We start from the raw sequence: 115,343 nt of genomic DNA on the forward strand, positions 1-115,343 counted from the left end.
GCACGCGATCGAGGACGCGATCTGGTCCTTCCTGCGCCACGACCTGCCGCCTCTCGCCGCGCTCGCCCCCGAACGCACCATCCTCGTCGACAGCCTGTCCAAGCGGCTGGCTCCCGGCCTGACGCTCGGGTTCGCCGTCGTGCCCGAGGCCCTCGGGGCGAACGTCTCGACCGCCCTGCGCTCCGGTGGTTGGACGCCGATGCGTTTCGCGCTGGACGCCGCCACCCGATGGCTGAGCGACGGCGTGGTCGGCAAGGTGACCCGCGCCAAGCAGGCGGAGGCCGCCGCCCGGCAGGAGCTCGCCGCCCGGCACCTGGGGGAGTTCGCGGTGCACAGCGATCCGCATTCCTTCTACTGCTGGTGGGAGCTCCCGCCGCTGTGGCGGGCCGACACCTTCGTCGCCGCCGCCGCGCGCCAGGGCATCGCGGTCACCCCCGCGGCGGCCTTCGCCGTGGGCCACTACCGCGCCCCGAACGCCATCCGGCTGGGCCTGGCCTCCCCGCCCGCCGACATCCTCGCCCGCGCCCTGGCCACGCTCGCCGGCCTCGCCCGCTCGACTCCGGACGATCTGCTCTCCGAGTGACGGCCGGGAGGAAGACGGCGCATCCGGACAAGAAATGACGTGTAATATGCACGTGCATACATCTCGATCGGAGACAGCGAATGGCCGAGCGTAGGTTCCTCTTCCTGATGGGCAGTGCGCGGCCGGGTGGCAACACCGAAGCCCTGGCGAGGACGGCCGCCGAGCACCTGCCCGAGGGGGCGGAGCAGCGCTGGCTGCACCTCGACGACCTGCCGCTCCCGCCGTTCAGGGATGTACGGCACGTCGACGACGGCGTCTACCGGGCGCCCGTGGGGAACGAGCGGGTGCTTCTGGAGGCCACGCTCGACGCGACCGACCTGGTGATCGCCTCGCCGCTCTACTGGTACAGCGTGTCGGCCTCCACCAAGCTCTACCTCGACTACTGGTCGGCCTGGATGCGCGTGCCCGGCGTCGACTTCCGCAGGCGCATGGCCGGCAAGACGACCTGGGCGATCAGCGCCGTGAGTGACGACGACATGGCGGTGGCCGACCCGCTGGTGGGCACCTTGCGGCTGTGCGCGCAGTACTTCGGCGGACGGTGGGGCGGCGCGCTGCTCGGCTTCGCCAACCGTCCGGGCGAGATGGCGACCGACCACGACGCGCTGACGAGGGCCAAGACCTTCTTCACCGCGCGAGCGACGGGCTGACCGCCGTCACCTTCACATCCAGCGGCCGTGCGGTCCCACCTGGCTGAGGGTGTGGAGAGCCGCCAGCAGCGTGACGCCGAGGCAGACCACCGCGAAGGAGCGCGGTCCTGGCCGCTGGATGCCCGCCCGTCGCCAGGCGGCCACCACCACGACCGCTGTGCCGGACGCCAGCAGCAGGTGCGCGCCGTGCTGCCACGGCAGACCCTCCCCGCCGCTCCACGCGAGGCCGTCGACCACCCTGTGACCGACGGCCACGTTGACTGGCCGGTCGTGTGAGGATCATCAGGGCCGGTCACATCGAGGGGCCGTGCAGCCAGATCTGGTTGAGGGGGAAGAGGACCGCCAGCAGCGTCAGACTGAGGCAGATCACCACGAAGTAGAGCGCTCTGGGCCGCTGGGCCCCCGCCCGCCGCCACGCGACCACCAGGGCGGCCGCGACGACGAAGGCGAGCAGCAGGTGCGCGCCGTACCACCAGGCGATCGGCGCCTCGCCCCGGATCCTCCCCGCGAACAGGTCGTCGGTCAGCGCGTAGCCGGCGACCGCGTTGAGCGCGCCCAGCACGAGGAGTGCGATCACCGGCACCGCCTGGAGGAACGCGCGGCAGGCCGTCAGGCGCAGGGCGACGCCCACCAGGAAGATCACCGACGACCACTGGTGGAGGTGCCGGATGAACAGGCCGCCGCGCACGTCGAAGCTGAGGTCCAGCACCGAGGCGTAGGCCGTGCTCATGGCGATGCCCTTGAGCAGGTCGTAGGAGCCGTCGTAGACCACCTCCTCGGCGCTCGGCGTGTAGAAGAAGGTGAGGAAGGCGCCGGTGAGCAGGACGACGACGAAGCAGTAGACGAGCATCTCGCCCACCAGCCTCTGCTGGGGCCACATCTGGCATATTTCACCATGAACAAGGATCACCCAGGAGAATAGGCCGGGTGACTGACCCGAGAATCGATCCCCCGGCCGCCGGTGACGAGCGTGAGCTCCTCACCGCCTTCCTCGACTGGCATCGCGAGACCTTGGCCGTCAAGTGCGCGGCGCTGACCGACGAGCAGTTGCGCGAGCGGGCGGTCCCGCCCTCCGCCATGTCGCTGCTCGGCCTGGTCCGCCATCTCACCGACGTCGAGCGCTACTGGTTCCGCCGCGTCCTCGAAGGCGCCGACCTGCCCGCCCTGTACTGGAATGACGTCGACGACGTCGAGTTCGACGTCGCGGACGTCCCGGCCGACGAGGCGCTGGCCGTGTGGCGCGCCGAGGTGGACGAGTGCCGCAAGGTCTCGGCGAACACGCCCATCGACGCTCTCGCCAAGGTCGCCAGGCGTGGAGCCCACTACTCGCACCGCTACATCCTCATCCACATGATTGAGGAGTACGCCCGGCACAACGGCCACGCCGACCTGATGCGCGAGCGCATCGACGGGGTCACCGGCGAGTAGGACGCCTAGCGGATGACGATCTCGCCCGGCAGCAGGAGCGGGCCGTAGGAGGGAAGGCCGAGCTCGCCCGCGATCCTCGCGAACGGACCCCAGGCCTCCAGCCGCACCCTGGCCAGCGCCGCCGCCTTGTCCTCGCTCGACTCGGGCCCCTTCAACCGCTCCAGCGGGTTGAGCCGCGGATAGGTGCGCACGGGAGCGTCGTCGGCGAGGCCCTGCCCGCTTGCGGGCCAGGCCGAGGGCGTCCTCCAGCCCGCCGAGCTCGTCGACGAGCCCGCGCTCGCGCGCGTCGGCGCCGGTCCAGACGCGGCCGCGAGCCAGCTCGTGCGCGCGCTCCCTGGTCAGGTGGCGTCCCTCGGCGACCTTGCCCACGAAGTCGTCGTAGATGCGGTCGAGCCAGGCGTTGACCCTGTCCCACTCCTCCGTGGAGAAGGACCGGGCCGAGGAGAACATCGCCGCGTTGGCCCCCTCGGTGATCATGTCGGTGGTGACGCCCGCCCTCTGCATCAGCCCGCCGAGCACGGCCTTGCCGCCGAGCACGCCGATGGAGCCGGTCAGGGTGCCGGGCTGGGCGATGATGACGTCGGCCGCCATGGCGACGAAGTAGCCGCCGGAGGCCGCGACGTCGCCCATGGAGACGATGACCGGCTTGACCTTGCGGGTGAGCACGACCTCGCGCCACACCGTGTCGGAGGCGACATAGGAGCCTCCGGGGCTGTCCACTCTGAACACCACGGCCTTGACGTGCGGGTCGCGCCTGGCCGCGCGGATGGCGGCGCTGATCGTGTCGGAGCCCATCGAACCGCCGCCGCCCAGCGGGCTGCGCCCGCTGCGGCCCAGCTTGATCATTCCGTGGCCGTGGATGAGGGCGACGCTGTCCGCCGTCGGGTTCGGCAGCTTCCTCACGGCCGCGCCGCGCGCGTAGCGGGAGACGAACTGCAGGTGCGCCTGGTCGCCCGCGGCCTTCTTGACCTCGTCGTACACCTCGTCCCTGTAGGCGAGCCTGTCCACGAGACCCGCGTCGACGGCCTCGGCGCCGATGAAGGGACCCCTGTCGACCAGCTCGCGAACCTTGCCGGGGTCGAGCCGCCTGCCTTCGGCGATGCCCGCGACCACGTGCTCGAGGATCGACTCGGCGAGCCTGCCGTACGACTCCCTGTGCGCGTCGGTCATGTGATCCTGGGTGAAGGTGTTGGCGGCGGTCTTGTACTCGTGCCGCTGCCCCACCTCGTAGGCGATGTCGAGCTTCTCGAGCGCGCCCTTGAGGAAGCGCTGCTCGAGGGCGATGCCGGTGAGGCCGACGTCGCCGCTGGGCTGGAGGTAGACGCGTTCGAAGGCGCTGGCCAGGTAGTAGGGGATCGTGCCCTGGCCGAACTCGCCGAACGTCTCACCGTAGGCGACCGTCAGCCTGCCCGAGGCGCGGAAGTGGGTGACGGCCTGGCGCAGCTCCTGCACCATCGCCAGGCCGAGCGGGTTCCCGCCGATCTTGACGATGAGAGCCTTGACGCGGGAGTCGTGCCTGGCGCGCTTGAGGCCCGACAGGACGTCGGCCAGGCGCGGCTTGCGCATGGTGAGAATCGCGTTGAGCGGATCGGCGGGAGGACCCGCGGTCAGCCCCTCGGTGAGGTCAAGCTCCAGCACCAGCGGGGCGGTACGCCGCTGGCGGAATCGGTCAACGGTGTCAACGATCGCCTTGGTCGCGTCCATAAATGTCACCTTAAGCGACGCCCCCGCGCCCGCGAGCGCCCCCAACCCAACCATCTCGTACGGCAAGCCCGCCATGCTCCTCCGCAGGCGCGTGGTCCCCTCCGCCGAAGGCGCGCCGCCCAGCGGGACTCCGGCCGGGCGCCGCAACGGCGCCCGCAAGCGAAACGGCCACGCCCGAAGGAGGGCGTGGCCGTGATGCGCACTGACAGGTCAGGCGGCCGTGCAGGTCAGCGTCGCAGGCGGGTTGTTCGCCCCGCCGCGCAGCTGCCCGTTGAACCCGAACTGCGCCGAGGCCTCGGGAGCCAGGGAGCCGTTCCAGCGGGCGTTCGTCACCGTGACGTCCGCGCCGCTCTGGGAGACCTTGCCGTTCCAGAGGGTCTGCACCCTCTGGCGGTCGGGGAAGGTCCAGGTCACCTTCCAGCTCTTGATCGGCAGCGTGCCGGTGTTCTTCACCGTGACCGAGGCCTGGAACCCGCCGGGCCACGACGCCTTGGTGGCGTAGGTGGCGGCGCACTCGATGCGCGGCAGCGCCTTCCAGACGTCCAGGCGCGGCGTGGTCAGCTGCTTGCCCGCGCTGGTGTAGGTGATCGGCTTGCCCGCGGCCTTGAACCTGGCGAGGATCTCCTCAACCGAGGCGTCGGGCAGCTTCTCCCTCATCAGCGCGAAGGCGCCCGCGACGTGCGGGGCGGCCATCGAGGTGCCGCCGAAGCCCGCGTACCTGTCGTCGGGCACGGAGGAGAAGATCGGCCAGCCGGGGGCGAACAGGTCGAGCATCTCGCCGCGGTTGCTGAAGGACGACACGTCGTCGGTACGGGTGCCGACCTGCGGGTACTCCACGTCGGTCGAGCCGACGGTCACCACGTTGGAGACGCAGGCAGGCCAGGAGACCGAGGCGTCGAAGGCCTCGTTGCCCGCCGCGACGACGGTGGCGACGTTCTGCGCGATCAGCTGGTCGACCTGGGCCTTGAAGTCGGCGCCGTCGCCGGTGTCGCAGGCGGTGTCGTACTTGCCGCCGCCGAGGCTGAGGTTGACCGAGACGATGCCGAACTGCTTGGCGATCAGGTTGACGTACGACATCCCGGTGAGGATGGAGGAGTCGTAGGCCAGGGCGCAGGGGGTGTTGGCGGGCCCGCCGCAGTACTCGGGGTTGGTGAACCTGCTGAACACCTGCACCGGCACGATGGTCGCGCCGGGGGCGACGCCGTTGGAGGGCTCGCGCTGCGAGGAGTGCGCCTTGCCCGCGACGATGCCGGCGACGTGGGAGCCGTGCGCGCAGATCCCGAAGGTGGCGTCGCCGGGCGCGACGTTCTTCATGCAGGCGTCGGTGGTGGCGCTGGCCGCGCCCGCGCCGATCTGGAACGGCGCGCCGCTCGGGCACAGGGAGGTGGCGGTGTCGGCGGCGTTCTCGGCGGAGAAGCACGCTTCGGCGGCGATGCGGCCGCCGAAGAACGGGTGGTCGCCGTCGATGCCCGTGTCGAGGACGGCCACGGCCTTGCCCGCCCCGGTGACGCCCGCGGCCTGCGCCTTGTCGGCGCCGATGATCGGCAGGCTCCTGACCAGGTTGGGGGAGTTGAGGCGGTCCTCGCGGATGGAGACGACGTTCGCCTGGCCCGCGATCTTCTTGAACTCCTCGACGGTGCCCTCGTAGACGAAGAAGTCGAGCTTGCCCGCGAGCGCTTCGGGGGTGGGCGCGACGTTCTCGACGCTGGGGGTGACCGCCTCGGCGGTGGCGGCGAGGGACTTGGCCTGCGCGGGGCTCTGCACCTGGACGATGGCCCTGTGCGTGCCGCTGATCCGCACGGCGGGGTCGAGTTTCTTGAGCGGGTCGTCCGCGGCGGCTTGCGCGGGGGCTGTGACGAGCCCGGCCGAGAGGGCGGCGAGGGTGGCCGCACCGGCCAGGAGAGACCGCAGTCTCACTGTGCCTCCGAGGGGGGTGATCCAATTTGTGAGGCTGAGTGTACAGATGTGAAATTTGATGTCAGAAGCGAAGCAAAGTGTCTTTTGGGTAACGCGAAGGAGGCCGGTCCCGTGGAGGGACCGGCCTCTCGGCTGCGTGCCGCGCGCTACTTGCCGAGTGCGGCGGTGGCCTTCTTCAGGCTCGCGCTGCTCGCCTTGGCGGTCAGCCGGACCTTCTCCGCGGCCTGGACCGGCGCCAGTGTGGAGGTGGCCCCGTGCGCCCAGTTGAGCCACGCGGCCAGCAGGGCGCGGTCCAGCTTCGCCCGCGCGCCCTTGGGGGCCTTCAGCACCCTGTAGGCCTTGCCGAGAGAGGAGGCCTTGGTCAGCTCGGGGAAGACCTTGCTCGTCTTGTGGGCGAGCTTCAGGTAGCAGGTGAGCGTCTCGTCCGACAGCTGCCCCGTGCCGCGGTAGACCTCCACTGCCCACTCCTTGGCCGTCATGCGGGTGCCGGCCGTACCGCGGGTGCACACGGACGAGGGAGCGGCGGGAGGTGTCGCGGTGACGGTCACCGTCACCGTCACGGTCGGCAGGGGGATGGGGGTCGGATCGGGCTCGTCGCTCTCGCCTGGATCGTCGGAGCGGGGGTCCTCGGACCGGGGGTCCTCGTCCGTGGGCTCGGGGGAGGGGCCGCTCTCCGAGGGCGCGGGCGCGGGCCCGCTCTGGCTGACCGTCGGCTGCGGCGCGGCGCCGCTCGCGGCGGCCGCCAGGTCGAGGCGCGGCGTGGTCACCTGGACGCCTCCCGCCTGGTAGGAGAACGGCCTGCCCGAGGTCTTCAGCTTCTCGACCAGCGCGCCGATCGCCTGGTCGGGGAAGGCCGCCTTGAGCACGGCCAGCGCCCCCGCGACGTGCGGGGCCGCCATCGAGGTGCCGCTGTGGGTGGCCATGGCGTCGTCGGGCACAGAGGACTCGATGTCCACCCCCGGCGCGAACAGGTCCAGCAGCGGGCCCGAGTTGGAGAAGTCGGCGATGTGGTCGCCGTTGTCACTCGCGCCCACCGCGACGGCCGAGGAGACGCAGGCGGGGAACGTGGTGCCCTCGAAATACTCGTTGCCCGCGGCGACCACGGTCGCCACGCCCTTGGCCAGCAGGTCGTCGATCTTCGGCTTGAAGACCTGCCCCTCCTCCGAGGTGTCGCAGGAGGTGTCGGACAGCTGCCCGCCGAGGCTGAGGTTCATGGCCGCGATGGGCGTGGCGGGCGCCAGCGAGGCGACGTGGTCGACGGCCAGGCGCAGCGACGACTCGAAGGCCATCAGGCAGGCGGCGGCGCCGCAGGTGTCCTCGTCGTTGACCCTGCTGAACACCTGCACGGCCACGATGCTCGCGCCCGGCGCGACGCCGCCCTGGCCCGCCGCGATGCCGGCCACGTGGGTGCCGTGCTCGCAGAGGTTCTCGCCGCCGACCAGGCACTTGGCGTACTCGGAGTCGGCCGCGCCCGTGCCCGTCATCTGGCTTTGGCCGTTGGGGCACAGGGACTCGACGCCGTCGTACTCGGTGGAGGAGAAGCACGCCTCGGCGACGATCCTGCCGCCGAAGAAGGGGTGGTCGCGGTCGATGCCGGTGTCAAGGATGGCGACGGCCTGTCCCGCGCCCGTCCTGCCCTCGGCGTGCACCTTGTCGGCGCCGATCACGGGGAGGCTGGAGATCGCGGTCGGCGGGTAGGCGCGGTCGCGGTGGATGGAGGCCACCCTCGGGTCCTCGGCCAGCTTGGCCAGCTCCTCCGCGGTGCCCTCGACGACGATGAAGGGCTGCGCGGCCGGCTGTGTCTCGGGCTGGAGCACGACCTGCGCGTCCTGGGCGGCGGCCTGGGCGGCGACGGGCGCGGTCTGCGCGGCGTCGGTGAGCTCGACGATGACGCGGCTGGTCCCCTCGGCGACCGCCAGCCCCTCCTCGAGCTTCTCCTCAGGCCGGCCTTGGGAAGGCTGCGCTGGAGGGGGCTGCTCTGAGGAGGGCTGTTCTGATGGCGGCTGCTCGGGGGAGGGCTGTTCTGCCGGAGGTGTGCTCTCGGGGGGTGCGGAGGCGGTGGGGGCCGGTGTCGACGGAGGCTCTCCGGCGAGGGCCGGAGCGGCGGGCAATAAGGCCAGCAGGATCGAGCACACGATCAGGCGTCGAAATCGCACACGTCCTCCGAGGGGTGATGATCTCGGAGTGTAGAGAGATTTGTCCCGACAGCACAGGGGCTGTCGGGGTTTCTCAGTAAACGCTCACGTTGTCGTGGGCGGCGTCCCCTTGAGCCAGACCGCGCCCAGCGGCGGCACCACCAGGGTGGTCGAGTACGGCAGGCCGTGCCACGACTCCTCCACCGCCTCCACCGCTCCGAGGTTGCCGACCCCGCTGCCCCAGTAGTCGTAGGCGTCGGTGTTGAGCATCTCCTCCCACCGCCCGCCGTACGGCAGGCCCAGCCTGAAGTTCTCGTGCGGACCGCCGCTGAAGTTGACCACGCACGCCACCGCGGACCCGTCCTCGCTCACCCGGAGGAAGGAGAAGACGTTGCCCTGGGCGTCGTCGGCGTCGATCCACCTGAAGCCGTCGGGCGTGCTGTCGAGCTCCCACAGGGCCGGTGTCTCGCGGTACATCCTGTTGAGGTCGCGCACCAGCTTCTGCACGCCGCGGTGCCCGTCGAAGTCGAGCACCCACCAGTCGAGCCCGCGCTCCTCCGACCACTCCGAGCCCTGGCCGAACTCCCCTCCCATGAACAGCAGCTGCTTGCCCGGATGCGCCCACATGAACGCGAACAGCGCCCTGAGCTGCGCGAAGCGCTGCCACTCGTCGCCCGGCATCTTGCCCAGCAGCGAGCCCTTGCCGTGGACGACCTCGTCGTGGGAGAGCGGCAGCACGAAGTTCTCGCTGTAGGCGTACATCAGCGAGAAGGTCATCTGGTGGTGGTGGTACTGCCGGAAGATCGGCTCGTGGCGCAGGTAGGCCAGGGTGTCGTGCATCCAGCCCATGTTCCACTTGAAACCGAACCCCAGCCCGCCCAGGTGCACGGGGCGCGAGACGCCCGGCCACGCGGTGGACTCCTCGGCGATCGTGATGATGCCCGGCTCCTCCCTGTAGCAGACGGAGTTCATCTCCTTCAGGAACTCCACCGCGTCGAGGTTCTCGCGCCCGCCGTAGACGTTGGGCGTCCACTCGCCCTCTCGCCTGGAGTAGTCGAGGTAGAGCATCGAGGCGACCGCGTCGACCCGCAGCCCGTCGATGTGGAACTCCTTCATCCAGTAGAGGGCGTTGGCGACCAGGAAGTTGCGCACCTCGTTGCGGCCGAAGTCGAAGACGTAGGTGCCCCAGTCGGGGTGCTCGCCCCGCGCGGGGTCGGCGTGCTCGTAGAGCGGGGTGCCGTCGAAGCGGGCAAGCGCCCAGTCGTCCATCGGGAAGTGCGCAGGCACCCAGTCGAGGATCACCCCGATGCCCCGCTGGTGGAGGGCGTCGACGAGGTGGCGGAACTCGTCGGGCTTGCCGAAACGCGAGGTCGGCGCGTAGTAGGAGGTCACCTGGTAACCCCACGAGCCGCCGAAGGGGTGCTCGGCCACGGGCAGCAGCTCCACGTGGGTGAAGCCCATCTCGCTGACGTAGTCGGTCAGCTGCTCGGCCAGCTCCAGATAGCCGAGCCCCGGCCGCCACGACCCGAGGTGCACCTCGTAGGTGCTCATCGGCGCCTGCTGCGGCACGGTCGCGTGGCGGGAGTCCATCCAGTCGGCGTCGTTCCACGCGTAGTCGGAGCGCTCGACCACCGAGGCGGTCTGCGGCGGCACCTCGGTGCGCCTGGCCATCGGGTCGGCCTTGTCGCGCCACATCCCGTCGGCGCCGAGGACCTGGTACTTGTAGCGCTCGCCCTCTCCCATGCCGGGCACGAACAGCTCCCAGACCCCCGACCTGCCGAGCGAGCGCATGGGGTGGGCCACGCCGTCCCAGTGGTTGAAGTCGCCGACGACCCTGACGCCCCGCGCGTTCGGCGCCCACACCGCGAACGCCGTGCCGTCGACGTCCTCGTGGCGCATCACCCTGGCGCCCAGCGCCTCCCACAGCCGCTCGTGCCTGCCCTCGCCGATCAGGTGCAGGTCCACCTCCCCGAGCGTGGGCCAGTGCCGGTAGGGATCCTGCATCTCGTACGGCTCGCCGCCCGCGTAGCGCACGCGCAGCCGGTAGTCGGGCACCTTGTCCAGACCCGCGACCGTCGTCTCGAACACCCCGTGCGCGACGTGTTTCAACGGGCGGGGCCTCGTCGTCGAAGACCACCTCGACCTGTTCGGCCAGTGGACGCAACGCCCTGAACGTGACTCCGCGCGGCTCCAGGTGCGCTCCGAGAATCGAGTGCGGGTCGTGGTGTGCGCCACCCGCGAGTCGGTCGAGCTCTGTCCTCATCGGCATGCCCCTAACCCTGCCCTATAGCGACCTTCCAACCCATGCCCTTGCCCGCTGTCGCCATGCGAATTCACACGAGCGGTATGTGGAAATACGGGCTTAACTATCACGATCGCTTTACATCACGCCCACACCGCGTGAATCGGCCCCCCTGACGCGTGCCAGGGGGGCCGGGACCGGGCCGCGGGTGCGGCGGGCCGTTTCGAGGGGTCAGTGCGGGTTGGTGGCGGTGACGTCGCGGGGGGTGATGCGGAAGCCCTGCCAGTGGATCGGCATCGGGTCGGCGTCCTCGTCCCTGGCGACGTGGTGGAAGCCGACGTTGACCCACAGCACGGGGTCGGTCACCCGCTCGCCGTTCGCGTAGCGGTCGACGGACCTCCTGCACCTGGGGGAGACGTTCTCGCTGGCCAGCCGCTCGCAGGCGCGGTACTGCGTCACGTAGACGTCGGCGTGCGTGAACGCCTCGTCGGAGGGGCCCCGGTACTCCGCGCTGTCGGAGTTGTTGATCTCCCAGGAGACCGGGTGCCTGTCGCCGTTCCTCACGCGCGGGTCCACCACCCGCCACCAGCGCATCCGCCCGTTGACCGCCTTCGTCTCCCGCTTCAGCGTGCGCTTGGTCATCGACCGCTTCTTGGTGCCGCTGCCCGAGAAGTCGTACTGCTCGACCACGTCGTGCGTCTTGCCCTGGATGTCGAAGTCCATCCGCCAGAAGACGTTGTGGCTGTGCGACTCCTCGAAGTGCTTGCGGCCCACCCCGATCGGCCAGCCGTGCTTCGGCGCCGTCGTGGTGCCCGCCAGCGAGCCGGTCGCCCCGACCCTCGGGGTGATCGAGCCGTCGTCGCCGAAGACCCATTCGGAGATGTAGGTGTACCAGCCGACCTGATAGGCGGCCAGCACGACGAGCTCCTGCCCCTGGGCGGACTCGCGGGCGTCGGGGTCGCCCCAGCCGTCCTTGAGGTAGGCGTGGCCCCGCGGGCGCGTCGTCAAGCACACCTTGCCCTTGGCGCGCTCACCGCCGGGACAGTCGGCCTCCGTCAGCGCCACGACGGCCGAGCCCAGTGAGCCGATGTCGTGGTAGCGCGGCTCGCCGCTGTCGTAGGGCACGTGGATCTGCGCCAGCGCGGCGCTGCGCAGCACGCTGATCGGCCTGTTGCCCTTCGGCGTGTAGACGACCTTGGTGACGGTCAGGCCCTCGATCGTGCGCATCTCCCAGCACAGCCGCCAGCGCGCGCCGTTGGGGAGCGTCTTGTCGATGAGGTAGGGCGAGCTGCACGCCTGGGCGGCCCGCGCCGGCGCGGGGGGAGCGGCGGGCGCGATGAGCAGCCCCGCGAGCATCAGACGGAGGAACAAACTCACCACTCCAGCGTGTGAACCCTCTTGGCGGACAGGTCGATGACGATGCGGCTCGTGTCGAGGAAGGTGCCGTCGGGCAGCCGCACGAACAGCCGCAGGCAGCGGTGCTGGGCGCACCTGCCCCGCTCGGGGGAGAAGATCAGCCCGCGCAACGCCAGGTCGGAGGGGGAGGCCAGCTCGCGCCCCGCCGCCTTCCTGAACGACTGGCGCACGCCTGCGCCCAGCTTCGGATCGGCCAGCAGCAGCTCGGCGGCGCGCAGCTCCTCCCGCTTGGACGGCGGCGGCTGGACCCCTCTGCCCTTGGTCTCCTCGATCACCTTGCTGCTGCCGAGGTCGACCGTCCTGACGATCAGCGTGTCGGTCGAGTAGTCGTAGATGTAGGCCTCGGCCCTGCGTGCCTGCTCGGCGTCCTTGTCGTCGTCGCGCTCGACGTACAGGAGCTCGGTCTGCCCCGACTTGAGATGGTTCTTGGCGGTGGCGATCTCACCCGCGCGGGCGATCTCCTCGGGCGTCAGCGGGTCTCCCTGAGAGGGAGTCTCCCGCACGCCCTGCGCGGCCTGGGGCGCCTCTCCACTGGTCACCAGCAGGAGAGTGCCGCAGACGAGCACGGCGCCCAACCCCGCGGCCGCGATCACAAGACGTCGCCGCATGCCGCCCCCTTTACTCTTCGCTCATGTTTGCATGCGAAGAGTAATGCGTTTGCTACGCTGCTCGTGGAGAAACGGCAGACTCAGGGCGGCTCGGGTGCACCTGCGCGGAGGGTCAGCGGAAGGCCGCCAGCGGGATGGGCAGCCAGGTCGGCCTGTTGCGGGCCTCGTAGACCACCTCGTAGACCGCTTTGTCGTACTCCAGCGCCCTCAGCAGCGCCGCGTCGTCGCCGCACACGTCGGCGTAGCCGTCCAGGAACGCCGCGCGGTTGCGGATGGCCCACTCGGCCGCCCTGGGGCGCAGGGCGGCGCCGTCGGGGTGGTCGGCCAGCAGGTGACCGGCCGCGTAGTCGAAGGAGCGCAGCATCCCCGCCACGTCCCTCAGGGGCGAGGCGAGCGCCCTGCGCTCCTCGATCGGCTGTCCTGGCTCGCCCTCGAAGTCGAGGACGATCCAGTCGACGGGCGTGCGCATGACCTGGCCGAGGTGATAGTCGCCGTGCACGCGCTGCACGCGCACCTTGCCGGTCAGCTCCTCCACCTGGTGGAAGGCTCGCTCGACCAGCTCGGCGTGCTCGGCGAGCGCGGGCACCTCCTCCAGGGCCCTGGCGAGGCGGCGGCGGAAGCCCTCCACCATGCGCTTGACCTCCGACGGGCTCACGACGTCCGTCGGGAAGGCGGCGGCCAGCTCCCTGTGGATCTCGGCGGTGGCGATGCCGAGGCGGTGGGCCTCGGCGGCGAAGTCGCCGCCCGCCTCGGCCGCGCTGACCTCGGGCAGCGAGCCGTAGAGGTCGCGGACGCTGGCGAGGGCGAGGTCCCACCCGTCGTTGGAGGTGGTCAGATACTCCTGCGTGAAGGCCAGCGTCGTCGAAATGCCGTCGACGTCGGTCTCGATCCACCCGTACGGCTGGGCGATGTGCGCGGCCCCGCGGGCGGCCAGCGCGGTGACCACCTCGAGCTCGGGGTTCACCCCCGGGATGAGCCTGCGGAACAGCTTGCAGATGTACGCGTCGCCGAACACCAGGGAGGTGTTGGACTGCTCGGCCCCGAGCACCAGGCTGCGCTGCGAGGTGTCGATCTCCACCCCTGGCGCGGTGCGGAACCTGATCGGCCCGTGGTCGCGGCCGGTGGCCATGCCCTCCAGCAGGAGGCTGGTGAGCGAGGAGTCGTGGGCGGCGTCGAAGAGGTGGCCTTCGTCCGACACGCCGATGAGAGCGTGTTTGAGCCTGTCGGGCAGCTCGGGGCTGACGCCGAGCAGGAGCTGGTAGCGGTCGCGGGCGCCCGCCTGCCGTACCGACAGGATCAGGTGGCGCAGTCCGTCGCCGAGAGGGGTGTCGGAGTCGATGGAAAGGCCGTCGAGAGGACGCCCCTTGCCCGCGAACCAGCGTTGGTGGGTGATCCAGCGGGCAAGGAGGTCCTCAAGCACGGCCTACTCCTCCTGTGGCGCGGCGGGTGGAAGGGTGAACCAGTAGAACCCATGCCCCGGGAGCGTCAAAAGATACGGAAGTTCGCCAATCGGTGGAAATGGAACTCCACCCATCGTCTCCACGGGCGATACGCCGACGAACCGCCTCAGGTCCAGCTCCACGGGCTGCGGGAACCGCGAGAGATTGTTGACGCATAGCATGCGATCATCGCCCAGCTCGCGGACGAATGCCAGCACGCTGGGGTTGGACGAGTTGAGCTCGATGAAGTCGCCCAGCCCGAAGACCGGGTGACGCTTACGAATCTCGATCATCCGCTTGGTCCAGTGAAGCAGAGATCCGGCGTTTTTCTGCTGCGCCTCGACGTTGATCGCCTGATATCCGTAAATCGGATCCATGATGATCGGCAGGTAGAGGCGACCGGGGTCGCAGTCGGAGAACCCGGCGTTGCGGTCGGGGGTCCACTGCATGGGCGTGCGGACGCCGTCGCGGTCGCCCAGCCAGATGTTGTCGCCCATGCCGATCTCGTCGCCGTAGTAGAGCACCGGCGATCCTGGCAGCGACAGCAGCAGAGCGGTGAACAGCTCGATCTGGTTGCGGTCGTTCTCCAGCAGGGGCGCCAGGCGGCGGCGGATGCCGACGTTGGCGCGCATGCGCGGGTCCTTGGCGTACTCGGAGTACATGTAGTCGCGCTCTTCGTCGGTGACCATCTCGAGCGTCAGCTCGTCGTGGTTCCTCAGGAAGATGCCCCACTGGCAGTTCTCGGGGATCTTGGGCGTCTGGGCCAGGATCTCGGAGATCGGGTAGCGCGACTCCCTGCGCACGGCCATGAAGATGCGCGGCATGAGCGGGAAGTGGAAGGCCATGTGGCACTCGTCGCCGCCGCCCACGCTGTCGCCGAAGTACTCGACCACGTCGCTCGGCCACTGGTTGGCCTCGGCCAGCAGCACCCTGTCGGGGAAGAGGCGGTCGACCTCGGCCCTGACCCGCTTGAGGTAGGCGTGGGTCCTGGGGAGGTTCTCGCAGTTGGTGCCGTCCTCCTCGAACAGGTAGGGGATGGCGTCCATGCGGAACCCGTCGATGCCCAGGTCGAGCCAGAACCTCAGCACCTCGAGCATGGCCTCCTGCACCGCCGGGTTCTCGTAGTTGAGATCGGGCTGGTGGTGGAAGAAGCGGTGCCAGTAGTACTGGCCCCTGACCGGGTCGTAGGTCCAGTTGGAGGTCTCGGTGTCGATGAAGATGATCCTGGCGTCCTTGTACTTCTCGTCGGTGTCCGACCAGACGTAGAAGTCGCCGAAGGGTCCCTCGGGATCGTGGCGCGAGGCCTGGAACCACGGGTGGGCGTCGCTGGTGTGGTTCATCACCAGGTCGGCGATCACCCGCATGCCGCGCTTGTGCGCCTCGTCGACGAGCTTGACGAAGTCACCGAGGTCGCCGAAGTCCGGAAGGATCTTCATGAAGTCGGCGATGTCGTAGCCGCCGTCACGCAGCGGCGACTCATAGAGCGGCAACAGCCACAGGCAGTCGACGCCGAGCCATTGCAGGTAGTCGAGCCTGCTGATGAGCCCCTTGATGTCGCCGGTGCCGTCGCCGTTTGAGTCGGCGAAGCCCCTGATGAGCACCTCGTAGAAGACCGCCCGCTTGTACCAGTAGGGATCGCGGGGTTTGTCCTCGTCAAAGGTGTTCGGGATGGCAGCGGAGTTCACGATGTCGGACAAAGTTGGACTCCCCGATCGCTGTGTTACCGATGAGCCGCTCGCACGGTGAAGACGTGCGCCGGGTGAATGTGTGGGTCGAGGCGCACGTAGTTGCTCTGCCGCCAGCGGTACGACTCGCCCGACACCTCGTCGTCGACGACGAACTCGGCATTCCAGTCGAGACCGAGGGCCGGCAGGTCGAGATCGACTGTCGCCTCATGAGTATTGTGCGGGTCCAGGTTGACGACCGCCAGGACCACGTCGCCGAGGCCGTGCCGTCGTGTGGCCGTGTCGTAGGCGCCAGGGAGCCGCTTGGAGAAGCAGACCAGGTCCGGGTGGTCGACCCTGTGGAACTTCAGGTTACGCAATTCCTGGAGGGCCGGGTGAGCTCTTCGGAACAAATTGAGGTGGGTGATGAAGGGCGCGAGAGTCCGCCCTTCCCTCTCGGCGGCCACCCAGTCCCTCGGCCGGTACTGGTACTTCTCGCTGTCGAGGTACTCCTCGCTGCCAGGGCGTACCGCGACGTGCTCGGCGAGTTCGTAGCCCGAGTAGACGCCCCAGGTGGGGGAGGTGAGGGCGGCCAGGACCGCGCGGATCTTGAAGGCGGGGACCCCGCCGTGCTGAAGATATTCGTGCAGGATGTCGGGCGTGTTGACGAAGAGGTTCGGCCTCAGAAAGTGCGACGTCTCATGAGATAGCTCCGAAAAGTACGTTTCAACGTCATATTTGGAGTTCTTCCATGTGAAGTACGTATACGACTGGTGATATCCGATCTTCGCCAGGGTCTGCAGCATCGGAGGCCTGGTGAACGCCTCGGCCAGGAAGATCACATCCGGGTCGGTGGCGCGGATGTCGGCCAGCAGGCGCTCCCAGAAGCCGACCGGCTTGGTGTGCGGGTTGTCCACCCTGAAAATCCGCACACCGTGGTCCATCCAGTGCCTGACGACCCGCTTGACCTCGGCGTAGATGCCCTCGGGATCCTTGTCGAAGTTGAGCGGGTAGATGTCCTGGTACTTCTTCGGCGGGTTCTCCGCGTAGGCGATGCTCCCGTCGGCGCGGATCGTGAACCACTCGGGGTGCTCCGTGACCCACGGGTGGTCGGGAGAGCACTGCAGCGCGAAGTCGAGCGCCACCTCCATGCCCAGCTCCCTGGTCCTGCCCACGAAGTCGTCGAAGTCGTCGATCGTGCCGAGGTAGGGGTGGACGGCGTCGTGCCCGCCGTCCTCGGAGCCGATCGCCCAGGGCGAGCCCGGGTCGTCGGGGCCGGGTGTGAGCGTGTTGTTACGGCCCTTGCGGAAGGTCGTGCCGATCGGGTGGATCGGCGGCAGGTAGACCACGTCGAAGCCCATGCGGGCGATGGCGGGCAGCCGCTTGGCGGCGGTCTGGAAGTTGCCCGACTTCGACACGCCCTCGCCGTCGACGATCGCGCCCTCGGACCTGGGGAAGAACTCGTACCACGAGCCGAACAGGGCTCTGCGGCGTTCCACCCTGACCTTCTGCTGCTTGCTCCTGGTCAGCAGGTCACGCAGCGGATGCGCCTCCAGCAGCGCCGTGGTCTCGGGCAGCTGGGCGATCGACAGCCTGGCACGGGGGTCGAGGGCGTCGTCGCGCAGCGTGGAGGCCACTGCCAGCAGCGCCGCCCTGTGCCCGCACGTCTCCGACGGCTTGAGCTCGGTGCCGGCCTTGAGTGCGCCCGGTTTGACCGTGTCGGTCATGAGCTGGCCGTTCTTCTGCTGACCTGTCTTGAGTGTGCCGTTGCCGTTGCGCGTCGTGCCGTTACCCGCGTGGGGGGCGGGGCAGTCGGTGGCCCTGACGGCGCGGGCGGCCCGCTCGAAGAGCCTGGCGCCCTCCTCGCACATCAGTTCCACGTCCATGCCGCGCGGGATCTTGATCTCCGCGTCGTGCAGCCACGTCCCGATCGGGTCGCCCCACGCCTCGATCCTGAACTGCCAGTCGCCCTCGTCGGGCAGGCACACGGACACCGCCCAGCGGTCGGTGCCCTTGCCCTGTTCTCGCATGTGTTTCAGGTGGCCGCGCCGCCCGTCGGGGGCGGTGAGCACGACACCGGCGGCGACCGCGTCGTGCCCTTCTCTGAACACGGTCGCCGCGATCTCGAAGCTCTCTCCGGCGACCGCCTTGGCGGGCCACTGCCCGCAGTCAACGACGGGGTAGATGTCCGTGATGGGAATTCGACCGATCATCGCGTCCTGTTCTCATGTGTCGAGCGGGCGTCTGTGGCAATGACGATCCTCGCACCTTCACGCGTGCAGCAGCTGGCACCGTCCCGCGACGGTGCGTCAAAGCTCAATGTGGGGAGTGCCCTAATAGTCCCTCTTGATGCCTCTACATGGAAGGGTTGTGAAACGGAAGTGATCCACTCCCGCCTGAACACCGCTCCTCAGCCCCTAGGGTCGAATTCGTGAGAGCTATCCGCAGGTTTACCGTCCGCACCGTCCTGCCCACGGAGCTGGCCGCCCTCGGCGAGCTTGTGCACAACCTCCGATGGTCCTGGCATCCAGAGACCACGGACCTGTTCGCCGAGGTCGATCCGGCCGTCTGGGAGCGAGTCGGGCACGATCCCGTCGCGCTGCTGGGCGCCGTCGACCCCGCCAGGTTGCGCGAGCTGGCCACCGACCGCCGCTTCCTGCGCCGTCTCGCCGACGCCGCCGACGATCTGCGCGAGTACATGACCGCGCCCCGCTGGTATCAGACGTTGCCCGAGGCCGCGGGCGCGATCGCCTACTTCTCGCCCGAGTACGGCATCGCCGCGGCGCTGCCGCAGTACTCCGGAGGCCTCGGCATCCTGGCAGGTGACCACCTCAAGGCGGCCAGCGATCTCGGCGTGCCGATCCTGGCGGTCGGACTGCTCTATCGCCACGGCTACTTCACTCAGTCGCTGTCGCCAGAGGGCTGGCAGCTGGAGCACTACCCCAGTCTCGACCCCGGCGGCCTTCCGCTGAGCCTGCTGAAGGACGAGGGGGGCACGCCCGTACACATCAGGATCGGCCTGCCGAACCAGCGCGCCCTGCACGCGCAGGTGTGGGTGGCGCAGGTCGGCAGGGTGCCGCTGCTACTGCTCGACTCCGACGTGGCCGACAACGACAACGCCGCCCGCGACGTCACCGACCGCCTGTACGGCGGGGGCACCGACCACAGGCTCATGCAGGAGCTGCTGCTCGGCGTCGGCGGCGTGCGGGCCATCCGCGCCTACTGCCGGATCACGGGACACGCCGAGCCTGAGGTCTTCCACACCAACGAGGGCCACGCGGGCTTCCTCGGCCTGGAGCGCATCCGCGAGCTCACCGAGGCGCGGCTCTCCTTCGACGAGGCGATCGAGGCGGTTCGCGCCGGCACCGTCTTCACCACCCACACGCCGGTCCCCGCGGGCATCGACCGTTTCCCCTCGGACATGATCGAGCGTCAGTTCGGCGGCGACAACGCGTGGCCGACCGTCCCTGTCGAGCGCGTCCTCGCGCTGGGCGCCGAGCAGGAGCCCGGGCGCTTCAACATGGCCATCATGGGCATGCGCCTGGCCCAGCGCGTCAACGGCGTATCCGAGCTGCACGGCGAGGTCAGCAGGGGGATGTTCCAGGAGCTGTGGCCCGGCTTCGACCTGCACGAGGTGCCGATCGGCTCGATCACCAACGGCGTCCACGCGCCCACCTGGGTAGGCCGCGAGATCATGGAGCTGGCCGGTCGCGAGCTGCCCGAGCTCATCGAGAAGGGGCAGGGCTGGGAGGGCGTCCAGAAGATCTCCGACCCCGAGATCTGGGGCATCCGCGGCAGGCTGCGCGAGCGCCTGGTCGAGGCGGCGAGAGTACGGCTGCGCCGCTCGTGGCGCGACCGCGGCGCCTCCGACGCCGAGCTCACCTGGGTCGACGACGCCCTCGACCCCGACGTGCTGACGATCGGATTCGCCCGCAGGGTGCCGTCCTATAAGCGGCTCACCCTGATGCTGCGCGACCCCGTGCGGCTGCGCGAGCTGCTGCTGTCTCCCGACAAGCCGGTGCAGATCCTCATCGCGGGCAAGGCCCACCCGGCCGACGAGGGCGGCAAGAAGCTCATCCAGCAGATCGTCAGGTTCGCCGACTCCGAGGACGTGCGGCACCGCATCGTCTTCCTGCCCGACTACGACATGGCCCTCGGCCAGCTGCTCGTCCAGGGCTGCGACGTCTGGCTGAACAACCCGCTGCGTCCCCTCGAGGCGTCGGGGACCTCGGGCATGAAGTCGGCGCTGAACGGCGGGCTCAACCTGTCGATCCGCGACGGCTGGTGGGACGAGTGGTACGACGGCACCAACGGCTGGGCCATCCCCACCGCCGACGGTGTCGCCGACGCCGACAGGCGCGACGAGCTCGAGGCGGCCGCGCTCTACGACCTCATCGAGCACGAGGTCTCCGACCGCTTCTACGACAGGGCGCCCGACGGGCTGCCCAGGCGGTGGCTGGAGATGGTGCGCCACACGCTGACCTCGCTCGGGCCCAAGGTGCTGGCCGGCCGGATGCTGCGCGACTACGTCGTGGGTCTCTACCTGCCCGCCGCGGCCTCGGCGAGGGCCCTGTCGACCGACTCCTACGCCCCGGCCAAGGCGTTCGCCGCCTGGCGGGTGCGCGTCACCAAGGCGTGGCCGGGCGTGCGCGTGGAGCACGTGGAGGCGTCGGGCGTCGGCGACACGCCGGAGGTGGGCGCGGCGCTCGACCTGCGCGCGACGATCGCCCTGGGCGAGCTGGAGCCCCACGACCTGCTGGTCCAGGCCGCCTACGGCAAGGTCGGCCCGCACGACGAGCTGCTGAGCCCCCGCTACCTGGCCATGACGCTCGAAGGGACGACCGACGACGGCAAGGCCCACTACGTGGGCAAGGTGCCGCTCGACAGTACGGGGGCGTTCGGCTACACGGTGCGGGTGGTGCCCAACCACCCGCTCATGGCCGCTCCCGCCGAGCTCGGCCTGCTCGCCCTCCCGGAGGAGCCCGTGGGAATGACCAACGGCACCCTCCGCTGACCACGCGGGCCCCGGAGCGCCGTCTCCGGGGCCCGGCCCGAGGCCTCCAGCCGCGCGACCCGTGGTTGACCTCGGGACGCCGAAGAGATGCCGGTTTGCGGTCATGACGCCCTGGAGCAGTCCTTCCTCCCGTCCAGGCCCCATAATCGGTATGTGGAAGACACCATGAACGGTCTGAGGGCAGACACACTCGTGGCCACCGTCCGCGGTGTCCTTCCTTCACTCACCCCCGCCGCGCAGACCGTCGCCCGTCTGATACTCGAGGACCCCGCGACCGTCGCCCGCAGCACCATCACCGAGCTCTCGGCCGCCTCCGGCACCAGCGAGGCGACGATCGTCCGCACCGCCCGCCTGCTCGGCTTCGCCGGATACCCGCAGCTCAGGCTGGCTCTCGCGGCTGCGGCCGCGCAGCCCGACCGGCTGGTGCCCGGCGACCTGGCCCCCGACGACCCGCTGTCGGAGGTCATCCTCAAGGTCTCGCGAGCCGAGTCCGAGGCGATCAACGACACCGTCGCCCAGCTCACCTCCGAGCGGCTCGGCCTGGTCGTGGACGCCATCGTGGGCGCCCGCAGGATCGACTCCTACGGCGTGGGCGCCTCGGGGCTGGTGGCCGAGGACGTGGCGCAGAAGCTCATGCGCATCGGCCTGTCGAGCCACGCCTTCCAGGACGCGCACCTGGCGCTCACCAGCGCGGTGCTGCTCAAGGCGGGCGACGTGGCGATCGGCATCAGCACCTCGGGCGAGACGCCCGACGTCCTCGAGCCGCTGCGCCTGGCGGGGGAGGCGGGGGCCACCACGGTCGCCATCACCAACAACCCGCGCTCCTCCCTCGCCGCGATGGCCGAGCACGTGCTGATCTCCGCCGGCAGGGAGACCGAGTTCCGCCCCGGCGCGCTGGCCAGCCGCATCAGCCAGCTGCTCGTCGTCGACTGCGTCTTCGTGGGCGTGGCCCAGCGCACCTTCGACTCCTCGCAGGAGGCGCTGCAGAGCACCAGACGCGCCGTCGCCGAGTTCACCCGCAAACGCTGAGGGACCCCGCCCGGTGAGGGCGAGGTCCCGTCGAACAGCGCCTACTGGAACGTCACCCGCACGTCGTCGGCCTTGACGAACATCACCCGGTGACCGAACTGGATCTGCCAGTACTTCGTCTTGCCGCGCACGACGGTGTGCGGGGCGGGGTCGAAGGTCACCGCCCTGTAGTACTCGGCCGCCGCGGGCCCTGCCAGCGTGTACTTCTCCCCTTCGGAGAAGGTGTACTGCAGCGGCGTCACAGCCTGGTACGGGATGCCCGCGGGGTAGGCCTCCTGCTCCGGGTAGGCCCTGCCGTACACGGGGACGGTCTTGAGCCCTGGACGGGGGGTCACGACGAGCCCCATGGACGGCACCGCGGTCGGGTTGGCGGCGGGGTTGTGGAACCACGCCTTCTGACCGAGGTACCAGATCGCGGTCCAGTCGCCGTCGCGGTCGGCCACGGCGTAGCGCTGCCCGGTGGTGGCGCGGGCGCTGTGGTCGTAGACGCTGTAGAGCGAGTCGCCCGTGGGGTGCTTGCCGATGTCCTTGACCAGCGGAGCGTCGGGGCGCGGCTCGGTGCGCAGCCACACCGTGGAGGCGGGCAGTGGCGGACACGCGGCCGAGGGGTTCTTGCGGTCACAGCCGTAGAAGTACGGCTTGTTCGTCTCGAAGTCCGGCTTGATCATGATGGAGCCGGACCTCGGGCCGCCGAACTGGTGCAGCGGAGCGCCCATGAGCTCGAAGTAGTGCGCCCAGTCCCAGAAGGGGCCGGGGTCCTCGTGCATGCCCCTGACCGTGGTCGGCAGCGTGCCTGGCACGTTGTCGTGGCCGATGATGTGGGCGCGGTCGAGCGGCACGCCGTGGCGCATGGCCAGGTAGCGCACGAGCTTGGCCGACGTGCGGTACATCGCCTCGGTGTACCAGGTGCTGCCCTCGGCCAGGAAGCCCTCGTGCTCGATGCCGATGGACTTGGCGTTGATGTACCAGTTGCCGGCCTGCCAGCCGACGTCCTTGGTCTTGATCTGCTGGGCGATGTGCCCGTCGCTGGACCTGACCGAGTAGTGCCAGCTACCGGGCCACCTCGGGTCCTGGTTGAGCCGCACGGAGGGCGCCCAGTAGCCCTCCATGTCGTGGATGACGATGTAGTCGATCTTCTGGTTGTTCGGCCTGTCGGACAGGTCGTAGTGGCCGTAGTTGTTGTTCGGCAGCTGCGCGTATCCTGCGGGGATCCACTCGCAGGAGATCGAGCGCGGGCACTCCACGCCGTCGCGGCGCGGCAACGAGAGCCCGAGCTTCTCCAGCCACGACTCGATCTTGCCGAGGTCGGGCACCGGCTTCAGGGTGACCCGCTGCCCGTCGTCGGTGGTGCGCGTCATGCCCGAGGCGATCACCGAGAAGACCTCGTCGGCGAAGAACTTGGCCGCCTCGTACTCGGTGGCTCCGGAGTAGCGCGCGACCGCGCCGTACCACTGGCCGGGATCGTCGCTGAGCGGCGCGCCGAGCTGCTTCTGGTAGTCGGCCAGCAGCGCGGCGCCGCCGCGGATGTTGGCCGCGGGGTCGGTCTTCAGTGTCTCGTGCGACTCGCCCGTCAGCGCCGCGGCCTTCTCCATCGTCCTGAGCGAGGCGGGGATCTCCTCCGGCGTCTCCGGCGCCTCGGACGGCAGGGCCAGCGGGCGCGTCTCGTCGCCCCGCGGGTCCTCCTCGCCCTCGGCGTGGTGGTTGGAGCCGGTGAAGGCGGCCGCGTCGGTCAGGTGCATCGGCCCGAACCCCGCGTCGTTGCTGGGCTGGCCCGCGTGGGAGTCCCACCTCGACCCCAGGTAGGAGACGCCCAGCAGGACGCTCTCCGGCACCTGGTAGGTCTCGGCAGCCTTCGCGAACGCCTGCTGCCTGTCATCGGGCGCGGCCTCGGCGTGCGCGATCGCGGTGGGTATCAGCAGCGGTAAGAAGCAGGCGACCGCCAACGCTCTGCGCATGGGTGACTCCTTGACTGGGGGGTCGTTCAGGAGTCAGCGTCTCAACATTTTCCTTCCTCTAGAAGAGGATTGAGAAGGATTTTTTCAGGACTTCATCGGGGAGGCCCCCGCCTCCCCGATGCCCGGTCAGCCGTTGGCGGCCTCTTCGAGCTCCTTGACGTTGATCTTCGACATCTTGAGCATCGCCTGCATGGCGCGCTCGGCCCTGGCCGGGTCGGGGTCGCTGAGCAGCTTCGGCAGCGCCTTGGGGATGATCTGCCAGGACAGTCCGTACTTGTCCTTGAGCCAGCCGCACTGGCTCTCCTGGCCGCCCTCGACGAGCTTGGCCCACAGCTCGTCGACCTCCTCCTGGGTGTCGCAGTCGACGTAGAGCGAGATCGCCTCGGTGAAGGTGAACTGCGGCCCGCCGTTGAGCGCGATGAAGCGCTGCCCCTCGATCTCGAACGTCACGATCATGGGAGTGACCTCGACGACGCGCGAGTTCGGGAAGATGGAGACGTAGTGGTTGGCCGCCTCCTCCGCCTGGTTGTCGAACCAGAGGTACGTGGTGATCTTCTGCATGATGTGCTCCTCTCTCTGCTCGCTATAGTCGCAATCCGGCTGGACCGCCGAGTAGTGCCTCGTTCACCAACACCGTGTGAAGGATTCACAGTGATCCGAGTTCTGATCGCGGAGGATGTGCGCATCCTGCGCGAGACGCTGGCCGCCGTGCTCGAGCTGGAGGACGATCTCGAGGTCGTGGCCGCCGTGGAGCGCGGCGACCAGATCGTGCCCGCCGCGCTGGAGTCGCGTCCCGACGCGGCGGTCCTGGACATCGAGCTGCCGGGGCTGGACGGCCTCAGCGCCGCCGCGCTCCTGACCGAGCGCCTGCCCGAGTGCCGCGTCGTGGTGCTCACCGGCTTCGCCAGGCCCGGCTACCTGCGGCGCGCCATGGCCTCGGGGGTGAGCGGCTTCCTGCTCAAGCACTCACCGCCCGGCGATCTCGTCGAGGCCATCAGGAAGGTGGTCGCGGGAGAGCAGGTCGTCGATCCGCAACTGGCCATGGCCGCCCTCCGCAAGGCCGACAACCCGCTGGCCGCCCGCGAGGTCGACGTGCTCAGGATGGCCGCCACGGGCGCCGAGGCCGACGAGATCGCGGTACGGCTCTCGCTCAGCAGGGGCACCGTCCGCAACTACCTGTCGTCAGCGGTCATGAAGCTCAACGCGAGGAACAGGGTCGACGCGATCCGCATCGCCGCCGACGAGGGCTGGCTCTAGCGGAGCCGTCGCGGTGAGCGTGTGGGTCTCGCCCGTGCGCTCGGAGCTCAGCCGCCCGCCCAGGGCGTCCAGACGGTGGGTGAGGTTGCCGACGCCCGCGCCCGGCCGGTGATCGGGTGAGGCGGCGGTCACGCCGTCGTTGGTCAGGCTGAGCCGTACCTGCCTGTCGTCGGCCACGATCTCCAGCGAGCAGTGGCGGGCCGCGCTGTGCCTGAGCACGTTGGTCACGCCCTCGCGCAGCACCGCCGCCAGCGCCTCGTCCACGCCGGCGGGCAGCGCCGCCGCCGTGTGGGACCAGCTCACCTCGACGCCCATCGCCTCCAGAACCGCGCGGGCCGACTCGACCTCGGCGGCCAGCGAGATCTCCGTGCGGCCCGAGGCCACCGAGTCGATGTCGGCGAGCACCTGGCGGGCCGCCTCCAGGCCGTCGCCGAGCTGCCGCGCGGCAGCGTCGGGATCGCGCTCGAGCAGCCGGAAGGCCAGCTCGGCCTTGAGCACCACCACAGACAGGCCGTAGCCCAGCAGGTCGTGCAGGTCGCGGGCGAAGCGCAGCCGCTCGCGCGCCACCTGGACCCTGGCCAGCTCCGCCCGCGCCTCCCGCAGCTCGACCGTCAGCCTGGCCATGCGCCACAGGGCGTAGACGATGATCGCCCGCTCGATCACGTACACCACCCCGTAGACCGCGTCCAGGACGTTGCCCGCCAGGCCGGTCTGGGTCAGGTGGAAGACGACGTCGACCGTCAGCACCGCGCCCGCGGCGGCCCACCGGACCGGCCCGCGCAGCAGCACGACGACGGCGCCTGGCAGCAGCGTGGCGACGTACCAGAGCTTCGCGCCGAGCAGCGCCGTCGGCGCGTAGGTGAGCAGCACCAGCCCCGCGAGCGTCCAGCCCTCGTGCCGTCCGCCCGGCAGGCACGCTCGCAGGTAGAGCGCGACGAAGCCGAGCAGCGCCACGACGAAGACCAGCAGGGGGAGGCCGGACAGGCCGATCTGGAACAGGTGACGGACCTCGTGCGGCACGATCATCAGCAGCAGCGTCGTGACGACGAGGACGTTCACGACCCTCGTGGTCAGGTCTCCGGCCACCACCGGCCTGGCGGTGACCCCGTCGCGGTGGGCGTGCGAGACCGACCGCACCTCGGTGAGGGCCGTGCGCGCCGTCGCGAGGCTCGCCTCGAGCTCCTCCCGCGACAGGCCAGGACGCTGGAGCACCAGGGCCACCTGCTTCAGGCTCGAACCCACCCGCTCGTTGAGCTGCTCGGCGAAGGCCAGCCGCTCACGGGCCACCTCGGCCGCCGCCAGGCTCGCCTGGGTACTGCGCAGGTCGGCGATGAGGTCGGCCAGCCGCACCACGCCGTACAGCGCGATCCCGACGAAGGCGGCCTGTCCCACCATGAGGTAGAGCGCCTCGCTCACCGTGGGCCGCACGGTGAGCCCTGACAGGAACTGGGCGAGCAGCACCAGCGAGAACGCGCCCCACCTCGGCCCCGGCCTCCTGATCAGCAGCAGGACGGCGGCGGCCAGGAAACCGGTGTTGCCGTACCAGGTGCTCGCGAACCACACCAGGCCCGCCCCTGTCAGGACCGCCTGGACGGCGAGCGTCCACCGCCAGCCTCGCGGCCTGCGCCCGTCGGCCCGCCGTACGCAGTTGCGCAGGTGCAGCCCCAGCAGGACGGCCAGCGGAGCGAAGGCCACCGCCTTGGCGGCAGGAGGATCGTCGGAGTAGAGGATGCCGATGAAGCCGCCGAAGGAGAAGCCCGCGCTGGCCACCACGGCGACCAGTTGGGCGAGCCTTAACGCTTGAGCGTCCATCGTGTCCGCCTTCCGTGTGCCCACATTCTCGCCGTTTCGGACAGCGGCTCTCGCCCTGTTCGCGGATAGGGTCGCCCCATGGGTGAGTTTGCACGCGTCGAGGTTTCCGACCAGATCGCCACGATCAGGCTCGATCGTCCGAAGATGAACGCCCTCAACGGGCAGGTCCAGCGCGAGATCGCCGAGTGCGCGCGAGCCGTGGACGCCGACCAGGACGTCCACGCGGTCGTCGTCTACGGAGGGGAGCGCGTCTTCGCGGCTGGCGCCGACATCAAGGAGATGGCCGACATGTCCTACGCGGACATGGCCGCCCACTCGAGGACCCTGCAGGACTGCTTCACCGCGCTGGCCCGGGTCGGCAAGCCGGTCATCGCCGCGATCACCGGTTACGCGCTGGGCGGCGGCTGCGAGCTGGCCCTCTGCGCGGACTTCAGGGTGGCGGGCGAGAGCGCCAAGCTCGGCCAGCCGGAGATCCAGCTCGGCATCATCCCAGGAGCCGGCGGCACCCAGCGGCTGTCCCGCCTGGTCGGCCCCGCCAGGGCCAAGGACCTCATCTTCAGCGGACGGCACGTGAGCGCGGCCGAGGCGCTGGAGATCGGCCTGGTCGACAGGGTCGTGCCCGACGTCGACGTCTACACGGCGGCCCTGGAATGGGCGGCCACCTTCGTCGGCGGCCCCACGGTCGCGCTGCGCGCCGCCAAGCAGGCGATCGACCAGGGGCTCGAGGTGGACCTGGACACAGGGCTCGAGATCGAGCGCCTGCAGTTCTCCGGGCTGTTCGCCACGGACGACGCCAAGATCGGCATGCGCGCCTTCACGGAGAAGAGCAAGCCCAAGTTCACCGGCCGCTGACCCCGGACGCGCCGGCGGACGTTGTGCCTCGGCACCGGGCGATCGGTCAGCCGGGCTGCCGCTCGGCGGATGGGTCGACGAAGCCGAGGCGGCGGTTCATGGCGATCGCGGAGGTGTTGCGGGGGTGGTGGAAGGTGATCAGGCGCTCGTACCCGGCCGATCGCACGAACCGGATCGCCAGCAGTTTCAGTGCCAGCGACAGCCCCCGCCCACGATGGGGCGCGAGGACGCCGGTCATCTCGCTGAAGGCGTACCCCTCGTCCGGGTGCAGGGAGGTCGTGGACATGCCGATCCACTCTCCTTCGAGGGTCGCCAGCACGACGCCCTCGGCGGAGAAGGTGGGCACCTCGATGCGCTGGGCGAGGTACTCGTCGTAGGTGTAGAACGCGCCCCTGTCCGGGATGTCTGCTGAGCAGGTCCTGTTGAGGTCGTAGAGGGCGCGCCGGTGGGCGGGGGTGTCGCCGAGTTCGGCCATGGTCGTGAACGCGATGCCCGACTCGCGGGCCCGACCGAGGCGGGGCTCGAAGGCCGCGTCGTCGAAGGTGTCCACGTGCAGTTCGAGGCGTACCCAGTCGACCATGTCCTGGACCCTATCCGGAGCGGCGCCGCACGCTTTTCGCGGATCAGGGGATGACCGGGACGGGGTTGGGAGAGCGGCTCAGGAGGCAGGTGGTTTGCCGCTATCGTGGCGTTTCATGATGCGCGTCCCCGTCCCCGCGCGGCTGAAGAAGGCCGTCCGTTCGTGGTTCGACTCCCGTTACATCTCGGTCGCCGACCATCGGCAGGACATCAAGGACGCGCTGTGGGAGGTTCAGACGCTGCGCCGTGAGGTGACCACTCTGCAGGAGGAGGTCAGGCGGCTCAGGGCGGCCAGGCAGCAGGGCCCGCAGCCCGCGGCGCAGGCGGCGGCCGCCACGGCGGTCGCGGAGAAGGCGGCCGAGGCGCACAGGCTGGCCCACGAGACGGCCCAGGCGCTCGACAGGATCCTGCAGAACGAGGTCCTGCTCTGGCAGGCGGTCGACGAACTCAGGGCCGCGAACGAGGGCGCCGTGGGCGGGGGGCAGTCGTGCGCGTGAGCTGGAAGGGCGGCGAGCTCACCTTCAGGCTCGACCCCGAGGACGAGATCACCGGCACCGTGTCCGACGGTTACCCCGTGAAGCTGGCGGTCAACTCCTGCGAGGTCAAGGGCGTCCCCTCCGACGCGCACAACGACCTCTGGGCCGTCGCCGCCTGGACGGTCGTCGCGCCCTGGACCAGAAGGCGCATCACCTTCGACCGTCCCGTGTCGAGCGCGCTGGCCGCCGCGCTCCACGACGGCTGGGGGATCGAGGCGGGCCCCGTGGGAGGCCCGCCGCGCGACCCCGGCCCCACGCTGGCGATCTCCTACAGCGGCGGCGCCGACTCGGTGGCCGCCGCGGCGGTCTTCCCCGACGCGCCGTTCGTGCACTTCAGGCGGGTATCGCACAGCAGGGTGCCGAACCGCTGGCCGCACTACCGCTCCGACGTGCTGGCCAAGTTGGCCGCGCAGACCGGCCGCGAGGTGACCACGGTCGAGTCGGACCTGGAGTTCACGCTGGCCGAGCCGCGTCCCGGCTATCCCGAGCACCACGCCGTCATGGTGGGGGCCCTGCTGAACGCCGACAGGCTGGGGCTGGGCGGCGTCGGCCTCGGGTACGAGATCGGCTCCCGCTGGCTGGGCGGAGGGCGGTACGTGCACCGCTTCACCCCCGACAACCCGATGTGGGCGCCCCACGGCATGTGGGGGCGGCTGTTCGCCGCAGCGGGGCTGCGGATCGTGCTGCCCGTGGGCGGCGTGAGCGAGGCGATCACGATGAGGATCGCGCTCGACTCCCCGCTCAAGGCACAGGTGCGCTGGTGCCTGCGCGGCACCTCGGGGCCCTGCCGTACGTGCGGCAAGTGCCTGTACAAGGAGCTCATCCAGGCCGCGGTGGAGCGCCGTCCGATGGACACGCCGATCACCGCGGACCGTCCCGTGGCGCGCAAGTGGCAGGAGCCCCCGCCGTACGGCGGGCAGGAGATGATCGAGTACGGCTGCGCGAGGGTTCCCGGCATCGAGAAGACGCCCTTCGCCAGGGCGGCCGGGTACCTCGGGGCCACCGAGGAGTCCACCGGCTGGCTCGACCACTGCTACAGGCCGGCGATCGAGGAGATCCCCGAGCCGTGGCGGGAGCGGGCGGAGCGGTTCATGGCGGAGAACGTCGGGTTCATGGACGAGGCCCAGGCGCGGCGAGTCGAGACATGGGGTGGCGCGGCATGAAGGTCTACCTGTCGGTGGACATGGAGGGCGTGACCGGGTTGACCGACCCGGAGGAGATGCACGCGGGCAAGCGCGGCTACGAGCGCGGCTGCGAGCTCATGACCGCCGACGCCAACGCCGCCATCGAGGGCGCCTTCGACGCGGGCGCCACCAGCGTGCTGGTCAACGACGCGCACGGCTCCACCAAGAACCTCAGGATCGACCTGCTCGACCCCCGCGCGACGCTGATCCGCGGCCCCGGCAAGTCGCAGCGCATGGCGCAGGGGCTCGACGCCTCCTTCGACGCCGCGATGTTCGTCGGCTACCACGCGAGGGCCGGCGTGCAGCACGGCGTGCTCAACCACACGTGGATGGGCAAGGAGATCCAGAACGTCTTCCTGAACGGCGCGCCCTGCGGCGAGACGCGGCTGGTCGCGGCGTGCGCGGGCTTCCACGGCGTGCCCGTCGCGCTGGTCACCGGCGACGAGGCGGTCGGCCAGGAGGCGGCGGAGCTGCTGGGCGAGGTCGAGACGGTCGCGGTCAAGAAGGGCATCGACAAGTTCTCGGCCGAACTGCTGCCACCGAGCGTGGCTCAGGCGCGAATCCGTGAGGGGGCTGCGCGAGCGCTCGGCAGGTTGAGCGGGTTCACACCTTACGAGACGGACCGGCCGTACACGCTGGGCGTGGAGTGGAACTCCACGGCCATCGCGGCGGCCTGCGGGCTGGTGCCGGGCGTGAAGCAGACGGGCGCGCGGGAGATCGAGTTCGCCACCGACGACTTCACCCAGATCATGGCGTTGATGGGGCTGTTCGCGACCATCGGTGGGCAGGTGGCCTGCGGCAGCGGGCCCTATGGCTGACAGGGGCACGCTGACCAGGCGCGGACTGCTGGTCGGCATCGGAGCGGCCGGCGGCGCCGGCGCGATGTACGCGGCGATGGGCGCGCTGGGGCTGGCCCCCTCCGAGCAGGACAAGACGTTCACCCCGCCCAGGCAGGGTGATTTCACGCTCAAGGGCAGGGGCGCCGCCAAGGTCGTCATCCTCGGCGCGGGCGTCGCGGGGCTGACGGTCGCCTACGAGCTGGGCAAGGCGGGCTACGACTGCACGCTGCTCGAGGCGAGCGACAGGATCGGCGGGCGCAACCTCACCCTGCGCGGCGGCGACAGGCTCACCGAGCTCAACGGGGCCGCCCAGGACGCCCGTTTCGGCGAGGGCGTCTACTTCAACGCGGGCCCCGGCAGGATCGCGCCGTGGATGGTGACGATGGACTACTGCCGCGAGCTCGGCGTCCCCATCGAGACCTTCGTCAACTCCAACGCCTCGGCGTACGTGCACACCGAGGGAAGGACGGTCCGCAACAAGACCGCTCGCGCCGACATGTACGGCTATGTCGCGGAGCTGCTGGCCAAGGCCACCCACCACCGCGCGCTCGACCGCAGGCTCACGGGCGAGGACCGCGAGCGCCTCCTGGAGTTCCTGCGCAGGTTCGGAGACCTGGGGCCCAAGCTCACCTACGAAGGCTCCGAGCGCCGCGGTTTCACGAGATATCCGGGCATGGACGGCGGAACGGCGCTGACCTCACCCGCCGGCCTGCACGAGGTGCTCGCCGCGGGAGTCGGCCGCGCGATCACCAACGACTTCGGCTACGACCAGGCGACCCCGATGTTCCAGCCGGTCGGCGGCATGGACGCGATCGTCACCAGGCTGGTCGAGGCGGTCGGCCGCGACCGCGTCAGGACCGGAGCCAGGGTCACGAAGATCACCGACCAGGCCGGGTCCGTCACCGTCACCTGGGAAGGCGGCGAGCTCACCGCCGACTACTGCGTCACCACGCTGCCCCCGCACATCCTGGCGAAGATTCCGCACAACCTGGGCGCCCTCGTCACCGCCGCGCTCCGCACGCCCGTCCCCGTGGCGGCAGGCAAGATCGGCCTGGAGTACGGCAGGCGCTGGTGGGAGCTCGAGGACCGCATCTACGGCGGCGTCACCGAGACCGATCTCGACATCACACACATCTGGTATCCCTCCTACGGCTACCACTCCGAGCGCGGCCTGCTCGTCGGCTACTACAACTCGGGCGAGCCCGCCGAGCTGTACGGGGCGCTCACTCCCGAGGACCGCAGGCGCCGCGCGCTCACCCAGGGCAAGAAGATCCACGGCGAGAAGTACCGCGCCGAGCTGCTGTCGAGCGTCTCGATCGCGTGGGAGCGCCAGCCTCATCTCCAGGGCGGATGGGTGCGCTGGCCGGCCTTTGATTCGTCCTTCACTCTCCTGCAACGTCCGTCGGGGAGGGTGTACTTCGCGGGCGACTGGCTCACCCACCTGGTCGCATGGCAGGCGGGTGCCATGGAGTCGGCGAGGAGTACGGTCACCCAGCTGCACCGGCGTGTCACAGCGTCGGCGTAGGGTCCTGCGCATGGATCTCAGATGGGTGCCCGCCCTCGACCGGATGGACCTGCTCGCCGAACCGGTGGCGAGAGCCGTACGTGAGCTGAAGGAGGAGGTGCGCGTGGCCGAGATCGACGCCGAGCTGGCCGACACCGCCGCCTTCTGCGACCGGTACGGCGTGGCGATGGACGCCTCCGCCAACTGCGTGGTGGTGGCGGGCAGGCGGGGCGGCGAGGTGCGCTACGCCGCCTGCATGGTGCTGGCCACGACGAGGGCCGACGTCAACGGCGTGATCAGGAGACATCTCGACGCACGCAAGATCAGCTTCGCCTCCATGGACGACGCGGTCTCGCTGACCGGCATGGAGTACGGCGGCATCACCCCGCTGGGCCTGCCCGAGGGCTGGCCGATCCTGGTCGACAGCAGGGTGGCGGCCCATCCCGAGGTGGTCATCGGCAGTGGTGTGCGGCGTTCGAAGCTCGCCCTGCCGGGGGCCGCTCTGGCCGGATTGAAGACCGCGGAGGTCCTCGATCTGGCGAATTGAGACCAATGCGAGACCGATGATTGGGAAACCTATGGGGTCACTTCAGACGTTACACGAGTGGGAATGTGACCTTGTGGTTCATCTCGTGGGCGGGGTTTGAGCCGGTATGGTGCTTCATGCCATGAACGATGACCGACTAGGCCCTTACCGGCTGCTCAGGCGGCTCGGTGAAGGGGGCATGGGCGTTGTCCACCTCGCTGTCGACCCGCAGGGACGGCAGGTGGCGGTCAAGGTCCTCAGGGCCGAGGTCGCCGGCGACGACGTCGCCAGGCGGCGGCTCTCGCGTGAGGTCGACACGATGCGGCGGGTGCGCAGCAAGTACATCGCCGAGGTGCTCGACGCCGACGTCACGGGACACCGCCCGTACATCGTCACCCGCTACGTCGCAGGCCGTCCGCTCGACGAGGTCGTCAAGCAGGACGGTCCGCTCGAGCTGCCCGCGCTGGTCAGGGTCGCGCACGGGGTGGCCTCGGCGCTGGCCGCCGTCCACTCCGTCGGAGTGATCCATCGCGACCTCAAGCCGGGCAACGTGCTGATCCTCGACGGCGACCCCGTCCTGATCGACTTCGGCATCGCCCAGGCGGTCGACGCGACCAGGCTGACCCAGACCGGCATGTTCATCGGCACGCCCGGCTACCTCGCGCCCGAGATCATCGAGGGTCATGAGGCGGGCCCCGAGGTCGACATCCACGCGTGGGCGGGCACGCTGCTGTTCGGCGCGACCGGCCAGCCGCCCTTCGGCAAGGGCACGCTGGAGATGATCTTCTACAACATCACGGCGGGCAAGGCCGAGGTGTCGGCGGCGCCGCGCGAGCTGCAGCCGCTGCTCAAGGCAGCCTTCCAGCGCAACCCCTCCAAGCGGCCCAAGGCGGCCGACCTGGCCGAGCAGACCGCCAGGCTGCTGCCCAAGTCCGCCAGGGTGCCCGACGAGATCTCCACCGTGCCCAGGCCCGACCGTCCGGGCTCGCGCCCTGTGACCGACCCCGCCGACGTGCCCACGCCGGCGATCCCGCCCGCCAGGCCTCCGCTCGGTCAGCCGTCCCTGTCAGGCCCGTACGGCGGCGCCGCGCCCATGTCCGGCGCCGGCGCCCCCGGCAGCCAGGAGTTCGTCTCCCTCCTCGGCAACCAGGCCCCCTCGGGTCCCTCGACGGGCGGCCACGTGGGTCCCTCAACGGGCGGTCACGGCCAGGCGGGCCCCGCCGGCGGCCCCACGGGTCCCGGCACCGGCGGGCACGGGGCGACGGGCCCGGGTTCGGGCGGTCATGGGCCCTCGGGTCCCGGGCAGGCGGGCGAGCACGCCACGACCGGCGGCGACCCGTGGCCGACCAGACGCGTGACGCCCGAGGAGCTGCGGCAGATGCGTGAGGAGGGCGGCGTGCCCGCCCACCCGTGGGACGTGCCGACCAGGGCCTCCACCGAGCCGCCCACAAGCCGCCCATGGCCGGGCAACCAGGCCGACCACAGCGCCCCGCACACCCCTCCTGGCGCGCCGAACCCGCCCGGCGGGTTCCCTTCAGCGGGCCACGCAGGCGGCTTCCCCGCGCCCGGCGGCCAGTCGCCGGGCTTCCCCGCGCCCGGCGGCCAGTCGCCGGGCTTCCCCGCACAGAGCGGCCCTTCGTCGGGCTTCCCCGCGCAGGGCGGTCCTTCGTCGGGCTTCCCCGCGCAGGGCGGTCCTTCGTCGGGCTTCCCCGCGCAGGGCGGTCCTTCGTCGGGCTTCCCCGCGCAGGGCGGGCAGGCAGGCGGCTATCCTGGCGCGCCACCGTACCCGCGCGACGGTGACATCCCCACGCGCAGGGTGCGCCCCGACGCGCCCGACTACCCTCGCGGTGCCCCGCAGCCCTACGGCCACCAGTACCCGCAGGCCGGTCATCCCGCGCCCGACCCCGAGACCTGGCGCGAGCCGCGCATCCCTGGGGCGCGCCCCGGCCTGGCGCTGCAGCGTTCCAAGGCGTACGGCGTCGCGGGCGCCATGCTGCTCGTCGTCATGATCGTGCTCGCCGTGCTGGCGCCGCTGATCGTCAGCGCGGTGGCGATCCCGTTCGCCGTGCTGCTGCGCGCGGCCGACCTGGCCCAGCCGCAGCTCAACGTCAGGCGTTCGACGGGTTCGGCCGCTGCCGACGTGCTGCGCGTGTTCGCCCAGCCCGCCGCGCTGCTGAAGTCGATCGGCATCACGGTCGCGCTGGTGCCGTACGCGCTGATCCTGGGCCTGCCCGTCACCCTGCTGCTCACCGTGCTCGTGCACTCGATGCCGCTGGCCAACGCGCTGGCCTGGGGTGGAGCGATCGCCCTGTGGACCGTCTGCGCGGGTCCCGGCGTCGAGGCTCCGGGACGGCAGATGCGCAGGACGCTCGCCTCCTTGGTTCCGTCGCGTACGGTGGCCATGGTGACCGCCGGCGTGCTCGCCGTCGGAGCCGCGCTCTCGCTGGTCCTGGCGCTCGGCACAGTGCCCGAAATGGGTAGAAAGTCGGTATGGGTGCCCGTCGACGTGAGTCCGCTCACGGACAGGCTGATGGACCTGCGGGGGAAGGCGGGCCAAGGAGGGGGATGAGTAGATGAGCACCGGCAACACCCAGGCGCCCGAGCGTCTCGGTCCCTACAGACTGGTCAGGAAGATCGGCGAGGGTGGCATGGGGGTTGTCCACCTCGGGATCGACGAAGAGGGGCGCGAGGTCGCCATCAAGGTGCTGCACCCCCACGTCGCCGCCGACCTCAAGGCGCGAGACCGGCTGACCCGCGAGGTCGAGACCATGCGCAGGGTGCGCAGCCGGCACGTCGCCGAGGTGCTCGACGCCGAGCTCGTCGGCGGGCAGCCGTACGTCGTGACGAGGTTCGCTCCGGGACGCACGCTCGAGGAGACCGTCCTCGCCGAGGGCCCGCTGCCGGCGGCGCAGCTGATCAGGCTGGCGCAGGGGCTGTGTTCGGCGCTCGTCTCCATCCACGCCGCCGACGTCATCCACCGCGACTTCAAGCCGTCCAACGTCATGCTGGTCGACGGCGAGCCGCTGGTCATCGACTTCGGCATCGCGCACCTGGTCAACGCCACCAGGCTGACCCAGACGGGCATGTTCGTCGGCACGCCCGGCTACCTCGCGCCCGAGATCATCCGCGACACGGAGATCACCCAGGCGGCCGACGTGCACGCGCTGGCCTCCACGGTGTTCTTCGCCGCCGTGGGCGCGCCGCCGTTCGGCACGGGGACGTTCGAGGTCATCTGCTTCAACATCATGGAAGGCCGGGCGCAGCTCGACAAGGCGCCCGCGTGGCTGCGCGGCTGGCTCGGCAAGGCGCTGGCGGTCGACCCCCGCGCAAGGCCCGCGGCGCAGGAGCTGCTGCGTATGGCGCGCAGGCTCGACCCCTCGGTGACGGCCTTCAACGAGACCCCGCCGAGCGGCACGCGGGTCCTGGAGTCGTCGCCACCACCGCCGGTCAACAGGACCAAGACGCTCGCGCGCGACGACAGCTACTCCGACCTGCTGCCGCCGGTCGAGTACGCCAAGCCGCCGAGGCCCGCGCCGCAGCCGCGCAAGGAGGCCAAGCCCCGCAAGGAGCCGAAGCCGCCGCCGTACGTGCCGGCGAACGTGCCGCCCTACCGGCCGCCCGCGCCGTACCCCGACCAGCGGGTCGCGGGCTACCCCGCGCCACAGCAGGCGGCGGCCGTGCGGCCGCCGCAGCCCGCCACTCAGCCGAGGCCCTACACGCCGCCGCGGGCCGACCGGCCGAAGTACCGCGTGGGGCATCCGCTCATCGCGGCGCTGCTGCTGACGCTGCTGGTCGCACTGGCGGTCATGATGCCGGTGATGGTCGGCGCGGCCGCCGTGGTGATCGCGCTGGTGCTGCGCGTGGGCGAGTACCTCTTCGGTGACCTGGTCGCGCGCCGCCAGCTGCGCGGCAGCAGCGCGGCCGATCCCGCGTTGATCCTGCTCGGCACGCCATGGGCGCTGATCAAGGCGGCGCTGGTGTCGCTGGTGCAGGTGCCGCTGTCGATCCTGTGGGGCGTGTGCGTCTGGGGCGTGCTGCACTACGGGTTGAAGATCGAGAGCGACCAGGCGGTGGCCTACGCGGCAGGCGCCTTCGCGGCCGGGCTGTTCCTGCTGCCGGGAGGGGGCGCGCCGCGCAAGGCCGTCACCCGCACGCTGACCGGCGTCATCCGCAGCCCTGGAGCCGGGCTGGTGGTCGCGCTGGTCGTCGGCACGGCGGCGCTGCTCGCGGTGCTGTTCGCGATGGGCCAGACGCCCACGTGGCACCCGTGGGAGCAGCCCTCCGACGTGGTGAGGGAGCTGACCCGCAGCGCCAGGGAGAGCGTGACGGGGCTCATCGGAGGGCTCATCGACTCCCTCATGACGAGCCTCGGTCTCGGCTTCCTCACACCCTGGTCATGACGTGTTCTCCGGCGCCCCTCCGCGGGGCACTATGGAGACATGAGCGAGCCTGACGGTGAGCACCTGGGCCCCTACCGCCTTCTCTCTCCTCTGGGGTCCGGCGGGTTCGGCGAGGTCCACCTCGCGCTCGACCCCGAGGGCCGCACGGTGGCGGTCAAGGTGCTGCACCCGCACGTCGCCGCCGAGGCCTCCGCCCTGACCAGGCTCGAACGCGAGGTCGAGACGATGCGCCTGGTCGAGGGGCCGCACGTGGCCGAGGTGCTGGACGCCTCGATGTCGGGCGACAGCCCCTACCTCGTGACCCGTTACGTCCAAGGGCGGGCGCTCAGCGTGGTGCCGGTGCCCGTCGACGATCTGCGCCGCCTGGCCAGGGGGCTGGCCCAGGCGCTGATGTCCATTCACGAGGCGGGCGTGGTGCACAGGGACCTCAAGCCCGCCAACGTCATGATGGCCGACGGCGAGCCCGTCGTGATCGACTTCGGCATCGCCTCGGCGCTCGACTCGCTGTCGGTCACCGCTTCAGGAGCGGTGGTCGGCACGCCGGGCTATCTGGCGCCCGAGGTGCTGGAGGGGCAGGAGGCCGGCGCTCCCGCCGACGTGTTCTCCTTCGCCGCCACGCTGGCCTACGCGGCCACGGGGCGCCAGCCGTACGGCACGGGCCCGCTGTCGGCGGTCGCCTACCGGGTCGTCCATCACGAGCCCGACCTGGAGGGCGCGCCCGCCTGGCTGGAGCCCCTGCTGCGCGACTGCCTGGTGCGCGACCCCGCCGCGCGGCCGACGGCCGCGCAGGTCTGCGCCAGGCTGGGTGTCGACGCGCCCGCTCGCGGACGCCACGGCGTGCGAGGCCTCAGCGGTACGGCCCGCCGCCCCGCGCCGAGCGCGATGGGGGTGCCGGGCTCGGCCGGCCACGAGCAGGGCGGCTACCTCTCCACGGAGGCAGGGCCTGGCGCCGTCTTCTCGACGGGCAGGAGGGCCGGCCTGGAGCCGCCCGACCTGCACGACCTGTCCACCCGCGAGTGGCGTCCAGGCGTGGCGGCGGTGGACGAGGCGCGAGCCCGCCACAGGGAGAAGATCCGCAGGCGGTGGGTGGTCGGCTCGGGCATCTTCGTCGCCCTGCTGGCGGCCGCGGCCAGGACCCCGTTGCCCGAGGCGTCGCTGCTCCTGCTGGCCTCCTACTCGCTCATCGTGGTCGTCGACGCGGGCATCGCGCTGCTCTCGCGTGGCCTGTTCAGGAGCCGCCGCATGGTGACCGACCTGTCGTCCGTGGCGGGGGTCGTGGCGCTGTGGCTGGTGCTCAGCACGCTGTTCAGCCCGTTCACGCTGGCGCTCTTCGCGGGCACGGCGCTGGTCGTCGGAGTGGTCTTCCTGCTCAACGCCTGATCGCGATGTGCGAGGGGGGTGACAGCAGGATTCCGGAACAAAGTTCGGTAAGGTGAGGCTACCTGCGGGTTTGCGTCAAAGCTACTCATGGGTAACATGGCGACCCGAGGGCCGTGGAGTAGGGGCCCTGGGCAGTCTGGCAGTCTGGACAGCACTCATCCGAGCATGCGATTACGGGAGGTCGGCCACCGGCCATGAACATCGTCGTCTGCGTGAAGCAGGTCCCCGACACGGCGACCGAGCGCAAGCTCCGGTCCGATGACAAGACGCTCGACCGCGACGCCGCCGACGGCGTCGTCAACGAGCTTGACGAGTACGCGGTCGAGGAGGCCCTGAAGCTCAAGGAGGCCCACGGCGGTGAAGTGACCGTCCTCACCATGGGCCCCGGCAAGGCCACCGAGACCATCCGCAAGGCCCTGGCGATGGGCGCGGACAAGGCGGTCCACCTGAGCGACGACGCCCTGCACGGCTCGGACGCCCTCTCGACCTCCTACGCGATGGCCCAGACGCTGAAGAAGATCGGGTTCGACCTGGTCATCCTCGGCTCGGAGTCGACCGACGCGCGCACCGGCGTGCTGGCCGCCATGCTGGCCGAGCGCCTCGGCGCCGCCCAGCTGACGCTGGCCAACAAGGTGGACGTCGAGGGCTCCTCGATCTCCATCCAGCGTCTGACCGACTACGGCTACGACAAGGTCGAGGCCACGCTGCCGGCCGTCGTCTCCGTGGTCGAGAAGATCAACGAGCCTCGCTACCCGTCCTTCAAGGGCATCATGGCGGCCAAGAAGAAGCCGGTCGAGACCCTCTCCGTGGGCGACGCCTCCATCGACGCCGCGCAGGTCGGCCTCGGCGCCGCCTGGTCCGAGGTCGTCGACTTCGCCGCCGCCCCTCCGCGCGCGGCGGGCACGATCGTCAAGGACGAGGGCGACGGTGGCGTCAAGGCCGCCGAGTTCCTCGCGTCCAAGAAGTTCATCTGAGCACGGGAGAGAACAGCAGATATGTCGGAGATTCTCGTTCTCGTTGAGCAGGTCGACGGCGAGGTCAAGAAGGTCACGCTCGAACTGCTGACCCTGGCCCGTTCGCTCGGCACCCCGTCGGCCGTATGGGCGGGCCCTGGCTTCGGCGCCGACGCCAAGGCCAAGCTGGCCGAGTACGGCGCGGAGAAGATCTACGTCGCGGGCTCCGCCGACGTGGTCGACCACGTCGTCGCCCCCAAGGCCGAGCTGCTGGCGCAGCTGGTCGGCTCCGCCGCGCCTGCGGCCGTCCTCGTCGCCGCCACGGCGGAGGGCAAGGAGGTCGCCGGTCGGCTGGCCGTCAAGACCGACTCGGGCGTCATCACCGACGCGGTCGGCGTGGGCGAGGGCTTCGTCGCCGACCAGTCCATCTTCGGTGGCGGCGTCAACGTCCACTCGCGCGTGACCAAGGGCACCCCGATCATCGCGGTCCGCCCGAACTCCACCGCCCCCGCTCCCGCGCCCGCCGCGGGCGCCGAGGAGGAGGTGTCGGTCGCGCTGTCGGACGCCGCGAAGGCCTCGAAGATCGTCGAGCGCGTCAAGCAGGAGAAGGGCGCTCGCCCCGAGCTCACCGAGGCGGCGATCGTCGTCTCCGGCGGCCGTGGCGTGGGCTCGGCGGAGAACTTCTCGATCATCGAAGGGCTGGCCGACGTCCTGGGCGCCGCTGTCGGCGCCTCCCGCGCGGCCACCGACGCGGGCTGGTACCCGCACCAGTTCCAGGTCGGCCAGACGGGCAAGACGGTCTCGCCGCAGCTCTACATCGCCGCGGGCATCTCGGGTGCGATCCAGCACCGGGCGGGCATGCAGACGGCGAAGACCATCGTCGCGATCAACAAGGACCCGGAGGCGCCGATCTTCGAGCTCGCCGACTTCGGTGTCGTCGGCGACCTGCACCAGATCGTCCCGCAGCTCGCGGACGAGGTCAGCAAGCGCAAGTAGCACAGCACGAGAACGGCGGCCCCCTGCCTCAGGGGGGGGCCGCCGTTCTCGTGTCGTGGCGGACGGTCAGCCGGCGAGCGCGGCGCGGATGCGGGCGGCCAGGGCGGCCGCCCGCCCGGTGTCCCACGGGATGAGGCCGTTCTCGCTCATCAGCGCGTAGAACTGCTGCTCGTGGTACGGCGTGCCCGGCGGCAGCGGCGCGATGTGCCAGTGCAGGTGCGAGTTGCCCTGCTGACTGCCCAGCGTGAGCAGGTAGGTCCGCTCGGAGGGCACCGCCGCCTCCACGGCCAGCGCGACCCTGCGCACCACGGCCATCAGCGCGAGGTAGTCGTCCTCGTCCAGGTCCCTGACCGCGTGCTCGACGTGCGCCTTCGGGCAGACGAGCGCGTAACCGGGGACGGTGGGATAGCGGGCGAGGAAGGCCAGGTGCCTGTCGTCCTCGTAGAGGATCTCCTCGAGGTCGTGGGCGGGGTCGCCTGACACGATGGCGCAGACGAAGCAGGGGCCGTTCCTGACGCGTTCGACGTAGGCGTCCAGGTCCATCCGTTCGGAGCGGGCGGTCATCGACCGAGCCTCTCACGCGTGTGGGCGGCTCCCAAGGGGCCGCCGGGTCAGGCGGCGACTCCTGCGGGGGTGCGCTCCTCGACGTGGGCGGGGGTGGTCGTGGTCGTCTCGTGGCGGGGCAGGAACCGTGCCGCGACGGCGATGAGCACGCCGAGCACGACCGCGATGCCGAGGGCCATGCGCAGTGAGGTGAAGTCGCTGATCAGGCCGATCGCCACGGGGCCGAGCAGCAGACCCGCGTAGCCCATCGCGCCCGCCTGGGCGATCGCGGGGCCGGGGTTGTCGGTGGCGGTGCCCGCCAGCGACAGCGTCATCGGCGAGATGGTGGCGACGCCGAGCCCGACGAAGAACATCGCGAAGACCGCGATCAGCGGAGTGGCGGCGGTCAGCACGATCGCGAACGTCGCGGCCGTGGCCACGCCGGAGACGGTCATGATGCCTCGCACGCCGAACCGCCCGCGCAGCCGGTCACCGCCCAGCCTGGCCAGCAGCATGCCGACCTCGAATACCGGGTAGCCGAGCGCGGCGATCGCCTCGGGCGCGCCGAGCTCGTCGCGCATGAACAGGCCGTTCCAGTCGGCGACGGTGCCCTCCACCATGAACGCGAAGAACATGATCGCGCCCAGCAGGTAGACGACCGCGGGCAGCCTCTTGCGCGCCTTGGCCGTGGTCCGTACGACGGGGGGTTCGGGCAGGTAGGTACGACCGATGATCATGACGAGGGGGAGCGAGATCAGCGCGACCAGCGAGAGGTTGGCGGTGTAGGACAGGCCGAGGGCGATCGCGAGGCTGCCGATGCCGCCTGCCGCGATGGCGCCGACGCACCAGCCCGCGTGCATGCCGTTCATCAGCGGCCTGCCGTAGGCCTGCTCGACCGTCGAGCCCTGGGCGTTCATGGCGATGTCGACGGTGCCGAAGGCCATGCCGAAGACGGCCACCGCCACCAGGAGCGACGGCAGGTTCGGCGCGCAGCCGATGCCGAGCAGCGACAGCGCGGTGGCAGGGCCACCGACCCGCAGGACCGTCCGGCTGCCCGCGCGCTGCATGATCCCGCGCATGGACTGCATGGTCACGAGCGCGCCCAGACCCCACACGAGCAGGATCACGCCGACCGTCGCTTCGGACAGGCCGAGTTTGTCGGTCAGTGCCGGGATGCGCACGGTCATCGTGCCCACCATCAAGCCAGCCAGGACAAAAGTGAGGATCGACCCATAACGGGCAGTCCTCAGGTCGCGGGTCATCGTCAACACCTCTCGGATCGTCAGGTGGGCGCCCTCGTGGGGCGCCGCTCAGTCAGTGAACGGCGCCCCACGGGGGGCGCCGCTTGTCAGGGAAATGGCAGCCAGGAGCGGCGGCGCCTGGTCGGGCGCCGTTCGTCCGGGGAGCGGGGAACGGGGGAAACGGGGAACGTGGCGACCACGCGCGGCGTGCGGCTCTTCTGGAAGGAGGCGTGCCGCGGGCGCTAGAGCAGAGCCAGGAGCCTGGCCTCGAGCGCGACGAGGTCGCTCTCCGAGTGGAGCCCGGGGTCGTGGCTGGCCACGTCCCACAGCCCTTCGCACGCCAGCCGGACGATCTGGGAGGCGACGGGGTCGGCCTCCTCGGCCAGGGCCTCACGGTGCCACCTGGTCATCGCGTCGCGGAGCGGCGCGAGGAGGAACAGGTTGCCCGAGGCCCCCGTCACGACGGCCCATCGTCGCAGCCGGCCCGAGCGGACGGCGGCGAGCGTGGCGCCCAGGTAGCGTTTGGTGTAGGTGTCGTGCGGCTGGGCCGCCATCAGGTCGTCGAAGTCCCCGATGAGCCGCTCGACCATGCCCTTGATCAGAGCTTCCTTGCTGCTGAAGTGGTAGAGGAGCCCGCCCTTGCTCACGCCGGCCCTGTCGGCGACGGCGGCGAGGGTGAGCGCGGCCGAGCCCTGGTCGCAGAGGAGCTCCTCTGCGGCGTCAAGCAACTCGTCTCGCCTCATAGGGTCTACTGTACCGTCCGGACGGTACAGTGGCAAACGAGATACGCTGATCGGGTGAGCCCGGCCTACCTAGATCACGCGGCGACCACTCCGATGCTTCCTGAGGCCATCGAGGCGATGACCCAACAGCTCGGCCGCGTCGGAAACGCATCGTCGCTCCACGCCGCCGGACGACAGGCCCGCCGGGTGGTCGAGGAGTCGCGTGAGGCGATCGCCGACGCCCTGGGCGCCCGGCCCAGCGAGGTGGTCTTCACCGCGGGCGGCACCGAGGCCGACAACCTCGCGATCAAGGGCCTCTACTGGGCCCGCGAGCCGCGCAGGCGCATCCTGATCAGCGCGATCGAGCACCACGGCGCGCTCGACCCCGCCAGGTGGCTGGCCGACCGGCAGGGCGCCGAGGTCGAGCTGCTCGAGGTCGACTCCCACGGCAGGGTCCACCCCGACACGCTGCGCGCCGCCATCGAGCGCGATCCCGAGAGCGTGGCCCTGGTCAGCGTCATGTGGGCGAACAACGAGGTCGGCACGGTCCAGCCGATCCGCGTCCTGGCGTCGATCGCGCGCGACCACGGCATCCCTTTCCACACCGACGCCGTGCAGGCGGTCGGCGTGCTGCCGGTCTCCTTCGCCGACTCGGGCGCGCAGGCGCTCACGCTGAGCGGCCACAAGGTCGGCGGGCCCATGGGGGTGGGCGCGCTGCTGCTGGAGCGGGGTGTCACGCCCGTCTCCGTCCTGCACGGCGGAGGCCAGGAGCGCGACGTGCGCTCGGGCACCCTCGACGCTCCCGCCATCGCCGGTCTCGCCGCGGCCGTCGAGGCGGCGGCGAAGGGGCAGCAGGCGCAGGCGATCCGCCTCAGCGCGCTGCGCGACGACCTCATCCGCCGCGTACGGCAGGCCGTGCCCGACGTGATACTCAACGGCGACCCCGTCGACCGGCTGCCGGGCAACGCCCACTTCTCCTTCCCCGGCTGTGAGGGCGACGCGCTGCTGATGCTTCTCGACGCCAAGGGTGTGGAGTGCTCGACGGGCTCGGCCTGCTCGGCCGGGGTGGCTCAGCCGTCCCACGTGCTGCTGGCGATGGGCGCGCCCGCCGCGGCCGCCCGCGGCTCGCTCCGCTTCACCCTGGGCCACACCTCCACGCAGGACGACGTCGACCGCCTGATCGAGGTCCTGCCCGCCGCCGTCGAGCGAGCCCGCCGCGCGGGCCTCAGCTGAGCGCACGGCGGGCCTGACCAGCCGGGCTAGGACAGGAACGGCGCGACCGAGGTCCAGCCGGGATCGCTGACCACGTCGACGAGCGGCTGGCCCTCCTCCCAGCTCACGATCAGCTCCTTGGCGTGGATGGCCGCCTCGCCTGTGGGGTCGGCGTAGACATGGATGACCCTCGTACCCTCGGCGCTGAGGTGCGCGGCCAGCACCCCGTCGGCGTGCAGCCTGCCCAGACGGGCCGCCAGCCGTTCCTCGAACTCCCTGAGCGAGGCCAGTGACCCGTCCACGGGCAGGCCGTTCTCGTCGGCGTGGGCGTAGGGCAGCGTGATCTGGATGTGCTGGTCGTAGAGCGGGTAGTCGACGGGCCTCAGCGGATAGCGGGCCGTGGCGATGAGCGGCGCGCCGCCCGCGGTCTGGCCCTCCAGCAGCGCCCACTGCTCCTCGGCGTACTCGGAGGCCAGGTCGGCGATCACCGAGGGCAGGTGCACGGCCTCGACGGAGTCGATCGGCTGGAACGTGGCAGGCGTGATCTCGCCGACCCATCTGGCCACGTCGTCCTCGCCGAGCAGCCAGTCGAGGGAGAGCAGCGTCGCCTCCATCCTCGTCTCCTCGTCGAGCATGACGAAGACGGGGTGGAAGGCGGCGATGTCCATGCGCGGAACGCCCCTGGGCACGCGCAGGCCGAGCAACAGCTTGTCGAGGGCGAACTCGTAGCCGCCCACGTCCAGCGTGAGCTCCATCGCCTCGGGGTTGGCCTGGCGCGAGGGGTGGTACTCCCACAGCGCGTCGCTCTCGGGCGCCGCCTTGGCCCACCGGTGCGCCAGCGACCGCAGTTCGGGGTCGCCCGCCGCGGTCACCACCAGCGCCTGCTGTGCCTTCCCCCCGGGCGCGACCTCCCAGACCAGGCCGGGATGGACCGCGCTGACGGCAGGCGCGATCAGCTCCGAGAGCCGCTCGGCCTCGCCCGCCTCGACCATCGCGTCGATCCCCGGTCTGGCCTGCTGCCACCACTCCCAGAACTCGGCCAGCCCGTCGCCGGTGTCCTCGGCGACCTCTTCTTCTTCGTCCTTGCGCCCGAACAGTCGCATAACCCAGCATTCTCGCATCGCGCGGGCGCGAGGCTCCCCGTTCTCGCCCTGTACGGCGAGCCGCTCCGCGTCCATGGGCGCGGCGGCGTGGTGAGGGGACCCACGCCGGCGGCCCTGAGGGCCGAGCGGGCACCGGCGAGACGGTAGTCTCGAAACGTCATGGGACTGCGTGTGCTTGCCGCCATGTCGGGCGGCGTCGATTCCGCCGTGGCCGCTGCTCGGATCGCCGAGGCGGGCCACGATGTCACCGGTGTGCATCTGGCGCTCTCGGCCAATCCCCAATCCCACCGTACGGGGGCCAGGGGCTGCTGCACGATCGAGGACTCCCGCGACGCCCGCCGCGCCGCCGACGTCATCGGCATCCCGTTCTACATCTGGGACATGGCCGAGCGCTTCCAGCGCGACGTGGTGGAGGACTTCGTCGCCGAGTACGCCGCCGGCCGCACGCCCAACCCCTGCCTGCGCTGCAACGAGAAGATCAAGTTCGAAGCGGTGCTCGACAGGGCGCTGGCGCTGGGCTTCGACGCGGTGGCCACGGGTCACCACGCCAGGCTCACCGACGGCGTGCTGTCCAGGAGCGTCGACCAGGGCAAGGACCAGTCGTACGTGCTGGGCGTGCTCACCAGGCAGCAGCTCAGCCACGCGATCTTCCCGCTCGGCGACTCCACCAAGGCCGAGGTGCGCGAGGAGGCGGCCAGGCGCGGCCTGACCGTCGCCGACAAGCCCGACAGCCACGACATCTGCTTCATCGCCGACGGCGACACCAGGGGCTTCCTGGCCAAGCGCCTGGGCCAGGAGCCCGGCAGCATCGTCGACCAGGAGGGCGAGGTCGTCGGCTCCCACCACGGGGCCTACGCCTTCACCATCGGCCAGCGCAAGGGCCTGCACATCGACCGCCCGACCGCCGACGGCAGGCCGCGCTACGTGCTGTCGATCGAGCCGGTCTCCAACACGGTGACCGTGGGCCCTCGCGAGGCGCTCCAGGTCACCGAGATCACCTGCGTGCGGCCCGTCTGGAACGGCCCCGAGGCCACGGGGGAGCTGTCGGTGCAGCTGCGCGCCCACGGCGAGGTCTACGGCTGCCGCTTCGAGACGCGCGACGGCGAGGTCGTCATCACGCTCGACCAGCCCGCCACGGGCGTGGCGGCGGGTCAGGCGGCCGTGCTCTACTCCGGTGACACCGTGATCGGCTCGGCCACCATCGCCACCGCCGCCTGACCCTCTCCACCAGGGTCGGCCGGGGGCGGGATCAGGCGAGCGTGACCGAGTCGCCGACGGCGATGCGGCGAATGTCGGCGCCCTGCTTCTCCGACTCCATCTGCAGCCAGCCGTCCACCAGGCCGAGGCCGGCCTCGCTGTAGAGCGCGTCGTGGGTGGAGTAGGCGCGAGCGGGCTTCACCGTGCGCAGGTACCCGATGACCTCCGACATCTTCAGCCAGGGCGCGCCCGTGGGCACCATGAGCGTCCCGACGGAGGCGTCGGGCACCGTGAAGGCGTCGCCCGGGTAGAACACCTCCTCGTCCAGCAGGAAGCCGACGTTGTCGACGATCGGCATGTCGGGGTGGTTGGCGGCGTGCCATTCGCCGAACACCCTCACGCCGAAGCCGGCCGTGTCGAAGGCGTCGCCGTGCCGTACGGTCTGGACCTTCGCGGGCAGTCCCTCGGCGGCGCCAGAGGCGACACCCTCGCAGGTCCACACCTCGACCTCGGCGGACAGGGTCAGCAGCTTGTCGCGGTCGGCGTGGTCGAAGTGGTTGTGCGTGATCAGCACGGCGTCGGCGCCGTCGAGGGCGGCCGCGTCGGTGAGTGTTCCAGGATCGATGACCAGGACCTTGCCGTCCTTCTCGAGCCGGACGCAGGCGTGGCCGAATTTGGTGAGCTTCACCTGTCCCACGATAGGACAGGGCCTGAGTCCCGTGACGACGGGACATCTCGCCCCTAGGATCCGCGACATATGGGGAGAAAATTACTGGGGGCGCCGGGCCTGCCGCAGGGGTGCGCGGCGGGCCGGTCCGGCGTCCTCTCCGTTGGAGCGTTCCCGCGCGACCGTCGCCGGCATCTCGCCCTGGTCGTCAACCGCGCGCTCGTCTACGCCGTCCTCACCGTGGTCGTCGGAGCCGTCTACTTCGGGATCATCGCCGTGGCGGCGGGCCTCGGCTCGTGGGCCGGCCTGGTCGCCGCGCTGGCGGCGGGGGCCCTGTTCCACCCCGTGAGGCAACGCCTCCAGGAGGTCGCGGACCGCCTGTTCAAGGTCGAGCGCGACCCCTACAGGGTGGCCGACCGGCTCAACCAGAGCGTCCAGCGGGCCAGCGGCCCGGTCGAGGCGCTGGAGTCGGCGGCGACCGCGATCAGGCAGGCGCTCCAGGCCGACGGGGTGGCGGTCGAGGTGCTGCTGTCCGACGGCAGCCTGCGCAGGGTGTGCGACGGCGAGCCTAGCGAGCAGGCCACGCCGCTGATCTGGCACGGCCGTCCGGTGGGCCGGCTGCTGCTGGCGGGCGAGCCGCCTGATCCTGGTCTGCTCGACATGCTGGTCAGGCATCTGGCCGAGGTGGCCCACGCCGTACGGCTGACCGCCGATCTGCAGCGTTCCAGGGAGCGCATCCTGGCCACCCGAGAGGAGGAGCGCCGCAGGCTGCGCAGGGACCTGCACGACGGGCTCGGGCCCACGCTGGCCAGCCTGGCGATGACCGTCGACGAGGCGCGGCTGCGCCTTTCGAAGGATCCGGCGGCGGTCGACCCGCTGCTGCACAGGGTGCGCAGCCAGATGGCCACGGCGATAGGGGACGTGCGCGACCTGGTCTACGGCCTGCGCCCGCCCGCGCTCGACGAGCTGGGACTGGAGGGCGCGCTGAGATCACTGGCCGAAGGGCCTGGGCCGAGGGTGGTCGTGGTGGTGACAGGCCGGCTGAAGGACCTTCCCCCTGAGGTGGGCGTGGCCGCGTACAGGATCGCGCAGGAGGCGGTGACGAACGTGCGCAGGCACGCCCACGCCACCACGGCCCTGATCAGGCTCGAACGCCAGGAGGAGCTGTGGCTGACCGTCTCGGACGACGGGATCGGGCTGCAGGAGGAGCGGCGCAACGGCGTGGGGCTGGCCTCGATGCGTGAGCGCGCGGCGGAGGCGGGCGGCGACTGCGTGGTCACCGGCAGACCCGGCGGCGGCACCGAGGTGGTCGTGCGGCTGCCGCTCAAGGCGGAGGAGGGGGCGCGGTGATGCGCGGGATCGCGTGGGCGGGCGCGGTGTTCTCGCCCGCGGCGGCGTTGCTGTCGTGGTGGATGGCCGAGCAGGTGCCGTGGCCCACCTCGATGGAGGGCATCGACCCCATCGCGCTGCTCTTCCCCGTCGCCGCGGCCTTCCTGATCGACCGCAGGCCCAGGCTGCCGTTCCTGTGGATCATGTGGGGCACCGGCGTCGTGTGGGCGGTCTACAGCCTCGCCTTCTCCGGCACGCACTGGCTGACCGCCTACGCGCCGGGACCGTACGTCCCCTATCTGGGCTGGCTGGCGCTGTGGCTGTGGCTGTGGGCGGTGCCCACGTTCATCGGGATCATGCCGCTGCTCTTCCCCGACGGGCGCCTGCCGTCCAGGCGGTGGCGGTGGGTGCTCTACGGCAACCTGTTCCTGATGGTCGGCCACTCGCTCCTGCTCGGGCTGAGCCCCGACGCCGGCTTCGAGCTGGAGATGGAGGGCTTCGACAACCCCTTCGGCGTCGAGGCGCTGGGCACGGTCCCCGAGACCGTCGAGAGGTGGATCACCCCGCCGATGATGGGCCTGTCGGTGCTCGGCCTGCTCTCGCTGGTCTCCCGCTATCTGGCGGCCGGTCCTGAGCTGTGCAGGCAGATCGCCTGGTACGCCGCCACCATGGGCGTGTTCGTCGGCTTCTGGCTGGTGCGCGGCGACGACCCGGTGCTGGGGGCCGTGCAGCTGGTCCTGGCCGGCGGCATCCCGATCTCGATCATCGCCGCCGTGCTGCGCCACCGGCTCTACGGCATCCAGATCATCCTCAACAGGACTCTGGTGTACGGCGGGCTCGCGGTCGTCGTCGGGGTCATCTACGCCGCGCTGATCTGGCTGGGCGACCACCTGGTGGGCTCCTACGGCCCTGTCGCGGGCCTGGTGGCGGCGATGCTGGCGGGCGCGCTCTTCCATCCGGTGAGGCTGCGCCTCCAGCAGGCCGCCGACCGCCTGTTCGACGTCGAGCGCGACCCCTACAGGGCGGCCGACAGGCTCAGCCGTACCGTGCAGGAGGCGGGCGACCCCGCCGAGGCGCTGGCCACCGCGACCTCGGTGGTCAGGTGGGCGCTCGGCGCGAGGGGAGCCGCCGTCGAGATCGAGGGGACGGTCACGATCGTGGACGGCGAGCTGGGCGAGGAGCCGAAGGCGGTGCCGCTCGACTGGCACGGCGAGCCCGTGGGACGGCTGCTGCTCAACGGCGTCAGGCAGGGCAGGGAGCCGCTGGCCGTGCTGGCCAAGCACCTGGCCGAGCTGGCGCACGCCGTACGCCTGACCACCGATCTGCGGCGCTCACGCGAGAGCATCAGGACCACCCGCGACGAGGAACGGCGGCGGCTCGGCAGGGAGCTGCACGACGGGCTCGGCCCCGCGCTGACCAGCGTCACGATGACGATCGACGAGGCTCGCAGGCGGCTCGCGCGCGACCCCGAGTCGGTGGCTCCGCTGCTGGCGCGCGTGCGCGAGGAGATGACCTCGACGATCGTGTCGGTGCGCGAGCTGGTCTACGGCCTGCGCCCGCCCGCCCTCGACGACCTCGGACTCGAAGGGGCGCTGCGCCTGTTCGGCCAGGCCCCTGGGCCGCGCGTGGACGTCGTGGCCGAGGGCTCGCTCGACGGGCTGCCCGCGGCGGTGGAGGTGGCGGTCTACCGGATCGTCCAGGAGGCGCTGACGAACGTCCGCAGGCACGCGGGCGCCACCGCCTGCCTGGTGAGCCTGGCACGCACGGACGAGGAACTGCGCGTGGCGGTCTGCGACGACGGCGTGGGCCTGCCGCCCCGCCCTCCCGCGGGCGTGGGGCTGACCTCCATGAGGGAGCGCGCGGCCGAGACGGGCGGCACCTGCACGGCCGGGCGGCGCGAGGGCGGCGGCACGGAGATAGTGGCCCGCCTGCCCCTCCACTGATGACAAACGCTGTCGGACCAGGTCAGACGGCATATGGACGCGATCCTTCGCGGACGTCTCTCATCAGTAAGCTAAGGCTCATGTCCTTTGGCGCGAGCGGTGTCGGATCACATCCAGGCGAGGATCACTTCGAGGCCCTCAGGGTGGTGTTCGGTGAGCTGCCCGACCTGCCGTACCTGCCGGAGCTGCCGGCGAGGGGCGTCGGCGCCGACCTGGTCGGCAGGACGGCGGCGCTGCTGGTCGAGCTGCCTGTGGAGGTGCAGCCCTCAGGCTGGCGCCTGGCCTCGCGGCCGGGCCGCGACCACCGCAGGGCGGTCGACCACCTCGCCCGCGACCTCGACGGGCTCGAGGAGGTCGCCGACGGCTACGAGGGGCCGCTCAAGCTGCAGGTGTGCGGGCCGTGGACCCTGGCGGCCGCGATCGAGCTGCGCCACGGCGACAAGATGCTCTCTGACCAGGGGGCCGTGCGCGATCTGACCGCCTCGCTCGTGCAGGGGGTGACCGACCACGTGGAGTCGGTGCGCAGGCGGGTGCCCGGCGTCACCGAGATCGTCCTCCAGCTCGACGAGCCGGGGCTGCCGGGGGTGCTGGCGGGCACCGTGCCGACGGCCTCGGGCTTCGGCAGGCTCGCCCCTGTGGAGGAGTGGCGGGCCGAGGAGGCGCTGCGGCTCTTCCCCGACCCCGTCGTCCACTGCTGCGCCCCCAGGGTGCCGATCGCCATGCTGCGCAGGGCGGGGGTGCGGGCGGTCTCGCTGGACGCCTCGATGCTGTCCAGGCGCGACGAGGAGCCGATCGGCGAGGCGATCGAGGCGGGCGTGAACTTCTTCCTCGGCGTGCTGCCCGGCCTCGACAGCAGCCTGCCCGACGTGAAGGTGATCGCCAAGACGGCCACCGACCTGTGGCAGCGGCTCGGCTTCGCCGCCGAGGAGCTCCAGAACAGGGTGGTGCTCACGCCCACGTGCGGGCTGGCCGGCGCCTCGCCCGCCTACGCCAAGGCGGCGCTCGGCAGGCTCAGGGAGACGGCGAAGGCGCTTCGCGGAGACTGATTCCCCGCGCGGGTCTTGACGGCCGCGACAGGAGTGATGGACTCGACGCGTGACGGCGGGCGACTTCGCGGGGGCCGGCGCGCTGCTGCTGGGCACCGGCTCGCACGCGCAGGGCTCCGACCTGCCCGACCTGCCGTCCGTCGCGCGCACGCTCGACGACCTGCGATCCGTGCTGCTCGGCAGGTGCGGCCTCGCGTGGGTGCGGACGGTCCTCGACCCTCCCTCGCCGCGCGAGCTGGGTGACGCGATCGCCTCCGCGGCCTCCACGGAGGGGCCGCTGATCGTCTACTACGTCGGGCACGGCCTGGTCAGCAGGCGTGGAGCGCTCCATCTGGCGGCGGCTGAGACGGTCTCGGGGCCGCTGGCGCTGGAGCACACGGCGCTGCCGTACGACCTGATGCGCCGCTACCTGCTCGACAACGCCGGCGGGCCGCTCGTCGTGGTCCTCGACTGCTGCTTCTCCGGCAGGGCCATCGAGGGCATGTCCGACCCGTGGGACGTGGCGGAGATCTCGGGGGCGTACGTGCTCACCTCGGCCGGGCGTAGCGAGCCCTCCTTCGCGCCCGACGGCATGGCGCACACCGCCTTCAGCGGGGCGCTGCTGCGGCTGCTGACCGAGGGGCCGCCCGAGCTGACGCTGTCCGACGTGCACCGCCACCTGAGCAGGACGCTGCCGGCCGCGGGCTTCCCGAGGCCCCGCGTCCGCTCCACGGGCAGGGTGGGCGAGCTCGCGCTGCTCCGCGCCCCCTCCAGGGGCCACGGCGAGGTGCGGCCGCCGCCCGCTCCCGCCTTCGAAGGGCCGCCCTACAAGGGGCTCGAGGCGTTCGGCACGGCGGACGCGGCGCTGTTCTTCGGCAGGGAGCGCCTGGTGGAGACCCTCGTGCGGCGCCTGGACGACCCCGCGCCGCTGATCGTCACAGGGGTCTCCGGCTCGGGGAAGTCCTCGCTGTTACGCGCCGGGCTCGTTCCCGCGCTGCGGCAGCGGTCGGCGGGCCTCACCGTCGCGGTGACCACGCCGGGCGAGCCTATCCCCCCGGGCGTGGACGTGCTGGTGCTCGACCAGTTCGAGGAGGCGTTCACCGGCGGCGCCGTCCCTGACCTTCCCTGCCAGGTCGTGATCGGCGTGCGGGCCGACTTCCTCGGCAGGTGCGCCGCCGTACCCGCGTTGCGGGCGGGTCTCGAACGCGGGCCCGTCGTCGTCGGCCCGATGAGCCACGCGGAACTGCGCTCCGCCGTCGAGCGGCCCGCGCTCGCGGCCGGGCTCACCCTCGAACCCGGCCTGGTCGAGCTGCTGCTCAGCGAGCTGGGCAGCGAGCCGGGACGGCTCCCCCTGCTCTCCCACGCCCTGCTGGTCACCTGGCGGCGGCGCGGCGGCGCCACGCTCACCGTGGCGGGCTACCGGGCCACAGGCGGCATCCACGGCGCTCTGGCCGCCACCGCCGACGGCGTGCTGGCCTCGCTGCCCTCGCACGAGGCGGCGAGGGCGGTCTTCAGGCGGCTGGTCCACGTGGGGGAGGGCAGCGACGACACCAGGCGGAGGGTGCAGCTGGACCGGCTGCTGGCCGAGGTCCCCGACCCGCTGGCCGCCTGCGAGGTGGTCGACGCCTTCGCCTCCGACACCGCCAGGCTGATCACCCTCGAAGGGCAGGCGGTCGCGATCACCCACGAGGCGCTGCTGACGGCCTGGCCCGTCCTGCGCGGCTGGCTCGGCTCCGATCGCGCGGGCCTGCTCGTCGAGCAGCACCTGCTGGAGGCCGCCGCGGCATGGGAGGGCGAGACCGAAGGGCTCTACCGGGGCCACAGGCTGGCGCTCGCGCGCGAGTGGGCGCTCGGCAGGCCGTTGCCGCAGGCGGCCGAGCGCTTCCTCGCCGCCTCCATCGCGCACGAGGAGGGGAGGGCGAGGGCCGCGCGCCGCCGCGCCAGGCGCAGGGTGCTGCTGTCCGGCGTGCTGGGCGTGCTGCTGCTGCTGTCCTTGGCCGCGGGCGGCGTCGCCTTCACCCTGTACGGCAGCGCCGAGTCCGCCCGCAGGAGCGCCACCGCCCGCGCCCTCGTCCAGCAGGCCGGCGCCCAGAGCCAGGCCGACCCCGCGCACGCCCTCCGCCTGGCGCTGGCCGCCCTGGCCGTCGAGCCGGGAGAGCGGCACAGGGGCGCCCTGGTCGGGCTGCTGGCGAGCTCCCTGTACGCCGCCGCCGCGGGGGTGGGCGAGGCGACGCTGACCCTGGCCCACAGCCCTCGGGGCGGGCTGGTGGCGGCCGTCGGCCTCGACGGCTCGGCCGAGGTCTGGGACACCACCGACCGGCACGCGCTCGCCCGGGTCGCCGTGCTCGACGGCCACGGAGGAGCCGTGCGGGCCGCGGCGTTCACGCCGGACGGCGCGACCCTCGCCACCGGCGGCGAGGACGGCAGCGTGATCGTCTGGCGGAGCTCCGACTGGGCCAGGACCGCCACCGTCGAACCGGGCCGCGGCGGGATCCACGCGCTGGACTTCAGCCCCGACGGCAGGCGGCTCGCGGTGGGCGCCGACGCGGCCGCGCTGGTGTGGCCCCTGGGCGGCGACCGGGCGGAGGCGGTGCGCGGGACGGGGCGGGACGACCCCGTCCGGTCCGTGGCCTTCACGGTGGACGGGCGGCGGGTGGTCACGTGCGGCAGGTTCGCCGACTGCGCGCTGTGGAGCCCGTCAGGCGGGGCCGCCGTGCGCTTCTCCACGCCGTCGACCGTGGAGGGCGAGCAGGCGCACGTCACCTGGGCGCTCGCGCTCAGCCCCGACGGCAGGACGATCGCCACCAGCGGGAACAGGTCACGCGCCTACCTCTGGAACATCGAGGGGACCAGGCCGAGGCTGCTGGCCGACCTCGCGGGCCACGCCTCGGCGATCAGGGCGGTGGCCTTCAGCGGCGACGGACGGCTGCTGGCCACGGCGGGGGCCGACGGGCGGGCGATCGTGTGGGAGGTGTCGCAGGGCGCCGCCGTCCAGCGCGCCGTCGTCGGCGGCCGGGCGGCGGAGATGCGCTCCGTCTCGTTCGACCCCGTCACCGGAGACCTCATGACCGCTGACGCCGAGGGCCGGACGGTGCTGTGGGAGACCTCCAGACTGGGGCCGCCCGCCGTACTGGCGAAGGTGCCGCAGGAGGCGGTGGGGAGGGGCGCGCTGGCCGCGGACGGCAGGCGGCTGGTCACGGTGACGGCCGAGCACGCCCTCACCCTCTGGGAGCTGGGCGGCGACCTGCCGCGGCGCGCGCTCCTCGCCGAGGACGCGGGCCAGGTCTCCGCGCTCGCCGCCGGCGACGGCGTGGCCGTCACGGGCGGCGAGGACGGCACGGCCGCGCTGTGGCGGCCCTCGCGGCACGACACCTCGGTGGCCGCGCGGCTGTCCTCGCGGATCACCGCGGTCGCCTCGGCGGGTGGCTGGGCGCTCGCCGGCGCCGCCGACGGCAGCGCGGCGCTGTGGCCGCTCTCCTCCCGGGACCCGGTACGGCTGCCGCCCGCGCGCGGGTCGGTGGACGCGGTCGCCGTCAGCGCGAACGGCAGGCTCGCGGCGACGGGTGACGCGTCGGGCAGGGTCCGGCTGTGGAGCCTGGCCGACCCCGGGCGCCCTGCGGTGGTGGCGGACTTCCCCGCCGATCTTGATGGGATCGTCTCGGCCGCGCTGTCCGCCGACGGTCGCAGGCTGCTCGTCGGCGGGAGCGACAAGCTCGCCAGGCTCTGGGACGTCGGCGATCCCGCCAAACCCGTTCGCCTGGCTGACCTGGACAACGACTTCAGGGTGGTGGCCTCGGTCGGGTTCGCGCTGGGGTCGTCCCTGGCGTACACGGGGGCGGGCGGAGGGCCGGTGAGCCTGTGGCACGTGACGGGGGAGGGGGAGACGCGCAGGTACGCGACGCTCCCCTCAGCCGACGAGGTGACGCTCAGCGCGGACGGGACACGCATGTTCGCCAACGGCCACCCGGCGGGGGCCGTGGTGTGGGACCTGTCGCGGCTGGCACGGGTGCTGCGCGACCCGGTCGCGGCGGCCTGCGAGATCGCCCATGGAGGGCTCGAGGAGAAGGAGTGGATGCGACTGACCGAGGGGCTCGCCTACCGACGTTCGTGTCCTTGAGGAGACAGTCATGATCATGAGAATCGCCGCCACAGCCCTGCTCGTCACCGCCTTACTGCCCGCTTCCGCGCACGCGGCCACGCTCGTCACAGGACCGGACGGCAACAGGGCCACGATCCGCGCCTCGATCGACGGACACCACAAGCTGACGGTCCTGCTTCCCTCGGTCACGGACAGGCACAGGAGCAGGTGCACCTGGGTGGTCCTGCTCGTGCGCCGTACGGACGGGCACAGGAGGACGGTGCCCGAGTGGAGATCGGCCACCAACCGCAACTGCACCAACAGGACGGTCGCCCTGCCCACCTTCACCAGAGGCGACGTCAAGCGGGCATGGGCGCAGCTGTGCGTCTCACGGTCCGCGCCCACGAGGCCGTGCTCCAGGTCGTGGACGAGGCTGGTCTGAACAGGTGAACGGCGTCCCCGGGAGGACCGGGTTGTCGGTGTCGCGAGATAGCGTTCTCCCAGGGTTGACGGAGGGAGTTTCCTGATGAGCGCCGAGGTCGAGGGTGTGCCGGTGGACGCGCTGAAGCGGCACGCCGAGCTGAGCGAGCTGGTCGAGGAGGCGCGTGAGCGCTACTACGTCCTCGACGAGCCCACCGTGAGCGACGCGCAGTTCGACGCGTGGTTCAACGAGCTTCTCCAGCTCGAGCAGGCCCATCCCACGCTGCAGACGCCCGACTCGCCGACGCAGAAGGTGGGCGCGCCCGTCAGGGGCGACTTCGCCAAGGTGCAGCACCTGCAGAAGATGGAGAGCCTCGACAACGCCTTCAACGACGCCGACATGGCCGCCTGGCAGGTCAGGGCCGAGCGCCTGGCCGAGCACGACCCGGGGCCCTACCTGTGCGAGCTGAAGATCGACGGCCTCGCCATCGCGCTGGTCTACCGCAACGGCAGGCTGGAACGCGGCGCCACCAGGGGCGACGGGCGCACCGGCGACGACGTGACGCCCAACGTCCGCACCATCAAGGGCATCCCGCACAAGCTCGAGGGCGACGACGTGCCCTCGCTCGTCGAGGTGCGCGGCGAGGTCTACATCCCCGTCGCGGAGTTCGGGAAGCTCAACGAGCAGCTGGTCGAGCAGGGCAAGGCGCCCTTCGCCAACCCGCGCAACGCCGCGGCGGGCACGCTGCGGCAGAAGGACTCCCGCATCACCGCGCAGCGGCCGCTGCGGATGCTGGTCCACGGGGTCGGCGTCTGGGAGGGCGCGGCCGAGCCGCGGACCCAGTCGCAGGTCTACGACAGGCTGCGCGAGTTCGGGCTGCCCGTGAGCGACCTCTACCAGGTCGTGCCCGACCTCACCGGCATCAACGACTTCATCGAGCACTACAGGGTCCACCGCCACGACCCCGCCTACGAGATCGACGGCGTGGTCGTCAAGGTCGACAAGATCAGGACCCAGCGCGAGCTCGGCTCCACCTCGAGGGCGCCACGCTGGGCGATCGCCTTCAAGTACCCGCCCGAGGAGGTCAACACCAAGCTGCTCGACATCGAGGTGGGCGTCGGCCGTACCGGCAGGGTCACCCCCTACGCGGTGATGGAGCCCGTGCTCGTGGCGGGGTCCACGGTCGAGAGGGCCACGCTCCACAACGCGGCGATCGTCGTCAAGAAGGGCGTGCTCATCGGCGACACCGTCGTGCTGCGCAAGGCGGGCGACGTCATCCCCGAGATCGTCGCCCCCGTCACGGCGCTGCGCGACGGCTCCGAGCGCGAGTTCGTCATGCCGACCCACTGCCCCGAGTGCGGCACCGAGCTGGCCTACGAGAAGGAGGGCGACGCCGACCTGCGCTGCCCCAACGCCCGCTCGTGTCCCGCGCAGATCCGTGAGCGCCTCTACTTCGCGGCGGGGCGGCGCGCCCTCGACATCGAAGGCCTCGGCTACGTCGCCGCCACGGCGCTGACCCAGCCGGTCGAGGGCCAGGAGCCGGTGCTGCGCACCGAAGCCGACCTGTTCGACCTCACGCTGGAGCAGCTCATCCCGATCAGGTCGGTGGTGCGCGACCAGGAGACGGGTCTGCCCAAGATCGACCCGAAGACCGGCGAGCCGAAGGTGGTCTCGTTCTTCTCCAACGTCAGCGGCGCGCCGAGCCAGAACGCGCTGAAGCTCCTGGCGGAGCTCGAGGAGGCCAAGAAGGTGCCGCTCTGGCGGGTGCTGGTCGCGCTCTCCATCCGCCACGTGGGGCCGCCCACCGCCCAGGAGCTGGCCGGCGCCCTGCGCTCGATCGACGCGGTCATGAACGCCTCCGAGGAGGAGCTGGCCGCGGTCGAGGGCATCGGTCCTCGCGTCGCCGCGACGATCCGCGAGTGGTTCGCCGTCGACTGGCACCGCGAGATCGTCGAGCGCTGGAAGGCGGCGGGCGTCCGCATGGAGGACGAGCCCGCCCCGGAGAAGGGCCCGCAGACCCTCGAGGGCCTCACGTTCGTCGTCACCGGCACCCTGGAGGGCTTCACCCGCGATTCGGCCGCCGAGGCCATCACCTCGCGCGGCGGCAAGGTCGCGGGGTCGGTCTCGAAGAAGACCGCCTTCGTGGTGGTGGGCGAGAACGCGGGTTCCAAGTACGACAAGGCGGTCAGCCTGGGAGTGCCCATCCTCAACGAGGCCGGGTTCGGGGTGCTGCTGGATCAGGGCCCCGAAGCCGCTGCGGAGGTCGCCGTCAAGCCGGAAGAATAGGCCTTCCCTACGGAAAGGTGGTCATATGTCCGAGCTCAGCGGTGAGCGGTTGGCGGAGCTCCGTCAGGCCTTCGCCTCGATCGACGTCAGCGGCGACGGGTTCATCAGCCAGGAGGAGTTCCTGAAGCACTTCCCCGGCCTGCCCGCCGAAGCGCTCGGGTCGCTGGAGCAGACCGCCGACGCCGACGGGGACGGCCGGATCTCCTTCGAGGAGTTCGTCCGTCTCCTGGGCTGAGATCAGTTTTCCCGCAAAACGGATAAATGCCGCGTTTTGCCGGGAAATGTGGGCAAGTGGGGTGACGGAACGTAGGCGGGTGGTTTCGGGAAGTGGGGTAAAGGTCGTACCCTCCCATAGTGACCTCATGGGGGTTCTGTTACCGATGACCGACCCGAATGACACGCGCGACACGGGACCACGCGTAGGCACCCCGTTGTGGGCCTTCCTCGCAGGCGTCTCCGTGATCGGCTGCACCGCGCTGATCGTGGCCGAGCTGCGCCTCGACGTGTTCGAACTGGCCGAGCTGGCCAGGGCGCCGCTCTTCTGGGTGCTGGCCGTCCTGGTGGTGCTCGGCGAGCTGCGTCCCGTGATGGTGTCGTCGGCCACCGCGGTGGGCGGCACCTATCCGGCGACCATGTTCACCTTCGCCGTGCTCCTGCACTACGGGCTCGCGGTGGCGGTGCTCATGCAGGTCGTCGGCATCGTGGTCAACGGCGTCGTCACCCGCAAGGCCTGGCACAGGGTGAGCTTCAACGTCGCCCAGGCCACTCTGGCGTTCACCGCGGCGGCGGTCGTGCTCGGCCTGTTCGGCATCGTGCCGAGCCCGTCGTCGCCGTGGGTGCCCTCAGGGCCCACCCTGACGGCCGTCGCGCTGTCGGGCCTGGCCTACTTCGCCGCGCGGGCGATGCTGGTCTGCGGCGCCGTGGCGCTGCACGAGCGGCGCTCGCTGAGCAGGGTGCTGCGGGCGACCGTGGGCCCGCAGGCGCTGGTCTACACGGCGCTGCTCGGCCTCGCGCCGCTGGTCGTCGTGGTCATGGAGGACTCACCGGGGCTGGTGCCGCTGTTCGTGGCGCCGCTGGCCGCGGTCTACTTCACCGCCACGCTGTCCATGCGCCGCGACCACCAGGCGATGCACGACGAGCTCACGGGGCTGCCCAACCGCAAGATGCTCATCGTCTCCACCGAGGAGGCGCTGGCCGAGGCGCGCCACGACGAGCGGGTGGGGCTGTTCCTCATCGACCTCGACAGGTTCAAAGAGGTCAACGACACCATGGGGCACCCGGTCGGCGACCGGTTGCTGCAGATGGTCGCCCACAGGCTCACCCACTCCGTGCGGCCCGGCGACGTCGTCGCACGCCTCGGCGGCGACGAGTTCGCGGTGCTGCTGCCGTCCATCAGAGACTCGCACGCGGCGAGGGAGGTCGCGGCCAGGCTCAGGGCCGCGCTGACCGAGCCCGTCCGCCTCGAGGGCATGACGTTCGACATGGACGGCTCGGTCGGCATCGCGCTCTTCCCTGACCACGCCCCCGACTTCGAGCTGCTGCTGCAGCGCGCGGACGTGGCGATGTACCTGGCCAAGGAGGGCCGTACGGGGGTCGAGCTCTACCAGCAGGACAAGGACCGCAACTCGCCCGAGCGCCTCGGCCTGCTGGGCGACCTGCGGCGCGCGGTCGACAACCGCGAGCTGCGGCTGCACTACCAGCCCAAGGTCGATCTCGCCACCGGCGAGGTGCGGGGGATGGAGGCGCTGCTGCGCTGGCGCCATCCGGTGCGCGGGCCGATCCCCCCTGACGACTTCATCCCGCTGGCCGAGCAGTCCTACCTGATGCGGCAGCTGACCGAGTACGTCATCGACGCGGTGATGGAGCAGGCGGCCCGCTGGTGGCACACCGGGCTGCAGGTGCAGATCTCGGTCAACGTCTCGGCCCGCGACCTGCTCGACTCCGCCCTCCCCGACCAGCTGGAGGCCGGGCTCTCCCGCTTCAGACTGCCGCCCGAGGCGATCCAGCTGGAGGTCACCGAGCGGATCCTGATGGGCGACCAGGCCTACACCCACGAGACCATCAAGGCGCTGGCCGCGCTCGGCGTGCCGCTGGCGCTCGACGACTTCGGGACCGGCTACTCCTCCTTCATCCGCCTGCAGCGGCTGGCCGCCTCCGAGGTGAAGATCGACGCCTCGTTCGTGCAGCGGCTGTCGTCGTCGGAGGACGACGAGCGCATCGTCCGCTCGATCGTCGACCTGGTCCGCTCTCTCGGCCTGCGGTCGGTGGCCGAGGGGGTCGAGACCGAGGAGGTGGCGCTCAAGCTCACCGGCATGGGCTGCGACATGGGCCAGGGCTGGCTGTTCGGCAGGCCGATGGCGCCCGCCGACGCGACCGTCTGGCTGAGGGAGCGCGTCGGCGTGCAGGAAGCCGAGTACGTCGAGATCTGAGAGCGATGCCTGGAGGCGGCGCTAATGGTTCGGCCACCCTCCGTCAAGAGCCCTAGGATGACAGTGTCCAAACTCCATCCACGAAACGGGTTCAACGACTCATGTCCGCCATAACCCGCGACGAGGTCGCGCACCTGGCCCGGTTGTCCCGGCTGGCGATCTCCGACGACGAACTCGACCACTACGCGACCCAGCTCGATGACATCATCGCCGCGGTCGCGAAGGTGGCAGAGGTCGCCGCCGAGGACGTTCCGCCTTCGTCGCACGCGCTCCCGCTGACCAATGTCTTCCGTGCCGACGAGGTGCGACAGTCCCTCACGCCCGAGCTGGCGCTCTCGGGCGCCCCGGCCGTCGAGGACGACCGCTTCCGGGTTCCGCGCATTCTCGGGGAGGAAGCATGAGTCTGATCCACAAGACCGCCGCCGAGCTGGGCGCGCTGATCGCCTCGGGCCAGGCGAGCGCCGCCGAGGTCGCCGAGGCCCACCTCGACCGCATCGAGCAGGTCGAGCCCAAGGTGCGCGCGTTCCTCCACGTGGACCGCGAGGTCACGCTGGAGCAGGCCCGCGCCGTCGACGAGCGCATCAGGCAGGGTGAGAAGCTCGGCCCCCTGGCCGGGGTGCCGATCGCGCACAAGGACATCTTCGCCACGCGCGACATGCCCACCACCGCCGCCTCGAAGATCCTCGAGGGGTGGCGCCCGCCGTACGACGCGACCGTCACCGCGCGGCTGCGCAAGGCCGGGCTGGTCATCCTCGGCAAGACCAACCTCGACGAGTTCGCGATGGGCTCCTCCACGGAGAACTCCGCCTACCACGCCACGCACAACCCGTGGGACCTCACCAGGGTTCCCGGCGGCTCCTCCGGCGGCTCCAGCGCGGCGGTCGCCGCCTACCAGGCGCCGCTGTCGACGGGCACCGACACCGGCGGCTCCATCAGGCAGCCGGCCGCCGTCACCGGCATCGTGGGCATGAAGCCGACCTACGGCGGTTCCTCCCGCTACGGACTGATCGCCTTCGCCAGCTCCCTCGACACCCCCGGGCCCTTCGCCCGCAACGTCATGGACGCGGCGCTGCTCCACGCGGCCTTCTCAGGACACGACCCGATGGACTCCACCTCCATCGACGCGGCCGTGCCCGACGTCGTCGAGGCGGCGAGCAACGCCGACATCGCGGGCATGCGCATCGGCGTCGTCAAGGAGTTCGGCGGCGAGGGCTACCAGCAGGGTGTGCTCAACCGCTTCCACGACGCCGTCGAGCTGCTCGAGTCGCTGGGCGCGAAGGTCGTCGAGCTCTCCTGCCCGTCCTTCACCACGGCGCTGCCCGCCTACTACCTGATCGCGCCGTCGGAGTGCTCCTCGAACCTGGCCCGCTTCGACGCCATGCGCTACGGCCTGCGCGTGGGCGACGACGGCACCAGGAGCGCCGAGGAGGTCATGGCGCTCACCAGGGCCGCGGGCTTCGGCCCCGAGGTCAAGCGGCGCATCATGCTCGGCACCTACGCGCTGTCGAGCGGCTACTACGACGCCTACTACGGCCAGGCGCAGAAGGTTCGCACGCTCATCTCGCGCGACTTCGAGGCCGCCTTCCACCAGGTCGACGTGCTGATCTCGCCGACCACGCCGACCACGGCCTTCCCGATCGGCGAGCGCGCCGACGACCCGATGGCGATGTACCTCGCCGACCTGTGCACGATCCCGTCCAACCTGTCGGGCAACGCGGCCATGTCGGTCCCGATCGGCCTGGCCGACGAGGACAACCTGCCGGTCGGCCTGCAGATCATGGCCCCGGTCCTCGGCGACGACCGCTGCTACAGGGTCGGCGCCGCTGTTGAGAAGGCCCTGGAGAGCCGCTGGGGCGGCCCGTTGCTGAAGGAGGCTCCCGCACTGTGAGCGTCATGGCGTACGACGAGGCCCTGGAGCGGTACGAGCCGGTCCTCGGCCTGGAGACCCACGTCGAGTTGGGCACCCACTCGAAGATGTTCTGCGGCTGCTCGACCACCTTCGGCGCGCCGCCCAACACCCATGTCTGCCCGACCTGCCTCGCGCTGCCCGGCTCCCTGCCGGTGGCCAACGAGATGGCGATCGAGTCGACGATCCGCATCGGCCTGGCGCTGAACTGCTCGATCGCCGAGTGGTGCCGCTTCGCCCGGAAGAACTACTTCTATCCGGACATGCCGAAGAACTACCAGATCTCGCAGTACGACGAGCCGCTCTGCTTCGACGGCTACCTCGACGTCGAGGTCGACGGCAGGACCGTGCGCATCGAGATCGAGCGCGTCCACCTCGAGGAGGACACCGGCAAGTCCACCCACGTGGGTGGCGCGACGGGCCGCATCCAGGGCGCCGACTACTCCATCGTCGACTACAACCGCGCGGGCATCCCGCTGGTCGAGATCGTCACCAAGCCGATCCCCGGCACCGACAGGCTCGCCCCCGAGGTCGCCCGCGCCTACGCCACCGAGCTGCGTGAGCTCATGCGCTCGCTCGGCGTCTCCGACGTGCGTATGGAGGAGGGCTCCATGCGCTGCGACGTCAACGTCTCGCTCATGCCGCGCGGCTCCTCGGAGTGGGGCACCCGCACCGAGACCAAGAACGTCAACTCGCTGCGCAGCGTCGAGCGCTCGGTGCGCAGCGAGATCCAGCGGCAGGCGGCGATCCTCGCCGAGGGCGGCAGGATCATCCAGGAGACGCGCCACTTCCACGAGGACACCGGCATGACCACGTCGGGCAGGTCCAAGGAGGAGGCGCAGGACTACCGCTACTTCCCCGAGCCCGACCTGGTGCCGATCGCGCCCGACCCCGTGTGGGTGGCCAGGCTCAAGTCCGCGCTGCCCGAGCTGCCCGCCGTACGGCGTAAGCGGCTGCAGGCCGAGTGGGGCGTGAGCGACCACGACATGGAGTCGATGCACAACGCCGACGCCATCGAGATCGTGGAGGCCACGATCGCGGCGGGCGCGCCCGCCGCCGACGCCCGCAAGTGGTGGATGGGCGAGCTGGCCCGCAGGGCCAACGAGTCGGGCAAGGCCCTGGCCGACCTGCCCATCACCCCCGCGCAGGTCGCCAGGGTGACCGAGCTGGTGGCCTCTGGCACGCTCAACGACAAGCTGGCCCGTGAGGCGCTCGACGGCGTGCTGGCGGGCGAGGGCAGCCCCGACGAGGTCGTCGCCTCCAGGGGGCTGCAGATCGCCGACGAGGGCGAGCTGGCGACGATCGTCGAGCAGGTGCTCGCCGGCAACGCCGACGCCGTGGAGAAGGTCCGCTCCGGCAAGATCGCCGCGGTGGGCGCGCTGGTCGGCGGCGTCATGAAGGCCAGCCGAGGCAAGGCCGACGCCGCGCGGGCCCGCGAGCTGATCCTGGAGAAGCTCGGCGTCAGCGAGTAGGCGCCGTCGCGAAGCGGGGGCCGAAGTCCTAGGCCGGTGCCTAGGACTTCGGCCCGATGTGCTTCGCGGCGCCCCGCCGTAGCGTCGCACGCATGACGCGTACATCTTTGACCGCAGGCCTGGTGGCACTGGTGTCGCTGGTGGCCTTCGAGTACATCGCCGTGGCCATCGCCATGCCGGTCGTGGCACGTGAGCTGGGCGGATTGCACCTGTACGGCCTGGCCTTCAGCGGCGCGATGGCCGCCGCCGTCGTCGGCACGGTCCTCGGCGGCCGATGGGCCGACCTGAGAGGGCCGAGCGCCCCTTTGTGGTCCGGAGCGGCCGCCTTCATCGCCGGTCTCGTGCTGGCGGGGGCGGCTCAGTCCATGGAGATGTTGATCGCCGGCCGGCTCGTCCAGGGCTTCGGCGGAGCGCTGGTCAGCGTGGCGCTCTACGTGGTGGTGGCCAGGGTCTATCCCGAGGAGTCACATCCGAAGATCTTCTCCCTGTTCGCCACGGCGTGGGTGGTGCCCTCCATGGTCGGCCCCGCGATCGTCGGCCTCGTGGTCGACACGCTGGGCTGGCGGTGGGTCTTCCTCTCGGTGCCGGTGCTCACCGTGATCGCGGGGCTGATGCTGCTGCGCGGGCTGGCGGGGCAGCCGGTCACCGGCGGGCAGGCCGAGCCCGCGCCGGGGCTGGCGAGGAAGGTCGGCTGGGCGGTCCTGACGGCCGTGGGCGCGGGCCTCATGCAGTACGGCAGCGACGGCCGGTTCCTCCTCCTGGTCGTGGGGCTCGTCGTGCTGCTGGTGGCGCTTCCGAGGCTGCTGCCCGCGGGAACGCTGCGCGCCGCCAGGGGGCTGCCCTCGGTCGTGGCCCTGCGCGGCCTGGCCACCGGCGCGTTCTTCGCCGCCGAGGTGATCATCCCGCTGATGCTGATCAACGAGCGCGGCCTGTCTCCTCTGCTGGCCGGGTTCGCGCTGACCGGCGGCGCGCTCACCTGGTCGTTCGCCTCATGGCTGCAGGGTCGCGAGGTGTTCAGCAGGAGGACGAACCTGTTCGGCGGCTCGGTGGCCATCGCCCTCGGCATCCTGTTCATGGGCGCGGTCACCTTCGACGGCGTGCCCGTCGCCCTCGCCTACCCGGCGTGGGTCGTCACGGGATTCGGCATGGGACTGGTCTATCCGACGCTGTCGGTGCTGACACTCGAACTGTCGAGCCCCGGTGAGGAGGGCGTGAACAGCTCCGCTCTGCAGGTCGGCGAGTCGGTCTTCTCGGTGGTGGCGGTCGCGATCACCAGTGCGCTGTTCGTCGCGGCGGACTCGGGCTACTGGGCGGTCTACGCGGCCACGCTGCTCATGGCGCTGGTCGGGCTCTGGGTCGCGCCCCGCTTCCAGACCGCACGAGTCGCCGCTCCGGCAGTTGCTCATATGTCATGATTTCCGCCATGCGCTGGGCGATGAGGGGGACGATCGCCGCCGTCGCCCAGCGGTACGCGGGCAGGCGGCCGGCCCGCGATCCGCGCTGAAAAGACCGTGAAAGTGAACCGGTTGATCGGGTGATACCTATCGACCGCTTCGCACACGGAAGGCCACCCATGACCGCAGCCGCGGTGCATCAACCGGATCTCGCCGACCCCGAGGGCTTCGGCGAGATCTTCGACGCCCACTTCGGGGAGATCCACCGGTACGTCGCCCAGCGACTCGGCCCCGATGACGCCGAGGACGTGGTCGCCGAGACCTTTCTCACCGCCTTCCGCAAACGCGGCCAGTACGACCCCTCCCGCGCCAGCGCGAGGACCTGGCTGTACGGCATCGCCACCAATCTCGTCGGCAAGCACAGGCGCTCGGAGACACGCGCGCTCAGAGCCCTCGACCGCCTGCCCCGCGACCGCGACGTGCAGGGGCTCGCGGAGGGCGTGGCCGTGCGGGTGAGCGCGCAGAGCCTCGGGCCGAGCCTGGCAGGCGCGATCTCCAGGCTGAGCAAGGGCGACCGGGACGTGCTGCTGCTCGTCGCGCTCGCCGGGCTCTCCCACGAGGAGATCGCCTCAGCGCTCGGCATTCCCTACGGCACGGTCGGCTCCCGGCTGAACCGCGCGAGGAAGAAGCTCCGCAAGGCCCTTGGCGGCACCAACCCGATGGAGGGCGAGCATGGATGAGCTGAAGAAGGTGCGCGAGCTGTACGGGGAGCCGTCCCTGGATCCCGAGGTCAGGGCGCGGGTGGCCGCCAGGCTCGACGCCGAGCGCGCCGCGCCCGCCAGGAGGAGAGGGTGGCGCAGGTCCGCGCCGCCCGCCGGCCGCCCACGGGACGACCGCGCGCCCGGCAGGGCGGGGACGGCCAGGACCGGGCGGGCGGTCAGGGCGGCGAGGTCCTGGTGGGCGCCGATCACGGCGGGGGCCGCGATCGTCGTCATGGCCGCGGTGGCCTTCGTCGGGCCCAGGCTCGTGACAGACGAGGGAGAGGGCGTCCTGCTGGCCGCCGCCGGCGTGGTGGAGACCAGGCCCGCGACGAAGGGCGCCTACTGGCACGTCAAGCGGGTGCTCAACGGGTCGGACGTCAGGCACCTGTGGGTGGCGAGGGACGGCCGTGCCTGGACCAGCCAGGGTGCGGGCAGGCCCGTCCCCTTCACCGGCAAGGGCCCCTTCACGATGGACGGCCACGAGCTGACGATCGCCCAGATCGAGGCGCTGCCCGACGAGGTTGGGCCGCTGCTGGCGAAGGTGCACGCCATCCTCGGGGACGTCTCCGAGGACGAGCGCGAAGGGGTGGTCGCCGACGCGATCACCGGCCTGCTGTGGAGCAAGCCGGCCCCTCCCGACGTCCGCGCCGCCGCCTACCGGGCCCTGGCGGGCCTGTCCAACGTGCGGTACCTGGGCAAGGGGACCTTCAGCTACGACGTACGAGGGGTGCGCCGCGAGCTGGTCATCGACCGGCGCAGCGGCCAGGTCCTGCGCGCGACCACGGGCCAGGCCACCGAGGCCGTGCTCGAAGCGGGATGGACGGACGTCAAGCCGTGAAGCGCGCGCTCGTGTTGATCATTCTTTGCGTGCTCGCGGTCGGCTGCCTGGTCAGGCCGGACGAACCCAGCCTGGCGGCGGCGAGAGGACGGCCGATGTGCGACAGGACCCAGTTCGCCGCCGCCGACGTGATGCGAGGGCCCATCTCCTTCGTCGGCCTGCCGCCCGTGGAACTCGGCGTGGACGTCGACTGGCGGATGGACCCCTACCGCAACCGCTCCTGGGCGCTGAACCTGCACGCGTTGCGCTGGGTCGGCCGCCTCGTCGTCGCCTACGAGACCACGGGCGCCGCTGACGCGCTCAGACGCGCGGAGGGGACCGCCCATGACTGGGTGCGCGACAACCCCCGCGGCGGGGCGGGGATCAGCGAGTGGGCGTGGGCCGAGCATCCCATCGCCCTGCGCGCCCCCGCGCTGGTCTGCCTCAGCACCCATGTGAAGGCCGAATGGCTGTCGGACACGCTGGTCGAGCACGCCGAGGTCCTGGCCGACGCCTCGCTCTACGAGGGCGGCCACAACCACGGCCTCGACCAGGACATCGCGCTGCTGGGCATCGGCTGCAGGCTCGACGTGGCGAAGTGGCGCGACCTCGCGCTGCGCAGGATGACGGAGTCGGCCAGGCGCGCCATCGACGGGCAGGGCACCCTGCAGGAGCAGGCCCCGCGCTACGGCGTCTACGTCCACCAGCGGCTGGGCGTCGCCTTCGCCGCCATGAAGGAGTGCGGTCTGCGCATCCCGAAGGAGCTGTCCACCAGGCGGAGGGCGCTCGAGTCGTACGTGGGGCACGCCATCCAGCCCGACGGCCGCCTCACCGCCATCGGGGACGGCCCCGCCGACATGCGTCCCAGCGGCTTCCGCCGTCCTGACTCCACGGTCGGGGTGTTCGACGGCGGCTACGTCTTCGGCAGGAGCGACTGGTCGCGCGAGGCCGCCTTCTACTCGATCAGGTTCGGCCCGCCGCGCCGCTACCACGGCCACGAGGACCACCTGAGCGTCACCTACCAGGCCAAGGGGCGCGACGTGCTGGTGGAGGCAGGCTTCCACTCCTACGAGAGGGCGGCCTACCCCCGCTGGACCGTCACGCCCGAGGCGCACAACGTGCCCGTGGTCGAGGGCGCCGCCTTCCGCCCGGGTACGGCGACGCGCCTCACCGGCTCCTCCATCACCCCTACGAGGCAGACCTACGAGCTCACCGACGACGCGTACGGCGTGAGCCGTACCAGGAAGGTGCTGGTCAACCACGGCACGGACGTGCTCGCCGTCCTGGACGAGGTGCCCGAAGGCCACCGGCTGCGCAACCTGTGGCACCTGGCTCCAGGGCAGCGGCCCACGCTGGTCCAGTTCGAGATGCCCACGTGCCGCCGGATCGGCGGTCAGCGGGAGGGCGTGGGGGAGATCTCGCCCGGCTACCTCAAGCGGGTCAAGACCGTCACGATCACCTCGCCCGCCGCCAGGTCGCTGCTGACGGTGATCGTGCCGGGAAGGGCGCGGGTGAGCTGCGACGGCGGGACGGTGACCGTCCGGAGTCGTGACGGCTCGGTGGCCTTCCCCTCGGGGATCCGCTGACGAAGCGGTCCGGACGCCACGGGGCCCCGCCGGCTGGACGGGCCGGCGGGGCCTCGACGTCTTGTCCCAAGAACCACAGGGGAGATGCCCTGGCGGACCTCCCTTTACTCCACCCGTGACCCAGGTGTGACCGCTTCGACGTGACGCCGTGCCCACAGCCGCCTGAACAGCGGCGTCAGCAGGGCGAGAGCCGCCAGGGCGAGCAGGGTGGCCGCGATCGGGCTCTTCACCAGGACCGTCACGTCACCCGCGCCGATCGCCAGCGCGCGGCGCAGCTGGATCTCGGCCATCGGGCCGAGGATCATGCCGATCACCGCGGGGGCGATCGGCAGGCCGAAGCGGCGCATGGCGTAACCGAGCAGGCCCAGCACGAACAGCACCACGAGGTCCACGATCGAGCTCTTCAGCGCGTAGACGCCCAGCGCGGCGAACATGACGATGCCCGCGTAGAGGTAGGGCCTCGGGATGCGCAGGACCCTCGCCCATAGCGGGGCCAGCGGCAGGTTCAGCACCAGCAGCATCGCGTTGCCGATGAACAGAGAGGCGATCATGCCCCACACCAGGGCGGGGTTGTGGTCGAACAGCTGGGGACCCGGCTGCAGGCCGTACTGCTGGAAGGCGGCCAGCATGATCGCGGCGGTGGCGGAGGTGGGCAGGCCGAGCGTGAGCAGCGGCACCAGCGTGCCGGCCGCCGAGGCGTTGTTGGCGGCCTCGGGGCCCGCCACCCCCTCGATGGCGCCTTTGCCGTACTCCTCCTTGGCCACGCCCTTGGCGAGCTTCTTCTCCGTGGCGTAGGACAGGAAGGTGGGGATCTCGGCGCCTCCGCCTGGCAGCGCGCCGAAGGGGAAGCCGAACGCGGTGCCGCGCAGCCACGGCTTCCACGAGCGGCCCCAGTCCGAGCGGCCCATCCACGCCGCGCCCACGGGGACCACCTCGGGGGTGGCGTGACGCAGCCTGGAGGCGACGTAGAGCGCCTCGCCCAGCGCGAACAGGCCGACCGCGACGACCACCACGTCGATGCCGTCGAGCAGCTGATCGATGCCGAGGGTGAGGCGGGCCTGCCCGGTCTGCTCGTCGATGCCGACCAGGCCGATGACCAGGCCGAGGCCGAGGGAGGCCAGGCCGCGGACCATCGAGCGCGACAGCACGGAGGAGATCGCGGTGAAGGCCAGGATCGCCAGCGCGAAATAGTCTTCGGGGCCGAAGGAGATCGCGAAGTCGACCACCAGCGGAGCGGCGACGACCAGCAGCGCCGTGGCGATCGTGCCCGCCACGAACGAGCCGATGGCGGCCGTCGCGAGAGCCTGGGCCGCCCTGCCCCTCCTGGCCATCTTGTTGCCCTCGAGCGCCGTGATCATCGAGGACGACTCGCCGGGCGTGTTGAGCAGGATGGAGGTGGTGGACCCGCCGTACATGCCGCCGTAGTAGATGCCGGCGAACATGATGAACGCGCTGGCGGGAGGCACGGTGAAGGTGATCGGCAGCAGCAGGGCGACGGTCATGGCGGGGCCGATGCCTGGCAGGACGCCGACCAGCGTGCCGAGCGTGACGCCGACGAGCGCGTACAGCAGGTTGACGGGGGTCAGCGCGGTGCTGAAGCCCTCGAGGAGCAGCTGGAACGACTCCACTCAGATCACCCCCTGCAGGAGGCCGCCCGGCAGGGTGACGCCGAGGCCCCTGACGAAGGCCACGTAGGTGACCACGCCGAGGACCACGGCCACGATCGCGGCCTTGACCTTGTTGTCGGCGCCCAGGGTGACGGACAGGCCGAAGAAGAGCAGCGAGGAGGCGACGATCCAGCCGAGGGTGGTGAGCAGCGCGGTGAAGGCCAGGAAGACGCCGCTGACCAGGCCGACACTCCTCCAGTCCGCGGGGGCGTCGGCGTCGATGTCCTCGCTCTCCTCGGGGTCGCCCCTGCCGCCGCGCAGGACGTCGAGGGTGTAGAAGGCGCCGATGACGATGAGGGCGCTCCCGACCAGGATCGGGAAGAACCTCGGGCCGAGGCCGAGCGCCGAGCTGGCGGCGCTGACGTCGAGAGTGCCGACGATGACGAGCACGCCCAGGACGAAGACGACCAGGGAGAGGCCGAGCTCGGGCCGCCACCAGGCGTGCCGCTTCGCCTCTCCTGGGCTGCCCGCGGACGGGCCGCCTGCGGGTGGAGGGACGGCGCCGCCGGGAGCGGCGCCGTCATCGTACGGCGAGGACATCAGGAAACGAGCCCCATCTCGGCGATGACCGCCTTGACGCGCGCCTGCTCGGCGTTCAGGTAGTCGGTGAACTGCTGGCCGGTCTGGAAGGCGTCGATCCAGCCGTTCTTGGCCACCGCGTCCTTCCACGCCTGCGAGTCGTGCATCTTGGTCACCAGGTCGGTCAGCGACTTCTTGTCGGCGTCGCTCAGCCCGCCGGGCGCGACGAACCCGCGCCAGTTGGCCAGCTCGACGTTGAGGCCGCCCTCCTTCAGCGTGGGCGCGTCCACCGAGTCGATGCGGGAGGGCGAGGAGACGCCCAGCGCCCGCAGCTTGCCGGACTTCACGTGCTCGGCGAACTCGCCGACGCCCGAGACGCCGATGGTGACCTTGTTGCCGAGCAGCGCGTTGAGCGCCTCTCCGCCACCCGAGTGGGCGATGTAGTTGACCTGCTTGGGGTCGACGCCGCCTGCCTTGGCCATCAGCCCGGCCAGGATGTGGTCGGTGCCTCCGGCAGAGCCGCCCGCGACCGACACCTTGGCGGGGTCGGCCTTCCACGCCGCGACCAGGTCGGCCAGCGTCTTCAGCGGCGAGTCGGCGGGCACGACGACGATCTCGTACTCCTCGGTCAGCTTGGCGATGGGCGTGGTGTCCGCCAGCGTGACCTTGGACTTGTTCTGCTCGATCGCGCCGACCATGACCAGGCCCATGGTCATGAGCATGTTGCCGTTGCCCTTCTCACCCGCGAGCTGGGCCAGGCCGATCGTGCCGCCGGCGCCGGGCACGTTGAAGACCTCGACCTTGCGCTGTGGGTCGACGGACTTGAGCGCCTGCTCGGCCGTACGGGAGGTCTGGTCCCAGCCGCCGCCGACCGCCGCGGGCGCCATGATGCGCAGCGCGCTTGTTCCGCCACTGCCGCCCGTGCCCTGGTCGCCGCAGCCGGTCAGGGCCGCGATGGAGAGGGCGGCAATTGTGGCAAGTATGCGGAGTTGCATGATCACTCCAAAGCGGGGGGTCACAATCTCGAATACTGGATGGTGAAACGGACATCCCCCCACGTCGAGTGTTTACGCGTTTGCCGTCGTAAAGGTCATATTGGTCGCGACCCCCGCGTGACCTCCTGATGCTTCCATGGGCCGTGTGAGACTCGGCACGCAACTCTTCGTGCTGCAGATGGTGATCGTCGTCCTCGCCGTCAGCGGCACCGCTGTCGTGTGGGCCCAGCACACCCGCACCCAGCTCGATTCGCAGTACCAGCAGCGGGCGCTGGCGATCGCCGAGGCGGTGGCGGGGATGCCTCAGGTGCGCGCCGCCTTCGCCGTCCAGGATCCGGCCGCTCTCCTGCAGCCCATCGCGGCGGGCGTGCAGCTGGAGACCGGCGCCGACTACGTGGTGATCGCCAACAGGGAGCAGAAGCGCTACGCCCACCCCAATCCCTCGCTCATCGGCAAGCGGCTGTCCACCGACGGCTCGAAGGTGTTGCTGACGGGGCAGAAGTGGGTCGGCGTGCAGACGGGGACGATCGGCACCACCGTCAGGGGCAAGGCGCCGATCTACGACGAGTACGGCACCGTCATCGGCCTCACCTCGGTCGGCGTGCTCGTGGAGAAGGTCGACGCCCAGGTGGGGGCGGTGCTGGCACCCCTGCTCTACACGGCGCTCGCCGTCCTGGTGGCGGGCTCGGCGGCGGCCGCGCTCATCGTGCGCAGGGTGCGCAGGCAGACCTTCGGCCTCGAGCCGGGAGAGATCGCCAAACTGCTGGAGCAGCGCGAGGGCGTGCTGCACGGGGTCAAGGAGGGCCTGCTCGCCCTCGACATGGAGGGCAGGGTGACGCTGGTCAACGACGCCGCCCGCGAGCTGCTCGGCGGGGTCGGCGCCGACCTGACCGCGATGCCGGTCTCCGAGCGCATGCGCGACGTGCTGAGCGGGGCCGACCCCGGCGAGGACAGGATCGTTCTGCAGGGCGAGCGGGTGCTGGTGCTCAACCGCACCCCCGTGTCCGTGCGCGGGAAGCAGCGCGGCTGGGTGATCACCCTGCGCGACCGCACCGAGCTGGTACGGCTGGCCCGCGAGCTCGACTCGGCCAGCTCCACCACCGAGGCGCTGCGCGCCCAGGCCCACGAGTTCGCCAACCGCATGCACACCGTGGTCGGCCTGCTGGAGCTGGGCGAGCACGACGCCGCGGTCAGCTTCATCACCAGGACCACCCGCAACACCTACGCGACAGGCATCCGCGACCGGGTCGCCGACCCCACGCTGGCCGCGCTGCTGCTGGCCAAGTCGGCGGAGGCCGCCGAGCGCGGGGCGACCCTGGTGCTGTCCGACGACACGTGTGTTCCCGAGGGCGTGATCGACGACCCGCAGGACGCCGTGCTCGTGGTCGGCAACCTGGTCGCCAACGCCCTCGACGCGCTCGACGGCGCGCAGGGCACGATCGAGGTCTCGGTACGCGCGACGGAGGAGGGGCTGAGCGTGCGGGTCGGCGACTCCGGCCCCGGCATCACCCCCGACCTGGTCGAAGAGGTGTTCAGGGAGGGGTTCACCACCAAGGCGGCGCACTCGGGGCCGCGCGGGCTCGGGCTGGCGCTCACCAGGCAGGCGTGCATGCGCAGGGGCGGCTGGGTGCGCGTCCACAACGCGGGGGGCGCCGTGTTCACGGCGTTGCTGCCATGACCTTCCGCGTGCTCGTCGTCGACGACGACTTCATGGTGGCCCGCATCCACAGCGGCTACGTGGCCAAGGTGCCGGGCTTCGAGGTCGTCGGCACCGCCCACACCGGCGCCGCCGCCCTGGAGGCGGTGGCCGAGCAGCGCCCCGATCTGGTGCTGCTCGACATCTACCTGCCTGACATGTCGGGGCTCGAGGTGCTGAACAGGCTGCGCGGCGTGGACGTCCTCATGATCAGCGCGGCCCGCGACCTGCCCACGGTCAGGGAGGCCATGCGCGGCGGCGCGATCAGCTACCTGATCAAGCCCTTCACCGCCGCCGCGCTGGCCGAGCGGCTCACGCAGTACGCCGACACCCGCAGGCAGCTCACCACCATCGGTCCCGAGGTACGGCAGGACGACATCGACCGCCTCTTCGGCGTGGTCAGGGCGCCCCTGCCCAAGGGCCTGTCCTCGGCCACGTGCGCCCTCGTCGCCGACGCGCTGCGCCAGGCGGCCGGCGATCTCTCGGCCACCGAGGCCGCCACGCTGACCGGGCTGTCGCGGGTCAGCGCCCGCCGCTACCTCGAATACCTGTGCGCGGCCGGCCGGGCCGAGCTCAGGCCCAGGTACGGCACGACGGGCCGCCCCGAACACCGTTACCGCTGGATGTCCTGATTCAAGGTACATATCGCACCAGGAGTGCCTTACTGTTTCCTGTGGGAGAGCAGCGATGGGGAGGAGTTTGAGGCGTGGCGAACGCCCGACCGATCGATCCACCGACCGACCCGTTCGCCTCGGTGCCCACGCCACCTCCGGGTAACGGCAGGAAGCCCAGAATGGGCGGGCTGCCGCCTGGCGTCTCACCCGACATCTACGGCCCGGGAGCCCAGCGTGGGCCGGCCCCTGTCGGGCCCGGCGCACTGCCGCCCGTGGCGCACACGCCCCAGCCGTGGCCCATGAACGAGACGCAGCGCCACGACGCGCCGCCGCCTCCCCCTCCCGCCTTCGGCCACCAGGACGGGCCTTCGGAGCCGCCGCCCCCGCGGCAGCGGCAGGGACGCCGCCTGCTTCCCACGATCGCCGTCGTGCTGGGCGTGCTGGTGGTGCTGGCCTACGTCGTCCCCGCGGTGGTCATGTCGGGCTCCGTGCTGCGCGGCACCAAGGTCGGCGGCGTCGACATCGGCGGCCTCACCGTGACCGAGGCGGCCGACAGGCTCAGGGACGAACTGGCTCCCAAGGTCGAGCTGCCGCTCGCCGTCGAGGTGAACGGCCGCAAGGAGACCATCGAGTCCGACGAGGCGGGCGTCGAGCTCGACGTCGTCGGCACGATCGAGCAGGCGCCCAGCGGCTTCCCCAACCCCGTCGAGGTGTGGCGGGCGCTGACGGGCACGACCGAGATCGACCCGAAGGTCTCCGTGGAGTCCGCCCAGCTCGCCAGGACCGTCGAGACGCTGGCCGCCAAGGTCGACCAGAAGGCCAGAGAGGGACGCGTCGCCTTCAAGGGGACCCAGCCCGTCTCGGTGACCCCGCGCGACGGCGTCGTCCTCGACCAGGAGGCCGCGGTCAAGCTGATCAGCGAGGGCTTCCTCAAGTCGCGTGAGACCGTGTCCCTCCCCGTCAAGGTCGACCAGCCCAAGACCACGCCCGCCGCGGTCAAGGCGGCCGCCGCCACCGCCGCCGAGGCGGTGTCCGCGCCGATCACCCTGACCAGGGACGGCAAGCAGGCGCAGATCCCCGTCGCCGTCATCGCCGCCAACCTCACCTTCGTCTCCGACGGAGAGGGCGGGCTCGAGCCCCGCTTCGACGCCAGGAAGGCGCTGAGCGGCATCGAGAGCCAGCTGATCGACGCCGCCCAGGCGCCGCGCGACGCCACCTACGACGTGGTCGGCGACAAGCTCAAGCTCATCTCCGCGCGCAAGGGCAAGGGCGTGGACGACAAGAGGCTCGCCACGGACGTGGCCAAGGCGCTGCAGTCGGGCGGCAGCCGTACGATCCCCGTGGAGCTGGCGGTCGTCGCGCCGCGGCTGACGGACAGCGAGCTGCGCCAGATGGGCATCAAGGAGAAGGTCGCCTCCTTCACCACCCAGCACCCCTGCTGCCAGAACAGGGTGACCAACATCCACCTGATGGCCGACGCGGTCGACGGCCACATCGTCAAGCCAGGAGAGACCTTCTCCATCAACGGCCTCGTGGGCGAGCGCACCGCCGCCAAGGGCTACCTGCCCGCCGGGCAGATCGTCGCGGGCAAGATGGAGGACGGCGTCGGCGGCGGCGTCTCACAGTTCGCGACCACGATGTACAACGCGGCCTACTTCGGCGGATTCCAGGACGTCGAGCACCTGGCGCACATGTTCTGGATCTCCCGCTACCCCCCGGGACGCGAGGCCACGGTCTTCTGGCCCACGGTGGACCTGAAGTGGAAGAACGACTCCGAGTACGGCGTGCTGGTCAAGACCTCCTACACGGGCTCGTCGATCACCGTGACGCTGTGGAGCACCAAGCGCTACGACAAGGTCGAGTCGATCACGGGGCCGAAGAGGAACGTCGTGCCGGTGGTCCGTGAGCAGGACGACAGCCCCGACTGCAAGCCGACCGAGGGACACGAGGGGTTCACGATCGACGTGACCCGCGTGATCACCGACGAGGGCGCGGAGGTCAGGCGGGAGAGGAAGACCACGACCTACCGCATGGAGAAGCTCATCACCTGCGTGAAGCCGCCCTCCGACGACCTCGAGTAGTCAGCCGACGGGCACCGACATGATCCGGTCGTCGCCCTGACGGGCGTCGCCCCTGCCGTCCTTGTTGCTCGTGCCGACCCAGAGCGACCCGTCGGGGGCGAGGGTGACCGCGCGCAGCCTGCCGTGCTCCCCCTGGAGACGGTCGGCGGGACGGCCCGCCGAGCCGTCGGCGTCGAGCGGCACCTGCCACAGCCGCTCGCCCCGCAGCGCGCCCACCCACAGCGAGCCCTCCGCGTACGCCATGCCCGAGGGGGAGGCCTCCGAGGTGCTCCACGTGACGATCGGGTCGACGTAGCGGGAGTCGTCGCCGACGCCCTCCACCTCGGGCCAGCCGTAGTTGCCTCCGGGCTTGATGAGGTTGACCTCGTCGAAGGAGTTGGCGCCGAACTCCGAGGCGTACAGCCGCCCGGAGGCGTCCCACGCCAGGCCCTGCACGTTGCGGTGACCGTAGCTGTGGACGAGGGAGCCGAAAGGGTTGCCAGGCGCGGGCGCGCCGTCGGTGGTCATCCTCAGGATCTTGCCCGCCAGCGAGTCGCGGTCCTGGGCCAGCCGACTCTCGCCGGTCTCGCCCGTCGTGGCGTAGAGGAAGCCGTCGGGGCCGAAGGCGAGCCTGCCGCCGTTGTGGATGCCGCCCTTCGGGATGCCCTCGACGATCACCTTCCTGTCCGAGAGCTTGTCACCGGACAGGCGGTAACGGACGATCCTGTTGTCCGAGGCGGCGGTGTAGTAGAGGAAGACCTGCTCACCCCGCACGGCCACGCCCATCAGGCCGCCCTCGCCGTCGGGCTCGACGCCTTCGACCTCCCCCAGCGAGGTGACCCGCCCCGCGGCCGTCACCCTCAGCAGCCTCGCGCTGTCGCGCTCGGTCACCAGCGCGTCGCCGCCCTCGGTGAAGGCGATCGCCCACGGCACCGACAACCCCTCGGCGACGGTGCGGGGACCACCCGGCGTGGTCGCGGGCCGAGCCGTGCCCGCGGGGTTCGCGCCACCACCGACCTCCGCGGGCGCCGCCGCGCACCCCACGGTCGCGACCACCATCATCATGATCACAAGCCAGACCCTCATGTGTCCCATACTGACCCTCTGCCCATAAAGTTCGGCGTATGAAGATCTGGGTGCCCTCCGAGGCGGCTGCCGACGTGCTGACCGACCTGCCCGACGTCGAGTGCGTCGTCTACGACGGCAGGGGTCCTGCCCCCGACGGAGCCGACGAGGTCGAGGTGTGGATCCCGCCGCTGATCCCCGTTCCCGACATCCCCGGGTTGATGGCGGCGATGAAGCGGCTGAAGCTGGTGCAGACCGTGACCGCGGGCGTGGAGCCGTACCGGCCGCACCTGCCGCACGGAGTGACACTGTGCAACGCCCGCGGCGTGCACGACGCGGGAACCGCCGAGTGGGCGGTCGGCGCGATGATCGCGGTGCTGAGGGAGTTCCCCGGCTTCGTCGACGCCCAGCGCAGGGGGGAGTGGACCTACCACCACACCGGTGTGCTGGCCGACGCGAAGGTGCTGATCGTCGGGTACGGCTCCATCGGCGCCGCCCTCGAACGCAGGCTCGAGGGGTTCGAGGTCGAGGTGGTAAGGGTGGCCAGGACGGCTCGCGAGGGCGTCCACCCGATGGAGGAGCTCGAAGGACTGCTGCCCGAGGCCGACGTCGTGGTGCTGCTCGTGCCCGCCACCTCCGAGACGACGGGCATGGTCGACGCGGCCTTCCTGGCGAGGATGAAGGACGGCGCGCTGCTGGTCAACGCCGCCAGGGGCGCGGTGGTCGTCACCGACGCGCTGGTGGCCGAGCTCGACTCGGGACGGCTGCGCGCCGCCCTCGACGTGAGTGACCCCGAGCCGCTGCCCGAGGGACACCCGTTGTGGAACGCGCCAGGAGTGCTCATCACCCCGCACGTGGCAGGCAGCACGCCGGCCTCCACCCGCAGGTCACTGCGGCTGATCCGCTCCCAGCTGCTGCGCTATCTGGCCGGCGAGCCGCTGAACAACGTGATCACCGAGTCGTACTGACGGGAAACGCGCAGGTGGGAGCGCCGCGCGTTTCCCGTCAGTACGGACAAAGGGAATCCGGAACGTGTCTGCCCCGTGACCTTCGGTGCGTACGGTGGGCGTCATCGAGGAAACCACGACAGCAATCGCTGACCCGTTGTCAAGGAGATCTTCGAGTGAAGTGGTCCTCATGGTTATCAGATCGGTGACGACTCCCGGGTTGTCACCACCCGCGTACCCCGGAGCGCACACACTGGCGATGTGCGACTGCCGACCTCCGGCAGTCACGTGAGCTGACTCGACACGGGATGGGCAACGACATTGATCCGCTGGCGTGATCCACGGGCGCCGCTCGCCGTCGCAGCCGCGACAGGCGTGGCGGGGCTCGCCGCTGCGCTCCTCGCGGGCGCGCCGGCCCTGGCGACCGGAGCGGTCGCGGGCGGGATCGCCGCGCTGCTTGCCGCGCTCTCGCTCCTGCTCGCCTCGGTCAGGACGGCGCCCGCGCACCGGCCGGCCGCGCGCTGGCTCGGCTCGGGCGCGGTCGTCTGGCTCCTCGGCGTGGTGCTGCGTCCCGTCGCCGAGGGCTCCAGCCTGGTGGTCAACTTCGCCGACCTGCTCGTGCTCGTGTCGATCGTGCTGCTGGCCGGCGGATGCGTGCTGGCGGCGGGCAGGCCCCTGCACGCCCGCGCCGTGCTGCGCCATCTCACCGACGCCTACCTGTGCGCCGCCGCCCTGTTCCTGATCAGCTGGGTGGTCGCGCTCAGACCGCTCTACGCCGACGTCGGCGACTCGTCGACCTTCATGATCGTGCTGTTGCCCGCGCTGGTCAGCCTCATGGTGACCTGCGCGGTCGGCCCCGTGGTCATCACGGCCAGATCGCCGATCCGGCCGCTTGGCCTGGCCGGCTTCGCCGTCCTGGCCGCCGCCTCGACGGGCGAGCTGGCCGCGGCGGTGGCGAGGCTCGGCGGCGTCGATCCGCCGAGGTGGAGCCTGCTGCTGGCGCCCGTCGCCTTCCTCCTGCTCGCCGCCCTGCCCTGGAGCGGCAGGACGAGCAGGGTCGTCCACGCGAGCCCCGAGGAGTCCAGGCCGCGCGCGGGCCACGTGACCGCCACCCTGATCTCCGCGGTGCCGCTCGTCCTGGTGGTGATCGCCGCCGGCGCGCTGGTCGTCAACCTGCACGGCAGGCCGGTGACGGGCGTCGCGCTGGTCGCCGCCTCCGTGGTGGTCATCCTGGTCATCCGCGTGTTCGTGCTGATCACCGCCAACGCCCGCATGCGCCACCTGGTGTCACTGGGCGACCGCCAGCTGAGAGAGCTGGCCGAGAGCACGGGCGACGTGGTCCTGCTGTGCGACTACGAGGGCGTGGTCCACGAGATCGGCAGCGGGGTGGAGGTGACCTACGGCTACCACCCCGACGAGCTGGTCGGCGGCTCGATCTTCGACTACATCCACCCCGAGGACGTGCCGGGCATCCAGCTCGCGCTGCGCCAGATGGGCCTCGACGAGGACCCCGTCGCGCCCGGCGCCTGCCTGATCGCCTGCAGGGTCAGGGCCGCCGACGGCACCTGGCGGCCGACCGAGTCGGTGGCCACCCGCCACGTCCGCGGCGAGGAACTGCTGCTCGTCACCACGCGCGACATCAGCGACCAGGAGGCGCTGCGCAACCAGGTCGCGCACCTGACCTTCCACGACGGCGTCACCGGGCTGCCCAACCGCTCCTACTTCGAGGAGCGCACCCGCGAGGTGCTCGAGGGCAGGCTGTCCGGGCGCACCGCGGTCATCTTCCTGGACCTCGACGGTTTCACCTCGGTCAACGACTCGGTGGGCCACGCCAGCGGCGACTACCTCCTCGGGCAGGCCGCCAGGCGGCTTCGCGGGGCCGTACGGCCCGACGACACGCTGGCGCGCTGGGGCGGCGACGAGTTCGCCGTGCTGGTGGAGACAGGGCCGGAGGCCGCCCAGGTGGCGGTCGACGTCGCCGAGCGGCTGGTGCGGGCGGTCTCGCAGGAGCCGTTCAGGGTGGCCGACCGCGACGTGGCGCTGACGGCCAGCGTGGGCGTGGCCTTCGCCGAGGACGGCGTCCCCGCCGGCGACCTGATCCGCAACGCCGACGTGGCGATGGCCAGGGCCAAGGAGCTCGGCGGCCGCAGGGTCGAGGTGTTCGCCGCGCACATGCACGCCGACGTGGTGCGCAGGCTGGAGCTGGCCGCCGACCTGCAGCGGGCGCTCATGGAGAACCAGTTTGCCATCGAGTACCAGCCCGTCGTCGACCTGGCCACCTCGCGGGTGACCGCGGTCGAGGCGCTGGTGCGGTGGTGGCGCGGCTCGGTGTTCGTGCCGCCTGAGCAGTTCCTCGGCCCCGCCGAGGACACCGGGCTGATCGTGCCGCTGAGCGAGTGGATCCTGCGCGAGGCCTGCCGCGAGGTGGCCGCATGGCGCGCCTCCTCCTGGGACATCGGGCTCTCGCTCAACCTGTCGGCCAGGCAGATCACCGCGCCCAGGTTCGTCGAGACGGTCGCCGAGGCGCTGGAGGAGAGCGGCCTTCCCGCCTCGGCGCTCACCCTCGAGGTGATCGAGGAGATGCTGGTCGAGGACGCCGAGGAGACGATCAGCAGGCTGTCGGAGCTGCGCTCCCTCGGCGTACGGCTGGCCATCGACGACTTCGGCACCGGCTACGCCTCGCTGGCGTTCCTCCGGCAGCTCCCCGTGGACATGATCAAGATAGATCCGTCGTTCGTCTCAGGGCTCGGACGCGACGAGACGCTCACGCTGCTCACCCGCACCATCGTGCGGCTCGGCGGCGATCTCGGGCTGATCGTGGTGGCCGAGGGCATCGAGCGGCCCGAGCAGCTCGAGCTGCTGAGAGAGATGGGCTGCACCCGAGGTCAGGGCTACCTGGTGGCCAGGCCGATGGCGGCGCGCGGGGTCGACTCCCTCATGCGGACCAACCTGACCAGTCTCGGATCGTGAGACTCGCGTTTCACCAGGTTGACATGCACTGCCCGGGAGCGGCTATGGTGGACCCCATGCTTCGCAGTGAGATTCTCGTAGTACTTCGCCGGCGCGCAGGCCGTTAAGCGAAGCACTTCGACCTGCGCGCCGCCCCGAGTCCCACAGATCCGTGGGAGAGGGGCATTTTTTATGTCCTCAGTGCTCAAAGCCACGCAAGGAACGAGCGATGACCGAACGGATGACAGGTGCACAGGCCCTCGTGAGGGCACTGGAGCACGTCGGAGTCGACACCGTGTTCGGGATCCCTGGCGGCGCCATCCTTCCCGCCTACGATCCCCTCTACGACTCGACCAAGGTTCGTCACGTGCTTGTACGGCACGAGCAGGGTGCCGGTCACGCCGCTGAGGGATACGCCCAGGCGACGGGCAAGGTCGGGGTGTGCATGGCGACCAGCGGCCCTGGCGCGACGAACCTGGTGACCCCCATCGCCGACGCCTACATGGACTCTGTGCCGATCGTGGCGATCACCGGGCAGGTGACGAGCAGCCTGATCGGCACGGACGCCTTCCAGGAGGCCGACATCTCCGGCATCACCATGCCGATCACCAAGCACAGCTTCCTGGTCACCGACGCCGCCGAGATCCCCCGCACGATCGCCGAGGCCTTCCACATCGCCTCCACCGGCCGTCCAGGCCCCGTTCTGGTCGACATCTCCAAGGACGCGCTGCAGGCCGACACCACCTTTGTCTGGCCGCCTGTCATGCAGCTGCCCGGCTACCGCCCCGTCACCAGGCCGCACTCCAAGCAGATCCGCGAGGCGGCCAAGCTCATCGTCGAGTCGAAGCGGCCCGTCCTCTACGTCGGCGGCGGTGTCCACAAGTCGGGCGCGTCGGGTGAGCTGATGAGGCTGGCCGAGCTGACCGGCATCCCCGTCGTCACCACGCTGATGGCCCGCGGCACCTTCCCCGACAGCCACCCCCAGCACATGGGCATGCCCGGCATGCACGGCAGCGTCTCGGCGGTCGGCGCGCTCCAGCAGGCCGACCTGATCATCGGGCTGGGCGTGCGGTTCGACGACAGGGTCACCGGCCAGCTGGCCAGCTTCGCCCCCTACGCCAAGATCGTCCACGCGGACATCGACCCCGCCGAGATCTCCAAGAACCGCCACGCGGACGTGCCGATCGTCGGCGACTGCCGCGAGGTCATCGCCGAGATGATCAACGCGGTCGAGGCCGAGCCCCGCAAGGGCGAGTACACCGACTGGTGGAAGACGCTCAACGGCTACAAGGAGACCTACCCGCTCGGCTACGAGGAGTTCTCCGACGGCTCGCTGGCCCCGCAGTACGTCATGGAGCGGCTGAGCGCCATCGCGGGACCCGACACCTACTTCGTCGCGGGCGTCGGCCAGCACCAGATGTGGGCCGCGCAGTTCATCGACTACGAGAACCCCGGCACGTTCATCAACTCGGGCGGTCTCGGCACGATGGGCTTCGCCGTCCCCGCCGCGATGGGCGCCAAGATGGGCCGCCCCGACGCCACGGTGTGGGCGATCGACGGCGACGGCTGCTTCCAGATGACCAACCAGGAGCTGGCCACCTGCGCGATCGAGGGCGTGCCCGTCAAGATCGCGATCATCAACAACGGCAACCTCGGCATGGTCAGGCAGTGGCAGACGCTCTTCTACGACCAGCGCTACTCCAACACCAACCTGCAGGCGAAACTCAGGATCCCCGACTTCGTCAAGCTGGCCGAGGCCTATGGTTGTGCGGGCCTGCGCTGCGAGCGGCCCGAGGACGTCGACGCGGTCATCAAGGAGGCCATGGAGATCAACGACCGTCCCGTGGTCGTCGACTTCGTGGTCCACCAGGACGCCATGGTGTGGCCGATGGTCGCCGCGGGGACCAGCAACGACGACATCAAGATCGCCCGGGACATGGCGCCGAAGTGGGAGAGCGAAGAATGAGCAAGCACACTCTGTCGGTGCTCGTGGAGAACAAGCCGGGTGTCCTCGCCCGGGTCTCCTCGCTGTTCAGCCGGCGCGGGTTCAACATCGACTCGCTGGCGGTCGGGCCGACCGAGCACGCCGACATCTCCCGCATGACCATCGTCGTCAGCGTCGAGGAGCTCCCGCTCGAGCAGGTCACCAAGCAGCTCAACAAGCTGGTGAACGTCCTGAAGATCGTCGAGCTCGACACCTCGCAGTCGGTGCAGCGCGAGCTGATGCTGATCAAGGTGAAGGCCGACGCCGACAGCCGCTCGCACGTCCTCGAACTGGTCCAGCTCTTCAGGGCCCGCTGCGTGGACGTGGCGTCCGACGCGGTGACCATCGAGGTCACCGGCACGCCGGACAAGCTCGAGGCCTTCATCAAGGTGCTGGAGCCTTTCGGCATCAAGGAGCTCGTCCAGTCGGGCATGGTGGCCATCGGCCGCGGAGCCCGTTCCATTACCGACCGGTCCCTCAGGGCACTGGACCGTACCGCCTGAAAGGTTTATGTAAGTGACCGAGATCTTCTACGACGACCACGCCGACCTGTCGATCATCCAGGGGCGGGTCGTGGCCGTCATCGGGTACGGCAGCCAGGGCCACGCCCACGCTCTGTCCCTGCGCGACTCCGGTGTGGACGTCCGCGTGGGCCTGCCCGAGACCTCCAAGAGCCGTGAGCTGGCCGAGGCCGAGGGCCTGCGTGTCGTCACCCCCGCCGAGGCCGCCGCCGAGGCCGACCTGATCATGATCCTCGCGCCCGACCACCTCCAGCGCGGCATCTACGAGAAGGACATCCAGCCGAACCTGCAGGAGGGCGACGCGCTCTTCTTCGGCCACGGCCTCAACATCCGCTACGGCCTCATCGAGGCGCCCGAGGGCGTCGACGTCGCCATGGTCGCCCCCAAGGGCCCCGGCCACCTGGTCCGCCGCCAGTACCAGGCGGGTCGCGGCGTGCCGTGCCTCATCGCGGTCGAGAAGGACGCCTCGGGCACGGCCCAGGACCTGGCCCTGTCCTACGCCAAGGGCATCGGCGGCACCCGCGCGGGCGCGCTGAAGACCACCTTCACCGAGGAGACCGAGACCGACCTGTTCGGTGAGCAGGCGGTCCTCTGCGGTGGCGTGTCCGAGCTGATCAAGGCCGGTTTCGAGACGCTGATCGAGGCCGGTTACCAGCCCGAGGTCGCCTACTTCGAGTGCCTGCACGAGATGAAGCTGATCGTCGACCTCATGTACGAGGGCGGCGTCTCCAAGATGTACTGGTCGGTGTCCGACACCGCCGAGTACGGCGGCTACACCCGCGGCCCGCGCGTCGTCACCGAGGAGACGAAGAAGGAGATGAAGCGCATCCTGGCCGAGATCCAGGACGGCACCTTCGCTCGCCAGCTGGTCGAGGAGTTCGAGGGCGGGCAGAAGGAGTTCACCCGCTACCGCGAGGAGCTGGCCGAGCACCCGATCGAGAAGACCGGCGCCAAGCTGCGCCCGATGATGAGCTGGCTCAAGGCCGAGGGCTGATCCCTCAGGGGCGCCCCGCGGTCCGGGGCGCCCCGCCTTGTTCCTCCGGCCCGCGTGGTCACCGGGCCGCGTCCACCAGCTGCGCGCCGCTCTCCGTCCTCCCGCCCGTACGGCACGCCGCCCCGCCCGCCTGCGCGGCCACCGGCGCGCCCCCGTCCAGGGGACGCTCCTCGGGGGCGCGTGGCCGCTCGCCGTCACGGACGGCGTCCCCCGTCCGCGCCAGCCGCCAGACCAGCACCGAGGCCGCCAGCGCCGCGATCACCAGCACCGCGAGCCCGGCCCGCGCCGCGCCCGTCCAGTCGGCGGCGTCGAGCACGCCGAAGACGACGGGCCCGACGACCGTGACGCCCAGCACGCCGCCGACCTCCTGCACCGTGCCGAGCACGCCCGCCGCCGCGCCCGCGTGCGCCTGCCGTACGGAGGCGAGGACCATGGACAGCAGCGGCGACATCACCAGCCCCATCCCGGCCCCCGCCAGGAGCAGCCCGGGAACCAGGGCGCCCGGCGCGCCGCCCACCGCCATGAAGGTCCACAGCAGCCCGGCGGCCAGCGCCAGCGAGCCCGCGAAGGGGAGCCGCCCGCCCAGGCGTTCGCCGGCGGCGCGCCGAGCGCCGAAAGAGGCGGCCAGGAAGCCGGCGTTGACGGCCGTGAACACCGCGCCCGAGGCGAGCGGGCCGAGCCCGCGCCCGTCCTGGAGGTAGAGGGCCAGCACGAACGACAGCCCCGACGAGCCGCCGAACAGCAGCGCCACGGCGGCGAGGCCGGTCACGAACCTGCGCTGGCGGAAGACGCCCAGGTCGAGAAGGGGCTCCTCCAGCCGCCGCTGCCTGGCGACGAAGGCGGTCACGAGCGGGACCGAGGCCGCCAGCGACGCCCACGCCCATGCGGGCCAGCCCGCCTGCCTGCCGTGGGCGAGAGGGAAGACGACCGCCACGAGGGCGGCGGCGAGAAGGGCGGCGCTCAGGACGTCGAGCCTGCCCGCGGAACGCCCGCCGGGGCCGGCGGTCCTTCCCGCGTCGGGGACGAGGCGGTGGACGAAGGCCAGGGCGAGCAGGCCGACCGGGACGTTGATGAGGAAGCAGGCGCGCCATCCGAGGCCCGCGAGATCGAGCGCGACCACGGCGCCGCCGATCGCCTGGCCGCCGACGCCCGCGAGGCCGACCGCCGTGCCGTACCAGCCGAAGGCCCTGGCCCGCTCGGGGCCTGAGTAGATAGCCGTGAGCAGCGTCAGCACCTGCGGCGCCATGAGCGCCGCCGCGCAGCCCTGCAGCACGCGCGCCGAGACCAGGAACACGGGGTCCGGCGCCAGGCCGCAGGCCGCGGACGCCAGCGTGAACAGGGTGAGGCCGATGACGAAGATCCTGCGAGGACCGTGGATGTCGCCGAGCCTTCCCGCGACGATGACGCCCGCCGCGTAGGCCAGGCCGTAGCCCGCGATCACCAGCTGGGTCGCCGACTCTCCCGCGCCCAGGTCGGCCCTGATGGCGGGCAGGGCGACGTTGGCGACGAAGAAGTCGAGCGTGGTGACGAACGCGGCGACGAGCAGGACGGGCAGCGCCCAGCGGCTTGTGGAGGCAGTGGTCATGACCGCGCCCCCGACCATGACCCGCCGGTGTTCTTACTCATGGGCAGCACTCTGCTGGCGGGTGGTTATGGATGGATTTGGGAGCGCTTACGGTGGCAGCGAAATTGTCGGAGGCCTTTGTTAGCTTGAGCGACATGCGATTCGGGGTGCTCGGCCCGCTGGCGGTCTGGTCGGTGGAGGGTAGGTCGCTGCGCATACCCGAGGCGAAGGTGCGCGCCCTGCTGGCCGACCTGCTCGCCCACGCGGGGCGGCCGGTCTCCGCCGACCGCCTCATCGACGACCTCTGGGGTGACGCGCCGCCGGGCAAGCCGGCCGCCGCGTTGCGGGTCAAGGTGTCGCAGCTGCGCAGAGTGCTGGAGGAGGCCGAGCCGGGCGGCAGGCAGCGGCTCGCCTTCGCCCCCTCGGGCTACGTGCTGCGGGTGGATCCAGGCGCGCTCGACACCCACAGGTTCGAGGAGCTCGTCGCGCGGGCGAGCGAGAGCGACGACCCCTCGGCGAGGTGCGCGCTGCTGGCCGAGGCGCTCGAGCTGTGGAGAGGCGCGCCCTACGCCGACGTCGCCGACGAGGAGTTCGTCAGGCCGGTGATCGCCAGGCTGGCCGAACAGCGGCTCGTGGCGCTGGAGGAGCACGCCGAGGCCAGGCTGGAGCTCGGCCAGCACGGGCAGCTGGCGGCCGAGCTCGCCGACCTGGTGGCCGCCCATCCGCTGCGCGAGCGGCTGCGCGCGGCGCACCTGCGCGCCCTCTACGGGGCAGGGCGGCAGAGCGAGGCGCTCGACAGCTACGCCGACCTGCGCGACCGGCTGCGCGAGGAGCTCGGCGTCGATCCGGGCCCCGACCTGGTCGCGCTGCACAGGGCGATCCTGGAGCAGGACCCCGCCCTCGCGCCCGCGCCCGCCAGGGCGCGCACCAACCTGCCCGTGCCGATGACCGGCCTGATCGGCAGGGAGGCGGCGGCGGCCGAGGTGCGCTCGCTCGTCGCCGCCCACCGCCTGGTCACGCTGACAGGGCCTGGCGGGGTCGGCAAGACCAGGCTGGCGCTCGAGGCGGCGGCCGGCCTCGAGGGGGTGGGCCCCGACGGGGTCTATCTGGTGGAGCTGGCCGCCCATCCCTCGGCAGGCTGCGTGGTCGACGCCATCGCCGCCGTCGTGGGCGTCCGCGACGACAGGGCGGCGGGACGGCGGGGCGCGGGCGCGGACGAGCGGCTGGTCGAGGTGCTGCGCGGCAAGCGGATGCTGCTGGTGCTCGACAACTGCGAGCACGTGGTCGAGCAGGTGGCGGCCGTCGCCGAGCTCCTGCTGCGCGCCGCCCCTTCGCTGCGCGTCCTGGCCACCAGCCAGGAGGCGCTGGCCATCGAGGGCGAGATGCTGTTCGCCGTCCAGCCACTCGACCTGCCCGACGGCGCGGGAGAGCCGACCGCCTCCAGCGCGGTCCAGCTCTTCGCCGCGAGGGCGACGGCCGCCGCGCCCGGCTTCACCCTCGACGACGGCAACGCCGAGGCCGTCGCCGCGATCTGCAGGCGGCTCGACGGCATCCCGCTGGCGCTGGAGCTGGCGGCCTCCCGCATGCGGGTGCTCAGCCCCGCCCAGCTCGCCGAGCGCCTCGACGACAGGTTCCGCCTGCTGGCCGGCGGCAGACGCGACGCTCCGGCCAGGCAGCAGACGCTGCGCGCGATGATCGACTGGAGCTGGGAGCTGCTGACCGAGGCCGAGCGCGTCGTGCTGCGCCGCCTGGCCGTCCATGCTGACGGCTGCACGCTGGAGGCGGCAGAGGCGGTCTGTTCAGGAGAGGGTGTGCGCCCCGCCGACGTGCTCGACCTGCTGGCCAGGCTGGTCGACCGCTCGCTGGTGGTCACCGTCGCGGGGGCGAGCGGCATCCGCTACCGCCTGCTCGAGTCGGTGGCCGCCTACTGCGTCGAACGTCTCGCCGAGGCGGGCGAGCTCCACTGCGTGAAGCTGCGCCACGCCCACCACTACCTGGCTCTGGCCGAGCGGGCCGACCTGCGGGTCGCGGGCCAGTCGCGATGGCTGGCCATGCTCGACGCCGAGAGCGCCAACATCCGCACCGCCCTCGACACCGCCGCCCACCAGGGCGCGGCCGACACGGCGCTGCGCCTGGCCAGCGCGATGGCCTGGCACCTCATGCTGCGATGCCGGTTCGACGAGGGCCGCAGAGCGCTGGTCACGGCGCTGTCAGTGCCAGGCGAGGCGAAGCGGAGCCTCAGGGCGGTCGCCGAGATCTGGCACGCGGGGCTCACGCTCCGCCTGGGCGGCTGCGACGACGTCGTGGGCCAGGCCAGGAACGCGCTCGCGGTGCTCGAGGCGGAGGGCGACGCCGTGCAGCTGGCCACGGCGCAGTGGCTGCTCGGCTTCGTCCAGTGGGGCCAGGGCGAGCTGTCGGCCAGCGCCGAGTTGCTCAGCCGGTCGCTCGCCACCTTCGAGGAGCTCGGCGACCGCTGGGGCACCGCGGCGGCCCTCACCGGCAGGGCCTTCCAGGCCACCATCAGAGGCGACTTCGCCGCCGTCGAACGCGAGGGCGGGCGCAGCCTCAGGCTCTTCGAGGAGCTGGGCGACCACTGGGGCGTGCTCCAGGCGGTCGAGCCGCTGGCCATGCTGGCCGAGATCGACGGCGACTACGAAAGGGCCGAGGGCTTCCACCGGCGGGCGCTGGCCATGGCCGAGGAGCTCGAGCTGTGGTTCGAGGTCTCCCGCAGCCTGTCGGGGTTGGGCAGGATCGCGCTGCTGGCCGGCGACTACGCCAGGGCCGACGAGCTGCACGAACGGGCCAGGCGGCTGGCGGCCGAGCAGGCGCACCCCTACGCCGAGCAGTACGCCGAGATCGGGCTGGCGCTCAGCGCGCGGCGGCAGGGCAGGTTCGAGGCGGCGGAGAAGCACCTGCGCACCTGGCTCGACTGGATCATGAAGATGGAGGGCGAGGCGGGGGCCGCGCTGCTGCTTGCCGAGCTGGGGTTCATCGCCGAGCTGCGTGGCGACGCCGAGCAGGCGCTGGCGCTGCACAGGGAGGGGCACGCCCATGCGGCGGCGACCTCCGACCCCCGGGCACTGGCGCTCGCCCTCGAGGGGATGGCGGGGGCGGTGTCGCTGGCGGGCGACCACCGGGGTGCGGCGCGACTGCTGGGGGCGGCCTCGGCGGCCCGCGAGTCGGTGGGCAGGCCGCTCCCGGCGGCCGAGCGGGGCGATGTCGACCGCGTCATCGCGCGGTGCAGGCAGACCCTCGACGAGGCGGCCTTCCTCGAGGAGTTCGCACAGGGCAACGCCCAGCCGGTGGCGGTATGAGCGGCGCGGGCTTCCCGGAACTCACGAGACGGCTCCGGTGGGGCGCTGACTCAGGAGACGGCTCCGATGGGGCGCTGACTCAGGAGACTACCTCGGCGGAGCGCTGACTCGTGGAGCCGTATGTGTGGGTTGGTGAATCGGGTGGAGCTGAGGGGCGGGCCCGTCCTGCGGCTCTCCGTGCGGAGGAGGAGGCGCGGACGGGCCCGCGGGGGAGCGCCGGGTGGGGGCGGTTGGGGGTACCCGACGCGAGTTGGCTTCAGCGGGTTCGGCTTGGGCGGGCTGGCTTCGGCGAGGCTGCTTCGGCGGTTGGCTCTGGCAGGTCGGCTTCGGCAGGTCCGCTGGGGCGGGCTGGCTTCGGCAGGTCCGCTTGGGCAGGTCGGCTTCGGTAGGCCCGCTGGGGCGGGCTGGCTTCGGCAGGTCGGCTTCAGCGGGTCGGCTTCGGCAGGTCGGCTTCAGCGGGTCGGCTTCGGCAGGTTGGTTTCGGTGGGTCGGCTTCGGCGGGTTGGCTTCAGCCGGTTGGTATCAGTGGCGGGCGAAGACCTGGGTCCAGAGCGGGCCCCTGGCGTCGTGGCCGACCCCGATGTGGGTGTAGTTGCAGTTCATGATGTTGGCCTTGTGCCCGGGGCTGTTCAGCCAGCCGCGCACCACGTCTGCCGCGGTGCGCTGGCCCTTGGCGATGTTCTCGCCCCACGCGCTGATGGGCGAGAAGCCCGAGGCCTTGATGCGGTCGCCCGGGTTACGGCCGTCGGGGGAGGTGTGGTCGAAGTAGCCCTTGGCGGCCATGTCGGCCGAGTGGCCCTCGGCGGCGGCGTGCAGCTTCGGGTCGTGGGTGAGCGGCTTGCACCCCGACGTGGCCCGTGCCTCGTTCGTCAGCTTGACGACCTCCTCCTCCACGGCCGAGCCACCTGAGGGCGAACCCGAAGGAGACGGCGTGGGGGTCGCGGACGTCGTAGGAGTCGCGGTGGGCGTGGCCGTGGGGGTGGGGGCGGGGATCGGAGCGGTGTCGCAGGACAGGGCGACCACACCTGAGCGGTGCTGGTTGCCCCGGTAGTCCGTCGCCGTGACGTAGAGACGCCTCGGCACGTCGGTGCACCGGACCCCGGCGACGACGCTGCCGTTGCCGATCAGCTTCGACCCGCTCTTGAGGGTGCGGTCGGGACCAGGACGCAGCTGGACAATGCGGACGCGCAGCCGCGCCTGGTCATCACAGCCCGCCCGCGTGGCGCCACCCCTGACCGTGCCGTTGGCGTCGAGGTAGGGCTTGGCCGCGACCACGCGACAGGAGTCCTGCTTGGTCTCCGCATGCGCGGCGGCGAGCGGAGTGCTCAATGCCGCCAGACTTCCGAGGCAGGCGAGTGCCTGGAGCTGTCTGCGCACGATGTCCTCCGATGGGGTTTAGACGCTGGTTCGAGCACGCATTCTGGTCTGCACACAACGGTCATGTCACGCAAAAACCAGCGAAATCTGGGGCTCCATGTGTCCCATTCGTAATATAGGTCGCTTCGACCCCATGTAAACCCCCATCCCCACCTGCGCGTCTGCGCCCCACCAACATCGCTACCTCCCGGCCTCCTGAGAACCCGGCGCGGTACGGCAGGACCCGTCTACGAGGGCGGGCTGGGCGCGATCGGTTCACCGTCCAGATGGAGGAGGGGAGGATGGTGGAGACGCGCCGCGGACAGCCGTACGACGGGGCTGACACGATCGGGACCGACCCTGCGACGCTGCGGGCGGTGCTGGCAGGGAGCAGGAAATGGAGGCGACCGTCGCCGACGGCCGCCTGACGATCCCGGGCGACGGCACGGCGCCCCGCCGCCTCCTGAAGGCCAGGGAAGCGTCGAGTTGTAGGGAAGCGAGCCGTCGAGGCAGGCCGAGGCAGGCGACAAGCTGTAGGCCCGGAACGGTCGCGGCGGGGCTTCGAACTGAAGGCGAAACGAACCATCGAGGCGAAGGCTGAAGCAGGCGTCGAGCTGTAGGCCGAATGATCCATCGGGGTGAGGGTGGTGGCGGGCGTCGGGTTGTAGGCCGAATGAACCATCGGGGTGAGGGTGGTGGCGGGCGTCGGGTTGTAGGCCGAATGAACCATCGGGGTGAGGGTGGTGGCGGCGTCGGGTTGTAGGTCGGTCGGGCTGTCGGGGTGAGGGTGGTGGCGGGCGTCGAGTTGCAGGTCGGACGAGCCGTCCAGGCGGACAGCCGGCGAGCGGAACGTTCCCGGCGGCCCGCTCACCCGTCAGCTTCGGCGCGAGAGAGGGGCGCCTCCGGTGTGGAGGCGCCCCTGGTCAGGTCAGGTCCGCGGCGTGGTCGGCGGCCCAGCGGGACAGGGTGCGGCCCGGTCTGCCGAGAACCTTCTCCACGTCGGGCGAGACCTGCGGCGGCTCCTCCGCGTACTCGGCCTGGTACCCGAGGATGTACTCCGCGCTGCCTCCAGGAAACCCGGCCCTGATGTAGGCCGCCCGCGCCTGCCCGTACGTCAGCGCCTCGAAGCGCAGCCGCCTGCCCAGCCCCTCACCGATGGCCTCGGCCTGCCGGCGGTGGCTGAGGGCCTGCGGCCCGGTCAGCGAGTAGGCGCGCCCCTGGTGGCCGTCCTCAAGGAGGGCGGCCACGATCACCTCGGCGATGTCGGCCTCGTGGATGGGTACCCCCAGCGCGTCGGGGAAGGCGCTGCGCACCACGCCCTCAGCCCGGATCGACTCGCCCCACATGTCGAGCTTGTTGACGGCGAACTCGCCTGGCCGCACGTGGGTCCACCCCAGCCCCGACGCCTCGATGACCTGCTCGACCTCGAGGAACATCTCGTAGCTGCCGGGCCGGCGCTCGGTGACTGCCGAGGTCGACATGTCGACGACCCGGTCGACGCCTGCCTCGGCGGCCGGCTTCACGAAGGACTGGGCCTGCTCGGCGGCGCGGTCCGGGTCGAGGACGCCGGGCAGGAGGTAGGCCCGCTCCACGCCGTCGAGCAGGCCGGCGAGTGTGGAGGGAACGGTGAGGTCGCCCGCCACGACCTCGGCGGCGTCCGGCAGGCCCGCGGCGGCCGGGTTCCTGGTCAGCGCGCGCACCTGCTGTCCCGCCTCGAGCAGGCGGTCGACCACGATGCGGCCGACCACGCCTGTCGCGCCGGTTACGAGGATCCTCATGGATCTTCTCCCTTCGTCGGTGAGGGGCCGACGCTAACCCCGCAGGGACCCTCGCCGCACATGGGCCGATGTCTCATTTGGCAGGTCAGAGGCCATGCGAGAGGATCACAGACGTGGAGGCGCTCGCGCGACGACTGGTACCCGACGACTTGTGGGCGGTGGCCAGCACGCTCGTGCCCGAGCCGCGTCCGCGGCCCCAGGGCGGCGGCAGGGCCGCGGCCGACGCGCGCCAGGTCATGGTGGCGGTCGTCTACGTGGTCACGAGCGGCTGCGCCTGGCAGCACCTGCCGCACTCCTTCGGCGTCACGGTGCCCACGGCTCACCGCTGGTTCGCCCGCTGGAGCAGGGCGGAGCTGTGGCGGAACCTGCACGAGGCGACGGCGTCGGACCCCGCGCTGGCCGAGTGGACCAGGGTGATCCGTGACTGCGCGGCACGCCGTCACTACGACTGAAAATTCACCATACGAGACATGCGTCCCGCGAACGCGGACGGCCCGCCCCTGGACGGGGCGGGCCGTGAGTACGCGCAGGTCAGAGCGCTAGCACTGGACGGGCTTGAGCCACGAGCACTCCAGGTCGCCGGCCTCCTGGGAGGCGGGGGCGTCGCTCCTGAGCTGGGCGGCGGCGTCGGGCGTGGTGCGGCTGAACTTCGCCAGCCGTACGGCGATCTTGTCCTCGATGTCCTTGGGGGAGCCTGACAGGTACTGGTTGAGCATGATGGAGAAGACCAGCGGCTCCCCTTCGGCGCTGGTGACGTAGCCCGACAGGGACGTGACGCTGGTCAGCGAGCCGGTCTTGGCGTGGACGTTGTTGGCGGCGGGGGTGCCGCGCATGCGGCTGCGCAGCGTGCCGCCGGTGAAGCGGTCGGCGTTGCCGGCGATGGGCAGGGCGTTGTACCAGGTCGTGAACCACGGCTTGCTCCGCACCGACAGCAGCAGCTGGGCGATGGAGCCCGCGGTGACGCCGTCGCGGCGGGACAGGCCCGAGCCGTCGCGAAGGTTCAGGATCTGGACACCGTTGGCCTTGGCGAAGTCGGAGGTGGCCTTGAGCCCGGCGGCCCAGGTGCCCTGGCCCGCCACCTTGCGGCCCATGGCCTTGGTGAGGATCTCGGCGTGCATGTTGTTACTGAGCTTCATGAACGGCACCAGCAGCTCGCTCAGCGGCATCGACTCGTGCTTGGCCAGCTCGCTCGCGCCCTCGGGAGCGCCCGAGACGGTGGAGCCGAGGACCCTGACGCCGTGGGCGTTCAGCGCCTTGCGGAACAGCGAGGCGGCGTAGCGGGTGGGGTCGTCGACGGCCACCCACTCGTCGTAGGGGCCCGCGACGGTGCCGGTGATGACCACGGTGTTGGTGCCGTGGCGGCGTTCGATGAGCACGTCCGTCGACGCGCCGACCGTCGCGTTGTTGACGATCTTCAGGTAGTCGGTCTCGGGGGTGGTCGTGACCTTGACCTTGTCCCCGTCGGCGGCCACCGAGACGATCACCGAGCCCGCGTCGTAGTCCCTGTCGGGCGAGGCGGTCAGTGCGGAGATCTGCGCGGCGTAGTAGGCGGTCTCGTCGTCCCAGGCCCAGTCCTGGCCGAGCCGTACGGTGTCGAACCAGCTGTCGTCGGTGACCAGCCTTCCTGTGACGACCTTGACGCCCTTGGCGGCGACGGCCGCCGCCAGCGCGTCGTAGTCGGCGGCGAGCATGGTCGGGTCGCCGGTGCCGCGCAGCACCAGGTCACCCTTCAGAATCGACCCCACCGTACGGCCGGCGGCCAGCGCGCTGGTGGTGAAGCGGTAGTCGAGCCCGAGCACCTCGGCCGCGGCGGCGGAGGTGAACAGCTTGGTGTTGGACGCGGGGGTCATGAGCTTGCCCGAGTCGATGGAGTAGAGCTCCTCGCCGGTGGCCGCGCTCTTCACCACGACGCCCGCTCGGGCGATGGTCAGGCGGGAGTCGCTGAGGATCTGGTTGAGATCCTGGGTCAGGTCGGCGATGCCGGGGGAGGGGTCGGCGGCGGTGGCGGGAGAGACAGGACTTGACGCCCACGCGAGGGCGACGACGAGCGCGCCCGCGACGAGTGAAGCTGGTGTGCGACGCATGGAGGTCTCCAGGGTGCGTACGAGGTCTCGGAGGGATCATGGGAGCGCCCACTCCTCGCCGCAATCCGCAAATATCCGTATCTTTCGCTAGCCCCTGCTCGGGAGCGTTCCACAACCGCCCGGCAAAGGGGAGGGCAGGGCGGATCAGGAGGCAGGCGCCGCGCCGGCGGAGACCAGGAAGCCCACGTCGCCGAAGGAGATCTCGTCACCTGAGCGGACCCGTGCGGGACCGACCAGGCGCCAGCCGTTCAGCCTGGTGCCGTTCAGCGAGCCGAGGTCGACCAGCAGCCAGGAGCCGTCGTCCTCCTTGCGCAGCTCGGCGTGGACCCGCGAGACGGTGAGGTCGGCCAGGACCAGGTCGCAGGCCGAGCCGCGGCCCACGACGTACCTGAGCCTGCTGTCGTTGGGCAGCGCCAGCCTGGGCAGCCGGGGCTTGCGCCATGCCGACTGCACGCGGGTGGTGAACTCCGAGACGGAGGCGACCATGTCGGTCAACCTCTGGCGGACCGTGTTGCGCGGCGGCAGGTCGGCGACCAGATCGTCGAGCTCGTAGCGGCTGCGCGCGCGTAGTGCCTGGTCGACCCGGCCCACGAAGGTGTCATGGGACAGGCGCCCCTCGACGGCGCGGTCGCGGAGCTCGTCGATGGCGCGATCACGTTCCCCATCGGAGGCACGAAATGGGGGTTGCGTCGAGCTCATGCCCCTGAGTATCGGCCCGAACGGCGTTTCCTGTCCAGAATTCGCGAATCCCTTGAGTCGACCATACTGAGTATGCATACTGAGTATTCATGTCGATCAGACAGAGCCTGCTGACCTTGCTCAGCAAGGGGACCAGGTACGGCTACCAGCTGCGCGCGGAGTTCGAGTCGTCCACAGGGGCGACCTGGCCGCTGAACATCGGCCAGGTCTACACGACGCTCTCCCGCATGGAGCGCGACGGCCTGGTCTCCTCCGGAGAGCAGGACGAGCAGGGCAGGGTCGGCTACACGATCACCGAGGCCGGTCGGGCGGAGGTGGAGCGATGGTTCAGCACCCCCGTCGCCCAGTCCGACCGGCCGAGGGACGAGCTGGTCATCAAGCTGGCGATGGCCGTCGCGGCGAAGGACGTCGACGTCGGCGCGGTCATCCAGCGGCAGAGGACCGCGACGATGCGCGCCCTGCAGGAGCTGACCAGGGCCAAGCGCACCGGCACCGACGGCGCCGCGCAGCGCCTCGTGCTGGATTCCATGATCTTTCAGGCGGAGGCCGAGCAGCGATGGCTCGACCACTGCGAGGCAGTGCTCAAGGAGGCAGGGGAATGACGAGTGTGGTGACACTCACGGACGTGGCGCGGGTCCACGGCGAGGGTGAGGCGGCGGTCCACGCTCTGCGGGGGATCAGCCTCGACGTGCAGGCGGGTGAGCTCGTGGCCGTGATGGGTCCTTCGGGCTCGGGCAAGTCCACGCTGCTCAACCTCGCGGGCGGCCTCGACAGGCCCACGAGCGGCGAGGTCACCGTGGAGGGCGTGCCCCTCTCGACGGTCAAGGACCTGGCCGCGCTGCGGCGTAGGAGTATCGGCTACGTCTTCCAGGACCTCAACCTGATCCCCTCGCTGACCGGGGCGGAGAACGTCATGTTGCCCCGCGAGCTGGACGGCGTGCGGACGCGCGAGGCCAGGGCCGAGGCGCTGGCCGTCCTGGAGGAGATGGGGCTCGCGGCGGTCGCCGACAGGTTCCCCGACGAGCTCTCGGGAGGGCAGCGCCAGCGGGTGGCGATCGCCAGGTCGCTGGTGGGCGAGCGGAGGCTGATCCTGGCCGACGAGCCGACGGGCGCGCTGGACACCCCGACGGGCGACGAGATCCTCGAGCTGCTCAGAAGCCGCTGCGAGGCGGGCGCCGCGGTGCTGCTCGTCACCCACGAGTCGCGCTACGCGGGATGGGCGGACAGGGTGGTGTTCCTGCGCGACGGGCAGATCGTCGACTCGACCGCGCCGGTGGTGAGCGCCCGATGAGAGCGCTGCTGCGGATCTCCCGCCGCGACGCCCTGAGGGCTAAGGGGCGCACCGCGCTGATCATGGTGATGATCGGCCTGCCGGTGCTGGTGATCACGGGCGTGCTCACCTTCTGGGAGACGGCCGACGTGACGCTCAGCGAGGGAATCGTCAGGAAGCTGGGCGCGGCCGACCTGCGAGTCAAGACGAGCGGGTACGCCAAGGTGAGAGCGCAGTACGGCGACGACGGCATCCCCCCCTACGGCGAGGGAGCCGAGCCGCCTGAGAAGGCTGCCGCCACCACCGCCGCCCAGGTGGCTGCGCGGCTCCAGCCGGGCTCCAGGCTGATCGGCTTCGACGAGGGCAGCGTGGAAGTCAGGACCGAGCGCGGCTACGACCACATCACCGCCCTCGAGGTCGACCTGCGAGACCCCATGACCAGAGGGATGCGGCCCCTGGTCGAGGGCCGCCATCCCGCCGCTCCCGACGAGGTCGCGGTGACCCCGGCGATGAAACGGCGGATCGGCGACACGATCGAGGTCACCCGCGAGGGCCGCAGGGTGAAGGTGGTCGGCGTGGTGCAGGACCCGTTCGACACGGGGGTCGTCGAGGTCGTCGGCTTCAGAGGGGTGCTGCTCGACGAAGGCGACGGCAGGGGCATCGGCTGGCTCGCCGACACCCCCTCCCCCGCGACGTGGGCCGACACCCGGCGGCTCAACGACGTCGGGCTGGTAGGCCTGTCCCGGGTCACCGCAGAGTCCGATCTCTCGGCCGAGGGGACCATGTCGACCAGGGTGGTGGTGGGCATCGCCGTCGCGGTGTTCATGGTGGGGATGGAGACGGTCCTGCTGGCGGGGCCCGCCTTCGCGATCGGGCTGCGCCGGCGCGCCACCGCGCTGGCGATGATCGCCGCGCAGGGCGGGTCCAAGGCTCACCTGCGGGTGATCGTGCTGACCGACGGGCTCGTGCTGGGCGGGGCCGCGGCGTTGGTGGCCGGCGTCACCGGAGTGGCTGGCGGGCTGGCGCTGGTCCCGTTGCTGTCGGAGTCGATGGGGCCGCTCGAGGTGCCGTGGTGGTCCGTGGCCGGCGTGATGGCGCTCGGCGTGGGCAGCGGGGTGGCGGCGGCCATGGTGCCCGCCGTGCTGGCCGGGCGGCAGAACCCCGCTGCCGTCCTGGCCGGACGTTCCGACGCGGCGCGTGACAGGGCGGGGCGGCCCCTGCTCGGACTGGTGCTGGTGCTGGCGGGCGTGGCCGCGACGGTGCTCACCCCCCTCACCGATGAGGTGTGGATCTTCGCCGCCTCGGTGCTCGGGTTGCTGGGGCTGGTGGCCCTGGTGCCCTCGCTGGTCGCGCTCACGGGGCGGCTCGCCGTACGGCTGCCGCTGGCACCGCGGCTGGGCGTCCGCGACGCGGTCCGCCACCGGATGCGTACGGCCTCGGCCGTCGCGGCCGTCATGGCGGCGACGGCCGGAGCGGTCACGGCGGGTATCGGGGTCACCAGCCAGGACGCCGCAGCCCGCGCGTCCTACAGCTCCTCGACGCCGGTCGGCACGCTGATGATCAGCGCGTATGGGGCGGACGATGAGGAATGGGCACGTACGCGCCAGGCCGTGCAGGAGCGCTTGCCCGGCATCGCCCTGGCGGAGGCGTTCGAGCCGGTCGACTCCGATGGCCGATCGGCCGGCTTGTACGCCGAGCGCCTGCGCGAATGCGCTTCGTGCACCCACCTACCCCCCGGGGTGCTCGTCGGTGATCAGCGGCTGCTTGAGGTGATGCAGGGCAGGCACGATCCCACGGCCGCCGCCGCGCTGGCCGAGGGCAAGGCCGTGGTATTCGGCCCTTCGAGGCTGCGGGACGGCCGGCTCTCCCTCAGAATCGACGTCGACGGATCCACCGCCAAGCTCACGCGTTTCGAGACGCAGGCTGTCGTGGCGGAGGCGGCGAGCCGCGGAGTGACCAGTGTCCTGGTCCCGCCCGCCACGCTGAAGGCCAAGGGCTTCGGGCTGAAGGAGCGCACGGTCTTCGCGCGGCACCAGCCGCAGGACGTGAAGCTGTTGCGGGAGCACCTCACGGTGGCCAGCTCCAAGGTCAGCGTCCGCCTGGAGGGAGGCTACGAGAGAGACATCTCGATCGTCATGATCGTTCTGATGGGTGGCGCGCTGGTCCTGGTGCTCGGTGGCACGTTCGTGGCCACCGCGCTGGCCGCCGCCGACCTGCGGCCCGACCTGGCGACGATCGCGGCGGTGGGCGCGCCGTCCAGGACGGGGCGGCTGATCCTCGCAGGGCAGGCCGGCTACCTCGCGGGGCTCGGCGCTGGTCGGCGCGATCGCCGGCGCGGTCCCCGGTGTCGCCCTCGCCTGGGTCATGACGTTGAGGACAGCAGACTACGTCGTGATCGGCTCGCAGGCCCTGATCGCCCGGACCCAGGCGACGACCGTGGCGGTGCCGTGGGAGCTGGTGAGCGCGATCGTGGTCGGCCTGCCGCTGCTGGCCGCCCTGGTGGCGGGAGCGTTCGCGCGGACGCGAGCGCTCCCTCTCACCCGTCGCCTTACTTGACCAGGCGCATCTTGGACTGCTTGTGCGGCAGCCGCTCCCAGTCGTCCATGAACATCGCCTTGAACCCATGCCGCTCGGCCATCTCGGCGAGCGTCTCGGTGCGGTAGTAGAAGTCTTCGCGCAGGACCTGGTGCTCCCTGCCCTGGGTCCTGTCGAAGGTGAAGTCGAACCAGCCTCCGGGCTTCATGACGCGGCCCACGTGCGCGAAGCACTCCTCGATCACTCGTGGGGGCGAGTGGGAGAAGACGCTGTGTGCGTGCACGACGTCGAAGTACTCGTCGGGCAGGAAGTCGAAGCGCAGGTCGTGGACGGGGGTCAGGTGCGGGAGCTTGTCGCGCAGGTCGAAGTCGGCCAGCGTCTGCTGGGCGGCGAAGAGGATGTCGGGGGAGATGTCGATCCCGTAGTAGTGGCCGCTGTGGAGGTAGTCGATGAACAGCCGCCCCGCCCGCAGGTTGCCGCAGCCGATCTCGAGCATCCGGTGCTCGGGGAGCAGGCCGTGATTCACGAGGTAGTCGAACTGGGTCTTGCCGAGCTTGAGCCACCGCTCCCTGCTCTTGGAGCCGACCGCACGGTCGGGGTTGCGCTCGGTGTCGGAGCGCATCACCGCCCGGTAGTAGTCCACGTGGTCGCGGGTCTGGAGCCTGAACCACAGGTCTCTGGTGAGCCGCCTGGCGTGGGGGATGACTCTGTCAGGGTGCCGCAGGGCGTATCTCGCCTGATGCAGAAGGCTGTTGCGGGTCATGCAGAACATGTTCCGCCGTCAATCGGTAACGGAACGTCATGAGCACGGCAAGAAAAATAATGAATGCGGGCACGGCGGTTTGACCGAGCAGCACGGCGGTGATCGCCGAGTCGGGCTGCACCACCGGCCTTCCCGGATCAGACGACACGAACCCGCCCATGGAGAGCACGGCGCCGAAGATCAGCGCGCCGAACGAGCTGACCGCACTCTCGATGGCGGTCCACAACCCCGTGAACACTCCGGCGCGCCGCTTGCCCGTCGAGGGCCGCGTCGAGGGCGACTACGTCGGCGAGCATCGAGAACTGCAGGAGTTGCACGCCGGCGAAGCCGACTCCCACCACGAACAGCATGAGGTGCGCGTAGAGGGCACCGAGGAGAGGTGTCGCCGTCGCCGCGGCCGTGCCGCCGCCGAACAGCAGCCCTGCGAGGAGCATCGCGCCGCGCTTCTCGTAGCGCTTGGACAGCCTCACCCACAGCGGCATCGTCAGCAGGATCGGGCCGATCAGCGCGGCGAAGAGCGTGCTCGTGGCCTTGGGGTCACCCAGGACGTAGGAGGCGAAGTACGGCGCCGCCGCCAGCATGACGCCGACCGCGAGGAACTGGGTGCAGCCCAGCGCCAGCAGCCACATGTACGGCGGGTTCGCGCGCACCACGGCGAACTGCGACCACAGCGTGCCGCCGTCCGGCTCGGGGGCGCCGGTCATGGGAGCGCGTGCCGTACCGAAGAAGGCTCCCAGCATGGAGGCCAGCATCACGACCGCGATCGTCACGCCCATCAGCCGGTAGCTGGACAGTGTGCCGCCCTCGCCCTGGCTGTTGACGATCGCGGGGGCGACGACGCCGCTGATCACGGTCGCGGCGCCGATGAAGACCATGCGCCACTGCAGCAGCGCGGTCCGCTCGTGGTAGTCGCCGGTCATCTCGGCGGGCATCGCCTTGTAGGGCACCTCGAACAGCGCGTAGGCGGTGGCGGCGAGCAGGAAGACGACGCCGACGTAGATCGCGGCGGGTGTCCCTGTGAGGGGTGGGCCCGCGAACAGGGCGGCGAAGGCGAGCGGCAGCGTGCAGGCCCCGGCCAGCATCCACGGCCTGCGCGGGCCCATGCGGGAGACCGTACGGTCCGACCACCGGCCCACCAGCGGGTTCACGACCAGGTCCCAGATCTTGGGCGCGGCCACCACGACCCCTGCCAACCACGCGGGCACGGCCAGGAAGTTGGTCATGTAGTACAGCAGCAGCAGTCCTGGCACGGCGCCGAACGTCGCCGTGCAGAACGAGCCGACACCGTAACCGAGGCGCACGCCCCTGGGGACGATCATGGGCCCATTGAATCGGAGCGTGCTCCGTCCGGACAGGCCCAGATCTCAGTCGGTGACGTCGGCGCACACCACGTGCGCGCCGAGCTCCACCATCCTGCGCTCGCTGCGCGCGTCGGCCACCCTCGCCATGAGGATCGGCGCCTCGCTGGCCGCCAGCTGCGGCAGCCTGGCCCTGACCCCTCGGTGCAGGTCGCGGACCACGTCCTCGGCCGCCGACATGTGCACCTTGACGTGCAGCATGATCCCTGGAGCCCCCGAGGCCGTGCGCGCCTCGGAAATCCACACGTGATGGACCAGCGGATAGTCGACGAGCAGGAGCGCGATCGCCCCGCGCAGCGCGGGCAGGATCGGATGGGTGCAGCGGCGGTAGCCGGGATCCACCTGCTGCATGGGGCCCGACAGATGGGGACGGGGCGCGGGGATCCACGACTGCGGCGCGGCCGGCACGGAGCGCACGGGTGGCGGCGCCGGCGGCGCGCCGTGCATCACCGCCGCTCCCTGCGAGACCGCGGCCATGGCGCCCGTCGCGTACGCCGTGGGCATCGCCCCTGACAGCACGGGCTGGGGTCCAGTCCGTGTGGATGCCAGGAAGCGCTGGAGATCCTCGATCGGAACGGCTGCCGCGGCAGGTCCTGCGGCGTCGATCACGATCTCCCGCACGCCCGTGACGCGCTGGATGTCGAGGATGGTGTCGGCGTCGCAGGCCGACAGCGAGTGGCCACCCCGGTGGCGCGCGTAGGTCTGGGGGCCTGTGTAACCGAGCAGCACGCGGTCGCCGACCTGGGTGGTGCCCAGGACGACCGAGCGGTCAGAGCGCACGGCCACCAGGATTCCCCCATCGGCGAGTGCGGCCAGCAGCAGGTGCGGACTGCCATGCTGGGCGAGCACGTCGGCGAGAGCGGGGTTCCCGATGCTCATAGGGTGAACGATAGGTAGTAGCCCACGGCTTATCAGGCTAATAGCGAATAAATCTCCCGATCAAGACAAAGTTGGCTCGGGTTGGGATGACTCGCTCGACTGCTGGGTAACGCGCCCAGATCCTGAGACCCTCGTGAATGCGTTCACAAGGCCGGATAGACTCTGAGGGATCCGAGGGGCCCGCTGCCGTGTCCCTCAGCCCGTCGCATGACCCCTTAAGGATCCACCTGTGAACAAGCCCGTCGTTCTGGTCGCAGAGGAGCTGTCGGAAGCAGGTCTCGCCGTGCTTGGTGCGGACTTCGAGGTCCGCCACACCGACGGTGCCGACCGCTCCCAGCTCCTGCCCGCGCTCGCCGACGTGGACGCGCTCATCGTCCGCTCGGCCACCCAGGTGGACGCCGAGGCCATCGCCGCCGCCCCGAAGCTGCGCGTCGTCGCGCGCGCGGGCGTCGGCCTGGACAACGTCGACGTCGAGGCGGCCACCAAGGCCGGTGTCATGGTCGTCAACGCGCCGACCTCCAACATCACCAGCGCCGCCGAGCAGACCGTCGCGCTCATCCTGGCCAGCGCCCGCAACACCGCCCAGGCGCACGCCGCGCTCAAGAACGGTGAGTGGAAGCGCTCCAAGTACACCGGCGTCGAGCTGGACGAGAAGATCGTGGCCATCCTCGGCCTCGGCAAGATCGGCCAGCTGGTCGCGCAGCGCCTGCAGCCGTTCGGCGTCGAGCTGATCGCCTACGACCCCTACCTGCCGCCGGCTCGCGCCGCGGCCATGGGCGTCAGGTTGGTCAGCCTCGAGGAGGCCCTCAAGACCGCCGACTTCATCACCGTGCACCTGCCCAAGTCGAAGGAGACCCTCGGTCTCATCGGCGACAAGGAGCTGCACGAGGTCAAGCCGTCGGTGCGGATCGTCAACGTGGCGCGCGGCGGCATCGTGGACGAGGGCGCCCTCTACTCCGCGATCAAGGAGGGTCGTGTCGCGGGCGCGGGTCTCGACGTCTTCGCCAAGGAGCCCTGCACCGACAGCCCGCTGTTCGAGCTGGACCAGGTCGTCGTCACCCCGCACCTCGGCGCCTCCACCCACGAGGCGCAGGAGAAGGCCGGCACCCAGGTCGCGCGCAGCGTCAAGCTCGCGCTCGCCGGTGAGTTCGTGCCCGACGCGGTGAACGTCCAGGGCGGCGCCGTGGCCGAGGAGGTCAAGCCCGGCCTGCCGCTCGCCGAGAAGCTGGGCCGCGTCTTCACCGCGCTGGCCGGTGAGACCGCCACCAAGCTCGACGTCGAGGTCCGCGGCGAGATCGCCAGCCAGGACGTGCGGGTGCTGGAGCTGGCCGCGCTCAAGGGCGTCTTCACCGACGTCATCGAGGACGCGGTCACCTATGTCAACGCCCCCCTCCTGGCCAAGGAGCGCGGCCTCACGGTCGAGCTGATCACCAGCTCGGAGAGCCCCGACTGGAGGAACGTCGTCAGCGTCCGCGGCGTGCTGGCCGACGGCCGTACCGTCTCGGTGTCGGGAACGCTCTCGGGCCCGCGCCAGGTCACCAAGATCGTCGAGGTCAACGGCTACGAGATGGAGATCGAGCCGACCGACCACCTGGCCTTCCTCACCTACACCGACCGTCCCGGCATCGTCGGCGTCGTCGGCAGGCTGCTGGGCGAGCACGGCATCAACATCGCCTCGATGCAGGTGGCGCGCGACGTCAAGGGCGGCAAGGCGCTCATCGCCCTGACCGTCGACTCGGCGATCCCCGCCGACGTGGTCGACCAGATCGTGGCCGAGATCGGCGCGGACAGCGGCCGCTCGGTCGACCTGACCGACTGACCCCGTCTCGCATGGAACGCCCTCCCGCGCACCGCGGGAGGGCGTTCGCGCGTTCCGGGGCGGCTGGCACCGATGTCTCATATCGTGAGATATTCGGACGTCCTACGAGACAGCCTGGACCGTGCCAGGTACTTTTGAAGTAATGCGCTGGGTACTCGTACTTATTACCTGCCGCGACGGGGCCTGTTAGGGCAGGTCGACGACCCGTCGCGGTGAGCGGCGTTGTGTCGGCCTTAAGTCCCCTTCGTCCGGTCCGTGACCCGGACCGCACGAGTTCAGGCCCGGTCGGATTCGCGACCGGAGTCCGACGTCCGATTCTTACGCGTCCGCGAAATGAGATGAGTCACGTGTACGACATGCACCCATGGAACCGTGCGGAAGAGCATGAGGAAGAGGCGGCGGAGGCCGTCCAGACCGCGCTGGACCGCAGAGACAACGGCGGTTCCCCCTCCCCTCGCTGAGCCGGGCCGTTCCGGTGGAGGTCCCCCTGCTCCACCGGGGCGACCCCACCGCTGACACTCTCCGCGAAAGCGCAGTCGTCCCCCCGGCGCCTGCCGTGGTGGCGAGAGCGCGAGGGGACGGCCTCGTACGGGCGTGCCGCCGCCTACAGGGTGGCGGTCAGCATCGCGGGGGCGGGTTCCTGCTTGGCCTTGGCCTGCTTCATCGCGAGCGCCACACCCTTGGGGTCTGGACGCACCGCGCCGACGAACGCCTGCCGTCGCCAGGCGCTGAGCTTCTCCTCCTTCACCACGTCACCCGAGCGGGGTGCGTGCACCATGTGTCCCGGCCTGGAGATCATGCCCACATGGCCGAGGCCGCTGAAGAAGACCAGGTCGCCGGGCTTGAGGTTGTCCCACGAGATCTTTCTCGAGAAGGCCCGGTACTGGTCGGCGGCCACCCTGGGCAGTTCGATGCCCGCCTTCTCGTAGGCCTTGAGCATCAGGCCCGAGCAGTCGTAGCCGCCGGAGCCCGTGCCGCCCCAGACGTACGGCGTGCCGCGCTTGGCCAGCGCGAACTTGAGGGCGACCCGCCAGGCGGGGGTGGATTGTTCGCTGAGTCGCGCCTTCTTGACGTCGGCGCCGGTGATGCTGCTCGCCGAGCCCTTGCCGGTGGCGGAGCTCGAGGGGGTGTCGGAGCCGGTGGTGTCCGCGACGGCGGGGGATGCCGTCACGAGGGCTCCTGCGGCGAGAAGACCGCAGAGGACCGCGGTCGTGGTGATGCGAGACAGGGGACTGTCCTTCCACGTGGCCGACCGGGTTAGCTGACGGGCTCGGGCGTGGAAGCCGCCCTACGGTGTGGGGACACCGATTCGCCCCAGGGGGAAATGGGTCCCCGGCTCCGTGCACTCCGCAACGGATTAGGCAGCACGGACTCTAACGAAAGGGTCAAAGCACCGCAAACAGGACAAAACTGGACGTCCGACAAGTGAGATGAGTGTTCGTCCATCGAGACGAGCCGGTAAGGTACCGCCCATGGAGTCGCGCAACATTCGTCTGGCCGTCATCCCCGGCGACGGGATCGGCACCGAGGTCGTCACCGAAGGGCTCAAGGTCCTCGAGGCGGTCGGCGTCAAGATCGAGTCGACGCACTACGATCTGGGTGCCACCCGCTACCACGCCACCGGGGAGACCCTGAGCGACGAGGTCCTGCAGGAGCTGCGCGGCTACGACGCCATCCTGCTCGGCGCCATCGGCGACCCCAGCGTGCCGCCGGGCATCCTCGAGCGCGAACTCCTGCTCCGCCTGCGTTTCGAGCTCGACCACTACGTCAACCTGCGCCCGGTCAAGCTCTTCCCCGGCGTGGAGACCCCGCTGGCCGACACCCTCCCTGGCGACATCGACATGGTCGTCGTCCGCGAGGGCACCGAGAGCCTCTACGCGGGAGCCGGTGGCGTCCTGCGCCGCGGCACTCCCCACGAGATCGCCACCCAGGAGTCGCTCAACACCGCCTTCGGCGTCGAGCGCGTGGTCCGCTACGCCTTCGCCAGGGCCGCCGAGCGGCCGCGCAAGAAGCTCACGCTGGTCCACAAGACCAACGTGCTCACCTACGCGGGCGACCTGTGGCAGCGCACGGTCAACAGGATCGCGCCCGAGTTCCCCGAGGTCACCACCGACTACCAGCACATCGACGCGGCCTCGATGTTCTTCGTCAACCAGCCCGAGCGCTTCGACGTGATCGTCACCGACAACCTCTTCGGCGACATCATCACCGACATCGGCGCCGCCATCGCCGGTGGCATCGGCCTGGCCGCCAGCGGCAACATCAACCCCGACCGCACCGCGCCCAGCATGTTCGAGCCGGTCCACGGCAGCGCCCCCGACATCGCGGGCCAGGGCAAGGCCGACCCGACGGCCACCATCCTGTCGGTCGCCATGATGCTCGACCACCTCGGCCTGACCGAGCAGGCGGCCCGCGTCGAGCAGGCCGTCGCCGACGACATCGTGGAGCGCCTGGCCGGATGGGCCGGCCGCACCACGCACGAGATCGGTGACGACATCACCGCACGAGTATCCGGCGGCGCCTGACCGCCGTGTGCACCCCCAGCCCGGCGGCCTCGCAGCCGCCGGTGCTTCATTGACGCCTGGCGGCCAGCGAGAACCGCCAGGCGTTTGCTGTAGGTTCCCGTTACCCGGTCCAGCGCAAAATGGACTCAGGGCAAATCTCGCGAAAAGAGAAGGATTTCCGTCATGACCACCGCTCAGAAGCTCAGCTTCGATGTGCAGCTCTCCGACCACGCTCGCACTGCGGCAGAGCGTGAGCAGGTACTGGCGAGTCCGGGGTTCGGGCAGGTCTTCACCGACCACATGATCTCGATCGACTACACCGAGGGCGAGGGCTGGCACGACGCGCGGCTCCAGCCGTACGGGCCGTTGGTCCTCGACCCCGCGACCTCCGTCTTCCACTACGCCCAGGAGCTGTTCGAGGGCCTGAAGGCGTACCGCCAGGCCAACGGTTCGATCGTGACCTTCAGGCCGTACGCGAACGCGGCCCGCTTCAACGCCTCCTGCCTGCGCATGGCCATGCCCGAACTGCCCGAGGACACCTTCGTCGAGTCCCTCGAGCTGCTCACCCAGACCGACCGCGACTGGGTGCCCACGAGCGAGGGACACAGCCTCTACCTGCGGCCCTTCATCATCGCGACGCAGGTCGGGCTGGGTGTCAACTACCCGTCCAAGACCTACAAGTACATGGTCATCGCCTCGCCCGCCGCCTCCTACTTCGCCGGAGGCGTCAAGCCGGTGTCGGTGTGGCTGTCCACCGACTACACCCGTGCGGCACCCGGCGGCACCGGCGCCGCCAAGTGCGGAGGCAACTACGCCGCGGCCTTCGTCGCCCAGCGCGAGGCCGTCGCCCAGGGCTGTGACCAGGTGGTGTGGCTCGACTCCCACGAGCACCGCTACGTCGAGGAGATGGGCGGGATGAACCTGTTCTTCGTCTTCGGCAACAAGCTGGTCACCCCCGCCCTGACCGGCACCCTGCTGCCGGGCATCACCCGCGACTCCATCCTCTCCATGGCCGCCGACCTGGGGCTGGAGGCCGAGGAGGGGCGCATCTCGATCGAGGAGTGGCAGGCGGGGTGCGAGTCGGGCACGCTCACCGAGGTCTTCGCCTGCGGCACGGCCGCGGTGGTGACGCCCGTGGGGTCGGTGAAGGGCGCCGACCGCGCCTGGACCATCGGCGACGGCACCCCGGGCCCGGTGACCCTCAAGATCCGCGAGGAGCTGCTCGGCATCCAGTACGGCACCCGCCCCGACACCCACCACTGGATCCACAAGATCTCCTGATCCGCCTCCGCTGACTCGCCTTCCCCACCACGCCGCCGACCCCCTGGTCGGCGGCGCCTCGGCGATGAGGGCGCGCTTCCCACGGCGACAGATCCAAGCCGCCGGGGTTCTGCCTGGACCCGCCGCGCCGGTCAGCGGCTCTCGTAGAACGGGATCTCGAAGGAGGGATGGTCGGAGGCCGCCAGGATGGTCGCGGCGTCGTCGACGGGCGGGTGGATCACCTCCATGATCCACCGCTTGACCTCCTTGCCGTCCACGCCTGAGGCCATCACCGCGCGCTCCCAGCCCCTGGTGAAGACCGCGCCTGCCTCGCCCAGGTCGAGGCAGGTCACGTAGGGGCCTGCCTCGAACTCCCTGAGCTCGAGGCCGAGCACGTCGGCCGCCGCGTTGTGGCCCGCGACCATGCCGAGCGGGATCGCGTGCTGGCAGCTCGGCATCACGAAGTGGCCGTCGTCGTAGCGGGCGGCCGCGGTGTCGCCCGCGGCGAACTCGGCGCGGCCGGCGCGCAGATGCCGGTCCACCAGCAGCCTGCCGAGCCGGTCGCGCTCGGAGGGGAGGTGCGCGGCCAGCGGGCTGGCCTGGATGCCCGCCGTCCAGACGACGGCGTCGGCCTCCACCCGCGAGCCGTCCGACAGGATGGCGTGGTCGGGGCCCACGGAGGTCACGCTGGTCCCCAGCCGGCGCTCGACGGCCAGCTTGTCGAGCGCCGCCTCGATCGCGGGGCGCGGTCCGGGGCCCAGCTCGACGCCGACCACGTCACTTCTGTCCACCAGCACGACCCGGCCGCGTCCCGCCAGCTCGGTGGCGACCTCCAGTCCGGTGAAGCCCGCGCCGACCACCACCGCGGTGAAGCCGTCCCGTCCGCGGAGGTGGCCGGCGAGCCTGCGCGCGCCCTGGAGAGTGTCGACGTCGAACAGGTGCTGCGCGCCAGGAAGGTCGGGGCGCACGAGGGCGCTGCCCGCCGCCAGCACCAGCCGGTCGTAGGCGATCACCTCGCCGCCGGCCGTCACGGTGCCGCGTCCGGTGTCGATGGCGGTCACCGTCGCCCGCAGGTGCCCGACGCCGATGGGTTCGAGTACCCGGCTGAGCTCCACCGTGGCCAGGTCGGGCTCCGCCTCGTACATCCGGGGTCGCAGCACCAGCTGGTCGCTCGGCGAGATGAGGGTGATGCGGACGTCGGCGGCCTCGCCGCGCACCCGTGCGGCGCCCGCGGCGCTCCACACGCCCGCGAAACCGCCGCCTACGATCACGATGTGAGCCATCTTGGTCTCCTCTGCAGTGTGCTCCGGCAGGGAGACAAGACAGCTCGCTCAGATGTGACCGATCTTCTCGGGATTGGCCACGCGCCTGATCGCGACGATCCTGCCGTCCACGAGTTCGACCGTGTCGACCCACAGCAGCGCGCCGTCGCGGTGGGCGGCGAGCGCGGGCTCTCCGTTCAGCTCGATCAGCTCGATGCTGTCGGGCCGCGCCTGCAGCACCACCCGGATGGCCAGCGTCGCGACGCGCTCGCCACCGTGGACGGGCATGCGGGCCGCGGTCACCCTGCCGCCGCCGTCGACGACGTAGACGGCCTCGGGGTGGAGCAGCTCGACCAGCCTGGCCAGGTCGCCGGCCTGCGCCGCCGCCTTGAACGCCTGGAGCGCCTCGGCCGTCTCAGCCTTGGACGGCGGCTGCCGCCGCCTGGCCTTGGCGATGCGGCCCCTGGCCCTGGAGGCCAGCTTCCTGCTGGCGGCCGAGGTGGTGCCCAGCACCTCGGCGATCTCGTCGAACGGCAGCGCGAACACGTCGTGCAACACCAGCGCCACGCGCTCGGGCGGGGAGAGCTCCTCCATGACCAGGAGCATCGCGAAGCTCACCGACTCGTCCACTAGCACGGGGGCGGCCGCGTCCGGCCCGGTCAGCAGCGGCTCCGGCAGCCATGGCCCGACGTAGCTCCCTTCGGGCCCTCGCCGAGTTGAGCAGGTTGTAGGAGGTGCGCGCGGAGACCGTCACGAGCCAGGCCCGCAGGTCGACCACGTCGTCCAGATCGGCCTGCGCGGCGCGCAGCCACACGTCCTGGACGACGTCCTCCGCGTCGGCCACGCTCCCGAGCAGCCGGTAGGCCGCGCCGAAGACCGCCGGCCGATGCTGCTCCCACTCGGTCTGCGAGACGGACATGGCCTCATTTCTACAAGCCGGACCTGTTCGCCTCCCACTCGGCCCTGGTCAGCGCGTACTCGACCAGGCCCTCCTCGGACCGCACGATGCCCTCGGGCCAGTCGTCGAAGTACGTGCGCACGTGCGTCAGCCCGGCCTTCTCCATCACCCGTCGCGAGCCCGTGTTGACGGCCAGGGTGCCGGCCGTCACCCGCTCCACGCCCTGCTCGGTGAAGCCTCTGTCGATCAGGGCGCGGGAGCCCTCGGTGCCGTAGCCCTTGCCCCACGCCGCCTTCCGCAGCCGGTAGCCCAGCTCGAGCTCACCGGGAGGGGCGTCCTTGCCCGGCCTGAAGTGGAACCAGCCGATGAACTCACCCGTGGACTTCTCCTCGGCCGCCCAGAACCCGAACCCGTCTGGACGCTCGTAGTAGGACAGCAACCTGGGCAGCATGACGTCCCTGATCAGCTCGCGGGCGACGGGCCTGCCGCCGTTGAGATGGCGCATGACCTCGGGGTCGTTGTCCAGCTCGACCAGATGGTCGAGGTCGTCCTCGGTGAAGCGGCGCAACACCAGCCGCTCGGTCTCCAGAATGATGTGCACGCCCCATTCTCCCGGCCACGGTCGCGCCGCCGGAAGGGGGGATCAGGCCTCGACGAGCTTGCCCGTGTCGATGGAGAGCTTCCACGGCTCAGGCAGGTCGAGCGCGGTGCCGAGCTCGACCTGGGTCCTGTGCTGGTAGCCCTTCTCGGCGGGCAGGCTGAAGAGGATCGCGACGCTCTGCGCGGGGTCGATCAGCAGGTACAGCGGGACACCCGCCCTGGCGTACTCGCGGGGCTTGACGGCGTGGTCGTCGTGGACGCTGGAGGGCGAAACGACCTCGACGACGAGCCGGGTATCGTCGCCGTAGACCTCGTCGTCGCCCCACATGTGCGGATCACGCGGAACGATGGTCAGGTCGGGAATGTAGCGGTCAGCTTGAGGGCCGAGGAAGACCTTGATGTTGGTCCAAAGCTTCCAGCCATTGGCCGCGACCACACTGACGATCTGCATCAGTAGGTTCGAGACGATGTCGTTGTGATCTCCGGTGGGCACGTCGTTCACCACGATCCGGCCGTGGACGAGCTCAACGCGGTAAGCGGGAAAGAGCTCACAGGCGCGTTTGTAGCTTTCCTGCATCGTCGGCTTCTCTGTGATCGGTCGCTCCAGAACCTTGGCCATGTCACTATCATCCCCTCCGGATGGTCGAGCGCAACGTGTTCAGCACGCGACACATCGTAACCAATTCGTGGGAACGATTTCGCTACTTCTTTCGAATCATGGTCAGGCCATCCGCGATCGGCAGCATCACCGAGGTGACCCTCGGGTCGTTCATCACCAGGTCGTTGAACTCCCTCATCCTCCTGGTCATCTCGTCCTCGTACGAGGGGTCGGCGACGTAGCCGTCCCACAGCGTGTTGTCCACCAGCACCAGCCCGCCGGGGCGCAGCCGCTCCATCACCAGCTCGTAGTAGGCCGGGTAGTTGATCTTGTCGGCGTCGATGAAGGCGAGGTCGATCTGCTCCTCCAGGGCCCGCAGCGACTCCGTGGCGGGGCCGAGCGTGAGCGTGATCCTCGAGGCGACCCCCGCCTTCTCCCAGTACCGCTGGGCGATCGAGGTCCACTCCTCGCTCACGTCGAAGCAGCGCAGCCGTCCCCCGGCGAGTCCTCTGGCGATGCACAGCGAGGAGTATCCGGTGAACGTCCCGACCTCGACGGCCAGCGTGGGCTTGACGAGCTGTGTGATCATGGTGAGGAAGCGGCCCTGGTCGGGGGAGATCTGCATCCCCGCGTCAGGCCCTGTGGCCGCGCGCGTCTCGGCGGCGAGCTCGTCGAGCAGCTCATCGGGGCGGGTCGAGTGGGCCAGGATGTACTGCCCGACGGCGGGCGAGAGGTAAGAGGCCTTCATGGGGCACATTCTCCCCACCCGATAAGGTGACACGCGGTTGAAAGCGGATCTTATGGGCGGAGCCATACGTGGAGTTGACGGTAGAGAGGCGTGGACGGTCCAAGATGGTCGGCGCCTTCGTGGCGCTTGCCGTACTCGCCGGCTTGCTGATCATCGCGGGGCTCCCGAAGGGGAGCGCGGCGCAGGACGTCAAGCTCGTCCGGCGGGCCGACGGCTCGATGCTGCTGGGCAAGCCCGGTGCCGACGCGCCCGTGCTCGACCTGTTCGAGGACTTCGACTGCCCCTTCTGCAAGGAGCTGCACGAGACCTCGGGCCGGCGTCTGGAGCAGATGGTCGGTGAGGGCAAGCTCACCGTCGTCTTCCACACCGTGACGATCTTCACCGACGAGCCCAGCCGTTCCAACTCCATCAGGGCCGCCGCGGCCGCGCGCTGCGTGCCCTCGGCCAACTGGCTCGCCTTCCGCGACAAGCTGTACGGCATGCAGCCCGCCCCGCACGGCCAGGCCACCGGCTACACGGTCGAGGAGCTGGTGGCCGCGGGCAGGAGCGCGGGCGTCACCGAGGCGGGCTTCGAGCAGTGCGTGACCTCGCAGCGCCACGCGGGCGAGCACCTCGAGGACAACGCGAAGATCCGGATCGACGGCACCCCCACGCTCCTCCTCGACGGCCGGCCGATCAGGGACCTGTCGGCGATCGAACAGCAGGGCACCTCGGTGTGACGTCCCGAAATATGAGATCGATGTGCCAGATGGTGAATGCGTGTGGCAGACTCGCAGGCATCATGTGTTCTGCTCTGCTCATTATCGGCAGGCGCGCTGGCTGACAAGGGACATAGCCAGCGCGCAGACCTCTCACGTCCGTGAGGGGTCTTTTGCTTTTCTGCACAGACTTTTCCTCAGGAGATCTCGATGGCCGACGATCGGTTCCACGTCTACGACACCACGCTGCGAGACGGCGCACAGCAGGAGGGCCTGAACCTCAGCGTCGCCGACAAGCTCGCTGTCGCGCGGCACCTGGACGGGCTGGGCGTCGGATTCATCGAGGGGGGCTGGCCGGGCGCCAACCCCAAGGACACAGAGTTCTTCAGGCGCGCTCAAACAGAGCTCGACCTGAAGCACGCGCAGCTCGCCGCGTTCGGCGCGACCCGCCGAGCCGGTGTGAAGGCAGCCGACGACCCGTTGGTGGCCGCTCTGCGCGAATCCGGCGCGCCGGTCGTGACCCTTGTCGCCAAGAGCCACGACCGGCACGTGGAGCTGGCCCTCCGCACGACTCTCCAGGAGAACCTCGCGATGATCCGCGATACGGTCTCTCACCTTCGTGCGGGGGGACAGCGAGTCTTCCTCGACGCCGAGCACTTCTTCGACGGTTACAAGTCCAACCCAGCCTACGCGCTGGAGGTGCTGCTGACCGCGGCCGAAGCGGGCGCGGACGTCATCGCCCTGTGCGACACCAACGGCGGCATGCTCCCCGACGAGCTGGCCGAGGTCGTCCACGCGGCCGTGCAGACCAGCGCGCGCGTCGGCATCCACTGCCACGACGACACCGGCTGCGCCGTCGCCAACACGCTCGCCGCGGTCAAGGCGGGCGCCACGCACGTCCAGGGCTGCGCCAACGGTTACGGCGAGCGCTCGGGCAACGCCAACCTCTTCACGGTGGTGGCCAACCTCCAGCTGAAGCGCGGCTTCGACCTGGTGCCTCCGCAGGCGCTGGCCGACATGACCCGCATCGCGCACGCGATCACCGAGGTCACCAACGTCACCCCCAACTCCCACGCCCCCTACGTGGGCACCTCCGCCTTCGCCCACAAGGCGGGCCTGCACGCCAGCGCCATCAAGGTGGACCCGAACCTCTACCAGCACATCGACCCCGCCATGGTCGGCAACGACATGCGCATGCTGGTCTCGGACATGGCAGGTCGCGCGTCGGTCGAGCTCAAGGGCCGCGAGCTCGGCTACGAGCTGACCCCCGAGTCCACCAAGACCCTGGTCGGCAGGGTGAAGGACCTGGAGTCCAAGGGCTACACCTTCGAGGCCGCCGACGCCTCCTTCGAGCTGCTGCTGCGCGACACCGTCCACGGGGAGCGCAAGCGCCACTTCGAGGTGGAGTCGTGGCGGGTGATCGTGGAGCGCACCAAGGGTGGCGAGGTGGTCAGCGAGGCCACGGTCAAGGTCCACGCCAAGGACGAGCGCATCGTCGCCACGGGCGAGGGCAACGGCCCCGTCAACGCGCTCGACAGGGCGGTCAGGCTGGCGCTGGAGAAGCTCTATCCCGAGCTGGCCAAGCTCGAGCTCGTCGACTACAAGGTGCGCATCCTGGAGGGCTCGCACGGCACGGGCGCCATCACCCGCGTGCTGATCACCTCGAGCGACGAGAGCGGCGAGTGGGCCACCGTGGGCGTCGACGAGAACATCATCGAGGCCAGCTGGCAGGCCCTTGAGCAGGCCGTCACCTACGGCCTGCTGCGCTCGGGCAGAGAGGTCTGAGGCCGCGGCGGGGCGGCCCACCCGGCCGCCCCGTCAGGTACGAGCCGGCCTAGAAGATCGACGCCTTGAAGCCGACGGCGCCGTCGGCGGTCTGCACGGTGACCTTGCCCCCCGCGCACGACACCTTCGGCTGGTCGGTGCCGGGCACGATCACCGTCAGCAGCGACGTGGAAGCCGGAGACACGACCGTCGTCGCCGGGTTCTTGGCCATGTACGAGGGCGACACCCATCCGAGCCTGCCGCCGCGCTCCACCTTCTGGCCGCCCACCGGCTTGCAGCCGGACAGCTGCACCAGGCTGACCTTGAACTTCCCGTCGGCCAGCACGACCTTGCCGCCGGAGTTGGAGACGAGCTTGAGCGAGGGGTCGAAGCGCCAGATGTTCCTGACCTTCCTGCCGCCGCCCGCGCCGTCCAGGACGGCCATCACGTCCTCGTCGTGGTTGACCAGCACCGACCTGGTACGGCTCACGCCGTACGCCTTGTCGGTGAGCCGGTAGCGCTGGCGGCCCGAGTCGTAGGCGGTCCTGGACAACGTGGTCGCGGTCCTCGGCCTGAAGCGGGCGCCCACGACGGTCGGCACGTTGTGCGCCTCGGGTGACATGGTCCAGTACCGGTAGCGCGTGGGCTCGTAGGAGTGGAAACCGGCGTCGACCAGGACGTCCCTGCCCTGGGCGTAGTAGGTGAGGCCGAGGTGGTCCTCGTGGCCGTGGTACTTCGTGCCGGGGCCGAACCTGATGGAGTAGAAGGCCGACTCGGGCTTGGCCCAGTCGGTCCTGCCGTACACGTAGCCGGCCTTGAAGACCTTCACCCTCTCCGAGGGGTTCTGGAA

90 protein-coding genes, 3 pseudogenes and 1 riboswitch (2 of these 94 cut by a window edge) are annotated in these 115,343 nt (G+C 70.9%); of the genes and pseudogenes, 52 read left to right on the forward strand and 41 right to left on the reverse strand.

Going from position 1 to position 115,343, the window contains the following annotated elements; genetic code table 11:
* Positions 1-583, forward strand: partial view of an aminotransferase-like domain-containing protein gene (locus FHR33_RS33040; RefSeq protein ID WP_183656097.1) — the final stretch only. It extends 755 nt beyond the left edge of the window; 583 of the gene's 1,338 nt are visible here — the last part of the coding sequence; its start codon lies off the left edge, out of view; the stop codon is at positions 581-583.
* 80 nt (positions 584-663) lie between these two features.
* Positions 664-1,230, forward strand: a complete 567-nt coding sequence (locus FHR33_RS33045) for a flavodoxin family protein (protein ID WP_183656100.1) — start codon at positions 664-666, stop codon at positions 1,228-1,230.
* 12 nt (positions 1,231-1,242) lie between these two features.
* Here the strand turns inward: FHR33_RS33045 and FHR33_RS33050 are convergent, their stop codons facing one another.
* Together FHR33_RS33050 and FHR33_RS33055 are read right to left on the reverse strand one after the other, a co-directional pair.
* Positions 1,243-1,485 (reverse strand): hypothetical protein, encoded by a 243-nt coding sequence (locus FHR33_RS33050; RefSeq protein WP_183656103.1) that lies wholly within the window; start codon positions 1,483-1,485, stop codon positions 1,243-1,245.
* A 37-nt stretch (positions 1,486-1,522) separates the two neighbouring features.
* Positions 1,523-2,110, reverse strand: coding sequence for a cytochrome b family protein (locus FHR33_RS33055; protein WP_183656106.1), 588 nt, complete (start codon positions 2,108-2,110; stop codon positions 1,523-1,525).
* A gap of 47 nt (positions 2,111-2,157) precedes the next feature.
* Between FHR33_RS33055 and FHR33_RS33060 the strand changes: the two genes are divergently transcribed.
* On the forward strand, positions 2,158-2,658 hold the full coding sequence (locus FHR33_RS33060; RefSeq protein WP_183656109.1) for a DinB family protein: 501 nt from the start codon (positions 2,158-2,160) through the stop codon (positions 2,656-2,658).
* Between the two features lie 5 nt (positions 2,659-2,663).
* Here the strand turns inward: FHR33_RS33060 and sppA are convergent.
* From sppA to FHR33_RS33105, 9 genes and pseudogenes are all read right to left on the reverse strand, one after another.
* A pseudogene (gene sppA / locus FHR33_RS33065) lies at positions 2,664-4,362 on the reverse strand (signal peptide peptidase SppA).
* A 210-nt stretch (positions 4,363-4,572) separates the two neighbouring features.
* On the reverse strand, positions 4,573-6,279 hold the full coding sequence (locus tag FHR33_RS50775; protein WP_183656112.1) for a S8 family peptidase: 1,707 nt from the start codon (positions 6,277-6,279) through the stop codon (positions 4,573-4,575).
* A 146-nt stretch (positions 6,280-6,425) separates the two neighbouring features.
* Positions 6,426-8,435 carry a S8 family peptidase gene (locus tag FHR33_RS33075; RefSeq protein ID WP_183656113.1) on the reverse strand — a complete coding sequence of 670 codons (2,010 nt, stop codon included), beginning with the start codon at positions 8,433-8,435 and terminating at the stop codon, positions 6,426-6,428.
* Positions 8,436-8,519: 84 nt separating this feature from the next.
* Positions 8,520-10,677 (reverse strand): annotated as a pseudogene (gene glgB, locus FHR33_RS33080) (1,4-alpha-glucan branching protein GlgB).
* 210 nt (positions 10,678-10,887) lie between these two features.
* Positions 10,888-12,033, reverse strand: a complete 1,146-nt coding sequence (locus FHR33_RS33085; protein ID WP_312895830.1) for a copper amine oxidase — start codon at positions 12,031-12,033, stop codon at positions 10,888-10,890.
* On the reverse strand, positions 12,030-12,680 hold the full coding sequence (locus tag FHR33_RS33090; RefSeq protein WP_183656116.1) for a hypothetical protein: 651 nt from the start codon (positions 12,678-12,680) through the stop codon (positions 12,030-12,032). Before FHR33_RS33090 ends, FHR33_RS33085 begins: the two co-directional genes overlap by 4 nt.
* A 112-nt stretch (positions 12,681-12,792) precedes the next feature.
* Positions 12,793-14,100: a maltokinase N-terminal cap-like domain-containing protein gene (locus FHR33_RS33095; protein WP_183656119.1), complete on the reverse strand. Its 1,308-nt coding sequence runs from the start codon at positions 14,098-14,100 to the stop codon at positions 12,793-12,795.
* A gap of 3 nt (positions 14,101-14,103) precedes the next feature.
* Positions 14,104-15,816 (reverse strand): maltose alpha-D-glucosyltransferase, encoded by a 1,713-nt coding sequence (gene treS / locus FHR33_RS33100; RefSeq protein WP_221241351.1) that lies wholly within the window; start codon positions 15,814-15,816, stop codon positions 14,104-14,106.
* A gap of 23 nt (positions 15,817-15,839) precedes the next feature.
* Complete coding sequence (locus tag FHR33_RS33105; protein ID WP_183656122.1) at positions 15,840-17,996, reverse strand: alpha-1,4-glucan--maltose-1-phosphate maltosyltransferase; 2,157 nt, start codon at positions 17,994-17,996, stop codon at positions 15,840-15,842.
* Positions 17,997-18,214: 218 nt separating this feature from the next.
* Here FHR33_RS33105 and glgP point away from each other — a divergent pair, with 218 nt between their 5' ends.
* Complete coding sequence (glgP, locus tag FHR33_RS33110; protein ID WP_183656125.1) at positions 18,215-20,797, forward strand: alpha-glucan family phosphorylase; 2,583 nt, start codon at positions 18,215-18,217, stop codon at positions 20,795-20,797.
* Positions 20,798-20,950: 153 nt separating this feature from the next.
* The gene (locus FHR33_RS33115) at positions 20,951-21,826 is read left to right on the forward strand and encodes a MurR/RpiR family transcriptional regulator (RefSeq protein WP_312895831.1); all 876 of its coding nucleotides are present in this window, start codon (positions 20,951-20,953) and stop codon (positions 21,824-21,826) included.
* Positions 21,827-21,867: 41 nt separating this feature from the next.
* Here the strand turns inward: FHR33_RS33115 and FHR33_RS33120 are convergent, their stop codons facing one another.
* Entirely contained in the window at positions 21,868-23,781 is a 1,914-nt protein-coding gene (locus FHR33_RS33120) for an N-acetylmuramoyl-L-alanine amidase (protein WP_183656128.1), read from the reverse strand.
* 126 nt (positions 23,782-23,907) lie between these two features.
* A complete protein-coding gene (locus tag FHR33_RS33125; RefSeq protein ID WP_183656130.1) occupies positions 23,908-24,342 on the reverse strand; it encodes a VOC family protein in 435 nt (144 codons plus the stop codon).
* Between the two features lie 90 nt (positions 24,343-24,432).
* On the opposite strand from FHR33_RS33125, the gene FHR33_RS33130 reads away from it, so the two are divergent.
* Positions 24,433-25,038, forward strand: coding sequence for a response regulator transcription factor (locus FHR33_RS33130; protein ID WP_183656132.1), 606 nt, complete (start codon positions 24,433-24,435; stop codon positions 25,036-25,038).
* Here the strand turns inward: FHR33_RS33130 and FHR33_RS49295 are convergent.
* On the reverse strand, positions 24,964-26,850 hold the full coding sequence (locus FHR33_RS49295; RefSeq protein ID WP_221241352.1) for a sensor histidine kinase: 1,887 nt from the start codon (positions 26,848-26,850) through the stop codon (positions 24,964-24,966). The two genes, FHR33_RS33130 and FHR33_RS49295, sit on opposite strands and share 75 nt — an antisense overlap.
* 78 nt (positions 26,851-26,928) lie before the next feature.
* Here FHR33_RS49295 and FHR33_RS33140 point away from each other — a divergent pair, with 78 nt between their 5' ends.
* Positions 26,929-27,702 (forward strand): enoyl-CoA hydratase/isomerase family protein, encoded by a 774-nt coding sequence (locus FHR33_RS33140; protein ID WP_183656133.1) that lies wholly within the window; start codon positions 26,929-26,931, stop codon positions 27,700-27,702.
* Positions 27,703-27,748: 46 nt separating this feature from the next.
* On the opposite strand, the gene FHR33_RS33145 is transcribed toward FHR33_RS33140, so the two are convergent.
* Entirely contained in the window at positions 27,749-28,282 is a 534-nt protein-coding gene (locus tag FHR33_RS33145; protein WP_183656134.1) for a GNAT family N-acetyltransferase, read from the reverse strand.
* Between the two features lie 115 nt (positions 28,283-28,397).
* Here FHR33_RS33145 and FHR33_RS33150 point away from each other — a divergent pair, with 115 nt between their 5' ends.
* The 10 genes from FHR33_RS33150 (at position 28,398) to FHR33_RS33195 (ending at position 40,599) form a co-directional block, all read left to right on the forward strand.
* Entirely contained in the window at positions 28,398-28,778 is a 381-nt protein-coding gene (locus tag FHR33_RS33150; RefSeq protein WP_183656135.1) for a hypothetical protein, read from the forward strand.
* Positions 28,769-29,980, forward strand: a complete 1,212-nt coding sequence (locus tag FHR33_RS52875) for a DUF6395 domain-containing protein (RefSeq protein WP_183656137.1) — start codon at positions 28,769-28,771, stop codon at positions 29,978-29,980. The genes FHR33_RS33150 and FHR33_RS52875 overlap by 10 nt, the downstream gene beginning before the upstream one ends.
* Positions 29,977-30,819, forward strand: a complete 843-nt coding sequence (locus FHR33_RS33160) for a M55 family metallopeptidase (RefSeq protein ID WP_183656139.1) — start codon at positions 29,977-29,979, stop codon at positions 30,817-30,819. The genes FHR33_RS52875 and FHR33_RS33160 overlap by 4 nt, the downstream gene beginning before the upstream one ends.
* A complete protein-coding gene (locus tag FHR33_RS33165; protein WP_183656142.1) occupies positions 30,812-32,365 on the forward strand; it encodes a flavin monoamine oxidase family protein in 1,554 nt (517 codons plus the stop codon). The genes FHR33_RS33160 and FHR33_RS33165 overlap by 8 nt, the downstream gene beginning before the upstream one ends.
* A 10-nt stretch (positions 32,366-32,375) precedes the next feature.
* Positions 32,376-32,891 carry a YbaK/EbsC family protein gene (locus FHR33_RS33170; protein ID WP_183656145.1) on the forward strand — a complete coding sequence of 172 codons (516 nt, stop codon included), beginning with the start codon at positions 32,376-32,378 and terminating at the stop codon, positions 32,889-32,891.
* A gap of 121 nt (positions 32,892-33,012) precedes the next feature.
* Positions 33,013-35,439: a serine/threonine-protein kinase gene (locus FHR33_RS49300; protein ID WP_221241353.1), complete on the forward strand. Its 2,427-nt coding sequence runs from the start codon at positions 33,013-33,015 to the stop codon at positions 35,437-35,439.
* A gap of 4 nt (positions 35,440-35,443) precedes the next feature.
* A complete protein-coding gene (locus FHR33_RS33180; protein WP_183656148.1) occupies positions 35,444-37,270 on the forward strand; it encodes a serine/threonine protein kinase in 1,827 nt (608 codons plus the stop codon).
* 39 nt (positions 37,271-37,309) lie between these two features.
* On the forward strand, positions 37,310-38,650 hold the full coding sequence (locus tag FHR33_RS33185) for a serine/threonine-protein kinase (protein WP_183656151.1): 1,341 nt from the start codon (positions 37,310-37,312) through the stop codon (positions 38,648-38,650).
* Positions 38,651-38,844: 194 nt separating this feature from the next.
* The gene (locus FHR33_RS33190; RefSeq protein ID WP_183656153.1) at positions 38,845-39,624 is read left to right on the forward strand and encodes an electron transfer flavoprotein subunit beta/FixA family protein; all 780 of its coding nucleotides are present in this window, start codon (positions 38,845-38,847) and stop codon (positions 39,622-39,624) included.
* A gap of 21 nt (positions 39,625-39,645) precedes the next feature.
* Positions 39,646-40,599: an electron transfer flavoprotein subunit alpha/FixB family protein gene (locus FHR33_RS33195; protein WP_183656155.1), complete on the forward strand. Its 954-nt coding sequence runs from the start codon at positions 39,646-39,648 to the stop codon at positions 40,597-40,599.
* 66 nt (positions 40,600-40,665) lie between these two features.
* Here FHR33_RS33195 and FHR33_RS33200 read toward each other — a convergent pair whose 3' ends face one another.
* The 3 genes from FHR33_RS33200 to FHR33_RS33210 all read right to left on the reverse strand — a co-directional run bounded on the left by FHR33_RS33200 (position 40,666) and on the right by FHR33_RS33210 (position 43,126).
* Positions 40,666-41,163, reverse strand: coding sequence for an HIT family protein (locus FHR33_RS33200; protein ID WP_246452253.1), 498 nt, complete (start codon positions 41,161-41,163; stop codon positions 40,666-40,668).
* Positions 41,164-41,210: 47 nt separating this feature from the next.
* Positions 41,211-42,329: an MFS transporter gene (locus FHR33_RS33205; RefSeq protein WP_246452254.1), complete on the reverse strand. Its 1,119-nt coding sequence runs from the start codon at positions 42,327-42,329 to the stop codon at positions 41,211-41,213.
* Between the two features lie 296 nt (positions 42,330-42,625).
* Complete coding sequence (locus FHR33_RS33210) at positions 42,626-43,126, reverse strand: TetR/AcrR family transcriptional regulator (RefSeq protein ID WP_183656159.1); 501 nt, start codon at positions 43,124-43,126, stop codon at positions 42,626-42,628.
* A 54-nt stretch (positions 43,127-43,180) separates the two neighbouring features.
* On the opposite strand from FHR33_RS33210, the gene FHR33_RS33215 reads away from it, so the two are divergent.
* Complete coding sequence (locus FHR33_RS33215; protein ID WP_183656161.1) at positions 43,181-44,338, forward strand: cysteine desulfurase family protein; 1,158 nt, start codon at positions 43,181-43,183, stop codon at positions 44,336-44,338.
* Positions 44,339-44,364: 26 nt separating this feature from the next.
* Here FHR33_RS33215 and FHR33_RS33220 read toward each other — a convergent pair whose 3' ends face one another.
* Positions 44,365-45,420: a DUF695 domain-containing protein gene (locus tag FHR33_RS33220; RefSeq protein ID WP_183656164.1), complete on the reverse strand. Its 1,056-nt coding sequence runs from the start codon at positions 45,418-45,420 to the stop codon at positions 44,365-44,367.
* A gap of 159 nt (positions 45,421-45,579) precedes the next feature.
* Here FHR33_RS33220 and mnmA point away from each other — a divergent pair, with 159 nt between their 5' ends.
* A complete protein-coding gene (gene mnmA, locus FHR33_RS33225; protein ID WP_183656167.1) occupies positions 45,580-46,638 on the forward strand; it encodes a tRNA 2-thiouridine(34) synthase MnmA in 1,059 nt (352 codons plus the stop codon).
* Between the two features lie 31 nt (positions 46,639-46,669).
* Here mnmA and FHR33_RS33230 read toward each other — a convergent pair whose 3' ends face one another.
* A complete protein-coding gene (locus FHR33_RS33230; protein ID WP_183656170.1) occupies positions 46,670-47,305 on the reverse strand; it encodes an MBL fold metallo-hydrolase in 636 nt (211 codons plus the stop codon).
* 69 nt (positions 47,306-47,374) lie between these two features.
* On the opposite strand from FHR33_RS33230, the gene FHR33_RS33235 reads away from it, so the two are divergent.
* From FHR33_RS33235 to FHR33_RS33305, 15 genes are all read left to right on the forward strand, one after another.
* Positions 47,375-48,634 carry a sensor histidine kinase gene (locus FHR33_RS33235; protein ID WP_183656173.1) on the forward strand — a complete coding sequence of 420 codons (1,260 nt, stop codon included), beginning with the start codon at positions 47,375-47,377 and terminating at the stop codon, positions 48,632-48,634.
* Positions 48,634-50,556, forward strand: a complete 1,923-nt coding sequence (locus tag FHR33_RS33240; RefSeq protein ID WP_183660445.1) for a sensor histidine kinase — start codon at positions 48,634-48,636, stop codon at positions 50,554-50,556. The genes FHR33_RS33235 and FHR33_RS33240 overlap by 1 nt, the downstream gene beginning before the upstream one ends.
* A gap of 80 nt (positions 50,557-50,636) precedes the next feature.
* Positions 50,637-51,602, forward strand: a complete 966-nt coding sequence (locus tag FHR33_RS33245) for a methionine synthase (RefSeq protein ID WP_183656186.1) — start codon at positions 50,637-50,639, stop codon at positions 51,600-51,602.
* A gap of 49 nt (positions 51,603-51,651) precedes the next feature.
* Positions 51,652-55,698 (forward strand): caspase, EACC1-associated type, encoded by a 4,047-nt coding sequence (locus tag FHR33_RS33250; protein WP_183656189.1) that lies wholly within the window; start codon positions 51,652-51,654, stop codon positions 55,696-55,698.
* A 10-nt stretch (positions 55,699-55,708) separates the two neighbouring features.
* Positions 55,709-56,101, forward strand: a complete 393-nt coding sequence (locus FHR33_RS33255) for a hypothetical protein (protein ID WP_183656192.1) — start codon at positions 55,709-55,711, stop codon at positions 56,099-56,101.
* Between the two features lie 84 nt (positions 56,102-56,185).
* The gene (gene ligA / locus FHR33_RS33260) at positions 56,186-58,366 is read left to right on the forward strand and encodes an NAD-dependent DNA ligase LigA (RefSeq protein WP_183656195.1); all 2,181 of its coding nucleotides are present in this window, start codon (positions 56,186-56,188) and stop codon (positions 58,364-58,366) included.
* Positions 58,367-58,391: 25 nt separating this feature from the next.
* The gene (locus FHR33_RS33265; protein WP_183656198.1) at positions 58,392-58,601 is read left to right on the forward strand and encodes an EF-hand domain-containing protein; all 210 of its coding nucleotides are present in this window, start codon (positions 58,392-58,394) and stop codon (positions 58,599-58,601) included.
* Positions 58,602-58,728: 127 nt separating this feature from the next.
* Positions 58,729-60,795: a putative bifunctional diguanylate cyclase/phosphodiesterase gene (locus FHR33_RS33270; RefSeq protein WP_376773262.1), complete on the forward strand. Its 2,067-nt coding sequence runs from the start codon at positions 58,729-58,731 to the stop codon at positions 60,793-60,795.
* Positions 60,796-60,896: 101 nt separating this feature from the next.
* On the forward strand, positions 60,897-61,196 hold the full coding sequence (gene gatC / locus FHR33_RS33275) for an Asp-tRNA(Asn)/Glu-tRNA(Gln) amidotransferase subunit GatC (protein WP_183656201.1): 300 nt from the start codon (positions 60,897-60,899) through the stop codon (positions 61,194-61,196).
* Positions 61,193-62,683: an Asp-tRNA(Asn)/Glu-tRNA(Gln) amidotransferase subunit GatA gene (gatA, locus tag FHR33_RS33280; RefSeq protein ID WP_183656204.1), complete on the forward strand. Its 1,491-nt coding sequence runs from the start codon at positions 61,193-61,195 to the stop codon at positions 62,681-62,683. Before gatC ends, gatA begins: the two co-directional genes overlap by 4 nt.
* A gap of 5 nt (positions 62,684-62,688) precedes the next feature.
* Positions 62,689-64,173, forward strand: coding sequence for an Asp-tRNA(Asn)/Glu-tRNA(Gln) amidotransferase subunit GatB (gatB, locus tag FHR33_RS33285; protein WP_183660447.1), 1,485 nt, complete (start codon positions 62,689-62,691; stop codon positions 64,171-64,173).
* Between the two features lie 92 nt (positions 64,174-64,265).
* The gene (locus FHR33_RS33290; RefSeq protein WP_246452255.1) at positions 64,266-65,588 is read left to right on the forward strand and encodes an MFS transporter; all 1,323 of its coding nucleotides are present in this window, start codon (positions 64,266-64,268) and stop codon (positions 65,586-65,588) included.
* A gap of 158 nt (positions 65,589-65,746) precedes the next feature.
* Positions 65,747-66,307 carry an RNA polymerase sigma factor gene (locus tag FHR33_RS33295; RefSeq protein ID WP_183656207.1) on the forward strand — a complete coding sequence of 187 codons (561 nt, stop codon included), beginning with the start codon at positions 65,747-65,749 and terminating at the stop codon, positions 66,305-66,307.
* Complete coding sequence (locus FHR33_RS33300) at positions 66,300-67,166, forward strand: hypothetical protein (protein WP_183656210.1); 867 nt, start codon at positions 66,300-66,302, stop codon at positions 67,164-67,166. The genes FHR33_RS33295 and FHR33_RS33300 overlap by 8 nt, the downstream gene beginning before the upstream one ends.
* 11 nt (positions 67,167-67,177) lie before the next feature.
* Positions 67,178-68,731, forward strand: coding sequence for a heparinase II/III domain-containing protein (locus FHR33_RS33305; RefSeq protein WP_312895832.1), 1,554 nt, complete (start codon positions 67,178-67,180; stop codon positions 68,729-68,731).
* 104 nt (positions 68,732-68,835) lie between these two features.
* On the opposite strand, the gene FHR33_RS33310 is transcribed toward FHR33_RS33305, so the two are convergent.
* From FHR33_RS33310 to FHR33_RS33320, 3 genes are read right to left on the reverse strand one after another with little or no spacing between them, the layout of a single operon-like run.
* On the reverse strand, positions 68,836-70,359 hold the full coding sequence (locus FHR33_RS33310) for a tripartite tricarboxylate transporter permease (protein WP_183656216.1): 1,524 nt from the start codon (positions 70,357-70,359) through the stop codon (positions 68,836-68,838).
* On the reverse strand, positions 70,360-70,938 hold the full coding sequence (locus FHR33_RS33315; RefSeq protein WP_183656219.1) for a tripartite tricarboxylate transporter TctB family protein: 579 nt from the start codon (positions 70,936-70,938) through the stop codon (positions 70,360-70,362). It abuts the gene before it with no gap.
* Positions 70,938-71,912, reverse strand: coding sequence for a Bug family tripartite tricarboxylate transporter substrate binding protein (locus tag FHR33_RS33320; protein ID WP_183656222.1), 975 nt, complete (start codon positions 71,910-71,912; stop codon positions 70,938-70,940). The genes FHR33_RS33315 and FHR33_RS33320 overlap by 1 nt, the downstream gene beginning before the upstream one ends.
* A gap of 136 nt (positions 71,913-72,048) precedes the next feature.
* On the opposite strand from FHR33_RS33320, the gene FHR33_RS33325 reads away from it, so the two are divergent.
* The 3 genes from FHR33_RS33325 (at position 72,049) to FHR33_RS33335 (ending at position 76,303) form a co-directional block, all read left to right on the forward strand.
* Positions 72,049-73,590, forward strand: coding sequence for an ATP-binding protein (locus FHR33_RS33325; RefSeq protein ID WP_183656225.1), 1,542 nt, complete (start codon positions 72,049-72,051; stop codon positions 73,588-73,590).
* Entirely contained in the window at positions 73,587-74,240 is a 654-nt protein-coding gene (locus FHR33_RS33330) for a response regulator (RefSeq protein WP_183656228.1), read from the forward strand. Before FHR33_RS33325 ends, FHR33_RS33330 begins: the two co-directional genes overlap by 4 nt.
* A 74-nt stretch (positions 74,241-74,314) precedes the next feature.
* On the forward strand, positions 74,315-76,303 hold the full coding sequence (locus FHR33_RS33335) for a VanW family protein (protein ID WP_183656231.1): 1,989 nt from the start codon (positions 74,315-74,317) through the stop codon (positions 76,301-76,303).
* Here the strand turns inward: FHR33_RS33335 and FHR33_RS33340 are convergent, their stop codons facing one another.
* Positions 76,304-77,368: a PQQ-dependent sugar dehydrogenase gene (locus FHR33_RS33340; protein ID WP_246452256.1), complete on the reverse strand. Its 1,065-nt coding sequence runs from the start codon at positions 77,366-77,368 to the stop codon at positions 76,304-76,306. It abuts the gene before it with no gap.
* 38 nt (positions 77,369-77,406) lie between these two features.
* On the opposite strand from FHR33_RS33340, the gene FHR33_RS33345 reads away from it, so the two are divergent.
* The 5 genes from FHR33_RS33345 to ilvC all read left to right on the forward strand — a co-directional run bounded on the left by FHR33_RS33345 (position 77,407) and on the right by ilvC (position 84,742).
* Positions 77,407-78,315, forward strand: coding sequence for a 2-hydroxyacid dehydrogenase (locus FHR33_RS33345; RefSeq protein WP_183656237.1), 909 nt, complete (start codon positions 77,407-77,409; stop codon positions 78,313-78,315).
* A gap of 303 nt (positions 78,316-78,618) precedes the next feature.
* On the forward strand, positions 78,619-81,264 hold the full coding sequence (locus tag FHR33_RS33350; protein WP_376773303.1) for a putative bifunctional diguanylate cyclase/phosphodiesterase: 2,646 nt from the start codon (positions 78,619-78,621) through the stop codon (positions 81,262-81,264).
* A gap of 208 nt (positions 81,265-81,472) precedes the next feature.
* Entirely contained in the window at positions 81,473-83,209 is a 1,737-nt protein-coding gene (locus FHR33_RS33355) for an acetolactate synthase large subunit (RefSeq protein WP_183656239.1), read from the forward strand.
* Entirely contained in the window at positions 83,206-83,730 is a 525-nt protein-coding gene (ilvN, locus tag FHR33_RS33360) for an acetolactate synthase small subunit (RefSeq protein ID WP_183656248.1), read from the forward strand. The genes FHR33_RS33355 and ilvN overlap by 4 nt, the downstream gene beginning before the upstream one ends.
* Before the next feature lie 13 nt (positions 83,731-83,743).
* Positions 83,744-84,742, forward strand: coding sequence for a ketol-acid reductoisomerase (ilvC, locus tag FHR33_RS33365; protein ID WP_512700090.1), 999 nt, complete (start codon positions 83,744-83,746; stop codon positions 84,740-84,742).
* A gap of 58 nt (positions 84,743-84,800) precedes the next feature.
* Here the strand turns inward: ilvC and FHR33_RS33370 are convergent, their stop codons facing one another.
* Positions 84,801-86,327, reverse strand: a complete 1,527-nt coding sequence (locus FHR33_RS33370) for an MFS transporter (RefSeq protein WP_183656249.1) — start codon at positions 86,325-86,327, stop codon at positions 84,801-84,803.
* A gap of 134 nt (positions 86,328-86,461) precedes the next feature.
* Here FHR33_RS33370 and FHR33_RS33375 point away from each other — a divergent pair, with 134 nt between their 5' ends.
* Positions 86,462-89,620: an AfsR/SARP family transcriptional regulator gene (locus tag FHR33_RS33375; RefSeq protein ID WP_183656250.1), complete on the forward strand. Its 3,159-nt coding sequence runs from the start codon at positions 86,462-86,464 to the stop codon at positions 89,618-89,620.
* Positions 89,621-90,142: 522 nt separating this feature from the next.
* Here FHR33_RS33375 and FHR33_RS50785 read toward each other — a convergent pair.
* A complete protein-coding gene (locus FHR33_RS50785) occupies positions 90,143-90,949 on the reverse strand; it encodes a CAP domain-containing protein (protein WP_183656252.1) in 807 nt (268 codons plus the stop codon).
* Between the two features lie 950 nt (positions 90,950-91,899).
* Positions 91,900-92,754 carry an NAD(P)H-binding protein gene (locus FHR33_RS33385; protein WP_183656254.1) on the reverse strand — a complete coding sequence of 285 codons (855 nt, stop codon included), beginning with the start codon at positions 92,752-92,754 and terminating at the stop codon, positions 91,900-91,902.
* A 113-nt stretch (positions 92,755-92,867) separates the two neighbouring features.
* Between FHR33_RS33385 and FHR33_RS33390 the strand changes: the two genes are divergently transcribed.
* On the forward strand, positions 92,868-93,206 hold the full coding sequence (locus tag FHR33_RS33390) for a transposase (RefSeq protein WP_183656256.1): 339 nt from the start codon (positions 92,868-92,870) through the stop codon (positions 93,204-93,206).
* 87 nt (positions 93,207-93,293) lie between these two features.
* Here the strand turns inward: FHR33_RS33390 and dacB are convergent, their stop codons facing one another.
* Together dacB and FHR33_RS33400 are read right to left on the reverse strand one after the other, a co-directional pair.
* Positions 93,294-94,838, reverse strand: a complete 1,545-nt coding sequence (dacB, locus tag FHR33_RS33395; protein WP_183656259.1) for a D-alanyl-D-alanine carboxypeptidase/D-alanyl-D-alanine endopeptidase — start codon at positions 94,836-94,838, stop codon at positions 93,294-93,296.
* A gap of 144 nt (positions 94,839-94,982) precedes the next feature.
* Positions 94,983-95,537: an FHA domain-containing protein gene (locus FHR33_RS33400; protein ID WP_183656262.1), complete on the reverse strand. Its 555-nt coding sequence runs from the start codon at positions 95,535-95,537 to the stop codon at positions 94,983-94,985.
* A gap of 89 nt (positions 95,538-95,626) precedes the next feature.
* Between FHR33_RS33400 and FHR33_RS33405 the strand changes: the two genes are divergently transcribed.
* The 3 genes from FHR33_RS33405 to FHR33_RS33415 are packed head-to-tail and all read left to right on the forward strand — an operon-like array spanning position 95,627 to position 99,470.
* Positions 95,627-96,139 (forward strand): PadR family transcriptional regulator, encoded by a 513-nt coding sequence (locus FHR33_RS33405; protein WP_183656265.1) that lies wholly within the window; start codon positions 95,627-95,629, stop codon positions 96,137-96,139.
* Complete coding sequence (locus tag FHR33_RS33410; RefSeq protein WP_183656268.1) at positions 96,136-96,828, forward strand: ABC transporter ATP-binding protein; 693 nt, start codon at positions 96,136-96,138, stop codon at positions 96,826-96,828. Before FHR33_RS33405 ends, FHR33_RS33410 begins: the two co-directional genes overlap by 4 nt.
* Positions 96,825-99,470: an ABC transporter permease gene (locus FHR33_RS33415; RefSeq protein WP_183656271.1), complete on the forward strand. Its 2,646-nt coding sequence runs from the start codon at positions 96,825-96,827 to the stop codon at positions 99,468-99,470. The genes FHR33_RS33410 and FHR33_RS33415 overlap by 4 nt, the downstream gene beginning before the upstream one ends.
* Here FHR33_RS33415 and FHR33_RS33420 read toward each other — a convergent pair.
* The 4 genes from FHR33_RS33420 to FHR33_RS33430 are packed head-to-tail and all read right to left on the reverse strand — an operon-like array spanning position 99,356 to position 102,342.
* Complete coding sequence (locus FHR33_RS33420) at positions 99,356-100,105, reverse strand: class I SAM-dependent methyltransferase (protein WP_183656274.1); 750 nt, start codon at positions 100,103-100,105, stop codon at positions 99,356-99,358. The genes FHR33_RS33415 and FHR33_RS33420 overlap by 115 nt on opposite strands.
* Positions 100,053-100,343, reverse strand: a complete 291-nt coding sequence (locus FHR33_RS50790) for an MFS transporter (protein ID WP_312895833.1) — start codon at positions 100,341-100,343, stop codon at positions 100,053-100,055. Before FHR33_RS50790 ends, FHR33_RS33420 begins: the two co-directional genes overlap by 53 nt.
* On the reverse strand, positions 100,243-101,424 hold the full coding sequence (locus FHR33_RS33425) for an MFS transporter (RefSeq protein ID WP_246452259.1): 1,182 nt from the start codon (positions 101,422-101,424) through the stop codon (positions 100,243-100,245). The genes FHR33_RS50790 and FHR33_RS33425 overlap by 101 nt, the downstream gene beginning before the upstream one ends.
* Positions 101,425-101,469: 45 nt before the next feature.
* A complete protein-coding gene (locus tag FHR33_RS33430) occupies positions 101,470-102,342 on the reverse strand; it encodes a hypothetical protein (RefSeq protein WP_183656277.1) in 873 nt (290 codons plus the stop codon).
* 229 nt (positions 102,343-102,571) lie between these two features.
* On the opposite strand from FHR33_RS33430, the gene serA reads away from it, so the two are divergent.
* Positions 102,572-104,161, forward strand: a complete 1,590-nt coding sequence (gene serA / locus FHR33_RS33435) for a phosphoglycerate dehydrogenase (protein WP_183656280.1) — start codon at positions 102,572-102,574, stop codon at positions 104,159-104,161.
* 604 nt (positions 104,162-104,765) lie between these two features.
* Here the strand turns inward: serA and FHR33_RS50795 are convergent.
* The gene (locus tag FHR33_RS50795; RefSeq protein ID WP_183656283.1) at positions 104,766-105,332 is read right to left on the reverse strand and encodes a C40 family peptidase; all 567 of its coding nucleotides are present in this window, start codon (positions 105,330-105,332) and stop codon (positions 104,766-104,768) included.
* 60 nt (positions 105,333-105,392) lie between these two features.
* Positions 105,393-105,535, reverse strand: a riboswitch (cyclic di-AMP (ydaO/yuaA leader).
* Positions 105,536-105,633: 98 nt separating this feature from the next.
* Here FHR33_RS50795 and FHR33_RS33445 point away from each other — a divergent pair.
* Both FHR33_RS33445 and FHR33_RS33450 read left to right on the forward strand, forming a co-directional pair.
* The gene (locus FHR33_RS33445; RefSeq protein ID WP_183656285.1) at positions 105,634-106,686 is read left to right on the forward strand and encodes a 3-isopropylmalate dehydrogenase; all 1,053 of its coding nucleotides are present in this window, start codon (positions 105,634-105,636) and stop codon (positions 106,684-106,686) included.
* Between the two features lie 162 nt (positions 106,687-106,848).
* Positions 106,849-107,946, forward strand: a complete 1,098-nt coding sequence (locus FHR33_RS33450; RefSeq protein WP_183656287.1) for a branched-chain amino acid aminotransferase — start codon at positions 106,849-106,851, stop codon at positions 107,944-107,946.
* A 131-nt stretch (positions 107,947-108,077) separates the two neighbouring features.
* Here the strand turns inward: FHR33_RS33450 and FHR33_RS33455 are convergent, their stop codons facing one another.
* The 6 genes and pseudogenes from FHR33_RS33455 to FHR33_RS33475 form a co-directional block, all read right to left on the reverse strand.
* Positions 108,078-109,208: an NAD(P)/FAD-dependent oxidoreductase gene (locus FHR33_RS33455; protein WP_183656289.1), complete on the reverse strand. Its 1,131-nt coding sequence runs from the start codon at positions 109,206-109,208 to the stop codon at positions 108,078-108,080.
* Positions 109,209-109,256: 48 nt separating this feature from the next.
* Positions 109,257-109,805 carry a sigma factor-like helix-turn-helix DNA-binding protein gene (locus FHR33_RS49310; protein WP_312895834.1) on the reverse strand — a complete coding sequence of 183 codons (549 nt, stop codon included), beginning with the start codon at positions 109,803-109,805 and terminating at the stop codon, positions 109,257-109,259.
* 148 nt (positions 109,806-109,953) lie between these two features.
* A pseudogene (locus FHR33_RS53435) lies at positions 109,954-110,106 on the reverse strand (sigma factor); the annotation flags it as partial.
* 10 nt (positions 110,107-110,116) lie between these two features.
* The gene (locus FHR33_RS33465) at positions 110,117-110,686 is read right to left on the reverse strand and encodes a GNAT family N-acetyltransferase (protein ID WP_183656291.1); all 570 of its coding nucleotides are present in this window, start codon (positions 110,684-110,686) and stop codon (positions 110,117-110,119) included.
* Positions 110,687-110,728: 42 nt separating this feature from the next.
* Positions 110,729-111,304 (reverse strand): Uma2 family endonuclease, encoded by a 576-nt coding sequence (locus FHR33_RS33470; protein WP_183656293.1) that lies wholly within the window; start codon positions 111,302-111,304, stop codon positions 110,729-110,731.
* An 82-nt stretch (positions 111,305-111,386) separates the two neighbouring features.
* Positions 111,387-112,031: an O-methyltransferase gene (locus FHR33_RS33475; protein WP_183656295.1), complete on the reverse strand. Its 645-nt coding sequence runs from the start codon at positions 112,029-112,031 to the stop codon at positions 111,387-111,389.
* 68 nt (positions 112,032-112,099) lie between these two features.
* Between FHR33_RS33475 and FHR33_RS33480 the strand changes: the two genes are divergently transcribed.
* Together FHR33_RS33480 and cimA are read left to right on the forward strand one after the other, a co-directional pair.
* Positions 112,100-112,750, forward strand: a complete 651-nt coding sequence (locus FHR33_RS33480; RefSeq protein ID WP_183656298.1) for a DsbA family protein — start codon at positions 112,100-112,102, stop codon at positions 112,748-112,750.
* 189 nt (positions 112,751-112,939) lie between these two features.
* Positions 112,940-114,514, forward strand: a complete 1,575-nt coding sequence (gene cimA / locus FHR33_RS33485) for a citramalate synthase (RefSeq protein ID WP_183656301.1) — start codon at positions 112,940-112,942, stop codon at positions 114,512-114,514.
* Between the two features lie 49 nt (positions 114,515-114,563).
* Here cimA and FHR33_RS33490 read toward each other — a convergent pair whose 3' ends face one another.
* On the reverse strand, positions 114,564-115,343 hold the final stretch of the coding sequence (locus FHR33_RS33490; RefSeq protein ID WP_312895835.1) for a heparinase II/III family protein. Its footprint extends 852 nt past the window's final position; only the last 780 of its 1,632 coding nucleotides appear in the window; its start codon lies beyond the right edge, outside the window; the stop codon is at positions 114,564-114,566.

This window comes from Nonomuraea dietziae (assembly GCF_014195505.1).
GTDB classification, from domain to species: domain Bacteria; phylum Actinomycetota; class Actinomycetes; order Streptosporangiales; family Streptosporangiaceae; genus Nonomuraea; species Nonomuraea roseola.

What these genes read in the sequence shown, in the direction of transcription:
- FHR33_RS33320 (WP_183656222.1), bottom strand. Translation starts at nt 71,912, where the DNA reads ATGCAACTCCGCATACTTGCCACAATTGCCGCCCTCTCCATCGCGGCC.
- FHR33_RS33105 (WP_183656122.1), bottom strand. Translation starts at nt 17,996, where the DNA reads ATGATCGGTCGAATTCCCATCACGGACATCTACCCCGTCGTTGACTGC.
- FHR33_RS33300 (WP_183656210.1), top strand. Translation starts at nt 66,300, where the DNA reads ATGGATGAGCTGAAGAAGGTGCGCGAGCTGTACGGGGAGCCGTCCCTG.
- FHR33_RS33240 (WP_183660445.1), top strand. Translation starts at nt 48,634, where the DNA reads ATGCGCGGGATCGCGTGGGCGGGCGCGGTGTTCTCGCCCGCGGCGGCG.
- ligA (WP_183656195.1), top strand. Translation starts at nt 56,186, where the DNA reads ATGAGCGCCGAGGTCGAGGGTGTGCCGGTGGACGCGCTGAAGCGGCAC.
- FHR33_RS33445 (WP_183656285.1), top strand. Translation starts at nt 105,634, where the DNA reads ATGGAGTCGCGCAACATTCGTCTGGCCGTCATCCCCGGCGACGGGATC.
- FHR33_RS33325 (WP_183656225.1), top strand. Translation starts at nt 72,049, where the DNA reads ATGGGCCGTGTGAGACTCGGCACGCAACTCTTCGTGCTGCAGATGGTG.
- FHR33_RS33425 (WP_246452259.1), bottom strand. Translation starts at nt 101,424, where the DNA reads ATGATCGTCCCCAGGGGCGTGCGCCTCGGTTACGGTGTCGGCTCGTTC.
- FHR33_RS33290 (WP_246452255.1), top strand. Translation starts at nt 64,266, where the DNA reads ATGACGCGTACATCTTTGACCGCAGGCCTGGTGGCACTGGTGTCGCTG.
- FHR33_RS33180 (WP_183656148.1), top strand. Translation starts at nt 35,444, where the DNA reads ATGAGCACCGGCAACACCCAGGCGCCCGAGCGTCTCGGTCCCTACAGA.
- FHR33_RS33345 (WP_183656237.1), top strand. Translation starts at nt 77,407, where the DNA reads ATGAAGATCTGGGTGCCCTCCGAGGCGGCTGCCGACGTGCTGACCGAC.
- cimA (WP_183656301.1), top strand. Translation starts at nt 112,940, where the DNA reads ATGGCCGACGATCGGTTCCACGTCTACGACACCACGCTGCGAGACGGC.
- FHR33_RS33330 (WP_183656228.1), top strand. Translation starts at nt 73,587, where the DNA reads ATGACCTTCCGCGTGCTCGTCGTCGACGACGACTTCATGGTGGCCCGC.
- FHR33_RS33270 (WP_376773262.1), top strand. Translation starts at nt 58,729, where the DNA reads ATGGGGGTTCTGTTACCGATGACCGACCCGAATGACACGCGCGACACG.
- FHR33_RS33340 (WP_246452256.1), bottom strand. Translation starts at nt 77,368, where the DNA reads ATGAGGGTCTGGCTTGTGATCATGATGATGGTGGTCGCGACCGTGGGG.
- FHR33_RS33400 (WP_183656262.1), bottom strand. Translation starts at nt 95,537, where the DNA reads ATGAGCTCGACGCAACCCCCATTTCGTGCCTCCGATGGGGAACGTGAT.
- gatC (WP_183656201.1), top strand. Translation starts at nt 60,897, where the DNA reads ATGTCCGCCATAACCCGCGACGAGGTCGCGCACCTGGCCCGGTTGTCC.
- FHR33_RS33370 (WP_183656249.1), bottom strand. Translation starts at nt 86,327, where the DNA reads ATGACCACTGCCTCCACAAGCCGCTGGGCGCTGCCCGTCCTGCTCGTC.
- FHR33_RS33165 (WP_183656142.1), top strand. Translation starts at nt 30,812, where the DNA reads ATGGCTGACAGGGGCACGCTGACCAGGCGCGGACTGCTGGTCGGCATC.
- FHR33_RS33150 (WP_183656135.1), top strand. Translation starts at nt 28,398, where the DNA reads ATGATGCGCGTCCCCGTCCCCGCGCGGCTGAAGAAGGCCGTCCGTTCG.
- FHR33_RS49295 (WP_221241352.1), bottom strand. Translation starts at nt 26,850, where the DNA reads ATGGACGCTCAAGCGTTAAGGCTCGCCCAACTGGTCGCCGTGGTGGCC.
- FHR33_RS33420 (WP_183656274.1), bottom strand. Translation starts at nt 100,105, where the DNA reads ATGACCCGCAACAGCCTTCTGCATCAGGCGAGATACGCCCTGCGGCAC.
- FHR33_RS33235 (WP_183656173.1), top strand. Translation starts at nt 47,375, where the DNA reads ATGGGGAGAAAATTACTGGGGGCGCCGGGCCTGCCGCAGGGGTGCGCG.
- FHR33_RS33160 (WP_183656139.1), top strand. Translation starts at nt 29,977, where the DNA reads ATGAAGGTCTACCTGTCGGTGGACATGGAGGGCGTGACCGGGTTGACC.
- gatA (WP_183656204.1), top strand. Translation starts at nt 61,193, where the DNA reads ATGAGTCTGATCCACAAGACCGCCGCCGAGCTGGGCGCGCTGATCGCC.
- FHR33_RS33205 (WP_246452254.1), bottom strand. Translation starts at nt 42,329, where the DNA reads ATGACCGTGCGCATCCCGGCACTGACCGACAAACTCGGCCTGTCCGAA.
- FHR33_RS33475 (WP_183656295.1), bottom strand. Translation starts at nt 112,031, where the DNA reads ATGAAGGCCTCTTACCTCTCGCCCGCCGTCGGGCAGTACATCCTGGCC.
- FHR33_RS33415 (WP_183656271.1), top strand. Translation starts at nt 96,825, where the DNA reads ATGAGAGCGCTGCTGCGGATCTCCCGCCGCGACGCCCTGAGGGCTAAG.
- FHR33_RS33120 (WP_183656128.1), bottom strand. Translation starts at nt 23,781, where the DNA reads ATGCGCAGAGCGTTGGCGGTCGCCTGCTTCTTACCGCTGCTGATACCC.
- FHR33_RS33385 (WP_183656254.1), bottom strand. Translation starts at nt 92,754, where the DNA reads ATGAGGATCCTCGTAACCGGCGCGACAGGCGTGGTCGGCCGCATCGTG.
- ilvN (WP_183656248.1), top strand. Translation starts at nt 83,206, where the DNA reads ATGAGCAAGCACACTCTGTCGGTGCTCGTGGAGAACAAGCCGGGTGTC.
- FHR33_RS33090 (WP_183656116.1), bottom strand. Translation starts at nt 12,680, where the DNA reads ATGCGGCGACGTCTTGTGATCGCGGCCGCGGGGTTGGGCGCCGTGCTC.
- gatB (WP_183660447.1), top strand. Translation starts at nt 62,689, where the DNA reads ATGGCGTACGACGAGGCCCTGGAGCGGTACGAGCCGGTCCTCGGCCTG.
- FHR33_RS33170 (WP_183656145.1), top strand. Translation starts at nt 32,376, where the DNA reads ATGGATCTCAGATGGGTGCCCGCCCTCGACCGGATGGACCTGCTCGCC.
- FHR33_RS33405 (WP_183656265.1), top strand. Translation starts at nt 95,627, where the DNA reads ATGTCGATCAGACAGAGCCTGCTGACCTTGCTCAGCAAGGGGACCAGG.
- FHR33_RS33410 (WP_183656268.1), top strand. Translation starts at nt 96,136, where the DNA reads ATGACGAGTGTGGTGACACTCACGGACGTGGCGCGGGTCCACGGCGAG.
- FHR33_RS33195 (WP_183656155.1), top strand. Translation starts at nt 39,646, where the DNA reads ATGTCGGAGATTCTCGTTCTCGTTGAGCAGGTCGACGGCGAGGTCAAG.
- FHR33_RS33295 (WP_183656207.1), top strand. Translation starts at nt 65,747, where the DNA reads ATGACCGCAGCCGCGGTGCATCAACCGGATCTCGCCGACCCCGAGGGC.
- FHR33_RS33045 (WP_183656100.1), top strand. Translation starts at nt 664, where the DNA reads ATGGCCGAGCGTAGGTTCCTCTTCCTGATGGGCAGTGCGCGGCCGGGT.
- FHR33_RS33185 (WP_183656151.1), top strand. Translation starts at nt 37,310, where the DNA reads ATGAGCGAGCCTGACGGTGAGCACCTGGGCCCCTACCGCCTTCTCTCT.
- FHR33_RS33245 (WP_183656186.1), top strand. Translation starts at nt 50,637, where the DNA reads ATGTCCTTTGGCGCGAGCGGTGTCGGATCACATCCAGGCGAGGATCAC.
- FHR33_RS33375 (WP_183656250.1), top strand. Translation starts at nt 86,462, where the DNA reads ATGCGATTCGGGGTGCTCGGCCCGCTGGCGGTCTGGTCGGTGGAGGGT.
- FHR33_RS33210 (WP_183656159.1), bottom strand. Translation starts at nt 43,126, where the DNA reads ATGAGGCGAGACGAGTTGCTTGACGCCGCAGAGGAGCTCCTCTGCGAC.
- FHR33_RS33430 (WP_183656277.1), bottom strand. Translation starts at nt 102,342, where the DNA reads ATGAGCATCGGGAACCCCGCTCTCGCCGACGTGCTCGCCCAGCATGGC.
- FHR33_RS33145 (WP_183656134.1), bottom strand. Translation starts at nt 28,282, where the DNA reads ATGGTCGACTGGGTACGCCTCGAACTGCACGTGGACACCTTCGACGAC.
- FHR33_RS33055 (WP_183656106.1), bottom strand. Translation starts at nt 2,110, where the DNA reads ATGTGGCCCCAGCAGAGGCTGGTGGGCGAGATGCTCGTCTACTGCTTC.
- FHR33_RS33470 (WP_183656293.1), bottom strand. Translation starts at nt 111,304, where the DNA reads ATGGCCAAGGTTCTGGAGCGACCGATCACAGAGAAGCCGACGATGCAG.
- FHR33_RS33125 (WP_183656130.1), bottom strand. Translation starts at nt 24,342, where the DNA reads ATGCAGAAGATCACCACGTACCTCTGGTTCGACAACCAGGCGGAGGAG.
- dacB (WP_183656259.1), bottom strand. Translation starts at nt 94,838, where the DNA reads ATGCGTCGCACACCAGCTTCACTCGTCGCGGGCGCGCTCGTCGTCGCC.
- FHR33_RS33265 (WP_183656198.1), top strand. Translation starts at nt 58,392, where the DNA reads ATGTCCGAGCTCAGCGGTGAGCGGTTGGCGGAGCTCCGTCAGGCCTTC.
- FHR33_RS49300 (WP_221241353.1), top strand. Translation starts at nt 33,013, where the DNA reads ATGAACGATGACCGACTAGGCCCTTACCGGCTGCTCAGGCGGCTCGGT.
- FHR33_RS33255 (WP_183656192.1), top strand. Translation starts at nt 55,709, where the DNA reads ATGATCATGAGAATCGCCGCCACAGCCCTGCTCGTCACCGCCTTACTG.
- mnmA (WP_183656167.1), top strand. Translation starts at nt 45,580, where the DNA reads ATGGGACTGCGTGTGCTTGCCGCCATGTCGGGCGGCGTCGATTCCGCC.
- FHR33_RS33455 (WP_183656289.1), bottom strand. Translation starts at nt 109,208, where the DNA reads ATGGCTCACATCGTGATCGTAGGCGGCGGTTTCGCGGGCGTGTGGAGC.
- FHR33_RS33315 (WP_183656219.1), bottom strand. Translation starts at nt 70,938, where the DNA reads ATGTCCTCGCCGTACGATGACGGCGCCGCTCCCGGCGGCGCCGTCCCT.
- FHR33_RS33220 (WP_183656164.1), bottom strand. Translation starts at nt 45,420, where the DNA reads ATGCGACTGTTCGGGCGCAAGGACGAAGAAGAAGAGGTCGCCGAGGAC.
- FHR33_RS33200 (WP_246452253.1), bottom strand. Translation starts at nt 41,163, where the DNA reads ATGACCGCCCGCTCCGAACGGATGGACCTGGACGCCTACGTCGAACGC.
- FHR33_RS33355 (WP_183656239.1), top strand. Translation starts at nt 81,473, where the DNA reads ATGACCGAACGGATGACAGGTGCACAGGCCCTCGTGAGGGCACTGGAG.
- FHR33_RS33450 (WP_183656287.1), top strand. Translation starts at nt 106,849, where the DNA reads ATGACCACCGCTCAGAAGCTCAGCTTCGATGTGCAGCTCTCCGACCAC.
- FHR33_RS33140 (WP_183656133.1), top strand. Translation starts at nt 26,929, where the DNA reads ATGGGTGAGTTTGCACGCGTCGAGGTTTCCGACCAGATCGCCACGATC.
- FHR33_RS33190 (WP_183656153.1), top strand. Translation starts at nt 38,845, where the DNA reads ATGAACATCGTCGTCTGCGTGAAGCAGGTCCCCGACACGGCGACCGAG.